The 115,343-nt window shown below is 34.0% G+C and carries 112 protein-coding genes (1 of these 112 running past the window's edge); 62 read left to right on the forward strand and 50 right to left on the reverse strand.

The features are described 5' to 3' along the window. Positions 1-252 precede the first annotated feature (252 nt). Positions 253-906: a metal-dependent transcriptional regulator gene (locus NK356_RS01740; protein WP_253316061.1), complete on the reverse strand. Its 654-nt coding sequence runs from the start codon at positions 904-906 to the stop codon at positions 253-255. 85 nt (positions 907-991) lie between these two features. On the opposite strand from NK356_RS01740, the gene NK356_RS01745 reads away from it, so the two are divergent. After that, complete coding sequence (locus NK356_RS01745) at positions 992-2,020, forward strand: low specificity L-threonine aldolase (RefSeq protein WP_253316062.1); 1,029 nt, start codon at positions 992-994, stop codon at positions 2,018-2,020. A gap of 48 nt (positions 2,021-2,068) precedes the next feature. Here the strand turns inward: NK356_RS01745 and NK356_RS01750 are convergent, their stop codons facing one another. Then, on the reverse strand, positions 2,069-2,572 hold the full coding sequence (locus tag NK356_RS01750; protein WP_253316063.1) for a hypothetical protein: 504 nt from the start codon (positions 2,570-2,572) through the stop codon (positions 2,069-2,071). Between the two features lie 322 nt (positions 2,573-2,894). On the opposite strand from NK356_RS01750, the gene NK356_RS01755 reads away from it, so the two are divergent. Further along, positions 2,895-4,139: a site-specific integrase gene (locus NK356_RS01755; RefSeq protein ID WP_253316064.1), complete on the forward strand. Its 1,245-nt coding sequence runs from the start codon at positions 2,895-2,897 to the stop codon at positions 4,137-4,139. 15 nt (positions 4,140-4,154) lie between these two features. On the opposite strand, the gene NK356_RS01760 is transcribed toward NK356_RS01755, so the two are convergent. From NK356_RS01760 to NK356_RS01770, 3 genes are all read right to left on the reverse strand, one after another. Then, entirely contained in the window at positions 4,155-4,439 is a 285-nt protein-coding gene (locus NK356_RS01760) for a helix-turn-helix domain-containing protein (protein ID WP_253316065.1), read from the reverse strand. Between the two features lie 4 nt (positions 4,440-4,443). Continuing rightward, positions 4,444-4,719 carry a helix-turn-helix domain-containing protein gene (locus NK356_RS01765; protein WP_253316066.1) on the reverse strand — a complete coding sequence of 92 codons (276 nt, stop codon included), beginning with the start codon at positions 4,717-4,719 and terminating at the stop codon, positions 4,444-4,446. A 614-nt stretch (positions 4,720-5,333) separates the two neighbouring features. Then, positions 5,334-6,281, reverse strand: coding sequence for a beta-1,6-N-acetylglucosaminyltransferase (locus NK356_RS01770; protein WP_253316067.1), 948 nt, complete (start codon positions 6,279-6,281; stop codon positions 5,334-5,336). Positions 6,282-6,664: 383 nt separating this feature from the next. Between NK356_RS01770 and NK356_RS01775 the strand changes: the two genes are divergently transcribed. The 16 genes from NK356_RS01775 (at position 6,665) to NK356_RS01850 (ending at position 20,884) form a co-directional block, all read left to right on the forward strand. Continuing rightward, positions 6,665-7,780, forward strand: a complete 1,116-nt coding sequence (locus NK356_RS01775; protein ID WP_253316068.1) for a DEAD/DEAH box helicase — start codon at positions 6,665-6,667, stop codon at positions 7,778-7,780. 54 nt (positions 7,781-7,834) lie between these two features. After that, complete coding sequence (locus tag NK356_RS01780) at positions 7,835-8,029, forward strand: cold-shock protein (protein ID WP_253316069.1); 195 nt, start codon at positions 7,835-7,837, stop codon at positions 8,027-8,029. 238 nt (positions 8,030-8,267) lie between these two features. Beyond that, positions 8,268-8,726: a MaoC family dehydratase gene (locus NK356_RS01785; RefSeq protein ID WP_253316070.1), complete on the forward strand. Its 459-nt coding sequence runs from the start codon at positions 8,268-8,270 to the stop codon at positions 8,724-8,726. Between the two features lie 351 nt (positions 8,727-9,077). Beyond that, positions 9,078-9,833: a Ku protein gene (locus NK356_RS01790; RefSeq protein ID WP_367399292.1), complete on the forward strand. Its 756-nt coding sequence runs from the start codon at positions 9,078-9,080 to the stop codon at positions 9,831-9,833. 48 nt (positions 9,834-9,881) lie between these two features. Continuing rightward, positions 9,882-12,422 (forward strand): DNA ligase D, encoded by a 2,541-nt coding sequence (gene ligD / locus NK356_RS01795; protein WP_253316072.1) that lies wholly within the window; start codon positions 9,882-9,884, stop codon positions 12,420-12,422. A gap of 904 nt (positions 12,423-13,326) precedes the next feature. Next, positions 13,327-13,983, forward strand: a complete 657-nt coding sequence (locus NK356_RS01800; RefSeq protein ID WP_253316073.1) for a MarR family winged helix-turn-helix transcriptional regulator — start codon at positions 13,327-13,329, stop codon at positions 13,981-13,983. Between the two features lie 42 nt (positions 13,984-14,025). Then, positions 14,026-15,516 (forward strand): NAD(P)/FAD-dependent oxidoreductase, encoded by a 1,491-nt coding sequence (locus NK356_RS01805; RefSeq protein ID WP_253316074.1) that lies wholly within the window; start codon positions 14,026-14,028, stop codon positions 15,514-15,516. A 1-nt stretch (position 15,517) separates the two neighbouring features. Further along, positions 15,518-16,354, forward strand: coding sequence for a phytoene/squalene synthase family protein (locus NK356_RS01810; protein WP_253316075.1), 837 nt, complete (start codon positions 15,518-15,520; stop codon positions 16,352-16,354). Between the two features lie 56 nt (positions 16,355-16,410). Further along, entirely contained in the window at positions 16,411-16,878 is a 468-nt protein-coding gene (locus NK356_RS01815) for an SRPBCC family protein (protein WP_253316076.1), read from the forward strand. Between the two features lies 1 nt (position 16,879). After that, the gene (locus NK356_RS01820; protein ID WP_253316077.1) at positions 16,880-17,332 is read left to right on the forward strand and encodes a sterol desaturase family protein; all 453 of its coding nucleotides are present in this window, start codon (positions 16,880-16,882) and stop codon (positions 17,330-17,332) included. Continuing rightward, entirely contained in the window at positions 17,329-18,018 is a 690-nt protein-coding gene (locus NK356_RS01825) for a lycopene cyclase domain-containing protein (protein ID WP_253316078.1), read from the forward strand. Before NK356_RS01820 ends, NK356_RS01825 begins: the two co-directional genes overlap by 4 nt. Continuing rightward, positions 18,008-18,556 carry a lipocalin family protein gene (locus tag NK356_RS01830; RefSeq protein ID WP_253316079.1) on the forward strand — a complete coding sequence of 183 codons (549 nt, stop codon included), beginning with the start codon at positions 18,008-18,010 and terminating at the stop codon, positions 18,554-18,556. Before NK356_RS01825 ends, NK356_RS01830 begins: the two co-directional genes overlap by 11 nt. Before the next feature lie 27 nt (positions 18,557-18,583). Further along, on the forward strand, positions 18,584-19,174 hold the full coding sequence (gene ribA / locus NK356_RS01835) for a GTP cyclohydrolase II (protein ID WP_253316080.1): 591 nt from the start codon (positions 18,584-18,586) through the stop codon (positions 19,172-19,174). A gap of 50 nt (positions 19,175-19,224) precedes the next feature. Continuing rightward, the gene (locus NK356_RS01840) at positions 19,225-19,422 is read left to right on the forward strand and encodes an NAD-dependent epimerase/dehydratase family protein (protein WP_253316081.1); all 198 of its coding nucleotides are present in this window, start codon (positions 19,225-19,227) and stop codon (positions 19,420-19,422) included. Between the two features lie 261 nt (positions 19,423-19,683). Continuing rightward, on the forward strand, positions 19,684-19,983 hold the full coding sequence (locus NK356_RS01845; protein WP_253316082.1) for a hypothetical protein: 300 nt from the start codon (positions 19,684-19,686) through the stop codon (positions 19,981-19,983). A 235-nt stretch (positions 19,984-20,218) separates the two neighbouring features. Then, the gene (locus NK356_RS01850) at positions 20,219-20,884 is read left to right on the forward strand and encodes a MarR family winged helix-turn-helix transcriptional regulator (RefSeq protein WP_253316083.1); all 666 of its coding nucleotides are present in this window, start codon (positions 20,219-20,221) and stop codon (positions 20,882-20,884) included. Positions 20,885-20,977: 93 nt separating this feature from the next. Here NK356_RS01850 and NK356_RS01855 read toward each other — a convergent pair whose 3' ends face one another. Together NK356_RS01855 and NK356_RS01860 are read right to left on the reverse strand one after the other, a co-directional pair. Further along, positions 20,978-21,940 (reverse strand): YihY/virulence factor BrkB family protein, encoded by a 963-nt coding sequence (locus NK356_RS01855; RefSeq protein ID WP_301287914.1) that lies wholly within the window; start codon positions 21,938-21,940, stop codon positions 20,978-20,980. Between the two features lie 231 nt (positions 21,941-22,171). Continuing rightward, positions 22,172-22,324: a hypothetical protein gene (locus NK356_RS01860; RefSeq protein ID WP_253316084.1), complete on the reverse strand. Its 153-nt coding sequence runs from the start codon at positions 22,322-22,324 to the stop codon at positions 22,172-22,174. Positions 22,325-22,547: 223 nt separating this feature from the next. Here NK356_RS01860 and NK356_RS01865 point away from each other — a divergent pair, with 223 nt between their 5' ends. Beyond that, on the forward strand, positions 22,548-23,546 hold the full coding sequence (locus tag NK356_RS01865; RefSeq protein ID WP_253316085.1) for an SDR family NAD(P)-dependent oxidoreductase: 999 nt from the start codon (positions 22,548-22,550) through the stop codon (positions 23,544-23,546). 383 nt (positions 23,547-23,929) lie between these two features. On the opposite strand, the gene NK356_RS01870 is transcribed toward NK356_RS01865, so the two are convergent. The 5 genes from NK356_RS01870 to NK356_RS01890 all read right to left on the reverse strand — a co-directional run bounded on the left by NK356_RS01870 (position 23,930) and on the right by NK356_RS01890 (position 25,976). Then, entirely contained in the window at positions 23,930-24,193 is a 264-nt protein-coding gene (locus tag NK356_RS01870) for a heme oxygenase (protein ID WP_253316086.1), read from the reverse strand. A gap of 38 nt (positions 24,194-24,231) precedes the next feature. After that, positions 24,232-25,038, reverse strand: a complete 807-nt coding sequence (locus tag NK356_RS01875; protein WP_253316087.1) for a hypothetical protein — start codon at positions 25,036-25,038, stop codon at positions 24,232-24,234. 12 nt (positions 25,039-25,050) lie between these two features. Then, on the reverse strand, positions 25,051-25,278 hold the full coding sequence (locus tag NK356_RS01880; RefSeq protein WP_253316088.1) for a hypothetical protein: 228 nt from the start codon (positions 25,276-25,278) through the stop codon (positions 25,051-25,053). Next, on the reverse strand, positions 25,275-25,616 hold the full coding sequence (locus NK356_RS01885) for a cupin domain-containing protein (protein WP_253316089.1): 342 nt from the start codon (positions 25,614-25,616) through the stop codon (positions 25,275-25,277). The genes NK356_RS01880 and NK356_RS01885 overlap by 4 nt, the downstream gene beginning before the upstream one ends. Positions 25,617-25,757: 141 nt before the next feature. Continuing rightward, the gene (locus tag NK356_RS01890; RefSeq protein ID WP_253316090.1) at positions 25,758-25,976 is read right to left on the reverse strand and encodes a hypothetical protein; all 219 of its coding nucleotides are present in this window, start codon (positions 25,974-25,976) and stop codon (positions 25,758-25,760) included. Positions 25,977-26,441: 465 nt separating this feature from the next. On the opposite strand from NK356_RS01890, the gene NK356_RS01895 reads away from it, so the two are divergent. Beyond that, positions 26,442-27,539, forward strand: a complete 1,098-nt coding sequence (locus NK356_RS01895; RefSeq protein ID WP_253316091.1) for a calcium:proton antiporter — start codon at positions 26,442-26,444, stop codon at positions 27,537-27,539. A gap of 1,221 nt (positions 27,540-28,760) precedes the next feature. Here NK356_RS01895 and NK356_RS01900 read toward each other — a convergent pair. From NK356_RS01900 to NK356_RS24110, 3 genes are read right to left on the reverse strand one after another with little or no spacing between them, the layout of a single operon-like run. Continuing rightward, positions 28,761-31,028, reverse strand: coding sequence for a glycosyltransferase (locus tag NK356_RS01900; RefSeq protein ID WP_253316092.1), 2,268 nt, complete (start codon positions 31,026-31,028; stop codon positions 28,761-28,763). Positions 31,029-31,073: 45 nt separating this feature from the next. Beyond that, a complete protein-coding gene (locus NK356_RS01905) occupies positions 31,074-32,102 on the reverse strand; it encodes a pesticidal protein Cry7Aa (protein ID WP_253316093.1) in 1,029 nt (342 codons plus the stop codon). After that, positions 32,103-32,234, reverse strand: a complete 132-nt coding sequence (locus NK356_RS24110) for a hypothetical protein (RefSeq protein ID WP_301287915.1) — start codon at positions 32,232-32,234, stop codon at positions 32,103-32,105. Between the two features lie 165 nt (positions 32,235-32,399). Between NK356_RS24110 and NK356_RS01910 the strand changes: the two genes are divergently transcribed. The 3 genes from NK356_RS01910 (at position 32,400) to NK356_RS01920 (ending at position 34,174) form a co-directional block, all read left to right on the forward strand. Next, on the forward strand, positions 32,400-32,960 hold the full coding sequence (locus NK356_RS01910) for an AraC family transcriptional regulator (protein WP_253316094.1): 561 nt from the start codon (positions 32,400-32,402) through the stop codon (positions 32,958-32,960). Between the two features lie 510 nt (positions 32,961-33,470). Continuing rightward, on the forward strand, positions 33,471-33,740 hold the full coding sequence (locus NK356_RS01915) for a heme oxygenase (RefSeq protein WP_253316095.1): 270 nt from the start codon (positions 33,471-33,473) through the stop codon (positions 33,738-33,740). 56 nt (positions 33,741-33,796) lie between these two features. Next, on the forward strand, positions 33,797-34,174 hold the full coding sequence (locus tag NK356_RS01920; RefSeq protein WP_253316096.1) for a CinA family protein: 378 nt from the start codon (positions 33,797-33,799) through the stop codon (positions 34,172-34,174). A 138-nt stretch (positions 34,175-34,312) separates the two neighbouring features. Here the strand turns inward: NK356_RS01920 and NK356_RS01925 are convergent, their stop codons facing one another. Next, positions 34,313-37,366, reverse strand: a complete 3,054-nt coding sequence (locus tag NK356_RS01925; protein ID WP_253316097.1) for a DNA polymerase III subunit alpha — start codon at positions 37,364-37,366, stop codon at positions 34,313-34,315. A 7-nt stretch (positions 37,367-37,373) separates the two neighbouring features. Beyond that, entirely contained in the window at positions 37,374-38,516 is a 1,143-nt protein-coding gene (gene dinB / locus NK356_RS01930; protein WP_253316098.1) for a DNA polymerase IV, read from the reverse strand. A gap of 61 nt (positions 38,517-38,577) precedes the next feature. Between dinB and NK356_RS01935 the strand changes: the two genes are divergently transcribed. The 7 genes from NK356_RS01935 (at position 38,578) to NK356_RS01965 (ending at position 47,228) form a co-directional block, all read left to right on the forward strand. After that, complete coding sequence (locus NK356_RS01935; protein WP_253316099.1) at positions 38,578-39,354, forward strand: LexA family transcriptional regulator; 777 nt, start codon at positions 38,578-38,580, stop codon at positions 39,352-39,354. Positions 39,355-39,478: 124 nt separating this feature from the next. Next, complete coding sequence (locus NK356_RS01940; RefSeq protein WP_253316100.1) at positions 39,479-40,087, forward strand: alpha-ketoglutarate-dependent dioxygenase AlkB; 609 nt, start codon at positions 39,479-39,481, stop codon at positions 40,085-40,087. A 140-nt stretch (positions 40,088-40,227) separates the two neighbouring features. After that, on the forward strand, positions 40,228-41,658 hold the full coding sequence (locus tag NK356_RS01945) for an exodeoxyribonuclease VII large subunit (protein ID WP_253316101.1): 1,431 nt from the start codon (positions 40,228-40,230) through the stop codon (positions 41,656-41,658). A gap of 477 nt (positions 41,659-42,135) precedes the next feature. Continuing rightward, positions 42,136-42,423 (forward strand): helix-turn-helix domain-containing protein, encoded by a 288-nt coding sequence (locus tag NK356_RS01950; protein ID WP_253316102.1) that lies wholly within the window; start codon positions 42,136-42,138, stop codon positions 42,421-42,423. A gap of 92 nt (positions 42,424-42,515) precedes the next feature. Continuing rightward, positions 42,516-43,952: a DUF3945 domain-containing protein gene (locus NK356_RS01955; protein ID WP_253316103.1), complete on the forward strand. Its 1,437-nt coding sequence runs from the start codon at positions 42,516-42,518 to the stop codon at positions 43,950-43,952. 20 nt (positions 43,953-43,972) lie between these two features. Then, complete coding sequence (locus tag NK356_RS01960) at positions 43,973-46,060, forward strand: type IA DNA topoisomerase (protein WP_253316104.1); 2,088 nt, start codon at positions 43,973-43,975, stop codon at positions 46,058-46,060. 520 nt (positions 46,061-46,580) lie between these two features. Further along, complete coding sequence (locus tag NK356_RS01965) at positions 46,581-47,228, forward strand: hypothetical protein (protein ID WP_253316105.1); 648 nt, start codon at positions 46,581-46,583, stop codon at positions 47,226-47,228. A 246-nt stretch (positions 47,229-47,474) separates the two neighbouring features. Here NK356_RS01965 and NK356_RS01970 read toward each other — a convergent pair whose 3' ends face one another. From NK356_RS01970 to NK356_RS01995, 6 genes are all read right to left on the reverse strand, one after another. Beyond that, positions 47,475-48,650 carry an NUMOD4 domain-containing protein gene (locus NK356_RS01970; RefSeq protein WP_253316106.1) on the reverse strand — a complete coding sequence of 392 codons (1,176 nt, stop codon included), beginning with the start codon at positions 48,648-48,650 and terminating at the stop codon, positions 47,475-47,477. A gap of 265 nt (positions 48,651-48,915) precedes the next feature. After that, on the reverse strand, positions 48,916-49,119 hold the full coding sequence (locus NK356_RS01975) for a hypothetical protein (RefSeq protein WP_253316107.1): 204 nt from the start codon (positions 49,117-49,119) through the stop codon (positions 48,916-48,918). 85 nt (positions 49,120-49,204) lie between these two features. After that, on the reverse strand, positions 49,205-49,633 hold the full coding sequence (locus NK356_RS01980) for a GIY-YIG nuclease family protein (protein WP_253316108.1): 429 nt from the start codon (positions 49,631-49,633) through the stop codon (positions 49,205-49,207). Between the two features lie 8 nt (positions 49,634-49,641). Further along, positions 49,642-49,989, reverse strand: coding sequence for a hypothetical protein (locus NK356_RS01985; protein WP_253316109.1), 348 nt, complete (start codon positions 49,987-49,989; stop codon positions 49,642-49,644). A gap of 36 nt (positions 49,990-50,025) precedes the next feature. Next, positions 50,026-50,721, reverse strand: coding sequence for a leucine-rich repeat domain-containing protein (locus NK356_RS01990; RefSeq protein ID WP_253316110.1), 696 nt, complete (start codon positions 50,719-50,721; stop codon positions 50,026-50,028). An 85-nt stretch (positions 50,722-50,806) separates the two neighbouring features. Beyond that, entirely contained in the window at positions 50,807-51,499 is a 693-nt protein-coding gene (locus NK356_RS01995; RefSeq protein WP_253316111.1) for a hypothetical protein, read from the reverse strand. 488 nt (positions 51,500-51,987) lie between these two features. Here NK356_RS01995 and NK356_RS24215 point away from each other — a divergent pair, with 488 nt between their 5' ends. Genes NK356_RS24215 through NK356_RS02020 form a run of 5 tightly spaced genes read left to right on the forward strand, consistent with a single transcriptional unit; the run spans position 51,988 to position 59,137 of the window. Further along, positions 51,988-53,364, forward strand: a complete 1,377-nt coding sequence (locus tag NK356_RS24215; protein WP_253316112.1) for a DNA (cytosine-5-)-methyltransferase — start codon at positions 51,988-51,990, stop codon at positions 53,362-53,364. Next, positions 53,315-54,847: an ATP-binding protein gene (locus NK356_RS02005; protein ID WP_253316113.1), complete on the forward strand. Its 1,533-nt coding sequence runs from the start codon at positions 53,315-53,317 to the stop codon at positions 54,845-54,847. Before NK356_RS24215 ends, NK356_RS02005 begins: the two co-directional genes overlap by 50 nt. 12 nt (positions 54,848-54,859) lie before the next feature. Then, positions 54,860-57,100 (forward strand): Z1 domain-containing protein, encoded by a 2,241-nt coding sequence (locus NK356_RS02010; RefSeq protein WP_253316114.1) that lies wholly within the window; start codon positions 54,860-54,862, stop codon positions 57,098-57,100. A 1-nt stretch (position 57,101) separates the two neighbouring features. Next, entirely contained in the window at positions 57,102-58,091 is a 990-nt protein-coding gene (locus NK356_RS02015) for a PD-(D/E)XK motif protein (RefSeq protein ID WP_253316115.1), read from the forward strand. Further along, positions 58,088-59,137 (forward strand): hypothetical protein, encoded by a 1,050-nt coding sequence (locus NK356_RS02020; RefSeq protein ID WP_253316116.1) that lies wholly within the window; start codon positions 58,088-58,090, stop codon positions 59,135-59,137. The genes NK356_RS02015 and NK356_RS02020 overlap by 4 nt, the downstream gene beginning before the upstream one ends. A 119-nt stretch (positions 59,138-59,256) precedes the next feature. Here NK356_RS02020 and NK356_RS02025 read toward each other — a convergent pair whose 3' ends face one another. From NK356_RS02025 to NK356_RS02040, 4 genes are all read right to left on the reverse strand, one after another. After that, the gene (locus tag NK356_RS02025) at positions 59,257-59,988 is read right to left on the reverse strand and encodes a hypothetical protein (RefSeq protein WP_253316117.1); all 732 of its coding nucleotides are present in this window, start codon (positions 59,986-59,988) and stop codon (positions 59,257-59,259) included. Between the two features lie 66 nt (positions 59,989-60,054). Next, the gene (locus NK356_RS02030; RefSeq protein ID WP_253316118.1) at positions 60,055-61,614 is read right to left on the reverse strand and encodes a DNA phosphorothioation-associated DGQHR protein 1; all 1,560 of its coding nucleotides are present in this window, start codon (positions 61,612-61,614) and stop codon (positions 60,055-60,057) included. Then, a complete protein-coding gene (locus tag NK356_RS02035) occupies positions 61,604-62,053 on the reverse strand; it encodes a hypothetical protein (protein WP_253316119.1) in 450 nt (149 codons plus the stop codon). The genes NK356_RS02030 and NK356_RS02035 overlap by 11 nt, the downstream gene beginning before the upstream one ends. Before the next feature lie 221 nt (positions 62,054-62,274). Beyond that, positions 62,275-62,583, reverse strand: coding sequence for a helix-turn-helix domain-containing protein (locus NK356_RS02040; RefSeq protein WP_253316120.1), 309 nt, complete (start codon positions 62,581-62,583; stop codon positions 62,275-62,277). Positions 62,584-63,231: 648 nt separating this feature from the next. Between NK356_RS02040 and NK356_RS02045 the strand changes: the two genes are divergently transcribed. The 4 genes from NK356_RS02045 (at position 63,232) to NK356_RS02060 (ending at position 70,989) form a co-directional block, all read left to right on the forward strand. Beyond that, positions 63,232-66,231, forward strand: a complete 3,000-nt coding sequence (locus tag NK356_RS02045; protein ID WP_253316121.1) for a SusC/RagA family TonB-linked outer membrane protein — start codon at positions 63,232-63,234, stop codon at positions 66,229-66,231. A gap of 17 nt (positions 66,232-66,248) precedes the next feature. Next, positions 66,249-67,652 (forward strand): RagB/SusD family nutrient uptake outer membrane protein, encoded by a 1,404-nt coding sequence (locus NK356_RS02050; protein WP_253316122.1) that lies wholly within the window; start codon positions 66,249-66,251, stop codon positions 67,650-67,652. Continuing rightward, positions 67,630-70,185 (forward strand): S9 family peptidase, encoded by a 2,556-nt coding sequence (locus NK356_RS02055; RefSeq protein ID WP_253316123.1) that lies wholly within the window; start codon positions 67,630-67,632, stop codon positions 70,183-70,185. The genes NK356_RS02050 and NK356_RS02055 overlap by 23 nt, the downstream gene beginning before the upstream one ends. A 417-nt stretch (positions 70,186-70,602) precedes the next feature. Continuing rightward, positions 70,603-70,989 (forward strand): hypothetical protein, encoded by a 387-nt coding sequence (locus NK356_RS02060; RefSeq protein WP_253316124.1) that lies wholly within the window; start codon positions 70,603-70,605, stop codon positions 70,987-70,989. A gap of 115 nt (positions 70,990-71,104) precedes the next feature. On the opposite strand, the gene NK356_RS02065 is transcribed toward NK356_RS02060, so the two are convergent. Genes NK356_RS02065 through NK356_RS02080 form a run of 4 tightly spaced genes read right to left on the reverse strand, consistent with a single transcriptional unit; the run spans position 71,105 to position 73,306 of the window. Further along, on the reverse strand, positions 71,105-71,368 hold the full coding sequence (locus tag NK356_RS02065) for a hypothetical protein (protein WP_062669273.1): 264 nt from the start codon (positions 71,366-71,368) through the stop codon (positions 71,105-71,107). A gap of 24 nt (positions 71,369-71,392) precedes the next feature. Next, on the reverse strand, positions 71,393-72,907 hold the full coding sequence (locus NK356_RS02070) for a MauE/DoxX family redox-associated membrane protein (protein WP_253316125.1): 1,515 nt from the start codon (positions 72,905-72,907) through the stop codon (positions 71,393-71,395). Between the two features lie 10 nt (positions 72,908-72,917). Then, positions 72,918-73,091 (reverse strand): hypothetical protein, encoded by a 174-nt coding sequence (locus NK356_RS02075; RefSeq protein WP_241279525.1) that lies wholly within the window; start codon positions 73,089-73,091, stop codon positions 72,918-72,920. Beyond that, on the reverse strand, positions 73,088-73,306 hold the full coding sequence (locus NK356_RS02080; protein ID WP_253316126.1) for a hypothetical protein: 219 nt from the start codon (positions 73,304-73,306) through the stop codon (positions 73,088-73,090). Before NK356_RS02080 ends, NK356_RS02075 begins: the two co-directional genes overlap by 4 nt. 305 nt (positions 73,307-73,611) lie before the next feature. Between NK356_RS02080 and NK356_RS02085 the strand changes: the two genes are divergently transcribed. Then, positions 73,612-75,261: an AraC family transcriptional regulator gene (locus tag NK356_RS02085; RefSeq protein ID WP_253316127.1), complete on the forward strand. Its 1,650-nt coding sequence runs from the start codon at positions 73,612-73,614 to the stop codon at positions 75,259-75,261. Positions 75,262-75,337: 76 nt separating this feature from the next. After that, a complete protein-coding gene (locus NK356_RS02090) occupies positions 75,338-76,192 on the forward strand; it encodes an RteC domain-containing protein (protein ID WP_253316128.1) in 855 nt (284 codons plus the stop codon). Between the two features lie 54 nt (positions 76,193-76,246). Here NK356_RS02090 and mobC read toward each other — a convergent pair whose 3' ends face one another. Then, positions 76,247-78,247 carry a conjugal transfer protein MobC gene (gene mobC, locus NK356_RS02095; RefSeq protein WP_253316129.1) on the reverse strand — a complete coding sequence of 667 codons (2,001 nt, stop codon included), beginning with the start codon at positions 78,245-78,247 and terminating at the stop codon, positions 76,247-76,249. 179 nt (positions 78,248-78,426) lie between these two features. Here mobC and NK356_RS02100 point away from each other — a divergent pair, with 179 nt between their 5' ends. Then, positions 78,427-78,705, forward strand: a complete 279-nt coding sequence (locus NK356_RS02100) for a hypothetical protein (RefSeq protein WP_253316130.1) — start codon at positions 78,427-78,429, stop codon at positions 78,703-78,705. A gap of 56 nt (positions 78,706-78,761) precedes the next feature. Here the strand turns inward: NK356_RS02100 and mobB are convergent, their stop codons facing one another. Further along, positions 78,762-80,042 carry a conjugal transfer protein MobB gene (gene mobB, locus NK356_RS02105; protein WP_253316131.1) on the reverse strand — a complete coding sequence of 427 codons (1,281 nt, stop codon included), beginning with the start codon at positions 80,040-80,042 and terminating at the stop codon, positions 78,762-78,764. Next, on the reverse strand, positions 80,039-80,482 hold the full coding sequence (gene mobA, locus NK356_RS02110; protein WP_253316132.1) for a conjugal transfer protein MobA: 444 nt from the start codon (positions 80,480-80,482) through the stop codon (positions 80,039-80,041). Before mobA ends, mobB begins: the two co-directional genes overlap by 4 nt. Before the next feature lie 635 nt (positions 80,483-81,117). Between mobA and NK356_RS02115 the strand changes: the two genes are divergently transcribed. From NK356_RS02115 to NK356_RS02125, 3 genes are read left to right on the forward strand one after another with little or no spacing between them, the layout of a single operon-like run. Further along, entirely contained in the window at positions 81,118-81,885 is a 768-nt protein-coding gene (locus NK356_RS02115) for a ParA family protein (protein ID WP_253316133.1), read from the forward strand. A gap of 4 nt (positions 81,886-81,889) precedes the next feature. Then, on the forward strand, positions 81,890-82,285 hold the full coding sequence (locus NK356_RS02120) for a DUF3408 domain-containing protein (protein ID WP_253316134.1): 396 nt from the start codon (positions 81,890-81,892) through the stop codon (positions 82,283-82,285). Between the two features lie 11 nt (positions 82,286-82,296). Then, positions 82,297-82,917, forward strand: a complete 621-nt coding sequence (locus tag NK356_RS02125; protein ID WP_253316135.1) for a hypothetical protein — start codon at positions 82,297-82,299, stop codon at positions 82,915-82,917. 35 nt (positions 82,918-82,952) lie between these two features. Here the strand turns inward: NK356_RS02125 and NK356_RS02130 are convergent, their stop codons facing one another. Further along, a complete protein-coding gene (locus NK356_RS02130; RefSeq protein WP_253316136.1) occupies positions 82,953-83,930 on the reverse strand; it encodes a YhcG family protein in 978 nt (325 codons plus the stop codon). Positions 83,931-84,119: 189 nt separating this feature from the next. On the opposite strand from NK356_RS02130, the gene NK356_RS02135 reads away from it, so the two are divergent. The 10 genes from NK356_RS02135 (at position 84,120) to NK356_RS02180 (ending at position 94,097) form a co-directional block, all read left to right on the forward strand. Beyond that, positions 84,120-84,425, forward strand: coding sequence for a DUF4134 domain-containing protein (locus NK356_RS02135; RefSeq protein ID WP_253316137.1), 306 nt, complete (start codon positions 84,120-84,122; stop codon positions 84,423-84,425). A 12-nt stretch (positions 84,426-84,437) separates the two neighbouring features. Beyond that, positions 84,438-84,770, forward strand: coding sequence for a DUF4133 domain-containing protein (locus tag NK356_RS02140; protein ID WP_253316138.1), 333 nt, complete (start codon positions 84,438-84,440; stop codon positions 84,768-84,770). Continuing rightward, positions 84,767-87,274, forward strand: a complete 2,508-nt coding sequence (locus NK356_RS02145; RefSeq protein ID WP_253316139.1) for a TraG family conjugative transposon ATPase — start codon at positions 84,767-84,769, stop codon at positions 87,272-87,274. The genes NK356_RS02140 and NK356_RS02145 overlap by 4 nt, the downstream gene beginning before the upstream one ends. A 19-nt stretch (positions 87,275-87,293) precedes the next feature. Then, on the forward strand, positions 87,294-87,926 hold the full coding sequence (locus tag NK356_RS02150) for a DUF4141 domain-containing protein (RefSeq protein ID WP_253316140.1): 633 nt from the start codon (positions 87,294-87,296) through the stop codon (positions 87,924-87,926). 1 nt (position 87,927) lies between these two features. Continuing rightward, complete coding sequence (gene traJ, locus NK356_RS02155; RefSeq protein ID WP_253316141.1) at positions 87,928-88,920, forward strand: conjugative transposon protein TraJ; 993 nt, start codon at positions 87,928-87,930, stop codon at positions 88,918-88,920. Between the two features lie 12 nt (positions 88,921-88,932). Further along, positions 88,933-89,556 (forward strand): conjugative transposon protein TraK, encoded by a 624-nt coding sequence (traK, locus tag NK356_RS02160; RefSeq protein ID WP_253316142.1) that lies wholly within the window; start codon positions 88,933-88,935, stop codon positions 89,554-89,556. A gap of 9 nt (positions 89,557-89,565) precedes the next feature. Continuing rightward, positions 89,566-89,835, forward strand: coding sequence for a hypothetical protein (locus NK356_RS02165; RefSeq protein WP_253316143.1), 270 nt, complete (start codon positions 89,566-89,568; stop codon positions 89,833-89,835). Positions 89,836-89,839: 4 nt separating this feature from the next. Next, complete coding sequence (gene traM / locus NK356_RS02170; RefSeq protein WP_253316144.1) at positions 89,840-91,141, forward strand: conjugative transposon protein TraM; 1,302 nt, start codon at positions 89,840-89,842, stop codon at positions 91,139-91,141. A gap of 15 nt (positions 91,142-91,156) precedes the next feature. Beyond that, entirely contained in the window at positions 91,157-92,044 is an 888-nt protein-coding gene (gene traN / locus NK356_RS02175; RefSeq protein WP_253316145.1) for a conjugative transposon protein TraN, read from the forward strand. Positions 92,045-92,339: 295 nt separating this feature from the next. Further along, on the forward strand, positions 92,340-94,097 hold the full coding sequence (locus tag NK356_RS02180; protein ID WP_253316146.1) for an amidohydrolase family protein: 1,758 nt from the start codon (positions 92,340-92,342) through the stop codon (positions 94,095-94,097). A 236-nt stretch (positions 94,098-94,333) separates the two neighbouring features. Here NK356_RS02180 and NK356_RS02185 read toward each other — a convergent pair whose 3' ends face one another. After that, positions 94,334-94,777 carry a JAB domain-containing protein gene (locus NK356_RS02185; protein WP_253316147.1) on the reverse strand — a complete coding sequence of 148 codons (444 nt, stop codon included), beginning with the start codon at positions 94,775-94,777 and terminating at the stop codon, positions 94,334-94,336. Between the two features lie 609 nt (positions 94,778-95,386). On the opposite strand from NK356_RS02185, the gene NK356_RS02190 reads away from it, so the two are divergent. The 4 genes from NK356_RS02190 to NK356_RS02205 all read left to right on the forward strand — a co-directional run bounded on the left by NK356_RS02190 (position 95,387) and on the right by NK356_RS02205 (position 99,505). Next, on the forward strand, positions 95,387-95,974 hold the full coding sequence (locus NK356_RS02190; RefSeq protein ID WP_253316148.1) for a Crp/Fnr family transcriptional regulator: 588 nt from the start codon (positions 95,387-95,389) through the stop codon (positions 95,972-95,974). Positions 95,975-96,028: 54 nt separating this feature from the next. Beyond that, entirely contained in the window at positions 96,029-96,712 is a 684-nt protein-coding gene (locus NK356_RS02195; protein WP_253316149.1) for an MBL fold metallo-hydrolase, read from the forward strand. Between the two features lie 286 nt (positions 96,713-96,998). Next, the gene (locus NK356_RS02200) at positions 96,999-98,318 is read left to right on the forward strand and encodes an aspartate kinase (protein ID WP_253316150.1); all 1,320 of its coding nucleotides are present in this window, start codon (positions 96,999-97,001) and stop codon (positions 98,316-98,318) included. Positions 98,319-98,704: 386 nt separating this feature from the next. After that, positions 98,705-99,505 carry an HAD family hydrolase gene (locus NK356_RS02205; protein WP_253316151.1) on the forward strand — a complete coding sequence of 267 codons (801 nt, stop codon included), beginning with the start codon at positions 98,705-98,707 and terminating at the stop codon, positions 99,503-99,505. A gap of 33 nt (positions 99,506-99,538) precedes the next feature. On the opposite strand, the gene NK356_RS24220 is transcribed toward NK356_RS02205, so the two are convergent. Beyond that, positions 99,539-99,718: a TIM barrel protein gene (locus NK356_RS24220; protein WP_367399290.1), complete on the reverse strand. Its 180-nt coding sequence runs from the start codon at positions 99,716-99,718 to the stop codon at positions 99,539-99,541. 679 nt (positions 99,719-100,397) lie between these two features. Between NK356_RS24220 and NK356_RS02210 the strand changes: the two genes are divergently transcribed. Then, positions 100,398-101,360: a hypothetical protein gene (locus NK356_RS02210; protein WP_253316152.1), complete on the forward strand. Its 963-nt coding sequence runs from the start codon at positions 100,398-100,400 to the stop codon at positions 101,358-101,360. Positions 101,361-101,370: 10 nt separating this feature from the next. Here NK356_RS02210 and NK356_RS02215 read toward each other — a convergent pair whose 3' ends face one another. The 8 genes from NK356_RS02215 to NK356_RS02250 all read right to left on the reverse strand — a co-directional run bounded on the left by NK356_RS02215 (position 101,371) and on the right by NK356_RS02250 (position 108,729). Further along, a complete protein-coding gene (locus NK356_RS02215) occupies positions 101,371-101,925 on the reverse strand; it encodes a DUF4256 domain-containing protein (protein WP_034697838.1) in 555 nt (184 codons plus the stop codon). Between the two features lie 134 nt (positions 101,926-102,059). Further along, positions 102,060-102,458, reverse strand: coding sequence for a DoxX family protein (locus NK356_RS02220; RefSeq protein ID WP_253316153.1), 399 nt, complete (start codon positions 102,456-102,458; stop codon positions 102,060-102,062). An 18-nt stretch (positions 102,459-102,476) separates the two neighbouring features. Then, a complete protein-coding gene (locus NK356_RS02225) occupies positions 102,477-103,055 on the reverse strand; it encodes a YdeI family protein (RefSeq protein ID WP_034697843.1) in 579 nt (192 codons plus the stop codon). A 297-nt stretch (positions 103,056-103,352) separates the two neighbouring features. Continuing rightward, complete coding sequence (locus NK356_RS02230) at positions 103,353-103,817, reverse strand: SRPBCC domain-containing protein (RefSeq protein ID WP_034697850.1); 465 nt, start codon at positions 103,815-103,817, stop codon at positions 103,353-103,355. Between the two features lie 184 nt (positions 103,818-104,001). Then, positions 104,002-104,328, reverse strand: a complete 327-nt coding sequence (locus NK356_RS02235) for a helix-turn-helix transcriptional regulator (protein ID WP_034697852.1) — start codon at positions 104,326-104,328, stop codon at positions 104,002-104,004. A gap of 150 nt (positions 104,329-104,478) precedes the next feature. Continuing rightward, a complete protein-coding gene (locus NK356_RS02240) occupies positions 104,479-106,593 on the reverse strand; it encodes a carboxy terminal-processing peptidase (RefSeq protein ID WP_253316154.1) in 2,115 nt (704 codons plus the stop codon). A gap of 224 nt (positions 106,594-106,817) precedes the next feature. Beyond that, positions 106,818-108,227 (reverse strand): P-loop NTPase fold protein, encoded by a 1,410-nt coding sequence (locus tag NK356_RS02245; protein WP_253316155.1) that lies wholly within the window; start codon positions 108,225-108,227, stop codon positions 106,818-106,820. 79 nt (positions 108,228-108,306) lie between these two features. Continuing rightward, complete coding sequence (locus NK356_RS02250) at positions 108,307-108,729, reverse strand: helix-turn-helix transcriptional regulator (protein WP_253316156.1); 423 nt, start codon at positions 108,727-108,729, stop codon at positions 108,307-108,309. Between the two features lie 150 nt (positions 108,730-108,879). Here NK356_RS02250 and NK356_RS02255 point away from each other — a divergent pair, with 150 nt between their 5' ends. Further along, a complete protein-coding gene (locus tag NK356_RS02255) occupies positions 108,880-109,119 on the forward strand; it encodes a SymE family type I addiction module toxin (protein WP_034697863.1) in 240 nt (79 codons plus the stop codon). Between the two features lie 599 nt (positions 109,120-109,718). On the opposite strand, the gene NK356_RS02260 is transcribed toward NK356_RS02255, so the two are convergent. Beyond that, positions 109,719-110,480 carry an O-methyltransferase gene (locus tag NK356_RS02260; RefSeq protein WP_253316157.1) on the reverse strand — a complete coding sequence of 254 codons (762 nt, stop codon included), beginning with the start codon at positions 110,478-110,480 and terminating at the stop codon, positions 109,719-109,721. A gap of 666 nt (positions 110,481-111,146) precedes the next feature. On the opposite strand from NK356_RS02260, the gene NK356_RS02265 reads away from it, so the two are divergent. Continuing rightward, on the forward strand, positions 111,147-111,890 hold the full coding sequence (locus NK356_RS02265; RefSeq protein WP_253316158.1) for a YdcF family protein: 744 nt from the start codon (positions 111,147-111,149) through the stop codon (positions 111,888-111,890). A 116-nt stretch (positions 111,891-112,006) separates the two neighbouring features. On the opposite strand, the gene NK356_RS02270 is transcribed toward NK356_RS02265, so the two are convergent. From NK356_RS02270 to NK356_RS02285, 4 genes are all read right to left on the reverse strand, one after another. Further along, a complete protein-coding gene (locus NK356_RS02270) occupies positions 112,007-112,876 on the reverse strand; it encodes a DMT family transporter (protein ID WP_034697871.1) in 870 nt (289 codons plus the stop codon). A gap of 197 nt (positions 112,877-113,073) precedes the next feature. After that, positions 113,074-113,469, reverse strand: a complete 396-nt coding sequence (locus tag NK356_RS02275; protein ID WP_253316159.1) for a VOC family protein — start codon at positions 113,467-113,469, stop codon at positions 113,074-113,076. 978 nt (positions 113,470-114,447) lie between these two features. Further along, positions 114,448-114,900 carry a hypothetical protein gene (locus NK356_RS02280; RefSeq protein ID WP_253316160.1) on the reverse strand — a complete coding sequence of 151 codons (453 nt, stop codon included), beginning with the start codon at positions 114,898-114,900 and terminating at the stop codon, positions 114,448-114,450. Between the two features lie 141 nt (positions 114,901-115,041). Next, positions 115,042-115,343: the 3' portion of a PLP-dependent aminotransferase family protein gene (locus NK356_RS02285; RefSeq protein ID WP_253316161.1), read on the reverse strand. 463 nt of this gene lie beyond the right edge of the window; only the last 302 of its 765 coding nucleotides appear in the window; the start codon falls outside the window, past its right edge; its stop codon occupies positions 115,042-115,044.

A 115,343-nucleotide genomic window follows, 5' to 3' on the forward strand; every position in this document is an offset into this window, starting at 1 on the left:
ATCAAAAAAATCATCCTAAAAAAATAATATGGGTAGTTTATAAACAAAAACCGCCTCAAGGAAAATGAGACGGCTTCTTTATTTAGGATAGAGTATTAAGTAAAGTTTCGCTGTAAGCTTAAAATCAGAATGATTTATCTTAACTATACTTTATTTCTTAAATCTTCCTTAATGGTTTAAATTTTTTGATGAATTAAAGCAAACCTCACAGGTTTTTAAAACCTGTGAGGTTTATTTTCTCAGTTTAATGACTTATTTCTTTACGAGTATTTTCTCAGTCGCTTTTTTGCTTAAAATTTCTGTTTTGCCCTCAATTTCTATCGTCATGGATTTATCAAAACTTTCAATTTTTACAATTTTCACTTTTGTATTAAGCAGCAATTTTCTGTCGTTCAGATAGGTCAGGAAAGCATCGTCGGAAAGAGTAACAGAAGCAAAAGTTACATTTTCTCCTGGTTCACAACTGCTTAATTTTTGCAGATACTGAGCGATTATATTACCATCTTTATCAGGAATAGGTTCTCCATGAGGATCGAATTTAGGATGATCCAGGATTTCGTCCATTTTATCAAAGAAGATTTGAGAATGCACATGCTCCAGCTGTTCTGCTATCTCATGAACGTTTTCCCAGCCGAAATTCATTTTCTTCACCAGGAACATTTCGGTAAGTCGGTGTTTACGAACGACCAGGGCAGCTTCACGTCTTCCACTTTCTGTAACGATTAAGGGTTTGTAGGTTTCATAAATGACCCACTTTTTTTCCGCAAATTTCTTCATCATGTTATTGACACTCGGCATTTTTACATTTAAAAATTTGCTGAGCTCATTAATCGTAACCTTTCCTTCATTGTCAACTAAATGAAACAAAGCTTTCAGGTAATTCTCTTCTGTTAGGGTTGTTTTCAAAATGTTAGATGATTTTCAGTACAAATCTAACAAAATAAAATGAAAAGTTGACTCTTGTTATTTTAACTTTTTTTACTTTTACTCTATGAAATTTTCATTCAAAAACGATTATTCTGAAGGATGTCATCCTAATATCTTACAGGCACTTTCACAGCATAATCTTGTACAGCAGGCTGGCTATGGAGAAGATGAGTATTCATTAAAAGCGAAAGCATTAATTAAAGAAAAAATCAACAATCCGGATTCGGAAGTTTTTTTAGTTTCTGGAGGAACACAGGCTAACTTAATTGTTATTTCTGCCATTCTAAAACCTTATCAGTGTGTTATCTCTGCTGCTCCCGGGCATATCCTGAATAATGAAACAGGAGCTATCGAAGCAACAGGTCATAAAGTATTAAGCATTGAATCTGCAGATGGTAAATTAAAACCGTCGGATATTATTCCCATTTTAGAAGGACACAGTAATGTACCGCATCAGGTGATGCCTAAACTGGTGTATATTTCCAATTCTACAGAGCTGGGAACAATCTACCAGGAAAAAGAGTTGGAAGAACTTTCAGCATTTTGTAAGCAGAATAAATTATATCTGTTTATGGATGGAGCAAGACTTGGACATGGTCTGACAGCGGAGATCAGTGATCTTACCCTGGAAAAAGTAGCTGCTCTTACCGATATTTTCTATCTTGGAGGAACTAAAAACGGAGCTTTGATAGGAGAGGCAATTGTGATTAATAATCCTGTGCTGCAGGAAGATTTTGCTTTTAATATCAAACAAAAAGGAGCATTACTGGCAAAAGGTAGATTATTGGGAATTCAGTTTTTGGAACTGATGAAGGACAACCTGTATTTTGATCTGGCACAACATGCCAATCAACAGGCCATGAAAATTAAAAGAGCTTTGGAGGAAAAAGGAACAGCTTTTCTTTCAGATACTTATACCAACCAGATTTTCCCTATTCTCAATAACCAACTTATAGAGGTGTTATCAGAGAATTTTGAATTCTATGTCTGGAAAAAAATAGATGAAAATTTTTCAGCCATTCGTCTTATTACTTCATGGAGTACAGGAGATGAAGCTGTAAACCGCTTTATTGAAATGATTGAACAGAATTAGCATAAAAAAACAGCCTTGAAAAAAGGCTGTTTTTGTTTTTATAACAGATTATTTTTTCAACGCTTCATTTACCACCTTACAATCTGCAGGGCTTAGCTTCTGTCCGTCTTTATAGCTTATCTTTTTCTCATCAGCATATTTAGATTGTCCGTCTTCCTCTTTATGATCACCAATACCTTCCGTCAAAACATTATCCTTTTGAAGGAAGTAGATATCTCTCTTGCTTTTTTTACCTTCAGAAGTAAATTCATAAGTTAGTTTCAAGGTATCTCCGGATTTGAAACCCGTTACATCTCCTTTTGAGCTGTCTTTTTCGCTGTTTTTATAAGATAATTTTCCGGTGATTGTTCCTAAATTGTCATCAATAGAAGCAAAAACACTGTCTTTTCCTGTAGCCCCGATATAACAGAACGATTTTGGTCCAAGAGTATCTATTACAGGTTCTTCCACAGCAATGGTATCTGCTTCCACTTTGGGAGCCGGTGCTTCAGTTTTCTTATTACAATTGATTAAAAAAGCTGATACAGCGCCCAATAAGATTAATTTTTTCATATCCTTAATTGTTAAAAATCAAATTTCTATTCTGCTAAAATAATAATAGTATTTGTATATTAAAAGTCCTGAACTCTCAGAAAAATGTAAAAACGGGTGAAATCTCTCATGAATAAAGGATTTTTAGGGGAATTGTAAAATTGAAATGGTGCACAGAAATGCTACTTAAAGAAGTTCTAACTGAAAAAGCAGGTTACCAAATCATTACCTATGTTTTTTTTAGTTTTTAATTTGTAAGTAGTTGTAATTCAGTGTTTTGCTTTATGTTTCATGCTGCCACGTAACTCCATTAAGCTTAATTTTAAATACCAAACATTGAGTTATGGAAAGTTCTAAAAGGTCAACTTTTAAGTTATTATTTTACCTTAAAAAAAACGCACCTAAGAAAAATGGCACAGTAGCTATTATGGCGAGATTAACCATTAATGGTAATATCTCTCAGTTTAGCACTAAGTTGGAAATTAATCCAGTGCAATGGGATTTAAAATATGGGAGGGTAAATGGTAAAAGTAGGGAGGCATTAGAAACCAACCAAAGACTGGATAAAATAAGAGTCCGTATAGAGCAGTGTTATTCGAGGATTTTGGATAAGGATGGTACTGTGTCTACTGAAAAACTGAAAAATACTTTTCTAGGTTTGGATAGTAATGAACTCACACTCTTGCAATTTCTGGATAATTTTATCTTGGACTTTAAAAGGAAAGTAGCTAGTGGTACACGTTCTAAAGGTACTTGTTCTACGTATTCCATACTTCGTAACAATTTAGCTGGTTTTATTATGTTCAATTATACCAAAAAGGATATGTTCTTAAAGGAAATTAATTGTGCTTTTGTGCAGGATTTCGATTATTATATGCGTAATGAAAAAAAGAACTGTCACAATACAATATGGGCGTATATGGTATCATTAAGAACAATTGTAAAGCTGGCCATAAGTCGAAAGTTACTTTATGATAATCCTTTTGTTGAGTATAGCAATATTCGTAAGGATGAGGACAGAGGTTACCTTATGAAAAAAGAACTGGAAGCGCTTATAGAATATCAGCCGATGAAAAAAAATATCGAGTACATAAAAGATATGTTCTTATTTAGTTGCTTTACCGGACTATCTTACAGCGATATTAAAAGGTTGGATAAAAGACATATACGTGAATTTTTTGATGGTAATTTATGGATCATTCTTAGGCGTAAAAAAACAACAATATCATCCAATGTTTTATTGCTCGATATCCCTAAAAAGATTATTGCAAAGTATGAAGGTACTGCAAAGAACAGTCTCCTCTTTAATATGGTAGGCAACTATCAATGTAATCTTAATCTTAAAAAGCTAGCTGAGGAAGTGGAATGCCTTAAAGGGAAAAAAATATCCTTTCATATAGCACGACATACCTTTGCTACTTTGTTTTTAAGCGAAGGTGTACCATTGGAAAGTCTTAGTAAAATGATGGGGCATAAAAACATAGCCACCACCCAGATTTATGCTAAAATCCTGAATGAGAAAGTGGGTCGGGATATGGAAGAAGTATCTCATAAATTTAAGGAGTTAGAAGCGGCTTTTAACTCATAATATTTTTGTAGTATATCATTTTCCTTTGTAATTATTTTCCAACAGGTTCAAAATATCTGATTCCTTATATAATATTTTTCCCTGAATTTGTACAAAAGGCAATATGTGATCGTCTCGGTATTGTTGAAGTGTGCGCCTGCTAATATGAAGTAAGCGAGATACTTCATCACCGGTTAAATATTTTTCTTCCTGATGGGCAGGCCTTAAATATCTGCTGATCTGTTCAATATGTTTTTTACTAGCATTCAAATCTTTAAGCCAGGATAAAATTTCTTCGGTAGCGTCTTTTATAGATTCCATACTTTTAATTTTTTGATTGAACTAGTGCGATTACATCATCATATTTAAAATAATTTTTCCTACTGATGCAGGTACATGGCAATAGACCTTTTTGCTTATAACTTTGTAGGCTTCTTTTACTAATATTCAAAAGCTGGCATACCTCCTGATTATCCAGCCACCTGTTTTTACTATAGGTGGGTTGATATGGTGCAGCTATTTCTGAAAGTAATTTGTTAAGCCCTACGATTTCATTATTCAAGGCTTCGTAAGCTTTCTTTTCTATGAGTATAAATTCCATAATTCAATTTTTAATTATGAAGCTATGGGACTGTTGAAAATAAGTATTCATCCTGTCTTTCAATTGCAGTAGTAGGTTGTGAATGGCTCCTTTGGGTATTCTGTAAGATGTTATAAAAAAGCAGATTAATCAGATCAATATTTAAGTAAATATTTACAATAAAAACCTTATTTCATCTTTTATTGCAGTTTGCATGATCTACTGGTCATTTTTTATAATCAATGCCACATTTTTTGAACATGTTGATTCGGAAATATAATAAAGTTTGAGGTCTTTTAATGCAGTATATATATGATTAGGCTACACAATCGGATTATTAAAGAGTCAAATTGCTTTTTTTGAAGCCCCAACGGAAGATTTCTCGAATTTTTTAAAGAAGGTTTATTGCGGATAGGAAGTATCTATGAATATTTTGATTCGGGGGATAAGCCGTTTTAATACCTATTTTACATTGTATATTTTTATACTCTATGAAATAATTTTAGTTCTAATATACTTAAAAGTAAAAATAATAAACTAGCTAAACCCAGAAATTTCATTCGGACACAGATCTATCCTATAAAATTTTATTATTATTAATAGCGAAGGTAGAGTTTCAAAATATAATTTTAAAACTAATTATTTTCTTTATCATTCCTTTTTAATTCTCTTTCGATCTCATCCACTTTTGTTAAAGGAAGAAGATAAGTGTCATTAATGTACTGTAGAATAATTTGATTTGTCTCCTTATTTATTTTACGGATAAAAAGCTGATTATTGCTTTTAAGGGATTCTATAAAATTTGTATAGTACCGATTTTTATTGAAAAAAAAATTTTTAATCGATGCCCTTTTGTCATCATTTACAATAATGTCTTTAAATGCTGTATTCATAAGAACCGTCTGGAAAAAAGATTCTGCTGGTAAAAGAGTGTGAAGATAGTAATCTTCAAAATCCATTACTCTCTTATTATTAGTTAGGAAAATACAGGTGTCTTTTGTGAAAATAAACCATTTTCCGCCAATATATGGTGTAACACCATCCATAAATTTTCTTTTATAAATTAAAGATGATATTTTATGGTTGAGTTCTGTAAAATGGTTCTGTATTCTTTGCAACGTATCTGGTCTATAAAGCTTTTGATCGTAGTAGAATAGGTAATTTCTTCCAATATTAGCAGTAAGGAACTGACGGATAATATTTTGTGATTTAAGTGGAAAGTCTTCCCCACTTAAATTAATAAAATAGTCCCATTCTTTGCTTACATTCAGAAGATATTCCATGGCGTTAAGTTCTGCTTGGATTACACTAAAGCCGCCTGTCACAATATTTATACTTTCCAGAATATATACGTTTGGAAAATGGATTAGATATTGTTGAATTTCCTCAGTAAAGTCATCTGTCGCACTCCTATCAATATGAATAAGATAAAATTGATCTCTTGTGTAAATTTTATCAAACATCGATTTAAAAATATCAGGCTTGTGATGTATCATGATAAAATAAGCTATTCTAATTTGAAAAGGAGTATTAGTTTGTAAAGACTGAAACTTAGGCTGTGGGGTAACTGTGAACTGTTGCATAAGATGGAATTTTAAAATCATCCGCACTTCGCAAACAATTCTGTTTTTATGCGTAAGGTATGAATATATTTTTGAAAATCAGTTAATTATATTTCATTGCTGTTGGTCTGTTTTAATGTATATTTGAAAAGTATTTATAAAACAGGTTTCTGCCTTCGCTACTCTGCAATATTTTAAATCATATTTTTTATCATTCAGTTTTGCTATTTCAGCTGCCCAATTATCAACTACGTTTTCTAGATAGAGTTAATCTCTACATTATAAGTTTTGTCAATAGAAAATAGTTGGCGTGCATAGCACTAAGAATTAAAATTAGTTCTTAAAGTACATTTAATTCTTAAAAATGCATTTTCTAAAAATTAGAGAAAGAAGAAAAAGGGGACATGATAAGTTTCAGAAATTTAAAATTAATTAATCCGATCATCCGTGCAATTACGGAAGCGGGATATTCAAAACCAACCGAGATACAGAATGCTGTAATACCTGTTGTTTTAAAAGGAAATGACTTGTTGGCATATGCACCAAAAGGAAGCGGCAAAATAGCTGCATTTGCAGTCCCAATACTTCAACTGCTAAATAGAAATCCTGCTGAACATATGAAGATTAGAGTTTTAATACTTGCTTCTACAGATGAACTAGTTGTTGACATTGAACGTAAGCTTATATTATATAGTAAATATGTAACTCTTTTACAGCTTCGCATACATGATGGATCATCAAAGGAAAGTCAAGCTTCTGAATTCAAAAGACGAATAGATGTTTTGTTGGCAACACCAGAAAGGCTCTTTGAAATTATTGATAAAATGCCAATAAACTTTTCTAAATTGGAAATGCTGGTTTTATATGATGTAGATAAAATGGATCAAAAGACATTTAAGATAGGAATGAAGAATATTCAGGAAATAATTCCTACGAATGTACAAACTCTTGTTTTTTGTGAAATAATTTCAAATACTGTGAAAAAATCTGTATCAGTACTTCTGAATAACCCTAAGGAAATATCAACTGGAGATTCACTAATTCCGATAAAAAGTATAAAGCAAAGTGTCTATTTTGTTGAAAACAGAGATAAGCAGGAATTGCTTATTTATTTAGTGAAAAAAAACAGGAGTAAACAATCTTTAGTTTTTATTAAGAATAAATACATTGCTGATAACCTTTTAGCAGAATTAAAAAATGCTGGAATTATTACAGAATCTATTCATGGAAATACATCTACAGCTGTAAACAATAATATTCTGGATGATTTTAAAAATGGAAAAATTCAAATTTTAATTAGTACAGATAGTGCTATAAAGGGTTTGTTTATCAGTGGTTTATCGAATATTGTGAACTATGATTTTCCAGACACTCTGAATGTTTATATTGAAAGAACTGAAAGGATAAGAATATCAATAAATGATGGTTCCCTCATTTCATTCTGTACAGCAAATGAACATTTGAATTTACATGATATTCAAAATAGGATAGGTTTTACAATACCTGTCGGAATACTTTAAAAATAACACTGTAAATTTTACAGTATATAATACATAATCTTAATAATAATTAAAATGCAACAAGGCACAGTAAAGTTTTTTAATGAAGCAAAAGGCTTCGGATTTATTTCTCCTGCAGATGGGAGTAAAGATATATTTGTCCATTCTTCAGGGTTGATTGTAGCTTCAATTCGTGAAAATGATAAAGTCATTTTTGATGTACAAAAAAGTGAAAAAGGGTTAAATGCTGTCAATGTAAAATTGGCCTAAATTAAACATGATTTTAGATATTTAGAAAGATAATTTTTTGCAATTCCAGTTTTATAATTTTATATTTTTTTACAAATTCAGAATCCATACTTATTGGTCTGGATATATTATTTGAACGGGCATTAATATAAATACATTACTTTTTATTTTCATTATGTTCATTTGCCTCTCGCTTTATGCGAGAGGTTTTCTAAGCAAAAGTTAACTTAATAAAAAAACAGAAGAATTTCGTATAGCTATGATTATCATCAATAATTTTATCGAGTATAAAGCTCTTGAAGGTAAAATGATAGGTACTTCTGCTTGGCATAAGATAAATCAGGCCCAAATTGACAGGTTTGCTGAAGCAACTTTAGACTGTCAGTGGATTCATCTTGATAAAGAAAAGGCAGAAAGGGAGGGGCCTTTTAAATCTACCATCGCTCACGGTTACTTAACGTTATCACTGATTCCTTATCTATGGAAGCAAATTGCAGAGGTGAGACATGTAAAAATGGAAATCAATTACGGAATTGAGAATCTTAAGTTTGGCCAGGCTGTTCCTGTAGGGAGTGATGTGAAACTAGAAGCCACTGTAAAATCAGTAATTGATCTTAGAGGAACGGTCAAGGTAGTTATGGAAGCAAAACTGCTTATAAGAAATGCCTCAAGGCCGGCCTATATAGGAGATGTCATTTTTCTTTACCATTTTCTATAGCAGAAAATGTAACTTCGGGATTAATACATTTGGCTTTCCCACATATGCTTAATGCAGTGCTGTTTTACAAAGAAGGGTAAGTTTCTACATATCAATCGTATTGAATCTCATGAAAATGGCTTTAAGACAAAATAATGTGATATAGAATAGATCTAAACTTTGCTGAATTATTTGCAATAAAATGGCGAATTGCTTTGCGGGTTATGCTGCATCTTTAAGAAAATTAGGCTTAAAAAGAAAGGTGTTAAATAACTTATAAATACCTCTAAATAAATTGCATTTACATCAATTTGGAAAAGGTTTTGTACTCTAACAGTTAAAAAAAAATATGAGAGCAATCTGAATGGAGCAATAGGTTTTGGATTGGTAAATATACCGATCAAGTTGTACTCGGCCAGTGCATCGAGTACATTAGATCTGGATATGCTGGATAAAAAAGATCTCAGCAATATCAAATACAAAAGAGTAAATGAAAATACTAACAAAGAAGTAGCGTGGGAAAATATCGTAAAAGGCTATAAAATAGAAGATAAATACATTGTTTTAGAAGATGAGGATTTTCAGGCGGTAAGTCCTGAAAAATCAAAAATTCTCAGTATTTTACAGTTTGTAAAAGAAGAAGAAGTGGATCCTGCACTTTTCGAAACCCCTTATTTTTTAGAACCTCAAAAAAATGGAGAGGCAGCCTATAAATTATTGTTGAAAGCCCTAATGAAAACAAAAATGGCAGGGATAGGTTCTTTTATCTTAAGAGAAAGGGAAATTCTGTGCATGATTCGTCCTTATCAAGATGAAATTCTCATGGTAAACCGAATGAGGTATCCGGAAGAAATGAGAACGTATGAAGATCTGAAAATACCGTCAGGAAAAGCACCGAAAGCTGAGGAACTCAAAATGGCGGAAACATTAATTAAATCTTTAGCGGAGACTTTCGATCCTTCGAAGTACAGTGATACTTATAATGAAGATCTTTTGAAAATTATAAAGCAGAAAGCAAAAGGTAAAAGGGCAAAAGTTAAGGAAACAAAAGAGCCTTCGGGAAAAGCGACTGACCTTATGGCAATGTTGAAGGCCAGCCTTGAGTCAGGAAAAAGAAAAGCAGGATAAGATTTTAATCAAATAATCATTTTTCGTTTAACTTTAAATTTTTGTAAGATGCCATTAGAAGAATATCATAAAAAGAGAGATTTTAAGGTAACTTCCGAACCGGAAGGCAAAGAAAAGGAAAGTACAGCAAAACTGAGATTTGTGATTCAGCGTCACGCAGCAACACGTTTGCATTATGATTTCCGACTTGAAATGGAGGGTGTTCTTAAAAGCTGGGCAGTTCCGAAAGGACCTTCCCTTAATCCTTCTGATAAAAGACTGGCAATGATGGTGGAAGATCATCCTTATGAATACCGCACATTTGAAGGAAGCATTCCCAAAGGAAATTATGGTGCCGGTGAAGTGGAAATCTGGGATGAAGGAACCTATGAACCTTTGGAAAAAATAGAAGGAAAAAGTGATGATCTGATCATGCGTTCGGAACTACATAAGCAATCACTTAAGTTTATTTTGCACGGTAAAAAATTGAAAGGTGAATTTGCTTTGGTCAAAATTAAAAATTCAACAGAGGAAAATGCCTGGCTTCTTATCAAACATAAAGATCGTTATGCCGTTCAAGAAGACTATGATGCAGAAGATTATACCACAAAAAATTCTAAAGTTACAACTTATCTGAAGGAGAAAAGCAGTAAAAAAAAAAATAATGCAGGGGAAAGCTTAAAACATTATAAAAATTATGCTCCGGCACTTTCTGGTGAGAAAAAGCTTCCTGATTTTATAAAGCCTATGCTCTGTAAAACAAATGAACAACCGTTTGATGACAAAGATTGGGCTTTTGAAATAAAATGGGATGGATATAGAGCTATTGCCGATACCCGAAAAGGTGAAAGCAGGCTGTATTCCAGAAACGGTCTTGATTTTTCAAAATCATTCAAAAAAGTTGCAGATGCACTCAAAATTCAGAATCACGAAATGGTCCTGGATGGAGAAATAGTTGCCTATGATGAAAAAGGAAAACCTAATTTTCAATGGCTACAGAGAATAGGGGAACAAAATACCGAATTGGTCCTCCTTTATCAGGTATTCGATTTACTATGGCTGAATGGACATTCCACAGAAAACCTTTCTTATTTACAGCGAAAAGAACTACTGAAAGAAGCTTTAATTGAAAATGACATTATCAAGTATCATGATCATATTCTTCAAAACGGAAAAGATTTCTTTCAGGCTGCCGAAAATATGGGATTGGAAGGAATTATAGCCAAAAAAGCAGACAGTGAATATAAAGAAAACACCAGAAGCTCCGAATGGTTGAAAATAAAGATCCATAAAACTGACGAAGCACTGATCTGTGGTTTCACCGCTCCCAAAGGCTCAAGAAAGGAGTTCGGATCTCTTATTTTAGGAAAATACTTAAATGGAGAACTCGTATTTTGCGGACATACAGGAACAGGATTTACAGATCGAAGTCTTAAAGAGATTCATCAAAAATTACAACCTCTGGTAGTAAAGCAATCAGCATTTAAAATAACTCCTAAAACCAATTCCAAAGCAACATGGCTTAAATCTGAATTGGTAGCTGAAATAAAATATACAGAACTCACGAAAGATCATATCTATCGTCATCCGGTTTTTTTAAGACTAAGAGAAGACATTGATGATACAGAGGTAAAATTTGATACGGATTTAACTCAAAAACAACCCAAGATGAAAGCCAAGTCCCCCACAAAGAAAACAACAACAGATAAAGTCAAAAAAATCGGAAAACAGCAGATTACGCTGACCAATCAGAATAAAATATACTTTCCGGCGGATGGCATTACAAAAGGGGAGATTATAGATTATTATCAGAGCATTGCCAAATTTATTTTGCCCCATCTGAAAAACCGTCCCCAATCACTCAACCGTTTTCCCAATGGAATCGAAGGACTGAGCTTCTATCAGAAAGATGCTGATGAAAATACGCCGGACTGGGTGACTCTTCAAAAAATATTTTCTGAAAGTAACGACAAATACATCAATTATATTCTTTGTAATGATAAAGAAACCTTGGCATATCTGAATAATTTAGGATGTATTGAACTGAATGTCTGGACAAGCCATATACCGAAGGCAGATTTTCCCGATTATTTGGTGCTTGATCTTGATCCTTCTGAAAAAAACACATTTGAAGATGTTATAGAAACAACATTGGCTGTTAAGGAGGTTTTGGATAAAGCAGGTATTATTGGCTATCCAAAAACATCCGGAAGTTCTGGTATGCATATATATATTCCAATGGGAGCCAAGTATCCCTATGATCAGGTGAAAGATTTTGGGCATGTGCTTATGCAGCTGGTTCATCAGGAGCTTCCGGAGCTAACTACGCTCGAAAGAAGTCTTCAAAAAAGAGATAAGAATAAAATTTATCTGGATTATTTACAGAACAGACGAGCACAGACATTGGCAAGTGTATACAGCGTACGCCCAAAACCCGGGGCTCCTGTTTCCGCGCCATTAGAATGGAGTGAAGTAAAAAAAGGCCTCCATCCGACAGATTTTACGATCCTGAATATGGCTGAGCGATTGCAGGAAAAAGGAGATCTTTTCAAATCGATTTTGGGGAAAGGAATTGATCTTTTAAGAGCTATTAAACGATTAGAAATATAAGATAAATAATTGAAATATTCACAAAATCAATACTCATATGCTAATTAAGAATAATTGCTTTCTTTCACCGCTTAGTAATTAGAGTTGGGTCGAACTGACTATTTATTCATACCATTTCCATAATAGGTTTTCGAAATAGCTGCTGCTAACTTTGGATTTACTAAGATTATTAATAACCAATAATCCTTTAATAAAATTATTTCGTCGAACCAATCAAGCGTAAATAGGAATATTTAATTATTTTATGCTAAATTTTTTGGGGAAGGATTTTTATAATTTTTTACTTACATAAATGAAGATTTCCAAACTAGAGTCTTTTTGTAACCGTAAATTTATTAGAAGCTATATAAATATGGGCCTAACTTTTTTTAGTTAAGGCTTTTTTGCTATTTTATAAAAATGAGCATATCTTCAATTGCCTTTATAGATGAGATACCTTCGCTTAGTCTAATCTAGCACGGATTTCTAAATTCCTTTGCCAATTATAAATATTAAGCCACTTAATTTTGCTTAAAATATAGCTTTAAAAATTTAGTGGGAATTCCTGTAGCGTTGGCTATCCTTTTGAGATGAGCGAATAAATTTTGAAGTAAATAGATAGAAGAGTGCAAAATCAAAAAGACGCCTATAAGTGTATTAATACTCGCATATTAAAACCTTTCCACAAAAGTGAATAGCTTCAAAACCTTTATATATATTAAAAATTCATTTAGGATATAAATATACTAATACCTCCCAGGTGCTTTATCCTAATTTCCCTTTGTTATCTATATCATATTAGTTATTTAATGAATTTCAATCCTTTACATGTCGTTTTTATGTCGAAATACTTTCATTTTATTATTTAAAATAAAAGTATATTTATATTCTTATTTTAGTATATTTGTATACTAATTTGTTTGATGTGAATTTTGATCTTATAAAATCAGTTGTAGAACTCGTCCAGAAGTTCACTGAACAAAATGAAGATAAAATATTGTATAATAACGATCTTCAAGGATTTATACAATGGATTAATACTTCTTTTGAAGATGATTCTAATTCAGAAGATCCGCTTTGGATAGGTAAGGAATTAGGAAGAAGTTCTGATAGCGTTATTAATACCTTATTCGTAAGAATTGGCAGGTATGCGAAAATGTACTCAAGATCTATAGGAAAATCTGTTTTTTCAAGTCAGGATGATTTTATTTACATGATTAGTCTGAAGGCGATGGGGCCTATGACAAAAATGGAGCTGATAAGACATAATGTAAGTGAGAAATCTACAGGTGTTCTTATTATCAATCGTCTAATCCATAATCAGTGGATAGAACAAACCGTTTCTCAGAAAGATAAAAGAACAAAACATATTACCATAACGGAGAAAGGAATTGCTGTGCTGGAAGAGCATATGGAAGAAATTCGAAAAGCTTCCAAAGCTGTTGTGGGAAATTTAACACATTCTGAGCAAATGTTGCTCATAGCCATACTCTCTAAACTTGATGAATTCCATGCTTCTTTTTACCAAATGAATTTGGCAAATGATAGTTTACTGGATGTGGTGAATAAAAAATTGAGTTGATACAATATAAGATTATCTGTTAAAACTTTTAAATAAATACCAATGATAACTGGAAACTTAAGAAAGAGAATTGCAGTGATAGGATCTGGGTTTTCAGGACTCTCAGCAGCGGCTTATGCCGCAAAATCCGGCAATGAAGTGCATGTATTTGAAAAGCATCATCAACCTGGTGGTCGAGCAAGGCAATTTAAAACAGATGAAGGGTATGTTTTTGATATGGGCCCTAGCTGGTACTGGATGCCTGATATTATTGAGAGATTTTTCAATGATTTCGGCTATAAAACATCCGATTTTTTTCATCTTGTTTCTTTGGATCCTCAGTTTGAAATGGTTTTCTCAGGAGAAAAAGTTTCTGTTCCTGGAGATAATAATGCTATTAGAGACCTCTTCGAAGCAATAGAAAGTGGGGCAGGTAAGCAGTATGACATATTTATGGAGTCTGCTAAATTTAAGTATGAAATCGGAATGAAGGAATTCGTTACCAAGCCTTGCTATAACTGGCTTGAATTTGCTTCTTTAAAAATTGCAAACAGTGCTTTCAAGCTTGACCTTCTCAGTAATTTCCGAAAGTATGTTTCGGGATACTTTTCTGATGAAAAATTAAAATCTCTGATGGAGTTTCCTGTTATATTCCTCGGAGCTTCTCCCCAGCAGATTCCCGCCCTATACAGTCTTATGAATTACGGAGGCTATGTTCTGGGTACAAAATATCCAATGGGAGGCTTTTATCAACTAGTTCTTGCTATGAAAGAGATAGGAGAAAAACAGGGGGTAACGTTTCATTTTAATCATGAAATACAAAAAATAAATACGGAAAATGGAAAAGTAGTTTCCATACTAGCGGAAGATAAAACATATGAATTTGATGCGATAATTGCTTCATCAGATTATCATCATACAGAAAGATTGCTTCCCAAATCGCTCAGAAACTATAACGAAGAATATTGGAAGACGAGAACTTTCGCACCCTCTTGTCTTATTTATTATTTGGGAATCAGAGGAAGAATACCCCATTTAAAGCACCATACTTTGTTTTTTGAAAATGAACTTGATCATCATATAGATTGTATTTATAAAAATAAAAAATGGCCCAAGAAGCCTCTTTTTTATACATGTTGTCCTTCCAAAACAGATCCGGATGTTGCTCCTGAAGGTTGTGAGAATCTTTTTTTACTGCTACCACTTGCCCCTGGGATACATGATGAGGAATCTGTTAGGGAAAAATATTTGATGGAAATGCTTGAAAGAATTGAAAAACATACCGGTGAGACCGATCTTATTTCCAGAATTGAATATAAGAGAAGCTATTGCGTAAGCGATTTTATTTCGGATTATAATGCTTATCAGGGTAATGCCTATGGGTTATCTAATACTTTGTCGCAGACAGCAGTTTTAAAACCCAAAATAAGGAACAGAAAGATCGGGAATCTCTTCTATACGGGGCAGTTAACGGTTCCTGGGCCCGGAGTTCCTCCCTCGGTAATTTCAGGGAAAATTGTGGCGGCTGAAGTTAGTAAACTAAAAATAAAATAATATGAAAAAGCTGTTTGATGAATTGTCTTACGAAGTAAGTAAGTACACTACCCAAAAATACAGTACCAGTTTTTCGTTAGGAATACTTGCCCTGAAGCCATCTATCAGGCCTGCTATTTATGCAGTCTATGGGTATGTGCGCCTTGCTGATGAAATCGTAGATAGTTTTCATGGCTATGATAAAGAAAAGCTTCTGAAGAGATTAAAAGCTGAAACTTATGAAGCGCTTGAAGATAGAATATCACTCAATCCTATTTTGCATTCATTTCAGGAAACAGTTCGCCAGTATGATATTGATATAAAGCTAATCAATCAGTTTTTACGGAGTATGGAAATGGATCTTCATAAAATTGATTATAATTCTGAACTGTATAAAGAGTATATATACGGATCTGCAGAAGTTGTAGGGCTTATGTGTCTGCAGATATTTACAGAAGGTGACAAACAGCAATATGATAAACTTAAACCCTTTGCAATGAAGTTGGGATCTGCTTTTCAGAAAGTAAATTTTTTGCGGGATCTTAAAGATGATTATCAGCTTTTAGGAAGAACTTATTTTCCTTCCCTGAATATGTCAGTCTTTGATAATATTGTAAAAACCCAGATTGAAAAAGAAATTGAAGAAGAATTCAAAGAAGCATTGCAGGGAATTAAGAAACTGCCTGGATCATCCATTTTCGGAGTATACCTTGCCTACAGATATTATCTCTCCCTGTTTGAGAAAATAAAAAGAACAAGCTCCCAGAATATTTTGCAGCAAAGAATCAGAATTGCCAATTCACAAAAATTGCTGGTTGCTTTTAAAAGTTATATCCGTTACAAATCTGCTTATTTCTGATCGTAGAATACAGGATGAAATGATTGCCCAAGGAGCTAACAATTAATAAAAAATAAATGAGGTACAGATTATACAGAGAACAACAGCTTAGTTGCAGCATTGAAAAGGCATGGAGTTTTTTTTCATCGCCCCATAATTTATCAGAAATAACTCCTAAGAGTATGGGCTTTGTTGTCCTTTCTGATGTGAAAAATAAACCTATTTTCAAAGGAATGGAAATAGATTACACCGTTTCTCCAGTGCTGGGAATTCCGATGAGGTGGAAGACCGTTATCAGCCAGGTAAAAGATTATAAAAGTTTTACAGACTTTCAGAAAAAAGGTCCATACAAGTACTGGAATCATTTTCATGAATTTATTCCTAATGAGAATGGAGTACTGATGAAAGACACAGTAGATTATGAACTCCCAATGGGAATTTTAGGTACAATAGCCCATCGGTTATTTGTAAAAGAGAAGCTCAGAAGTATTTTCGATTTCAGATACAGGGTTCTGAATGATCTTTTTAACGATAAACATAATTAAAATGAATATTCTGATCGTTTTGGGAGTATTTATTTCGATGGAAGGAGCTACATGGCTGATCCATCGATATATTATGCATGGCTTTCTGTGGTTCCTGCACCGCGATCATCATGATCATAGCCATGATGGCAAGCTTGAAAGGAATGATTGGTTCTTTTTCATTTTTGCAAGCCCGGCTATTGCCTTATTATATCTGGGAGTACAGCAGAATTTCAGTTATTGGTTTTTTATCGGTCTGGGAATAAGCCTTTATGGAATGGCCTATTTCTTTGTGCATGATATTTTTATTCACCAGAGAGCAAAAATTTTTACAAAAGCAAAAAGCCCTTACTTCCTTGCTATAAGACGAGCCCATAAGCAACATCACAAACATTTGGGTAAAGAAAAAGGAGAATGTTTTGGCTTTTTGTGGGTTCCTGTTAAATATTTTAAAATGTATTTCAATAAAAAATGATGCCTTATACTTACATACTGATTAATTTTTTTACTGTCATTATCTGCTTTTTGGCATCTTTTGACAGAAGAATACAGTTTAGCAGATTTTTTGGAAAGTTTCTTTTGTCATCTACCATCGTGGCCATTCCTTTTATTATCTGGGATATATGGTTTACTTCAAAAGAGGTTTGGTGGTTTAATCTCAACTATACTTTAGGATTTAAAATAGCAGGACTACCTGTTGAAGAATGGCTGTTTTTTTACTGTATTCCTTTCGCCTGTGTTTTTACTTATTACTGCATTGAGAAATTTTATCATCCTGATTGGGCCAGCGCTTTTAATAATCTCATCGTATTCACGTCATTTATTATCCTTGGTGTGGTTGGTGTTCTTTATTATGAAAGAATATACACGCTTCTTACCGTAATTGTAACACTGCTTACCCTATTTTATCTCCATTTTATTGCTCAAAAAGAGTGGATAGGAAAGGCTAGTCTGGTATATCTGATTTTGATGCCCGGTTTTTTTGCAGTAAATGGAATCCTGACAGGTTCTTTTATTCCTTCGCCGGTTGTTAACTATAATCCAGATGACTTTTTAGGAATTAGAATGGGAACGATCCCTGTAGAAGATGCCGTTTATGGCTACAGTCAGTTTTTACTTAATATTTATTTCTTTAAAAAAATAACAAAAAATGAAAAATAAAATCATTCTTACATTCTTATCAAGTTTCGTGCTTTTAAACATTTTGTCTTCTTGTTCTTCAATGCCCGAAAAAGCGCAGCCTGTTGATAGATTTGATGTCAATAGATATTTAGGGACATGGTATGAGATAGCCAGATTCGATTATCGCTTTGAAAAAGATCTTGATAACGCAATCGCTCAGTACAGTCTTAATGAGGAGGGAAATGTAAACGTAGTCAACAGCGGGTACAACTTTAAAAAAAATAAATGGGTGTCTGTCAATGGAACCGCTAAATTTAGAGGGGCCAAGAATACTGCAGCTCTGAAAGTGAGCTTTTTCGGCCCTTTCTACAGCGGATATAACGTCGTAGCCCTGGAAGATTACAAATACGCATTGATTGCTGGAAAAAACTTAGATTATTTGTGGATTCTATCCCGTGAAAAGACCATTCCCGAAAATATAAAACAAAATTTTATCAGTAAGGCTCAGGAGATCGGTTATGATACTTCAAAATTGATATGGGTAAAACAGGATAGAAAAAGTCCGTTTGAAAAATAGATTATATTAACTTAAAATCAGAACAAAATGCTCAAAATACAAGCACGATCAAAAATACCTACAGAATATGGGATGTTCATAGTATATGCATTTTCAGAGAAGGAAGAAGACTGGAGTCCTCATCTGGTTTGGATAGCAGAGAATACGGATTTTAACACAACTGTAAATGTTCGTTTTCATTCAGAATGTATTACAGGAGAGGTTTTTCATTCCAAAAAATGTGAATGTGGACAGCAACTTGATGCCGCTATGAAGTATATGTCCGAAAATGGGGGAGTGATCATTTACCTTCGTCAGGAAGGAAGAAATATCGGAATAATTAATAAACTCAGGGCTTATGAACTTCAGGAGAAAGGATTGGATACTGTTGAAGCCAATTTGAAACTAGGGCTCCCTGCAGACGGAAGAAACTTTGACATAGCCGTTGAAATGTTGAATATTTTGGAGGTTGGGAATATTAATCTGTTGACCAACAACCCGGATAAGATCAGATCAATAGAGAATAGTGGGATTATTCTCAATAGCAGAGTTCCTTTGGAAATTGATTCCAATGAAGTGAATGAAAGTTATCTTGTGAAGAAAAAAAAATACTTTGGTCATCTTTTAGAGAAGATTTAATGCTTTTTTTGGTGGCATAATGTTTTAGGATACATTTAAATTCAGATGTCATGGAAAAAATTCTAGTAACAGGTGCTACCGGATATATTGGCAAAAGAATGATCAGCATCATAGTATCCCAAGGATATAAAGCGATATGCTGCTGCAGAGATGCCAATCGGTTTGAAAAAGTTATGGAGCTTGATGATAAAAATAAAATAGGGCAGAAGGCTCTGTTACGGCCAAAAGATTTATGGGCTAGGTTATAGTGGATTAAGGTACTTCCGTTTCATGGGTTTATTTTTAAAGGATTGATTAAAAATCTTGGGAGAAGTAACTAGACCGACATTAACAGTAAAAAACATTGTAGGATGCTTTGCGAAGTATGTTATTGGTTATGAGTTTCATAATTGAAGGAAGTATGATTTTTTAAAATGTTGATTTAATATTTTAAGAGATTTTAACATATCAACGGGCATTTTAGGCATAGACATTGTTTATTTATATACCAATTACTAAAATATTATATTATGAATAATTCAGATTACAACAAAGCGGAAAATGCAGTTAATGAAACAGAAAATTCTTTAAAAAATGCGGCTGATAATGCAAAATGGAAGATCAGTGAATTAGCGGATAAAGCGAAAGATTATATCAGTGAAAAAAGAGATAATGATCAGGAAGCGACTCAGGAAGACTGGTTAGATAAGGTGAAGTCAAATGTGTCCGAGGCATGGGAAGATATTAAAGATAAAGCCGATGAAGCTTGGGAAAGTACAAAAGATGCAGCTGAAGATGTTAAGGCTGAATGGAGAAAAAGAACAAATTAATTCAAAGACTTTATACTACAGACTGTCCGAAACTGATAAAGTTTCGGACAGTTTTCTTACTTTTTAATTGGTTTATTTATATTCTTTTTTATTTGTTGAGAAATTTTCATACATGTTTAAAAAAATAGTAATTGTTTCTTCTTTTTTTATAATTCTTTGAATAAACTCAATATGCAGTGAGCAGAGAATAAATATTAAATTAAAAGCAGGTATATTTGTATAGTATTTAATTGAAATGAATTTTACCCTAATCAAAGAATTTATAGCTCTTCTTGAGCAGTTTGAATCAGATAATAAAACATCTTCAAATTCTTATCCGCCTACTATTGAAGGTTTTAAATCATGGATTTCTGGTGGAGAGAAAATTGTGGATGAGCCTTATTGGGAAGGAAAAGAGAATGGCAGGACCGCTGAAAGTGCAATTAGTACATTACTGGTTCATATAAACCGATATGCTAAAACTTATTCAAAGTCAGCTATCATTAATTCTGAATTTTCAACTCAGGAAGACTTTATTTATCTGATCAACTTAAAAGCTTTTGGAGAGATGACTAAAATGGCACTTATCAAAAAAAATATACATGATAAGCCAGTTGGTATGCTTGTTATTGCAAGGCTGCTTCGTCAGAAACTTGTTGAACAGACAGAATCTGATATGGACAAACGAAGCAAGCTCATCCGTATTTCAGAAAAAGGATTGGTTGTTCTCGAAAGACAGATGGAAAAAATTCGTCAGGCAACGAATATTGTGGCCGGAAACCTCACTCATAAAGAAAAGATGGATCTCATTCGTATTCTTAACAAGCTTGATGCTTTTCACTATCCCATTTTTTCGCGAAATATTAATTCTGATGAACTCATTAATATTGTCTATGATGAATACGCTATCGAAAAGAAATAATATGTTTTACACACCAGTGGCAGAAATAGGATATTGAACGTCAACTTAAAAAAAATAAAGATTATTCATTTTTTATATTATAAGTTTTCGAAGCTAAATCGTTGAATCTTTCATCGTTTTTTTTGAATTTTTTTCAGCAGATACTACGTCTTGCGAATCTTCTTTAGATACTATTTGGGGACTCCATTTTGCATGTTTTGAAGGTTTTAGTTGATGACCCATTTTTTTAGCATATACCTTAGTGAATTCGGCACCAAAGAAAATAATCTGACAGGTATAATTAATCCAAAGCAACAGTAAAATAACAGTTCCGGCTGTACCAAACGCAGAACTGGGATTGAACGTTTCAAAATAAAAAGTAAGGATATACTTCCCAAGTGTAAATAGTGCAGCAGTTACTGCGGCCCCTACCCATACAGATCTCCATTGTAACTCAACATCTGGTAGAATTTTAAACATGGCGGCGAAAAGAAATAGCGTAACCAGAAAACCTACAACAATATTAATGATATTCATCAGAACCAGGGTTTCCAACCCGAAACGATGGACAACCCAATCATTAGCAAGACCGATAAAAGAGCTTATGAGCAAGGTAATGAGCATAAGAAATGCAATCACAATAATCATCCCCAAAGAATTCGCTCGGTCGAGAAGATATTTTTCCCATGCCTTTTTAGGAGTTGCCACGATATCCCACAGCTTATTGAGGGATTTTTGAAATTGGAAGAAAAGTGAGGTCGCACCAAAAACTAGAGTCGCAATTCCAATGATTTTCATAATGATATTTTTTTTATCAACCATGCCTGCGACAACCATTTCTTCAAGACTCTTGCCAACATCTCTACCCATCATGCTCCCGATGAGTTTAGTTATTTCTCCACGTACCGCTTCTTCACCAAAGAATATACCAGTGAGCCATATAACTATAATTAAGAGTCCCGGAATCGAAAAAATTGCAGTGTAAGCTAAACTTGCAGCCTCAGTTCCCAAATCCCGCGCGCTCCAGTCTTTATAAGTGCTTTTAAGTATTTCCCAAAAATTATTAATTGTTTTCATGATGTAGAGTATTACCTGTAAAAATCATTTATATAATTTTTACTTAACATTGTAAAAGTACCAGAGTCAAAACCTGATTACTAAAATTTCATTTCTTATTATTGAATTAGTCTTTGAAAATTATAATAGAGTTTGTTGCATAAGAAACAGACTATTCATTTTTCTTTTTATAATTTTCTATGTTTTGAAATAGATTGTAAGAAAAACGAAGCTGTTTCAACTGTTCTGCAATTATCTTTGAGCTTTCACTACAAGATCACATGTTTTTAATGTATTATCGTCTGCTTTAATGAAATGTTTTTCATCAAAAACTATATTCGCCAAGGTTTCGTTATCCCTATTACTTGCAAAACATCCTCCTAGGATGGCAATATTTTTTTTCATAAAAGGATATTTTTGTGAGTGGTGTAATAAAATGCATCCAATAATAAGACCAATTGCACTAAAAAGTGGATTTGTAATACTTTTTATAAAAAATGTAAATACCTAAACATCAATCATTATTATTTTGGTTGTAAAAATTTGGATGAATGTACAATATATCCTAAAAATTACACATCTGGCACAATACATGTTCTATTTATTATCGAATTGAAAAAAAGTAAACATGAGAAAAGAAGAACAATTTCAACAGACTTTATTACGAAAAACAGTCGTAATAACAGGCTCAAGCAGTGGGGTAGGAAGGGCTGCTGCAGAAGCTTTTGCCTTGGAAGGATGTAATATAGTAATTGTGGCAAGAGGACAGGAAGGTATAGATGAGGTTGTTGAGCTGTGCAAAGGAATGGGAGTAGAAGTATTGGGAATTTCCGCAGATACCTCCGTTGCTGCAGATATAGAAAGGGTAGCAGAAGAGACATTGTGCAGATTTGGAAGAATTGATATATGGGTAAATAATGCTGGAGTAATGGCGAGTGGAAAATTTGAAGAGATTCCAATGGAGATTCACGAACAGGTTATTAAAACTAATCTATTTGGTTATATGCATGGAGCTTACAATGCCATTAAAATTTTCAAAAAACAAAATGAAGGGATATTGATTAATAATGTTTCTATAGGAGGTTATATGCCAGCGCCTTACAGCTCTGTATACTCGGCAACTAAGTACGGTATTAAAGGAATGATGGATGGCCTTCAAGGCGAAATTTCAAATTATGCCAACATTCATGTCTGTAATTTATACCCCCAACTTCAGAAATCAACTGGGAATCTTCACTCTGCAAAATACTCAGGATTTAAGATGGGTATACCTCCAATTGCTTCAGATCCAAGAGATACCGCTGCAAAAATGGTTGAATTAGCTAGAAAACCGAAAAAAGATTTATTTCCCGATTTCAGATCTTATGCAATTACTTCAATTTACAGACTTTTTCCTAAAGTAGTAATCAATACGGCATCAGCTGGTGTACGGTTAATGATGAAAATAAAGAATGGTCCTGAAGTATCGGGGAATATACTTGAGCCTTCAAAAGACCCACACAGAATATACGGTATACCTCCTTTAAATACGTCCAAAAGCGTTAAAGTAGCTGCATTAATTGGAGTTGTGGCTGGATTTGCTGTAATCGCATTAAAAAATGGCTCAGTAAATAAGAGTAATTCGTAGTATGCATAATTATATCTTGATATTGGAGAGAGATTAACTTAAGGTAATATAAAACGGATTAGGAAATAAAAAAGCCGACATCGAAGAGTGCAATCTTCAAATGTCGGTTGTGTGACTAAGACGAGCGTATCTTCAGACACTTTTATCGATAATTTAGTTCGTCTGAGCAATATTACGGGGAATTATAAAGGTATTTTGATCAAGAAACTTTTATTAGAATAAAAATGTTATAAACTCAAAACAATTTAATTTCAAAAATTAAACATAAGCGAACTTGGCTTAGTTTATCTTTACTTGGTTTTATTTGTCTTGTTTCTTCTAAAAACTATTTAGTAAAGACATCACTTTGAGTAGGAAGCTCTTGAGTACTAAAAATAACAATTTTAAATAAAATCATAGTGATCTAATCTTAGGACAAAGTAATGTTCAATTGTTTTTTGAGCTTTTTTGCACATTGATAAAAGATCCTTTCCTGATGTGTTGTCGAAACTAAAGTCATCATTGGTTTTCACGATATATTCGGTTACTATTTCAATATCCATTAAATCAATTTCTGTTACATCGGTTTTCAACCTATGCTCTTCTTTGAAGAAAGGAATTTTACGGAAAATAGAATTGTTAAACTGAAAAAGATGTATTGTTTTCATTGTACAGATATTTATTTAGTTGTAGATTGAGGAGAAGACTATTTTGAAAATTCTTCTTTCATTTTTCTGTTCATCCACCTTTTAAGAATGACACGTTCTGACGGCAGCTGATATATACCTCCTGAAAGTATATGCAATAAACCGTCCCAAAGGTTACCTTTTTTACTGGATTCATAGCTGTAATCGGTTAATATTTTCAAATACTGCTGTTCATATTCCTTTGCTTCTTTTAAAGTGTAATTTTTCGGAATATCTTTAATAATATCCGCTGTGATATCATTAAAGATTTTAGAAGTGTATTTTTCAATAAAATCAGATTCAACTTTGCAGATACTTATAAGCGGGGTGAGTAAACATAAAATTTCATCATAAAAACTGCATGTAGTCGTCTTCCAAGATAATCTTTCTTCTTTTGGTAGAATCTGATTCCCTATTTGGATAAGTTTCTCATGATTCCCTTCTAAGCCGTTCATATAGATTTTGTTTTGCTGCCAGAATATATAAGAATTGATTTTATTTTTTTTTATCATATTTTCCTGTATATATTCGAACTGGATTCTAATATTCTTTATGTTCTCGCTCAGGTCTTCTAAAACAGACTGCCATAGGTTATGCTGGCTTAAACTGCAGTATGTGCTAAATACCAATCTAGATTTGTTATTGAGAATCTGTAATTCCTTTAACATTCTAAGAACTTCCTTCGTATCTCTTTCCAAAGTAATATTGGTATTCCTGATATAGAACAATGAGACAAACTGAGAATAATAGACCTTTCGTGAAGTATTCTTTTTATTTCTAAGCCCAAATCTGTTTTTGGGTTTCAGATGTTTATTTGGCCGTTTCATTAGAGTGTTATTTTATTGTGAATCATTTTTTGTATTCCTTTTTTCAAAATACTTTTTTTGCATAATAAGTGAAATAAGGTATTGTTTTAAGTCCTTGATCGTGATATCTTTTTCTGCAAAAGAAAAAAATAGTGGAGTTTCGTCTAAAAGCTCATACAATTCAGGGTAATTTTTCTGAATTTCAAGCGTCTTTTTAAAAATCCTCTTTGTTAAAATGGAGGTGATTTCTACTTTATTCATAATTCATAACCGCTTTTTATTATGGTTAATATCATTTTAAAGCGTTTATTTCCCTTTATGGAATTAGGCTGATGAGCAGGAATGATAATGCATTCACCTTCTTCCATAAAATAAGAAGCTCCGTCTATAATGACTTCTGCTTTACCTTCAATAATTTGTGCAAAAGCATCAAAAGGAGAAGTTTTTTCGGATAACCCTTCTGTGTCATCAAACGATAAAGCACTGATGTTGCCTGTAAGTTTTTCCAGTATTGTTTTGCTGCCAACAGAATTCGGAATGTATTGTACAATCTGGTTGGTAATATATACTTTTGATTTCTCAAGTTCTTTATGATTCATCACAGTTGGTTTAAACATAAAAAGAGTAGGAGGTATTGTAAATAAAAGGGATAGAACTGTCTAATATTCCATCCCTTTTTCTAGTTAGAACTTTTGATAAATATATCTTTTTCATAGGTTTTAACTATTCTTGAAAACAATTTATGAAAGTTTAATTTCTTTTAAAATATTAAGAACCTCTTCACGGTTTTTTCTTAGTCTGTTTCCAATTCTTTCAAGCATTTCCTTTTCTTTACCTTCTTCAAGTTTCAGGTCGTGATCTGTCAATATTGAAAATTTTTCTTTTAATTGTTTTGACTGTTCAATCCAGTCTCCAGGAGTTTTGAAAAATTTGTCGCCTTTGTTGTGGTTTGTGTCCATAAGGTGGATTTTAGTGTAACTTCATTGCTACGTTACAAAGTTGGGCGTTTAATAATCTATTGTATTATAGATTGTTTCTTTTATGTTACACATATCACACTTTTACAAAATTGCAGCTTGTTTTGTGTATCTGCAATCCGGGTTTTTCATAAAAGCACAGCTTTGATTACTCTGATATAGTAATAGAAGTTATAAGTCTAGGAAATGATTACAAACTTAATATACTAATATAAAATTTCAAATAAGTGAGTGATTATTCGTACCTTGCTGAATAATTGCATTGAGCTAACAATCTAGACTCTAAGAACTAGCGTATTCACTTCTTTTCTTTTCATTATTTAATACTTCCGGCATACCTCTCTGTTCCTTCAAATCATTTATAAAATTGTTTTTGAAAAGGAGAATATAAAACTGCTGATTCTCTCCTAAAGAGAATTCAATGGTAAAAAAATTATTAATGTTTTTATGTATATAAAAAAATATTTAGGGATGTGGACGTTTTTGATTCCTATCCTGGCATGGTTCTCTTATGTTGGAAATTCTGTTTTTTCTTCAGGGTATTACTCTGTGATTCTTACTTTATTTTTAATAGGAAGTGTTTTGGCTGCGGTGTATCACTCCGAAGTTATTGCCCATCGTTTGGGTGAACCATTCGGAACTTTACTTCTGGCATTTGCCATTACGGTCATAGAAGTAGGACTTATTATTTCTATCATGATGGGAGCGAAAGGGTTGGAAACAATTACTCTTGCCAGAGATACTGTTTTTGCAGCAGTGATGATAATCCTTACCGGAATCATTGGAAGCTGTATTGTAATAGGCTCTTTAAGATATAGAGAACAAAGTTTTACACTACAAGGGGTAAGTACTGCACTGATCACGCTGACCTCTGTTATTATTTTTGTGCTTATTCTGCCTAATTATACGGTAAGCCATATCGGAGGCGAATACACGTCCTTTCAGCTGCTTTTTATCGCCTTGATTTCTTTAGGACTTTATCTTGGATTTACCATGATCCAAACATTTAGACATCGAAGCTTTTTCATTTCTCCGCAAAACAAATTATCCAAGATCCTGCCTGTAGAAGGTAATAATAAAATAATTTCCAGAAAACAATTGTATATCAATTGTATATTGTTAATTTTATCCCTGGGAATAGTCGTTTTACTGGCAAAACTTCTTTCAAAGGATGTTGAACATATAGTTGTTTCTGTGGGGGCTCCAAAATCTCTTGTAGGTATCATTATTGCTGGTATTGTTCTGCTTCCGGAAGGTCTGGCTGCATTCAGAGCTGCAAAAAGTGATCAGATCCAAACCTCATTAAATCTGGCTTTTGGTTCAGCTTTGGCGAGTATCGGACTAAGTATTCCTGCGATTGCCATTATATCTGTAATAACCGGTATAAGAATGACATTGGGGATAGATATCAAATCAACAATACTTTTAGGACTATCGCTTTTTATTATTACTGTTTCACTGGCAACAGGCAGAACTAATATCATGCAGGGAATTGTACTGATTGCTATATTTTTAATTTATCTTTTTATTACAATTGTACCATAAACCTATTTAAGTTATACTTATAGCTTGATATATATTGAAACGGCTAGCTGTAGTTTATATGATATGATGGTTTATATAGAATATATTTCATCAAATGAAGCCACAAAAAACGTTTGAAGGCTCATGATTATAAAGGTATTGCCCAAATATTGAAATATCAAATAAAAACTAATGAGATAATATAGAAACTGGTTCACAACTTGGGTTAAGCCAATACTTTAAAAGTTTGAAGAAGTACTCTGAACAGAAAAAAGATTTTGCAAATTAAAATTATTTATCGATATGACTAGTAAAAAATATTACTTCCACGATAAAAGTCAGAATATTATATCAGAAGATCAATTAATTGGAGGAAATATAGATGATATAGAATGTTTTCTGACTGATTATCAGTTACAAAAGCTACATACAATAGAGCGTGTCTATATCTTGAAAAAAACATTTTTAGGAATTTTTAAGACAAGATTGTATTTATATCTTAGTGAAGATACAATATATAATTACGCCATTCAGAAAACATAACATTACTATACTTTATTATTCCTCCGATCATAGCATAATGTTAGAATTCAAATTTGTTTGGAATATCGCTGCTTTGTCTTATTTCGTTTTGATGGTTTCTGAAAGCTATAGTATTTGTTACTCTTACTAAAACGATAACATCTTTAAAGTAGTGGTCAGCGGCACTATGATGATGAAAATTAGAATTTTCACTTTCGGCCTCACATAGCAATTAAAATTTCCCATACAAAAGTCATTATATCTTGCAAAATCGAAAACTGTGTAAATAAAAAATCCCCGCTATTATGAGTAGATTTCTGTAGAGGTACAATCACACTCATATCCTGGAAACACTATATAGTAAATTTTACAGTCCGATTTAATATCCTACAGATATTAACCTTTCTAATGCCTAGGAGGAGAGTATATAACAAAACCCTCCTTTTTAGGGGAGAGTTAATTGTACTAATGAGAATGTACAACTATTATGAACAGTAAATGTATATGTAAATAAATTACATTAATATGCTGCAAGTCATGTGATTCTTTTTATTATTGTCGTATATGGAGTAGAATTAATACATTTATTTTTAATTCTCCTTAGGGTAATTTTTTTAAGTATGACTTTTTAATGCGAGGTCTTATTACAGAGTTGCAGATCAATGACTGATATCAGAGTTTTGATCATAGGGTTGGTTGCTGGTTGAAAAAGTAAACTACTTATTTTGGAAAACAGAGCCTTGCCATGAGATAGCTTACTGTTGATTCTGCTCCCTGATTGAGATTAACATTTTTCTCTTCAAGACCGTCATAACATCCACCCGTTGCAGGGTTGTAAATAATCTGATGTAAATGATTTTTTCCTAAAAACCAGCTAAAAGCATTTCTCATCATTTGTAAATATTTTTCATCCTTAAAAACCTTGTAGAATGTAGATAAGGCTAGTATAGTGTACGCAACATCAATAGGCTGCTCACCACCAATTGGTTCAGGACTTTTAATCGTTTCTTTGTGCAACCATCCTTTATTGGATATTACTTTGATGCCTCCCTTAATAAATATTTTAGAAAGCAAAAACTTGAATGATTCATTGGCAACCTGCTTATACATTTGGTCTTGGGTCGTAATCCATGCACACAATAAAGCTTCAGGGATTACACTGTTTCCATAGGTAAGATAGCTTTCAAACCAATGCCAGTCTCTATGCTTTTCGTGCTGATACATTTTAACCAGTCGATTGGCCAGCTTTTTCAATAATGGAATATTGTTTTCAACGTTTTGATAATGCAATCCCTTGATGATAAAAGCCATTGCACGGGTAGAGTGTATTTTATCAATAGACGGAAGACTTTTTTCAATAATTGATTCCGCTTCATCATAAAGCTGCTGCGGTAAAATAGCTTTTATAGATAGAAGATAGCCCAGTGCCCAAATAGCCCTTCCATTAGAATCTTCTAGATTGGTCTCATAATTCTGCTGTGCAAATTCCTTGTCATGATTGATATAATTGAGGAAACTTCCATCCGGTTGTTGACAAAACTTAATAAGCTTCAGATAAGTTGAGATTAAATCAAGGTCAGATTTATCTTTGCTCAGTTCGTAATGTCTGCAGGCTACAATCATAGCACGGGCATTATCGTCTAAAGTATACCCGGAATTGATATCAGGTTTATTGATTTTAGAAAATTGAATCATCCCAAAATCTGTTGTCATATTTTTGATATGGCTGAGATTGATGATGGGGAATGTATAATGTAATGTCATTTTATCTTTGCTGTATTGTTGAAATAATAAGGCATGTGAAATAGAAGAATTCTCCCACGCTGTGGGAGCCATTTTTTCTAAACTATTTGATCGTAATTTTTCCTGTGCGGTTTCATTTTTCAGTAATGTATTCACGGCATCAGCAAGCTGTTTCGGAGCTTCAAAATCAATAATAATTCCCAGGTCTTCATTTAATACTTCCAGAGCATGGGGAATAGGAGTAGAAACAATAGGGCAGCCACAGCTGATGGCATAGGAAAAGGTACCGCTTACTGCCTGATTTCTGTCTTTTGAAGTGAAAAGATAGATGTTGGTGAGCTGAAGATAATCCAACAAATCATCTAAAGGCAGATACTGGTTGATAAAATAAGTATGTTTTTCCAGATGGAGCCTCTTAATAGTATCCTGCAAAAAATCACGATATTTCTCACCTTCATATTTAATGATGCCGGGATGCGTTTTTCCAATAATCAGAAACATTACATCCGGGTTTTGGGAAATGATTTCAGGCAGAGCTTCTAAGGTGGTTTCAATATTTTTTCCCGAACCCAGTAACCCAAATGTTGAAAGAATTTTTTTATCTTTAAATCCATATTTCGCTTTCAGTGAAATCTTATCGATAAATGGTAGTAAATGCGTACCGTGCGGAATTACTTTAATTTTATCAGATGGTATATCATAATCATTGGTGAGGATATCTGCAGAAATACTGGTCATTACAATAATAGATTTTACGAAACTGCTAATTTCTTTTACCTTTTCTTTTAATTCCCAATCCGGTTTCGGCAGAATGGTGTGAAAAGTAATAATGATATCTTTCTCTACATTTTGAAGAAAAAGCAGCAATCCGTTTTTCGCTTCAGTGAAAAATCCAAACTCATGCTGGAGAATAATCAATTGAATATTGTCATTTTTGTTGATTTTATCAGCCAGCTCCAAATAAGAAATAGCATCGGATGTATTGAGTCTATATTGAGGATTTTCTTCGTATTGATAGCTTTCATCCTCAGTTTCCATTGGACAGGTAACTATGCTAAATGATTCTTTGAACTTTAGCTGAAGAGATTTTATCAAATCCTGACAATAGGTTGCAATACCGCACACCTTAGGAGGAAAAGTACTTATAAAGAGAATTTCAGGCTTATAATTAATTGTGTTTTTTTTACTTTGTGCAGACCATCTTTTTGTCTTTTCCTCCACATCTGATTTTGTATTTTTATTCATGTTGATATTTATTTTAAAGTATGACAATCTGTATTGAATAGTCAGTTATGAAGTGTACCATAGTAATTCCTTCAGTAATTCCGGGATACTTAAAGAAGCAACGGCTATTCTTTTATCTGCAGCTCCGTAATAAATATGGAGTGTATCTCCTTCTACGATGGCCCCGGTAGGGAAGCAGACATTGTTGACTTCTCCCTTCTGTTCCCACTGTTCTTCAGGCTTGAAAAGAGGATAAGGAAGTCTTGAAATTTCTTTTTCAGGATTATCAAGATCTAGTAAAGCAGCACATGCGCTGTAAACATAGCCTTCAATGGTATCATGTACACCATGATAGATTAAAAGCCATCCATGTTCAGTTTCTATTGGGGGACATCCACCGCCAATATAGCTTACTTCATGCTCATATCGGGGAGACAATACAATATGTTCTTTAAAGTGAAGGAAATAATCTTTCCAAAAATCAGGATTCAGATCTTCAATAGTTTCTATACCTACAATTTGGATATCGGGTCTTATCCGATGAAGGAAATAAAGCTTACCGTTAATTCTTCTTGGAAAAAATATCACATTTTTATCCCACAGGAAGACATCTTTATCCTTTGTATGAGTAGGCGGGAGTTTGTTGAAACGTCTGTACTTTTCTGCTATTTCACCTTGGTATTCTGATAAAAATCTAAACTTGTTGTATGGAATTTTGGGAACAATAATGCCTTGTTTTTGCCACGATGTAAGGTCCTTCGATACTGCAAGTGTGCCCAATGCATTAATCCCGTCATAACTCGTATAGGTAAGGTAAAACAAATGATCGATTTTTACTATTCTTGGATCTTCAACACCATGTTTTTCGTATTCAAACTCGGGGATTATAACCGGATTGTTTAGCCTGGTTTCTATAGTCGTATAATCTGATAGTATACAGTATCCGATACTGGAGAAATTCTTCTTGGCAAGAGCCCTGTAAAATAAATGTATTTTTCCGTTATGTTTAATAACTGCGGGGTTTAAGACACCTTCACTCTCAAAGTCTAATGTCGTTTTTCTGAGTATAATTCCGTATTTTTTCAGGGATACCATTTAGTTGCTGGTATTTTGGGCTTCGTTTTCCCCGTGTCTTCGTTTATTCATTTTTTCTTCCCGTTTCTCTTTTGCGGATTTTGCGGGTGGAGTTTTATCTGATTTCTTTTTTCCGTCTTTTTCTTTTGACATTGTGAAATATTTTTTGTTAACTGTAAATTTCAATCATTAAAAAAGGAAAGCTTTGCAATTGTCTTTCAATTTGTTGTATAAATCATACATATTTACGATTTAATAGACTAACTTTGGGTAAATAACTGTTAATGAAATAATTGATAAATGTAAACAGTAAGGGCGATGAAGTTGTATATAAAGTACATGGTAAGTTTGCGCTGCAAAATGGTTGTCCATCAGGAACTGGAAAGGCTGGGCATTAAAAATGCTATTGTAGATTTGGGAACTGTAGAATTATTGGATGATATCAGTGTTGAAGTAAGACAAATTCTGAAAGAAAACTTACTTAAAACAGGCCTTGAAATATTAGATGATAAAAAAAGTATCCTGATAGAAAAAATAAAAAATGTAGTCATAGAAATGATTCATTATTCAGATGAACTCCCAAAAGAAAATTTCTCAGATTATGTAAGTGAAAAATTAGGATATGATTATACCTATCTGGCTAATACCTTTTCAGAAGTGAAAGGAATGACACTCCAGCATTTTATCATTATTAATAAAGTAGAAAAGATAAAAGAATTACTCTTGTATGATGAACTTAATCTTACAGAAATATCTTATAAACTCAATTATAGCAGTGTTGCCCATCTCTCTAATCAGTTTAAAAAAATCACAGGACTTTCCCCCTCATTTTATAAGCAGTTAAAACAAAGACGTCTTGGAAATTTGGAAGACTTATAAATGTGTGATATATGTAAGATTATTCCGGAGATATATAGCTTAGTATATACTTAAACGGCCATCTTTGTAGTATAATAATCAGGAATTCACCAAATCCATAAAGTTTATATCACCATACATAGTGCAATTTTAGATAGGAAAATAGAGTGAGCAGTTGAAAGAATGTATCATGCAAAATGCTGTTCTCCAGCATTTGAAAACATCGTTGTAGTAAATTAAGACTGGAAAAGCAATATACACTATGATAAAATTAATAGACTTAAGGATTCTCAACTTTGATAATGAGCATATTAAAATCCCAATAAAATAGTAGATCTGTTTTCAGAAGGTTTTAATTAATTAAGGATAGGAACCTCTGGTTTCTGTCCTTTTCATCCCGATTATAGGAATTGATAGATATATAAAAATTTCATCAACTGAGTCCACAAAAAACTGTTTGAACATTCATGAGTAAACAACATGTTTAAATACAAAACAGGCTTTCTTATTATCACTTTAATATCAAAATTCATGAAAACAATACGTCTTTTTCAATTTAAGAATTCAATTACCCGAAATCTTCCTTTTTTTAAGGAAGAATGTAGATTAGATAATTTAAACGATTTAATGGCTTATGACTTGATGAACACCGAAAAAGTGACTGAGTTCATTATGGAAGTTCATGATGATTTTATTTTTGAAGATATGGCCAGAGAAGATCTTTTGTCAATGTGCAACAATGCCAAGGAAATGATTGAGCATTATTTTGTAACAACCATGAATGACTATGACGTTATCTGAACATTGATTTCTGCTGGGTAAAAAGTTTTTTAGATTAACATTAAATAGTAGATCCCATGAAATTTCAGCAAAGTTTACTTGATAATATCAATACTTCACTCATTACAATGAATGAAACAGTTTCTATAGCAGAAAGTGTAACCTCGGGATTAATACAGCTGGCTTTTTCCCAGATGCCTAATGCAAAGCTTTTTTACAAAGGAGGAATAATAACTTTTACATTACCTGAAAAAGTTAGTCTTTTAGATATCAATAGAATTCAAGCTGAGGAAAATGGTTTTGAAACTCAAAAAATGGCTGGTACAATGGCTGTAAAGGTCGCTGAATCATTTGGAACAGATTGGGGAATTGCTTCTACTGGATATGCTGCATCTGGAAGAAATTCGGGATTTAAAGTGTATTCATTCTGTTCATTCAGTTACAAAGGATGGTAGACTTCCTTTATATATTTCTAAAAACATTAAAGTAGCTACATTAATTGGAATTGTGGCTGGCTTTCCCATAATTGCGTTAAAAAACGGCATAGCAGATAAGAGCAATAAGAGTATTGACTTATAATTATATATATTCTCCTATAGAATTTTCTGTCTTGGTAATCCTATTTCATGTTCTTGCGGATAAGGCTTTCGCCAGGTCATACTGATATCCTCGTGCAAATTACGTTGTGCTTCCAATGATTTTTCTTTATCCATAGAATATCTTGGATCCGGAATAAAAGGCATTTTGGCCATTTTATAAATAGTAACAGTAGGAAAGTGAAAATCTACTTCTACTGTTCCCAATAAGAGATAACAGCCACCACCCTTAAAAGGATATTCCTCAAGGCAGTTGGGAAAATGAGCGGTATCAAAATATTCTCCCTGAGCATCAACCCAGGTTCCGAAATACATTGTTCCTTTCTTTGTAGGTACATGCTTTCGTGAAATAAGATAAGCAAGCATCTTAACCTGACATTTATGAAACTTCAATAAATCTTTTACTAAAACGGAACCTCTGTATCGGGTCTGTAACAAATCAAAAGGACTGAATGAAACGGGGAAGCCTAATATTTCTATTTCATCAAATGCATCTTCAAAGCGGTTTCTTTCTATAGAAGGAAGCTGATAATCTTTCTGTGGCTCCTTCAGTAATGTGGGATATCTAAATACAATTTTATGAGTTCCCAAAAGAAACCTTGATTCAATCAGCAGTTCATGTTTTTGTTTTCCAGTAAAGCGGAATGCGCCAATAAAGATTAAAATTTGCAATGTTTCGATACCTATAGGAATTCTCTTAATAAAATTTTCCAGGGAAGTATAATTTCCATTTTGAGCTCTTTCTTCAGGAATCAGCTGTGCTAACCTCGTTTCCAGTTTTTCAATATGCATTAATCCCAAATAAACCTCTGAACCATACACCGTTGTCTGATATTTACTTAGATTAACACAGGGATTATGGATATAGGCTCCTGACATTCTTGCTTCATGAATATAAACTTCCGTTCTGTAAAACCCACCGCCGTTATTGATGGCAGAAACCATAAATTCGATAGGATAGTAGACCTTAAGATATAAACTCTGATAACTTTCCACTGCATAAGAAGCAGAATGAGCTTTACAGAATGAGTATCCTGCAAAAGATTCAATCTGCCGGTATACTTCCATGGATAATTGTTCAGGATGTCCCAGCTTTTTACAGGATTCAAAGAAGTTGTCTTTTACTTTCTGTAATGCAGATAAAGACCGGCCTTTACCACTCATGGCTCTTCTCAGTACGTCACCATCAGGAGCAGATAATCCTCCGAAATGCAGCGCAATTTTGATAACATCCTCCTGGTAAACCATAATACCATATGTTTCCCCTAATTCCTTTTCAAAAACCTCATGAAAGTATTCAAATTTTGTGGGATTATTATGTCTGAAAATATACTCCCGCATCATTCCGCTTTGAGCCACTCCCGGTCGGATAATAGAGGAGGCGGCGACCAATACTTTATAATTATCACATTTAAGTCTTCGAAGTAATCCCCTCATAGCAGGAGATTCAATATAAAAACAGCCAATGGTTTTTCCGGAACTTAAGAATTCATTGCACCGGGCTTCATCTTTTGAGAGAGAGGTATCCCGGATATTGATATCAATTCCTCTTTTTTCTTTAACCAGCTTTACCGTATCGTTAATGGTACCTAACCCTCTTTGTGAGAGAATATCAAATTTTTCAAGACCAATTTCTTCGGCGGTATACATATCGAACTGTACGATCGGAAAACCTTTGGGAGGCATTTCGAGTGCAGAATAATCGGTTATAGGCTCTTCTGATATAAGGATTCCACATGAGTGCATGCTTCTCTGATTAGGAAACTTTTCCAACAGTTTTCCGTAGTAATGAACCTGTCTGGATACCGAATTAGTATCATGTTCCTGAATCGGTTTTGTTGCCAGTGTATCTAGTTCTTCTTTGGGAAGTCCAAAGACTTTTCCTATTTCGCGGAAAATAGAGCGGTATTTAAATTCCACATTGGTTCCGCAGAAGGCAACATGATCCTTACCATATTTATCAAAAATATATTCCAAGATAATGTCTCTGGTCTGCCAGCTCCAATCTATGTCAAAATCGGGTGGTGTTTTACGGTTGAGGTTTAAAAATCTCTCAAAATACAGGTCCAGTTCAAGAGGACATATATCAGTAATACCAATGCAGTAGCTGACAATGGAATTGGCACCACTGCCTCTTCCTACATGCATAAATCCCATCCGGTTGCTGTACTGGATAATATCCCAGGTGATCAGAAAATAAGCACAGAAATTAAGCTGGTCAATGACTCCTAACTCTTTATCCACTCTTGCTTTTGCCTGCAGATTATCATCGGAATACCTTTTAGAGAACCCCTGATAGGCTAACATTTTTAAAAGCTTAGAATCATTTTCCTTACTGTCTGTGAAATGCTTTTTATTTTTGGGTGTTGAAAAATCAAAATCAAAATAGCAGCTATTGACAATGTACTTTGTATTTTCAATAATCTGTGGCTCATGGTAAAATTGAGACAGAAGCTCTTTTTTATCAGTAAACATTTCGTTGTCCTTACAGTAATCAGCTTCTGTAAGCTTACTGATCAAAGTATTATGATCAATAGCTCTTAATATCTTATGAAGTTCATATTCTTCAGGGGTTGCAAAGGTAACCGGATGAAGAATGACCATTTTATAGATTAACTTTTTCAATTCAGGCTGAATCAAAAAGTTTAATTGGTTCTGTCTGATGCCTATAAATTCATGATCTGCTAATTTTTCAGGAATATTCTCTAATGGATAAATGACAAGAGTATCTGTAAAATCAGGATTGGCTTTAGGAATTTCTATCCCTTCACAGTTATATGCGGTTAAGAGTTTGTTGACTTCTGCAATGCTTTTTTGGTTTTTTGCCAGACAGATATAATACAGTTCATCCTGAACCCGTATTTCCACTCCTACGATCGGTTTGATATGATGATCCTGACAAAGTTTATAGAAATCATAAATCCCCGTAATGGTATTGATATCGGTAAGAGCCAGAGTTTTAATATTAAACCGTACGGCCTGCTCAACCAGTTCTTTAATAGAAATGGTTCCATATCTTAGGCTGTGATAAGAATGACAATTCAGAAACATGTTGTAATTATTTTAATAAACCTGAGGCTCTTCCTACACTTGAAGTTCCAAACCTGTTCTTGATTTTATCCATTGTCTGATACAGTGATATCAACTCTTCCGTATCTTCAAAGAGATCCATTTGATGGCACCCGTGAACCAGTCCGGTAAACTTTACGCCAACCAGCCTTATTCTCATACGTCTGGTATATACTTTTTTAAAGAGTTCTAAAACATACCTGAGCAGGGTATGATCAGCTGAGGTGTAAGGAATCCTGCATTGTTTGGTTTCAGTATCAAAATTGGAATACCGGAGTTTTACCACCACTACCGATACCAGCCATTTCTCTGCCCGGAGCTGATAACAGAGTTTTTCAACCATTCCTGAGAGTATACTTTGAATACCCTGAATATCGATGCTGTCCTGAGCAAAAGTATCTTCCGTAGAAATGGATTTTCGTTCCGAATAGGGAACCACAGGATTTTCGTCAATTCCGTGTGCTTTTTTCCAAAGTTCATTTCCATTTTTACCAATCAGCTGCTGAAGAACGTCAACAGGCATTTCTGAAAGCGTTTGTATCGTTCTGATCCCCAGTCTGGAGAGCAGTTGAAAAGTAACATCGCCGACCATAGGAATCTTCTTTACTGAAAGCGGGTTTAAAAACGGCTGTATGTCAGATTGTTTCACTTCCAATCTTCCGGTTGGCTTGGATTCTCCGGTTCCGATTTTGGATACGGTTTTATTGGTAGATAAAGCAAAACTTATGGGTAATCCTGTGTTTTTCTGTACGCTTTCTGCTATTTCATGAGTCCATTTATAGCATCCAAAAAACTGATCCATCCCGGATAAATCCAGATAAAATTCATCAATACTTGCTTTTTCGAGAACAGGAACTTTTTCCTGAATAATCTCCGTTACCATATGAGACATGTTAGAATACATTTCCATATCTCCCTTAATGACTTTAGCTTCGGGGCATAGCCGCAAAGCCATTTTGATGGGCATGGCACTCCTAACTCCGAAAAAGCGGGTTTCATAAGAGCAGGACGCCACTACACCACGATCTCCACCTCCTATGATCACAGGCTTATTCTCCAGTTCAGAGTTTTTCAGCCTTTCACAGGAAACAAAGAACGTATCCAAATCCATATGTACAATTGCTCTTTCCATGTTACAAAATTAGTTACGTTTTGAAACAAATTTTGTATTTTTGTTGTCTAAAATTGTAACAATGTCAAAATTCTCTGATAACATCGTGTTTTTGAGAGGAAAGAAAAATATGACTCAGCAAGAGCTGGCAGATCTATTAATTCTTACCCGATCCAGATATGTTGCCTATGAATATGGTAGAACAGAACCGCCTATTGAAATATTGCTTAGAATTTCAAAATTCTATAACATCAGCATCGACCTGCTATTGACTGTAGATGTCAGAAAATTTTCTATCGATGAAATCATGGAGCTTCCTGAGAACAGGATCGTTCTGCCTATAAGGGTTGATCAGGATGGAAACAATCAGATTGAGATTATTCCCCAAAAAGCGTCTATGGGCTATTTGAATGGCTATGGAGATCCGGAATATATAGAAAATCTGGAGACCATATCATTACCTTTTTTAAAAGGGGGTAAGTTCAGGGCATTTCCGGCTGACGGAGATTCAATGCCCCCCTATAAGAACGGAACCTATATTGTGGGAAAATATGTAGAAAATCTTTCGGATTTGAAAACGGACAGAACGTATGTTTTCATTACCACCAATGATGGTATCAGTTATAAAAGGTTTCAGTTTCACGAAGCCGATGGTATATGGGTAAAGGCTGACAATCAATTTTATGAGCCTTATAAAATTCCATTGCCTGAGATTAAAGAAATCTGGGAATTTGCCTGTAGTATCAATACCAAAGAATATGAGCCTGATGAATTTTCAGAACATCATATTCAAAACTTTATCACAGAAATTAAAACCGATATCAAACAGATCAAAGAAAAAATGGGAGATAAGAATTGAATTCATTTTGAGTACATGGCATAATCAAAAAACTTCCCCGAAGGGAAGCAAAAAACACAAATGATGAAAAAAAATCCCGAAGTAACGGGATATTACTAAGATAAATATTTTAATTTAAAGTTAAATGACCCAGCTGAGTTTATTTGATGCTGAAGAATTCTATGAATTTCCAAAAGATCTTTTGGAATACAGAGAGAATTTCCTGAGCCGGGAAGAAGCAGACCTTCTTAGAAACAAATTATTAAATACTGCACCCTGGGAACAGCGTACTCAGAAAATGTACGATAAGATGGTACTTACTCCACGGTTGACCGCTTGGTATGGAGATTCAAAATACAACGATTCCGAAGAAAATAAAAAGCCAACAAATCCATGGACTCCTGAATTGTTCTCCTTAAAACAAAGAATTGAAAAGGAATTTGGCTGTCAGTTCAATGGTGTTCTGCTAAACCTGTATCGTGATCATAATGATTCCGTCGCCTGGCATCGGGATAAGGAAAGCCGTTATGGTAAACGTCCTGTCATTGCATCCATCAGTCTTGGACAAACCAGAAACTTTGATTTCAGAAAAAAAGACCACCACCAAAGCAAATACAGTCTTCCTCTTCCTCACGGCTGCTTATTGATCATGAAAGGTAATCTTCAGGAAGAGTGGGAGCACAGGATTGCCAAATCAAACGTACCTATGAAAGAACGGATTAATCTAACGTTCAGGTTAATTCAAAATCTTTAATTTTTATTAAGCTAAATACAATGACTGCAACGAGAGTCAACCATCACTTTGTTAATAAAAGTAATAATAACCATAATATGAGGCATGCTATATTCTATAAAATAGCAATAACTTTAGCATCATTTAATTTTTGAGGAAGTATGCAGGGAAATGAACCCACTTATCAGATTTATTCTCCGGGATCAGTATTGGGACTGTTTAGCAATGCATTAAAGCTTAATGCTACCGTTAATCTAATTTATCTTAAGGGAAGATATTCCTTCGGCGGAGGAAAATCCTATGGGAACTATTACTATGATCATCTGTTTTCAGAATCTGATACTATTTCTATTGGTGTTAGAATATCAGCATTACTGAGAAGTAAAATTGAAAACAATGATATCTATACGCTTAGAGGGTATATTGAGAAAAGCATTAAAAACTCCTCTGTAGAATTGCGTTTCGTTGTAGATGAAATTATCCAGCAAGAGGAACGGGCAATTTCAGAAGAAGAACTACAGAGATATGAACTCATCCAGAAAAAGCTTGAAAAAGGATCCAAAGATCTTGAGTCAATAATCAGAAATAAACTTCTCAAAGATGAGCCAGTCAGAATTGCTAATATTTATGGAAATAATGCAATCGTACAAAAAGACTTTGCAGAGGGATTGGATATTTCACAGAAGTATTTCCAGGTCTCGGAATATAGCTGCAGTATCACTTCATCAACATCTATTGCTGAAAAATTGGAGGAGGTTTCTGAATCAGGGTATGACATTATTGCGCTGGTAAGGGGAGGAGGCGACCGGCAAAGCATGGAAGTTTTCAATGATATAGTTCTTTCAGAATTATTTATTGCTCTGGAAGCTGTCACTGTAACAGCAATAGGTCATACAGTAGATGAAACGCTGCTGGATAAGCTGGCTGATAAAAGATTTCATCTACCGCATGATTATGGAGCTGGTCTTCATTCCATTGTGGAAAAACTCTCCCATGAAAAATCAAATTCACGGGCATTACTGATTGATGAAGTTAAAAAGGATGTGGGTAAACAGTTTGCAGAGCAGGTGCTGACACTGGAGAAGCAACTTAAAAAGAAAAATGATGAATTCACCGAAGCTCAGAAGACCTTTAAAGAACAATCTGAAAATCAGGTAAAAGCTTTTACGGAGCAGCTTAAGGTTCGTAATGAAGAGGTAGAGAAATTAAAGAAAGATCTTTCAGAGAAACACGGTGATCAGGTAAAAACCTTAACAGATCAACTCTCAAAAAGAACTGAAGAATTTCAAAAGTTTCAGGAGTCTTCGGCAAAACAGGTTCAGGAAATGCAGAAGAACTTTGTCGACCAGCAGAAAGAGAGACAGCAGGAGATTGAAAACTATAATAAGGAACTTGCTGCATTGCATGAAAAAAATTTACAGGCAGCTATTAATGAAAAAACGGCTTCTTTAAAGGCGGGAATGGAATCTTTACAGCAGGAAAATACAAGACTGAATATTGAAATAAAGAACAGCAAAACGGATTATATGAAGATTGCAATGGCAGCTATAGCAGCTTTGATCATAGGTTTTATATTGGCAAAGATTCTGTAAAGCTGTTCTATTCATCTTTCATTTTAAGGACGACCAATCCTAATTATAATAAAAAACCTCCCGCATGACCAGGAGGCAAAAAATGTTCTTTGTTAAACATTCTAAAAACAATTAAATATACAATTATTCTCAAAAATCAGTACCTTTAATAAGAAATGTTTTGAATATCCTTCTGTTGATATTTTTATTACATTTAATCAAAAGTCAGCGAAAATTGCCCCCTACTTAATCATGCTACCTCTCAGTTATGAGAGGTTTTATTTTTTCCTTTTCCCTAAAAAGCATCTAAAAAAGTTCTGCTGATTGCCAATATTCTTTCTGCCTGGTTGTAATTTATCATACCACTGATAATCAAAAACTCTTAATTTTTTTATTATCACATGAAAATTTCTTTTTCGGTACTACGAAAAAGTAGTGATTTTATATCATTCCTGTTGTTCAATTTTACATCACCAACAAATCATAAAAATCACAGTTATGAATATTGAGAGAACAGAATTTATAGCCTGGATGGATAGAATCATGGAAAGATTTGATCTACTAAAAGAACAGATGATTAAGAACCAGTCCAGATGTATAGAAATTGATGGGGAGCAGCTTTTGGACAACCAGGATGTTTTACAGCTTTTAAAAATAAGCTCCAGATCATTACAACGATACCGAACGGATAAAAAGCTGCCTTACTATACCATCAGCGGAAAGCTGTATTATAAGTTGTCAGATGTTCATCAACTGATCAGAGAGAGTTTAAGCTCTTCATTATGATCAAGACTTTAGCAGCCAAATCCGTTATTATAATTCCAAATTTTATGAATTCGTGATCGAGTAAATACCTTCATTCCATTAAATAGAATACAATGGAAGATGAAATAATAAACTCTCAGGAAACCGGTGAAATCAAACCAACAAGAGATACATTACTTGTTTTGAACACTGATACCAATCAGGTAGAAATGGTAAAAGGAATTGATCAGGAAGGCAATCTTCAAAAGGTTTCTCCACTAGAAAAAAATGAAAATGACCAATTGATCAAAGTTGATAAGCATGGAGATATTTTCTCTAATTTCTTTTCTAATTTCTACCGGCAGCTTAAAAATCCCACGTATTTCAATTTTTTCAAAGTATCAGAATATGATGCTGTCAATACCGCCAAGGATCTTCAAAAATATGTTGATCAGGCATCCCCTGAAGAAAAAGAAAGGCTGAAAGACTACGAAGTTTTACCTCAACACCACAATAATCCCAAAAATCAAAATACAATGAACAACAACACAGACAATCAGGAATATCGTTTTCAGCCTGAACAGATCGACTGGAAAACGATGGAAAAATTCGGACTTAATCAGGAGAAGCTTGAAAAAATGGATGCTATGGATTCATTACTCAGAGGTTTTAAAACAAATACATTGATTCCCATTACCATTAATTTAGGAACAGCAGTCAGCAAAATGGATGTCCGGTTATCCCTTCAAACAGGAGATACAGGACAGGTTGCCGTCCATTTGCATGGTATCCGCAAAGAGCCTAATCTCAATATGAAATTCCTCGGGCATGAGTTCAGTGATCAGGACAAAAAGAACCTGAAGGAAACCGGAAATATGGGCAGGGTAGTAAATCTTGTCAATCCTAAAACCGATGAAATCATTCCATCAGTCATCAGCCGAGACAGGCTTACCAATGAGCTTGTTGCGTATCGAGCGGAGTATATGAAAGTTCCTGATGAAATCAAAGGAATAAAACTTGATGAACATCAGAAACAAACTTTACTGGAAGGAGGACCCTTGTATCTTGAAGGCATGACTTCCAAAAAAGGAGAGTCTTTCGACGCCACCGTACAATTCAATGCAGATAAGCGGTATGTAGAATTTTTGTTTGGCAATAACCAAGCGCCACAACAAAGCCAACAGCCATCACAACTTCCGGCTCAAGAAGCTCCCAAAGTATTCAGAGGAAAAGAACTGGATGATTCACAGTATGAAAAATTTAAAGCCGGGCAAACCATTTATATTGACGGTCTTACCGATGCTAAAGGTAAAGCCTATCAAGGCTATATTACCTTCAACAAACAAACTTCCAAAACCGACTTTTCATTCACTCATCCTAATAAGCTCAAAGAAGGGGCGAAACCTACAGAAGATCATAAAACTCAAACTGCGGTTAACACCGATGGTAAAACCAATGAAGCTACTAAAAATGTGAAGGAGCCTTTAGAATCAAAACAGCAGCAGCCTGCCCATAAGCAACAAGAAGATCAGCAAAAAAAGGTTAGAAAACCAAGAAGACAAAAACTATAATCAACATCTAAATCCGTCATATGAAAGCAATCATCGCAGAAAAGCCGAGCGTTGCCAGGGAAATTGCACAGTTGTTAGGTGCTCATGAAAAAAAAGAGGGGTACTTATCCGGTAACGGATATTGTGTCACCTGGGCATTGGGACATCTGATCGCATTAGGAATGCCGGAAGATTACGGTATAAGGGGCTTTAACAAAGCCTCTTTGCCTATCTTTCCTAAACCATTTATTCTGACTCCCAAAAAACTAAAGAAAGAAAAAGGCTATGAGCCTGATCCTTCGGCTTTAAAACAACTCCATATTATAAAGCAAGTCATCAATCAATGCAGCAGTATCATTGTCGCCACAGATGCAGGAAGAGAAGGAGAGCTCATCTTCCGTTATATTTATCACTACCTACAATGCAATAAGCCTTTTGAAAGGCTCTGGATCAGTTCACTTACCGAAAAAGCAATACAGGACGGTTTTAAAAACCTTCAACCAGGTGATGCTTTTGATGGTTTGTATCAAGCTGCTAAAGCCAGAAGCGAAGCAGACTGGCTGGTGGGAATCAATGCTACCCAGGCATTAACCATCGCAGAAAATCAAGATCTCTACTCATTGGGCAGAGTACAGACACCAACCCTAGCTTTAATCTGTCACCGGTTTTTTCAGCATCAAAACTTCATTAAGCAAAAATACTTTCAAATCCAGCTGAGTCACAGAAAAGAATATACAGATTTCACCAGTCTTTCACTATTGCAGTGGGAAGAAAAAAAGCAGGCAGAACACATCCAAAAATTCATAGAACGGGAGGGAAGAGCAGTTGTCGACGATGTATCCATTACAACAGTTCAGGAACAATCCCCGTTACTTTTCGATCTCACAGAATTACAGAAAGAAGCCAACAGAAATCTTGGCCTTTCTGCCAATGAGGTTTTACAAACTGCCCAAAGCTTGTATGAAAAAAAATTCATTACCTATCCCAGAACCGGCAGCAAATATATTCCTGAAGATTTATGGGCAGAGATCCCAGAACTGGTCAGAATCCTCAATATATCAAACCTATTCAAAACAGCTATATCTACTTTAAAATTCGGAAACTTCAACAAGAGAATCGTTAATGATGTAAAAGTAACAGATCATCACGGTTTACTCATCACTACGAAGGTTCCATCCGCACTTACAGCTACTGAAAAAGCTATCTATGATATGATTGCTTACCGTTTATTGGAGTCATTATCCCATACCTGTACAAAACAAGTCACCCAGATCCAGATAAAAGTATATCATTATGAATTCCAGGTCACAGGATCAAAAATACTCAACAAAGGCTGGCGAGCCATCAAAGGAATTCTATCTGACAAAGGAGATCCCACCACTACTAACCAAACCCTTACTGAACTCCCGGAACTCAAAATCGGAGATGAACTGAAGATCTCAAAAACAGAATTACTGGAAAAAGTAACGCAACCTCCCAAGCTTTATACAGAAGCGGATCTTTTATCAGCCATGGAAAACGGAGGAAGTTCGATTGAAAACAAAGAAGAAAAGCAGGTACTATCCAATATCGGCATCGGAACCCCAGCCACCAGAGCTTCTATTATTGAAACCCTAATCAGCAGAAACTATATCATAAGGAAAAGCAAAACCCTATATCCTACAGATAAAGGCTTACAAGTTTACAACCTTGTCAAAGACAAAAAAATAGCTAATGTCCAAATGACCGCGGAATGGGAAATAGCACTGGATAGAATTGAAAAAGGTCAACTGAACAGAACCCAATTTATCAATGATATCCAAGACTATACGGCAGAAATCACCAGCGAACTTTTATTACTCAATATTCCACAAGAGAATCCCCCACAACTCAACTGCCCCAAATGCCAACAACATACTCTTATTATCAAAGACAAAATCATAAAATGCCCTGATGAAAAATGTAATTGGATTCTCTTCAGAATGATATGCGGAGTACAACTCAGTATTACAGATATAGCTTTACTATTAACTCAGAACAAAACATCATTAATCAAAAACATGAAAAGCAAAAACGGAAAAAAGTTTAATGCTTATATAGTTTTAAAAGAAGATTCTAGTACAGTATTTGACTTTGGAAAGGATAACTAATTCTCAAAAAAATAGTTGTTTTTTATTTGAAATCTGAGACCGGATCATTTTTAACTATATAGATTTCAATATTTTAAATATGTACTAAGTTTTGTGCCTAAACTGGGGGCGATTTATATTTTGCTTTAGCAAAATATAATACGACATATTTTGTCGCTTTGCGGATATATCTTTGCCTTATTAAAGAATGTTAATTAATTGAACAGGTTTTTGAAAAATATTTCTCAGGAAACAATCACGATTATTTATCTTTAACTGTCACTATCCAGGACGATGGTTTTTAATTTTTTAAAGAAGCCAGGAAATGAAAAATATCAAAGTTTTAGATATTATGATCATTATTGGGAAAAGCAAAATCACAGTGCAAGAACTCAGTATATATCGCCAATTTTACAACAATATTATAAATCTGTAAAACAAAATGTTATAAAAGACTCCATTGGTAAAAGTATTGACGGCTTTAAGTATTAATTTAACTTTAGTTTGTACTGTCATACAGTGCAAGGAGAAAAAAGCGAACATGGAAGTACTATTTTTGGAGAATGACGGTCAGTATTCATTTCTCATAGAAGGTCCTTCAACGATAGCATATAGTACACCCTCAGCTATGGGGATTATATCCAAAAATGAGAGAAACAAAAGTAATATAATATTTGCAGAGCAATTAAAAGAATTCAGACCATACGAATTTGTTCCACAGCAAGAGAATTATAGCAATATATACGTTTCTAATGTATTGGGAGAAACTAATTTTAGCAACAATAATCTGTTTGAATATGATGTTCAGATCAGTCGATCAGTAGTTTTAAAGTCAAATATTTATTATCCCTATGATTTAAAAGGAAGTTATGAATTTAAAATAGATAGCCATACAAGTAAAATTCTGGGACAGTTGCTTTATAAAATTTCTTTAGAAGATAGGAAAAGTAACAGAGTGTCTCCAGATGCTAAGTTGAATAATGTAATTGTTTTGGAGAATAATAAAAGGAAAAATGAAGTTTTTACCGGTGAAAATCGCGCTCAAAATAATTTAGAATATTCTTTGTTTATGGCTTGGATAAATAAACTATTATTGGAAAATATTAATAAAGCTAATAAAATAGATCATTTAGATGTTCCTTCAATCCAGTACGTTGAAAGATTAGATATTCCACCTGATATAAAATAGTGAAATAAAATGACCTTTTCACTTTTAGGAACTGTCTTTAGAATAATGTAAATCATGAACTGAATACAGTTAAAGGATTAGAGTTGCATTTTCAAACAGACTGTTGGTATGATTCCGGTAGAATATAGATTAAGTCACGGGAATATCAACAGGGTAGAAATGCTCGGTATTGAAAATAATGAGCTAAAGATATTCTATATTTTATTATCCGAAGAAAAAACCTTCAGTGTTTTCATTTTTTTAAATTTAATGATGTTTTACTTTTTTTCTGAGCAACATATAAATGGTATGTAATGAAAGTTTGGTTACATCCATATTCCATAAAGGTTGACTTTTATTAACAACAACCCATATTTTGCTGTGAATATCAAATTGATGAATAAAGCAATAGTAAACCCATTTGGAAATGGAAATACGGGTATTTTTTCCTTTGTTTCGAACTAAACAATAAAGGGAGTAGGTAGATTCGGTATTTGCTGACATTATTTGAGAAAGAATCTGTTCTTTGAGGAAAAGTGTTCTTCCATTAGAAGTCCATCCTGCCAATCGTTTGACACGTCCTTTACTAGAGATAGCAAAACGGTTATCAAAGCCGGGAATGATTTTCCAGTGTTCTCCGGGAAGATCTTTTATGGACAAGTTCAGACATGCGGGAGGATTATTTTGATCAATAGAGGGGCTTCCTAATTTTTCCCACAGAGCAGTATTAAGCAACCGGTATGAAAGGCTTTTATTTTCAGTTATTATAAAGTCCTTCTTTGTTGGGGTATAAGATTTCAAAAACCATAGGTATCCACCTGCTGTTAAAAATTGTTTATTGATAACATCCATAATACTTTCCGGAGCAATACCCAGCTTTTTTTCTGCCATATACATGCTTTCAAAATCAGATAGTAGTTCCCCTTCAATACTATACTGGCTGACAGCCTGGCTGTAAATGACTTTTCGGTTTCTTATTCTGTTTTTTTCAAACATATTGAGCCGCATTTCATGGGACGAAATTTTCTGTAAATTATGGTAATGTATATTAAGTTTGTTCTCATCCTTAGTGCTGATAAGAATGGTGCGGTCATAGTAATCAAATTTTTCTATAAAATGATAATAGACAAGACGTATTATTGATTTCCTGTACTTCTTACCCTCTGAGGATAAAGAGCAATGTACACTATAGTTATAATTTTGTAGATAATTGTTGGTATGTTTTACAAAAATCAGTTTCATAATCAGTTCCGGCCTTTTCCATTCTTTACCACTTGGGAGAGATACAAAACGTCCTATGCTTTTTACACGCCCGTAATTAGAAATCATATAATTTTCATAATTCTCAATAGATTTCCATTCTTCACCTGGAAGATTTTTTAAAGAAGTATTATATAAAACTTCTTTTACATATTGGTCTTCAAATTCAGGAGGCAGTTTCATAAGCTACTTGATGAAAAAAAATAATAGTAATGAATAACAAAAATAAAAAACTCAGTTTAAAAAATAATTAGTTGTGGTATCTAGCCCTTTTATTCTGTAGTATTGATAATATCGAACAATGGTGTTGTCATAATACTTAATATGTTTTAAAGTTATTCAATTTGTTGATAACTGTCAGATTAAATGTTAACTAATTCAGATTATTCCAAGATTATTATTGCGGTGATTATTTCATTAATTATTGGTTTAGTATTGGCTACTCTTTTTAAATAATTTTTTCCTTGGTGAGTAAAACGCCTAAGTGAAAAAGAGTTTTTGCCTGGTACTGTTTCCGCAGTGCACTTAATCTTTTTTCAATTAAACTTTCACTGATTACGACGGAGTGTTGGCTGCTTAGTTGTTTACTAACCTCAGAAACTTTGTAGCCTTCTGATAGATATTTTATGATGAGTAGATCTCTTTTTTCCATTGTTTAAAGATAATGATTTCCAATCTGAAATTTGGAATCCATTGATGTATTGAAAATGAAATAAGATCTATGTATTCAAGGTTGATTAATTATTGTTTAAACCAAATGAATTGGTTCCCAGTTTATTTTTGAAAAGGCGTTCTTTTTTGATGGCTTCGTCCGCAGTTATCGTCTTCGGAAGAAGCATTAAAATTGAAAATTGAAAGTGGTTACCATGTAAAGGGTCAGAATCAAGAAGTTCTTTTAACATCTTATTATCTCCATGACCATTCGTTAGCACATATGCTGACCAACGGGCCCAAATTCCATTTTCACCGTATGCTGATCCTACATAAAGCTTGCCGGTTTGGGTATCATTGATAAGGTACACGCCCTTTGTTATGGAAAGTACCTTTTTCCAGTCGCTGTATTGATTGGTTACTATTTCTTTCAGTTCGCTAAAACTTAGAATAAAATCAAAATAATCCGTAAACTGCTTATAATGAAGTCCTGGTTTGATTTCTATGACTTCCATTTCATTTTTTATCCATTGCTCCACCTGATAATAACCCTCTCCTTAAGATCGTCGTACTGCTCAGGTACTTCTATCATCTCATAATGGTAGCGGTCTTCAGCAAACTTTTGTCTGTCTTTAATTTGATAAACACCGATAAATCGAGCGAAAATACCCTCTTCACCAATAAAAGAAACAATATACTCGACATCTTTAAACACATCTTTAGATTGTGAGCTCTGATACGATAGGAATTCTGAACGGTGATTTTTATAAAGATCATATAAATCCTGCCTTACGTCTTTGTGTCTTACTAATTTTATTTTTACGTTCCTTTTTAACCCTCTGTTATAAAGCAGTTCTTGTATGGTAATCATTTTCTTTTCTTATATGTTGGTTGCTTGCGAAGGGGTTTATTTAACAGTAATAATAGGTGCTCGTTTTGTTGCTTGCTGATCGGCAGATTTAATCAGTTTTACTGAATCTTCTATGTAGAATGTTTTTAGAATTTTGTTATTCGTAATATCCAGTTCTTTTATTGATGTACCGAGTAGATACAATTGTACCAATTCTTTATTTTTTGATAGATCAAGATTGATCAATTGTTTACATCCGTCAAGATTAAGTGTGTGAAGAGCTGGAAATTTCGTGCTATCGAATTCTGTAAATAAATTATCCTGTAAATGGATGTACATTATATTTTGTGAGTTTAACTGAATTTTGGTTAATCCCAATCTGAAAGCATAAATTCCTTTCAAATTAATCAAACCTTTTAAATTCAGAACTCCAATTTTATTGTTGTCCCCTATATAAAGATTTTCAAGCTTTGTAAGTTTGTTTAAAAGGGAAAAATCGGAAATATTATTCTTGTGTAGATTAAGCTCTTTCAAACCCTGAAAGTATTCAAGGCCGCTTAAATCGGAAATATTCTTTTCGTCCAGTTTCAGTTCAGTAGTCGTATTAATTTCTGAAACTTCTAAATTTCCGTTATAATTTTGATCGAACTGCTGTAACAGAGCCGTTTTGAGATTGTTGTCTTTAATGGAAATTTCTTGTGCAACAATGTTGATGGATAGAATGACTGCAAATGTTGATATAATTTTAAGCATTTTTGAAACGTATGTTATAAAAGTAAGATCGATAATTTATAAGAATCTTAATTGAATTCTACAATGATCTACACCTATAATAATTCTATTTATTATTGTTAAAGTTGTCAAATAATTCCTGTAATGTAAATACTTCAGGCTTAGCTGAAAAATTTTCTTTAATTATAATGTATAATTTCGAGTAAGATTTAGGGAGATATAACTTCTCTTTAATATACTGATCTATATATTTCAGAATAGTATCTTTTCGAGTATGGATACAGAGAAACACAGCATTTTGAAAATTATACTTGTTTAAATAAATGGTTAATTTAAAGAAATCCCATAAGAATCTTTCATAAGGCAATTCTCTTTCTGTTTTCACTTCGGCAATGAGACGTTGATTATCAGGACTCATATCATCCTGATCTTTATGAATAAAGAAGTCAGGAATTAAGGTAAGTTCTCTAAGGTATTCACTATCATTAGCTGAAATATTTCTGATCTTTCCTGCTACTTCAAAAATTTCTTCATCACGTTCATTAGAATAGATGTATCTTTTTGGTATCTGCAATTGCCTTGTTAGTTCACGAGGTTCTGCAATTTCCTTTGCATAATTCAGTATAGCATATTGCACATTTAATTGAGTGACAAAATTATTTTCGTATGTCGTCGATCGTTTTTTATTAATCGCAATCCTATCATTTTGGAACGAAACTCTGGAGGTTTGATAGTTAATTTCCTCAATGCTTTCTAGGGTGGCTAAAAAATTATTAATGGTTGGGTTATTAGTTTTCATTTTTTTATCTATCTCAAATCTACAAAAGTTTACAGAAAGCTATATCATAATATGTAGAAATAAAACTAATAAGAATAAAGATTTAAATGGAATTACGCCTTTAGATTCCAAACTACACATCTTTCAACTGCTTAATCAATTGTTTTAAAAGAACTTCCTAGTTTGAATGTCCTATAATATGGATAAGAAAGGAAAAAATATCAGAGGTATTTGATATTTAATAAAAGGGTGAAGAAGTTTGAGTTTTCTTTTAAGAATGTGTGGAGGGAAAGTTTAAAAAGCAAAAAATCTGAATTAAAAAAAACGATAAACTTTGATAGTGTTTTAAAAATTAAAATGAAAATTTATTACGGTTTCCCGTTTTTTTTCTTTCAATTTCGATTCGTATATTTAAAGATTTAAATCATACATCATTGATTAACTATAGTACATGGTTTTACTTCTGCAGTTAATTGAGTGATAATAAGAAGCTAATAATATTTATTTAAGTGTCAAAATATAAATTTATAGACCTATTTGCAGGATTAGGAGGGTTTCATTTAGCCTTAGAGGGATTAGGTCATGAATGCGTTTTCGCAAGTGAATTACAACCTGATCTTCAAAAACTTTATTCAGAAAACTATCCTGGAACACCAATCTTCGGTGATATTACTAAAATTTCGGTAGATAATATCCCGAAGCACGATATTCTCTGCGGAGGATTTCCTTGTCAGCCCTTTTCTCAAGCGGGCAAAAGATTAGGTTTTACAGAAGATCGGGGAAATTTATTTAATAATATTATGGAAATTTTAGAATTTCATAAACCTAAATATGTTTTTTTAGAGAACGTTCAAAATTTAAAAAATCATGATGAGGGAAATACTTGGAAAGTAATAGAAGAAAGATTATCTGCGTTGTATGATGTTAAAGAAGCAATTCTATCACCCCATCAGTTTGGAATACCGCAACATAGATTTAGAATCTATATTGTAGGAAAATTAAAAGAGTTCTATGAAGATAAACCTTTAGCTAACTTTGAATTTCCACTACCAGAGAAACACGAATGTAATATTAAAACCATAATTGATGAATCTGCATTAGATTTCATGCACTTACGAAATGATACAAGAAATCATCTTTCTATTTGGCAAGAATTTTTGAATGAATTGTACGATAATGGAGGTGAATTACCAACTTTTCCTATTTGGGCAATGGAATTTGGGGCAGATTATGATTTTGAGGACATTGCACCTGCACATCAAAAATTAAAGGAATTAAAAAATAAAAAAGGTAAATTAGGTAAAAAAATAGTCGGTTCTACGATAAAAGAATGTCTCTCACATTTACCAATTTATGCCATTACGGATAAAACTAAAACATTTCCATCTTGGAAAATTCAATTTATTAAAAGAAACCGTGAGTTTTACAATACACACAAATTGTGGTTAGATAAGTGGATTCCAAAAATTGTGGATTTTGAAAATAGTCATCAGAAATTTGAATGGAATTGTGGGGCCGAAGAAAATCCAACAATTTATAATAAAATTATTCAATTTAGACCTTCTGGTATAAGAGTAAAAAAACCAACATATTCTCCAGCATTAGTGCTAACAACAACACAGATTCCTATTTTTCCATGGATAAAACTACCTGAGGAATCTTTGGATGGAAATGAGGGGTTATATGGAAGATATATGACTAAAGATGAAGCCGCAAAGTTGCAAGGAATGGATAAATTAAAAAAATATCCAGAAACTGTTCCTTCCGCATTTAAAGCATTTGGGAATGCTGTTAATGTGGATCTTGTTAAATTAATTGCCGAAAAACTACTAAACCATGAATCAAATAGAGAAAGTATCCATCGCGCTGCAGCCCAGTGTTTATAATACTTTTAGGGCTCTCAACAACACTGTTGCACTAACTTTAAGTGAATATGTTGATAATTCTGTTCAATCCTTTTTGGATAATAAAGATGTTATTTTAAGCATTTATCCAGATTTTATATTTGAAGTTAATATCGAGGTTGATCAGAAATCAAATCAGATAATTATTCGAGATAATGCTGCAGGCATTGATTTTGTAAATTATCAAAGAGCATTTGAACCAGCAAATATTCCTTTAGACAATACCAAATTAAATGAATTTGGAATGGGAATGAAAACAGCTTCAATTTGGTTAGCAGATAAATGGAGTGTACGAACCAAAGCTTTAGGCGAAAAAGTAGAAAGATTTACTGAATTTGATTTGCATAAAGTTATTAAAGAAAATAAAGAAGAATTAATTGTAGTTGAGACAGTTAAAGAGCCTGAATTACATTATACTGAGATTGTTTTATCAAACCTCTCCCATAATGCGCCCTCTCCGTATCAAATGGATAAAGTAAGGCGACACTTATCAAGTATTTACAGAGTATTCTTGCGAACAAATGAAATTACTATTGTGGTTAATGGTGAAAAATTAGTTGCTCCTAACTATGAAATATTAGATGTTCCATTTCACAGCTCTTCAAGTAATAATAATACTTTGTGGAAAAAAGAGATTACCTTTAGTCTTGGTAAGTATCAAGCAAAAGGGTTTATAGCAATCTTGAAGACCATACAAAATAATGCAAATGGATTAGTTCTTCTTCGAAGAGGACGTGTCATTGTGGGAGGGGATGAAGATCGTTTTTTTCCAAATTCAATTTTTGGATCACCAGGTAATTTTCGATATAAAAGATTGTTTGGAGAAATTGAATTAAGCGGATTTGATGTTACATTTAATAAAAATGGATTTACAGATGAAGAAAATTTAAATGCTTTTATTGATGCTTTACGCGAAGAACTACGCGACCCTGATTTCAATCTTCTAAGCCAAGCTGATAATTATCGTGTAAAGACTAAAGAGGAAAATTCGAAAATTGCTGAAAAAATCATTAAAACTCAGCAAAAAGAAGTTGATAAAGAACCGTTAACAGATAAAATAAAAAAAGTAGAAAATGCCTCAAGTAATAGAGAAAATATTGCTATAGAAGAAGAAAAAATTTCTAATGCAGATACTTTAGGCTCGGTAGAGGATTATTTTGATTATGATGATATTTCCTATAAGTTTCAAGTAGATCTTATAAACGAAGATGAGTCAGATGCCCTTTACGCAGTAAAACAAGAAGACTTAGAAGTAGAAGGAAAAATGATTTCTTGTTTAATCTGCAAAATAAATCTTGCACATCCTTTTTTTAATAGATTCGAGCAGTTTAGAAAGGCAGGTGATTATCAACCGATAATAGAAATTTTTAAATCTTTTGCAATTGCTGAGTTTCATGCTACAAAAAAGAAGATGCAATATCCTTCTGAATTAAGGACTTTTTTTAATAGTTATATTGTTCAATAATTAAATCAATGTATGGAAATAAGAATACTTCCCTCAAATAATTCTCAGCAAGAATTCAGACCTGAAATTGGAGTTAAAACAAATGATTTATTCTCACGATTTAGTTCTTTTTTAGATGAAGATGAGTTAGATTCATTACTTAGTGAAACCAATCATATCTTATCACATTGTACTAATCCTAAATTGCTAATTGAACAAGATGTAACACATTTGACTGTTGGTTATGTACAAAGTGGAAAAACAATGTCTTTCACCTCATTAACAGCTTTAGCTGCGGATAATGGGTATCGAATTATTATTTATTTGGCGGGGACCAAAAATAATTTGTTAAACCAGACTACAAAACGACTAACAAAAGATTTAATTTCTGATAGTTCGTTAAATAATGCGTATAAAGTATTTGAAAATCCAACTGAGTCAAAGATTCAAGAAATGAGAAATAAGTTACGGTTATCATCAAAGCCAACCTTACTTATTACAATTTTAAAACATTACGACCACATCAACAGATTAGCTAATATATTTAGATCACTGATTATTAAAAATGAATTAGGGAAGCAAGGAGTTTTAATTATTGATGATGAAGCTGACCAAGCCTCTTTAAATGGCTTTGCTTATATCAATGGTAAAAATGCGAATACATCAAGTGAATGGGATGAAGAAACTGACAATAAAGAATCAAGTACTTATGCAAGTATTATCAATTTGAAAGCAGCAATTCCAAATCACTCTTATGTTCAATACACAGCAACTCCTCAAGGACCATTATTAATAAGTATAATTGATTTGCTTTCTCCAAAAAGTCATACTGTCCTTACTCCTGGCAAAAAATATACTGGTGGTAAAACATATTTTAAAGATTTTCCTGATTTGGTAATTAATATTCCAGAAGAAGAGGTTTATCACTACAGAGCAAATCCTTTAAGTGATGTACCCAATTCCTTGAAAGAGTCTTTACAAGTTTATATTTTAAGTGTCGCTTTAGTAACAAATTACTGGAATAAAGTTAAATTTTTGTCAATGATGATACATGCGGATAGACAAAAAGATGTGAGCAGACTATTTCATGGTTGGGTAAGCGAATTGATTGAGAAATGGACAACAATTTTGAATTTGGAGATTGGAGATCTAGGCAGAATTGATTTAGATAGAGAATTTAAAGAAGTATATGAAAGAGAAGCTATAAAATTTTATAGTTCTCAAGATGATGTGCCTTCCTTCGATGAAATTAAACCACTAATTGCAGATGCTATTAATGATACACAAATCAATCTAATTATTAGCGATGTGGATGCAACAAATACAATTGATTGGGAAAGTTCTTCATCTCATATATTAGTAGGAGCTGATATGTTAAATCGTGGTTTTACAGTAGAAAATCTTGCAATAACATATATGCCTAGATATACAAAGAGCAAATCTAATGCTGATACTATACAGCAGAGATGTAGATTTTTTGGCTACAAACAAAAATATTTGAAATCGTGTAGAGTGTACCTTCCATCTAGTTCAATAGTAGAATATGTTGACTATCTTGAACATGAAGAAGAAATGAGAACTTGGTTAAAAAATAATAATAGCCTTGAAAACATTGAAAGACAATTAATGCTTGCAGAGAAACTTAATGTAACAAGAAAAAATATTCTGCCATATAACATTGTTCAAACAAAAATGAAAGGGTGGCATTCTATGAATGCATTGAATTCGATCGAGTCTAATATGAATGTTGTTAGCTCGTTTTTAGATAATAATCCTTTTGAATTATTTGAACCTCAATACAATACTATTGATAGAAATCATAAAATCGCAACTGTTCCTGTTGAAAATGCAATAGATTTTCTAACAAAATTCAAGTTTGGTAACTTTGCGGATACAGCAAGAAAGCAAGCTACCATTAGGTATTTACAATATTTATCATCAGAATCGGCTTTGAAAATTTCAAATGTACATTTTATCCAGATGGCATATGAAAGTAATTCTCGACTTCGTAATTTTGATCCTAATACACTAAAAATAGATCAATTATTTACTGGGCGATCAACTGCAGGTAGTGAGGTATATCCTGGAGATCGAGAGATTAAGTGTGAGGACAGTATCTGTATTCAGTTACATAAGGTTGAATTAAGGTCAAATCAAATCAATAGGCTTAATAGGAAAGTTATTTATACTATAGCAGTTTACTACCCTGAAGATTTTGCAACCAGGTATACCAGCATCGAACCTGAAGATTTTAATTTCGAAGACGAAGATTAGCATGGAAAACTCAGGGTATAAAAAATTCTTAGAACTGCAACAAAAAGATGTTGACAGCGCCAATGGATACATTTCTGTGGAATCAGTTCCTTTTTCTGATTATCATAAAATAGGAGTTTCACCAGATGGCTTTCCTTTGTTTTTTGTAAAATGTGATAATACAGTTTCTTCAATTGATATTAACTTAGAACTTATTTCAGTTTTATTTTCGCAAGATTGTAGTATTAGAGAAAAGGAATTAGATTCAGAAGATATCTATACAATTGTTTTATTAAAAACTTTAAATAGGGATCTCCAGCAGTATTTTACTGATGTATTTTCAATAATACTCCAACAACTTGTAGTAATTCCAACAGAACGAGAACTCCATAAGGAAATTAGAAAGGTTATTGACTTATTTAGTAGTATAAGTAAACCTCCAGTTAAATCAATTCAAGGATTATGGTCAGAACTTTTAATAATAGACTTTGCTAAAAATCCGGAGTATTTGATTTCATCTTGGCATGTTTTACCTTCCGATAAATACGATTTTAATGATGGAAAAGACAAATTAGAAATTAAATCAACTTCAAAACAAAATAGAGTACATCGATTTTCTATTGAACAATTAAATGGAAATGTTGGTTCGGAATTAATTGTTGCTTCTTTATTTGTATTAGAAACAGGTTTAGGAAAAAGTATTCTTAATTTAAGAGATAGTATTATTTCAAAAATTAAGAATATAGATACTCATCTTAAGCTTAATGAGATTATCTATAAGACAATTGGTAATCAGTACGAAAAACTTGGTGACATCTTTTTCGATTACCAGATGGCTATTGATTCATTAATGTTTTATAACGCTAAAAATATTCCTAATATATTATCAAGCAATATTCCATCTGAACTATCAAATATTTCTTTTGACTGTGACTTGACTGGTGTTTCTGAAATTAAAACGGGGGAAAACCAATTTGAACAAAATGTATTATTTTTAGAGTTAGGGCTATGAGTGACCATAAACATATAGAAAAAATTAAACCTGAGATATTACTTTTACTTGCTAGGGAAGTTTTAGACCAAAGTGTTGAATTTAAATATATTTCAGGGATACAACCATTCTTTATGTCATTTAATAATGAGGAATTCTTCGTTTACATAAAAAATATTTCTAGTGCCTATTTTACAGACAGAGATCAAACAACTCGTGCGCAGTTACCTATCAAAAAGGAATTTGAAGTTGCAAAAAATTCTGACAAACCTTTTATATTTTTAGGTTATGATGGAGCCAATGATGTTTATGTATGTTGGAATTACCATATAGTAAAACAAAGATTAAATATTAGTAAAAGCGTTTCATTTTATTCAAGAACATTCTTTCAATCCGAAGTTAAAGAAGGTGAATTCAATAGAAGACAGCTTAAAAATGGTGATATACCAGTATTGTTCAAGCGTTCTAATTTAATTGAGTTTTTTAAAAATGTGCATTCTTTCTTTCCAGATGATAATCTTGATGATCTAGAAGTCAAAATTGATTTACAAATTGAGGATCTTGAAGAGAAATTTTCAGAATTTTTAAGAGACGTTAAAAATTTGTCAAATGAATTAAACGTATACTATTGTAACGTATTAAATGGTCCTGTAACTAATATCATTGCAAAATACTTTTATAAAGATATTACTAGTTTTTATCAAATTATACGTAGGTCTGAACTAAATAGATTGCAAATTGATTTGACAAGTACTCCGGAATACAAAAATCTAAATGAAATAGAGAGGAGCATATATATTTCTGTCCTTACTAGCTACATTGAATTTTTTTCTAATATGATGGAAAATAAAAGTGATTGTCAAAAACAAGTGGCTGATGTTGATTTTAAATCAGATAAAAAATTAGAATGTATAACAGATTTTGATTTATTAACTAAACTAAAACCATACGTTGAATCAAACAGATTACTGTCTGCAGCTCAAATACTAGGTGAACATTATAAAAATCAGTATCCTAGTATGCAATTTAAGGATTGGATGGAATTGATAAATGAAATTAAAATATAATAAGAATATGTGTCATTGAAATCTTTTATAATGAAATATTGAGTGAAGTATAAAATTTAAAAAATTGAATCTTCTTAATAAATAATTTTACATAATTTAAATTCTATAATCTGTGATTGTTAGTTTTCCCATGCTATTTCGCATGCAAAAAACTCATCAATAACAATTCTAATTATAATAATTCCTTTATCATCAATAGCAATATATCTATATCTCTTATCCTGAACATCAACCCAATCATTGATAAGAACACTGATGTCTTTATTTTTACCATTAGTATCTGTTATAGATAACTTTGTAACAAATGAACGTTGCATTGATCTTGAGCCAACTTCTCCAACATTTTCTTGTACGTGAGCAGCATTGAAATCTATTCTATATTCTTCGGGTAATGATGTTAGTAATCCACACCAAAAGTAATTAGGCTTATCACGTTTTATTAAATCTAACTCATATGCTACATGTCCTTTGGCTAGCTTTAACATAACATTGTTTATTCTGTCTTGCTCAGGTGTAAAAACTGATTTACCATCGATTTTCACTATTGATGCTTCAATACGATTTCTTAAATTGGGCGAATTTTGGAGAGTTTTTGATATTGATATACGATTAAGTTCCACAGGATCTGTTGAACCGCAACTAACACATTCAATGAAACAAGCAAAATATTCTTCATCGCTTGAAAAACTTTGATTACATTCATAACAACAACCAACTATTATAAGATTTTCCGGATAAGGGCGATCTAATAGGCATTTTGATGGTATATGGTCTCTTGTTTCAGCCTGACCACCGCAAAAAATGCATCCACGAATTAATCTATTGTCTGCAAAACTGTTTAATTTTATCATAGATTAAATATGATTTTAGCTGTTATAATTCGCATAAAATTTTATTCTTGCAAATCTTTTTTGGGATTATAACCAACCTAATTTAGTTAAGTTATCTGTGTACGGAATTAAACTTAATTGAATTATACTTTCTAAATCAAATTTTTCTTTAATTAGACTTCTTACATCATCGTCTGAAGGCGCAGTAGCAAAAAATTCTATTTCACCAATTTCTTCTAATTTATTAAGCAATGAATTGTAATCTCGTATAGTAATTAGGTCATCATAATTATTATTTTGAATTAATGTTATAGTTCTATTTTCATAGTTCCATACAATATTTTCAAGAGTATTTATAATAGCATTTTCAGAATCTTCCTCGCAGAGCCATCGCTCTGGGCTGTAATCTGAATTAATATTCTGTAATATTTTTTGATAAAAGTCTTGATCTTTACCTTTTATTTTTTCAATAGAAATTAACCCAAGTTTAATATTTATAGTATTTCTTATCCTACCTCTTCCTATTCCAGACGATTGGAAAAATTTATCTCCAAAATCTAAATTTTTTAATTTTTCTATATAGAAATTAAAATCAATTTTACTGATATTATTTGATTCGGATTTTAAAATTGATTTTAAAACATCAAAAAGAGCTTGAATTCCTACCGTTTTTTTAATGTATGAGTTAGTGTTACTATTTACCCATAAAATCTCATTTATACTTTTAAAATAACTTACAATAATATCGTATATTATTTGATCTTCGATATTCAAGAATTGTTTTCTTAACGGTGAATTATCTTTTATGTTAACTAACATTGATCTGTTTCTTCCATTTAAAAAACTTTTTTGCTGCATTAAAATACGATCTCTTTTAGGATTTGCACTTATTAATGAAGTAATTCCATCAACAATTGTTGCAGTGGAAACCACCCAGTCTTTATTTTTTTCTCCATTAAACAAACTGTCCACATTCATTGGAGCTACTTTTATGTGTCTGTAGAATGCAGAATTTGTTTTGTCTGTATTTAATTTTCGAGATAAAAAAACAGCAAATTTTTCTGGTGTCCAAGATTTTTCATTCTCATCATCGACGTTGTATCCAAATTGTTCCAACGCTAGGCTTCGATCAACTTTTTTCTGATTTGAATTAATCGTTGCAAACAAAAATGCTTGATAAGAATTAGGGAGGTCAAAATACACAGAACATAAAAGGTCTATTTTTTCCAATTTGCTATTATTGGTTACATATCTGAAAGAGTTTAAACGATGTTGTCCATCTATGATTGCAGCTAATTTCTGTTTTGTTGGAATAATAAGTTTAAATCCATCCTTATCACTCTCTATACGCCACCTATCATCTTTGTCATAAACAATTTGACCATTTTCATTATAGTTTGCAGATAATATAATCGAATTTGGAAAAGCCATTTCTACAGATTCTATATAACTAGCAATTTCTTTTAATCTTTTTTGATCTTGGGGGCGCTGACTTCCTTGAACATTTCCACTTCCATCTATATATTTTAAAGGCTCAGAAAAGCAAATGTCTAATAATTTTGCAGCGTTTATTGAAATTACAAAAAAATTTCCTAGGGGTTGGCTAACTTTTAAAGCTCTTAGTTCTAAAAAATTATTATTTTCCATTTGAGAGAGGTTTTGATGTATCACCACCTAAGGAAGAGGTTGGATCAAAATTTGAATTATTATAGTTTACTAACCACCAAGCAGTAAATGAGAAAATTATTCCAACAAAAATTTGCCAAGGAATATTTTGTAAATATTTTCCTTTTACATTATAATACATTACCTGGCAAGCCATAAATAGTACAATCGTATTTAAAATGCATGTTATTAAAATCACAGGCTTACGATATGTTACTTGATTATCAATGATTTTCATAATATAATCTAAACTTGATGTTACTGCAATAGCAATAAAGTAGGTGATTAAATTTTGATTGAGATTTTTTACTAGATTTTGATCATTGTACATAATATCTAAGGTCAAAGGGATCAAAACTCCAATTGCCGCTAGAAACATTATTGCGAAAATGAAATATAATAGTATAGTTATAAATTTCATCTATTAAAGGATTTAAAAGAATTAACAGTAAACTTACAAAAATACGCAATTATAGACGTTGCTTAATAACAATTTTTGAAAACTATCTTGAGGTTGCGGTGTGAAATTATAGTTAGAATATTAATTAGTAATAATTTATTTTCATTAGAATTAAAATGTAGAATAATTTCTTAATAATTTGGAAATGTAAAGAAATAACATGCTAGAAATCCCGACTCTCGTCAGGATTTTCTCTTATTTTTATTTTTAAACTCTTTTTGTAAGCAATCAATTTCTAATTCTATTTTTTGTAATTCTTTTACGTCCAATTTTGTGAAAAGGAATAATATATTAATGTCTAAAAAATTGCTAAGTTTTACAATATTTTCAATTGTTGGATTTGTCAATCCTCGCTCAATTCTACCTACATGATCTTTAGAAATATTTAATTCCAATCCTAACTGGAATTGGGATAATTCTCTCCTTAATCTATAGACTTGAATTATCTTACCAATTTGAAACTTTAAATCTTCTACCTGCCATTTATACATGTAGTAAATTTTGATCTTTTAAATACTTTTCATGAAGATATATATGTCGTCTAATGTTTTTTTTTATTATATTTGTAAAATAGGTTACAGATAATGTAACTTTGCGATACTTCAACGAAATATTAGAAGCTATTGCTTAGAATCTCGAAGCAGAAAACTGGTAATTTTCAAATAACAACGAGATGATAGGCTTGAAGCTCACGACCTAGGCGTGGGCTCTCTTATCTGTTGTTATGGGTATACCAGTGCCTCTGCTCGGATAATGTAGAGTTCCATGCCATTTTATTTCATGCTGTTCGCTTTATCTCTACAGTAAAATCTAAGCCCGCTTTCAAAATAGTATCAGACTACACGATACAATAGGAGGGTACAACCTATTGCGGCTTTAAAAAGCTTACACGGGAACACAGATTTCATTCATATTAAATTCTTTCCGGTGCCCTAAAGGTCACTGATTGCAGAACCTCACCAGTCCTTTTTCATACTAAAGGGCATCAGGAAAGTCTTTATCTAAAAAATGAATCAAAAAACTACTCAACTTAAAATCAGAAGAAAGAAAAAAGCCCCTTCCCATAGAGTTTGCAGACCAACGGGAAAGAGCGTAGTTCAGTAATTAATCTTTAAAAAATTAAAAACCTTTACAAATCTATGAAAAATTCCTATTACAATATAGGAGGCATTTTCTTTGGGCTCATGTTTACCACTGTAAGCATCTATACAAATGCCCAAATACGCACCATTTCCGGTACCGTAACCTCATCCGGCAAACCTTTGCAGGGAGTTATAATCTCCCAAGAGGGTAGTGATCAGGTAACCATAACCGGTAACAACGGAACCTATACCTTACAGGTTTCAGCAGAAAATACCATCCTATTGTTCAGACACCCTGATTATGCAGAAGAAAAATTTACCGTCACTAATCAAACCGTCGTTAATATCAGCTTAGAACAAAAAGTAAAGGGAATCGAAGAAGTCATTCTCAACGCTGGCTACTACAAAGTTAAAGACAAAGAAAGAACCGGTAGTATCGCCAAAGTTTCAGCAAAAGATATAGGAAATCAACCCGTCACCAATGTCCTCTCTGCGGCCCAGGGAAGGGTAGCGGGAGTAAATATTGTACAGAACTCGGGAATACCTGGAGGAGGCTATGATATTCAGATAAGAGGAAAGAACAGCCTGCGTGCTCTTGGAAATAATCCATTATATGTCGTGGACGGGGTTCCGGTAGGAGGAGAAATGGCTTCTCAGTTTTCAGGAGCGGTACTGCCAGCCAGCAGTATCAACCCACTAAACAGCATCAATCCTGCGGATATTGAGAGTATTGAGATTCTGAAAGATGCAGATGCAACCTCGATCTATGGATCAAGGGGAGCGAATGGAGTAGTACTGGTAACCACAAAGAAAGGAAAATCAGGAAAATCCTCAAATTTAGACTTAAATGTTGGAACATCTTATTCAGTAAGTTCTGTGATCAGCAACCTTACCATGATGAAGACGGAAGATTATCTCAGGATGCGAAGACAGGCTTATCAGAATGATGGAATCAATGTTTATCCTGCGAATGCCTATGATAGTAACGGAGTATGGGATCAGACAAGACATACAGATTGGAAGAAAACACTTATCGGTAATACCGCAGATGCTTTTACTGCAAATGTCTCTCTAAGCGGAGGAAATGAAAGAACCTCCTTTCTGGTAGGCTATGGTCATCACTTGCAGTCTACTGTGTTTTCAAAAGACTTTAAGTACAAAACGGATAATCTCTCTGCCAATATCAGCCATAGTTCTGAAGATAAACGTTTTCAGCTGAATGTTTCCAGCAGGTTTTCTCTTCAGAAGAACAATGTATTGAGTGAGGATATCACTAAACAGGCTTTCCTGATGGTGCCTAATGCTCCTTCTTTATACCTCTCAGATGGAAGTCTCAACTGGGAGAACAACACCTTTAACAATCCCGCAGGTCTCTATAACAGTTCCTATTCCTATGAGAACAAGCAGTTTTTAACCAATATGAATGTTCAGTATGAACTGCTGGAACATTGGTTTCTGAAGCTTAACGGAGGATTGAATTATCAGTCTTTTGATGAAAGGTCACTAAAGCCTAATACCATGTATAATCCCTCATCTTATCAGGGACAGTCCAGTGCCAGTTCACAATCTTACACCAGTGGTCAGAACCGTTTTTCATTTATTCTGGAACCTCAGCTCAATTGGCAGATGAAGAAAGAACGTCATGCGCTGGATGTACTGGTAGGAACAACCTTTCAAAAGGAAACTGCTTCGCTGGGGTCTATGATAGGGATTGGATTTGAGAGCAATGCTTTTATAGAGAATATAGGAGCCGCTAGGACCAAGATCATTACGGATCAGATTAAAACAGAATACCGGTACGCTGCTTTCTTTGGAAGAGTCAATTATCAGTATGCAGGAAGGTATATCCTGAATGTAACCGGAAGACGGGATGGAAGCAGCCGCTTTGGTCCCAGTAATAAGTTTGCGAATTTCGGGGCGGTTGGAGCCGCATGGATATTCTCTCAGGAACCTTTCCTGAAAAATAAGAAATGGCTGAGTTTTGGAAAACTCCGTACCAGCTATGGAACTACCGGAAGTGATAACATAGGGGATTACGGGTATCTGGATACTTATGATCTCTCAGAATACCTGTATAATGGTACCGCAGGACTGAATCCTTCAAGGCTGTATAATCCCAATTACAGTTGGGAGAAGACCACCAAGCTGGAAGCTGCTTTAGAGCTTGGGTTTATAAAAAACAGAATCAATCTGACCGCAGCATGGTACAGGAACCGCTCTTCAAGCCAACTGGTAGGCTATCAACTACCTTCTATAACAGGGTTTCCAAGTGTACTGGCCAATCTGGATGCAGTAGTGGAGAACTCAGGATGGGAACTGGAATTCTCGGCAAAACCTTTTTCTAGAGGATCTTTTCAGTGGGAATCAAGTATTAATATCAGTTTTCCTAAAAACAAGCTGGTTTCTTTTCCAGGACTGGCAGGCTCTACCTATGCCAATACGTATGTCATAGGACAGCCTATTACTTCAGTAAAGGTATACCAGTATGAAGGGATTGATCCTGCTACAGGATTGTACCGCTTCAAAGATTTTAACAGTGATGGGAAGATCACGGCTCCTGATGACAGGCAGGCGGTTGAGAATATCGGAGTACGGTACTTTGGAGGCTGGAATAATACTCTTCGGCTAAAGAACTGGAACCTGTCCTTTCTTTTTCAGTTTGTCAAACAGAGAAACTGGAACTATAACAATATCATGCCCATTCCGGGAACGATGAATAACCAGCCTCAAGAAGTACTGGACATTTGGTCTCAGGATAATCCTGGTGGAACCTACATGCCGTATTCTTCAGGGAGTAACGGAATCAAGAATCAGCTCCATGTCTTTTTTATGAACAGTACGGCAGCGGTGTCTGATGCCTCCTTTATAAGGCTTAAGAATCTGGAATTGGGCTATCAGGTTCCGGTAAAAGGAACTTTTAAAAGTGTGAAAGTCTATTTTCAGGGACAGAACCTGTTAACCTTTACAAAATACTTCGGGCCTGATCCCGAGTTCAGGAATATTGGCTACCTGCCTCCTTTAAAAACCTATTCACTGGGTGTACTTATTTCACTGTAATTGCTAAAAAAATAATAATGAAAAATTCTAATATCAATATAAATCAATATCGTAGGGTAGTGAGGTTCTCTAGGAATATGGGAATGATACTGCTGTTTTGTGTGCTTCTTTTCTCCTGCGAAAAGCTGCTGGAAGTGGAAACCCCTTCCAATCAGATCGGAAAAGACAAAGTCTTTGCAGATGTTCAAACCGCTAATGCAGCGCTGGCTGGACTGTATGCTGGGCTAAGGGATAACTCACCGCTGTCAGGAGAATCATTGGGACCATTTCTTGGAGTCTATACTGATGATCTGGATTCGTATGCCTTAACGGATACCAATGGCGTTTTGGCCCTTTATCATAACCAGCAGACCGATACTAATTCTACGGTATATTCAGTATGGTCAACTGCTTATCAGCATATCTATTCAGCCAATGCCATTATAGAAGGAGTTAAAGCGTCTGCTTTACCGGTTAATGAAAAGAATAGAATAGAAGGGGAAGCTCTTTTAGTAAGAAGCATTCTTCTATTTTATTTGCAGCAGGTCTTTGGAGCGGTTCCTTATCCGGTAACAACGGATTATACAATAAACCAGTCTTTACCAAGGGTGGAAACAGGGGAAGTACTTTCAAGACTGGAAACGGATCTTTCCCGCTGTGCTGAGCTGCTCTCAGATCAGTACAGGGATGAGGAAAGGGTATACCCTAACCGGAAAGCAGCAGAACTGATGCTGGCTAAGGTATATATACTGGCACAGAAATGGGTTCAGGCAGAAACGATACTTAAAACAATTTTGGGAAATCCGCTGTACAGTTTTCAGAATGATCTGTCAAAGATATTTCAGAAAGATTCAAAACATATCCTATGGCAGTTAAAGCCAGCAAATCCCGGTGATCCGGTTAAAGAAGCGATGCTGTATTATTTCTCAGGGGCAGCTCCTACCACTTATGCGCTTTCTGAAAGTCTTTTGAATTCCTTTGAAGCGGGAGACCTTAGAAAACAGCAATGGATGACTCCTGTAATGGTGGGAGGAAGTACATGGTATCGTGTGAATAAGTATAAAAATACAACCATCAATAACACGGAGGACTCTATAGTGTTTCGTCTGGAAGAAGTGTACTTACTGCTGACCGAAGCGCTGACTCAACAGAATAAAACAGCAGAAGCACTACTGTATATTAATCCGATAAGGCAGAGAGCGGAACTGAGTCCTTTAGTATCGGTTTCAAAAGAAGTTCTGCTCAGTGAAATCCTTTTGGAAAACAGGAGGGAGTTTTTTACAGAAACGGGACACCGATTTCTGGACTTAAAGCGTAATAACAGACTGAATGATTTACAGGGGGTAAAACCTAACTGGCAGCCTTTCCACAACGTTTGGCCTATTCCTCAGAAAGATCTCTTACTTAATCCCAATCTTAATGCTCAGAATAATGGCTATTAATATCAATAAACTTCTAATTCTTTTTTTTATTCTTTTGGGAATGGTGTGTTATGCGCAGGTTCAGGATTCAGTTAAAGACGAAAGTTCAACCTATTATAATATTGCTGTTAACAAGGTGTCTAATGATGGAAAATGGGTGGTGGCCACAAAGGTCTACAGGCAGAATTATGATACAGCTGTGGTGCTGACTACAGGGAAGTCAGGAGCCCAATCCCTGATAGGGACGCTTATTAGAAAATACCAGTACTCCTTTGTAAAAGACAATCAGCTGTTGGCATTGGGACAAGGAAAAGCGGTTTTGTGGAATTTATTGACTGGAATGAAGAAAGACCTGAAGACAAGTCAGGACGGAACTGAATCAGAAAATATAACCCAGAGCGGGACGATGGAAAAAGGGCAGAAATATTTTTTGCAAACCAGTGATAGTATTATTCATATCTATAATGCGAAATCTAAACTGCTGGAAGAGATAAACCGGGTGCAGTATTTCAGAGTCAGCAGTTCCGGATCTGTATTGTATATCGTAAAAAAGGAAGGAAAAGAAACCCAGCTGGTTAAATATTTCGGCAATAAGGCAGATGTAATGTATTCCACACCGGGAATGATCCGAAGTATGGAGGAAACACCTTCAGGGAGTATCATAATCCTTAAGGAAGAAACAAAGGGATTTGGAAATACAAATAGCTCATCTCAGAAGCTTGTATTGTTCGATACCAGGAGAGCAGAGCTGATATTTCCTGATATGAATGACATTAGGCGGGATGAATATCTGCGTTGTACAGAAATACAAAACGGAAAGGCTATCATGGTTACGGGAATGACCCATATTCCGGCAGAAAAATCAACAGTCGATATCTGGTATGGCAATGATGGTAATCTGGAAGCCAAGCAGGAAGGGGCATTTGTAAAGCGGTACTGGATATGGAAAAAGGAAGGGAATAAAGTGATAAAAATTCCTTCTGATCGTTTTTCAACTGTGATAAGCCTGAATAACCCTGATTACTTTCTGATGTTTAACAGGGATGAACTGCAAAATTATTCAACCCTGTTTCCACCGGTTCATGGCTTTCTCTATGATCTTAACAAAGGGATGTATGAAGACCTTGGCATCATGCAGGCAGAAGTTTCGGTGTCACACTGTGGAAGTCATTTTATATACAAAAATAAGGAGGACTTGTGGGTATTGGTGGATACAGAAACATCAAGAAGGGTAGTATTGCCCAAAAAGGATTTGAAAAAAGGATATTTCAGTCCGGATAGCAAAGCAATCTTTTTTGAGAGCAGCAATGATCTTTGGAAGTATGATGTAGAGGCAGGGAAGCTCATAGCACTTAATATCGATCAGGAAAACGAAGTAAATGTCATCACTAAAAATGAAACTGATTTATATCCTGAGTCAGGTTATAATTTTAGAAAGAGTATTGTCAATGTAAGTGCACCTGTACTCTTGTCAGTGACTCAGAAAGGAAGTATTGAGAAAACCTATTTGAAATGGGATAGAGGCAAGCTTCAAACACTTATAGCTTCATCAGCTTCCAATATAACATGGCATAAGACTGATGAGTCTTTTAGTAAAGCTGTATATGTTGAAGAAAGCTTGAATGAACCACCGAAGATTGTGTATAAAGAGATAGGAAAGGAGCAAGGTAAAGTTGTCTTTAAGAGTAATCCCCAGGATAAAATATCAGAGATAATAAGGATGGAAACAATCAGTTTCAAAAATAAGGAAGGAGTTTCTCTAAAAGGACTTTTGTATTATCCTATCGGATATGCCCGTGGAAGGAAATATCCTATGGTTGTTCACATTTATGAAGTACAGAGCAGAAATCCCAATCAATATTTATCCCCACTTAATAACTTTCCGGTAGGATTTTCTATAAGGAAACTTCTGAAAGAAGGGTATTTTGTGTATCTCCCCGATATTGTAAATGGATCTTCAGGAGTTGGCTTGTCAGCGTTGGACTGCGTAGAAAGTTCTCTGGATGCTTTGCAGAATCATGTGGGTATCGATGCTAAGAATGTTGGGTTGATAGGCCATTCTTTTGGAGGATTCCGAACTGATTTCATAGCGGGACATTCAAATCGTTTTAAGACTTATATTTCAGGAGCGGGAGCCAGTGATCTGACAAGAATGTATTTTTCCTATAATGAGACCTCATTCACTCCTTTTTACTGGCAGTTTGAAGAAGGACAGTATAATATGCATGCTTCATATGCAGAGAACAGGAAAAGCTATAAGGAAAATAATCCCATTGAAAATGTTCATAAAGTAAATGCTCCCATCCTTTTATGGACTGGAACAGAAGATAAAAGGATTGTATGGGACCAGACTATGGAATTTTATATTGGGCTGAAAAGGAATAAAAAAGATGTCGTCGCATTGTTCTACCCAGGAGAAGCCCATGTTTTTACCATAGGTTCAAAGGCAGAGAAAGATCTGGCACTCAGGATACAGGATTGGTTGGATTATTTTCTGAAAGGAAAAAGAAATATTTCATGGATAGAGAGACAAATAAAAAAGGATGCACTTTAGCATCCTTTTCTATGTTGCTATTTACGTAATTAAGGAGATGATAATACTATTGATTAGAAAAAAAAATTAAGCCCATAGTTGTGACTAACACGGCCGCGTGCAAGAGTTGCCCTTTTCAGTAAGCTTTCGGATAATAATAATTAATACTTTTTACTAATGTCGAAATTGTATTATAATTTGAAAGTTTTGAATAAGTGAGGGAATATATTTTTTTTCTACTTTGGTTTCCTAAATAATAACCGGTAAATATTTTTTTTAAAAACAGTGAATTTCTTTACTCACATGTCTATATTCTATATAAAGTATCAACGGAAATTTTTTTTCAATCAAGAATTTCAGCCTGTTTACTATGACATATGTCGTCAATACTTATTTTATATCCGATTTTGAAATAATTCGTTGTAAATTTTAAAATAGATGAGAAATACCGTAGTTTTATTTATTGCTCTGTTGATAAGCTGCTCTTATAGTAAGCTTTCTAGAGATACTCGTTTTAATAATACTTATAAAATATTAAAAATAGATAGTACAAAGAGTATGTATTTGATTCAGTTTCAAAATGGAGCCCTTAAGGAGCTGGTTTTATCTGAGAAAAACTGTAAAAAGAAATTACATAATAAAAATAAAATACTTGTTGGAAAAAAATACGACTTAAAATTTACTGCTTTAGACTCATACTTTAATGATGACGATTTTGAAAAAATGGGATTTAAAGTCGATAGTGTAGATGTTAAATCTTATACAGAGGGGAGTATATATTTTAGCAACAATCTTTGCGGACTTTATATTTATGAGAAAGAATAATTATAATTGACATTACTTTGACCGAAGTATTTATCAGAATGGTAGTGCATCAAAAGAGACTATATTAAGAGAAGGATACCACGCGGTATCCTTCTCTTTGTTAATAGATTTCAAATTACGGTAAGATTTCAAACAAATCTCCAAAACACTGTGATCCACTCATTCTTTTCAAGTTATGAGGACCTGTAGCATCTGTGTAAGTGCAGAGTATCCCTGTGTTTACTGTTTCACAGTTTTTAACTGCTACGCAGGTGGGCTCTCCGAAATTTCCGACTCTGTATCCAATAGTAACAACTTTGGATGAACTTTCGATGTTTGATGCTAATGCACCTCCTGTGCCCATAATCACCAGGGCAGCAGGGATAAGAAACTTTTTCATAATAATTGAAGTTTTTGGTAATGCTTACTCTTTTTTCAGGTTTTCAGCTTCCCCTGTCGTAAAATATTTTACATTAGATGTTCTGTATTGGTAGCGGACAAGCTTTTTGCCAGCTATAGTATAGAGATAATTATCGGTAACCATAATCTGAGAAACAGGTTTATTATTAATATGATCTAAATAGAAGCTCCCAACATATTCCTGTTTATCAGTCCTGTAAATGTCAACAATGACTGCATTTCTCCATTGCTCGGCGCTTTCATGTTTCCCCATAAGATGAGATCGATTGAAAAGAAGCGGACCATTGGCTGCTAATACAGAGTTAACCTTTAGAGGACGGGATTTTAATTTTGTACTTCCATTCGCAAGCTTAACGGGCTCAATCTGGGCTCTTGAGATCGTGTCAATGGTTTTGAATCTGCTTTTTAGCTTAAGCTCGTCATTCATGACCAGAAACTGATTTCTGTAAGCATACATGTAGGTGATACTGTTTTTTTTTACATCGGCAACCAGCTGTCCGTCAGCATCAAATATCCCGTCAATCTGCTTTTCCAGCAGTCTGTCGTAATGGGTGAAGTGCGGATATCCCGTAAGGGTAAGTAATCCTAATTCATATTCCCCTGTTTTACTGCTGCGTATTCTTACTGCGAAATTTGAAGAATCAATTACTGCTAGCTGGTTAAAATATACCTCATTATGACTAATCGTATGGGCTGCTGTTTTTCCTGTTTTTCCTTTGTAAATAATAGGAACACTACCATCATAGAGATAATAGTCCGAATCTTTTACTCTTAATTGCAGATTGGTATAAGTAAAGTCTGTTTGATCGGGATATATCTGCATTTTTTGTAATGAATTAAAACTATTGTCAACTGATGCCAGAACCAAAGGAGTGGATGTGTTTCCAAAAAAAACATCGAGTTTATTGTTTCCGGCAAAGTAATAATGTTCATTATCAAGCTGTAGGGTCTTATCCTTAATCAGTGGATGGATGAGAAAACGACGGGTAAATTTATTTTCTCTCTTAACTGTATGTTCAGAACTGATAGAAAGAAGAATGACAATGAAAGAGCCTGTTAAAATAGTAGCGGATAATTTTGTATAAACTTTATAGCTGTTTTTTTTCTGATTATAATAGAAACAAATCAAGGCAATGACTGCCAGGAGTACGCATATAAGATTGAAAAAAAGATGCTCATCCCAGCTCATTTTTTCCAGGATACCTCCACAGGAACATGGAACTGATTCACTGTAGTGGAGGATCATATAGATATAAACAGTAAAACTGGTCATTATTCCTAATGAAGAAAATAAACCTATACCTCTAAAGCGCGGAATAAGCAGCAGGATAACAATCAATAATTCAATAATAATTACCAGATAAGATACCACTCCTGCATAAGCTGTCAAAAGAGGGGATTGTGCAATCTGTACCTGGAAATTTTCAAAATCAAGAATCTTACTTACCGATGCGTACATCAACAATAGCACAAAAAAATAAGCAGTGAAAGTGGGGAATTGTTCAATGAGCTTTCTCATGGTATATTTTTTAGCATTGATACAAAAGGATCCATATAACTTTTTGTCCGCAATAATCCGGCATTGCTGATTTCTCAGCAATAACAATCGTTGTAGTGAAAGTTCCTGTGTTTTTCCATAATCCGCTAACCGGACATTTTTGTCCTGATCTTATCGTAAGCGATGGAATTGATTCACTGTTCATTTGTTGTGGTTATTAGTTTCATCGGGTCTCCAGTGGTCACGATCTTTTGGAGGGTCCGTTTCCATAAATTCTATACTATCTGATTTTGCAGATAAAATACTACTTTGTAGGATGTTCTCCTTTGGATCTTCCATTGATAAAGGCTGATCCGGATGACAGGAATAAAGCATTATGGCAATTAAAATTCCTGTTGAAATGTAAATTAAGGTTTTCATGATCTGGGATTTAAAGGTTAACAATCCCGGCCGGTTTATATTAGAATTCTGAGAACGAATTTAGAGCAGAAAAAGCCCGGAAAAAAAGATATATGGGCTTGATTTATAAATTATAGTGGTACGTTTTGTAAATTAAATCAAAATATAATTACGTTTTAATATATTGATTATCAGTGTGTTTAAATTAATGTTTTGATTTATTAAATTCCCTTTGTGTTGAAATAATATTATTCTTGTTTCAATTTGTGTACTTTTGAATAATATTCATCTTATTTTAAAAATTTGTTATAAAAACTTTTTTTATTTTGAAAAAAGCCATATTTATTTTCGTATTTATTAGCCTTTTAATGAATGGTCAGAAGTTTTCAGACTATAGGGCGCGTTATGATAATTTTGATGAAAATGATGGGCTCGCACTCGAATTTGTTAATCCTTATATAAAAAAGGCTAGAAAAGAAGAAAACTATAAAGAGTTATCACAGGCCTATAGGGATGCTGTGTATTTTACTAAAGATAAAAAACTTGTTTATGCTGATAGCACAATATGGGCGGCGTCATTGTCAAAAGATTCTGATATTATAGGAAATGCTTACCTCACGAAGGGAAGTATCTATTATTTCACTTTCCGGAAATATCAGAAAGCATTAGATGAATATTTAAAGGCCTGGACTTATCTTAAAGATTCTGACAACTCTTATCTCTATCACAAAAATATGTATCATATAGGGGTCGTTAAAAGTTATCTGGGATATTATGAGGAGGCTCTCAGTATCTTTTCAAAATGTAGAATATATTACAATAAACCTGATACTTCGAAACCGCTTTCCAATCTTCGACATAACAGAAAGAAAGGATATTTGAACAGTCTTAACCAGATGGGCATCTGTCTGATCTTTCTTGCAAGATATAAAGAAGCATCAGAACTGGTTGAGCAGGGATTAAAGCAATCTGCAAATGATAAAGATTTTGATCTTGAAAGAAGCTATTTTTACAAGCTTAGAGCCGTATTAAATTATATAGAGAAGAAAGATAAAGAAGCTGTAGAAGATTTTAATACAGCTCTGGCAGGAATTCTAAAAGTTGATGATTTTACCAATGCTTCGGTCATTTATTTTCTGAAAGGAAAAATCTTACTAAGAAGCAAAAAGGATAATGAAGCGGTTTATTACTTCAAAAAAGTGGACTCAATCTTTGTAAAGCGTAATTTTGTACTGCCTGCGGTGAGAGAATCCTACGAAATGCTAATTCATTATTATAAAGATCATAACGATAATACAAGTGAGCTTTATTATACCAAGCAGCTGCTGGCTTTTGACAAAATACTATCAACTGACTTTAAATACCTTTCTACAAAGATTCATAAGGAATACGATACTAAAGATTTAAACGAATCAAAGGAAAGATTGGAATATTCATCTTTATATGGTTATGTGATTGCTTTAATTTCATTTATTATTCTCTCCATCATCTCTGGCTTTCGATACCATAAAGTAAGGAGAAGCAGAGTAGAGGAAGTGGTTAGTGATTTACCATTAGGTTCAGATGATGTGGTAGAACCAAAAGAAATTAATCAATCGGTAACTTCTAAATTACCTGAGCAATTGGTCAATGAAATTTTAGGCAAGCTGGATAAAATGGAAGAAAAAAGATTTTATCTTGAAAAAGGTTTAACACAAAATCAGTTGGCTAAAAAATTAAAAACCAATACTGCTTATCTCTCTGCGATTATAAACATGCATAAAGGCTGTAATTTTAACAGCTATGTCAACCGGCTCAGAGTTGAATATGCTAAAGAGATGATTGCTAATGATAGTGAATGGCGCAAATATTCTATTGATACTATTTCAAAAGAATGCGGTTTTTCCAACCGTTCTAACTTTTCTAAATTTTTCTTTGAAATAACTGCTGTAAATGTTGTTGATTTTATCCAACAGATGAAACAGGATCAAAAATAAAGTGTTGATAATTAATTTCAACCCTACAGCCTTCCGATAGGGACTCATTTAAATTTTGTATTTTTTACTTAAAAATATGGAAACAATACTGTTTTTTAAAAAATGTAAAAAATTACAAGATGGATTGGAACAAAAGTTAGAATTGATTGAATTTGAATGTTTCGACAATAAGGTAGAGTATTATGAGAAGTGCTTAATGGCTATTGATATTGATATTAGAGAGATAAAATCAATGGTAAGTGATTTTGATTTTTCGACAGCAGCGGATGAAATCTATTTTTTTAAAAACCTAAAACCTCTGTTTATTTCTCAATTTATCTATTATTCAAAGTTATTGTCGATGGAAGCAGCCAAGCCCAATGCAGGACAGAAGAGTCTGAAAGAATATTATAGTGGTGAGCTGGAAATGATCAAATCATTTTACCGGGAACATATAGATTTTTACCAATATTATAGACTCAATGCTACTTTTCTGGATCAGAAGTATTTTATAAGAAATCAATTTGATATAAAAATGAAACTTAAAACCGGTATGTATGATTATGATGAAAAGTTTGCCACCTCTCATGATCCTATTGTTGCTCAGATTTTAGCCAACGACCGTTTGGAGAAGTATCTTTTGAATTCTATAAAAGAGAGTGAGGAACCTGTTTATCAGAAGCTCACCGATCAGTCTTCTTTAACTTGGTCTGCATCTAAAGTAAGTCTGATAGAACTGGTTTATGCCCTTTATCATATGCACTGTTTTAATGGCGGAAATATTGAGTTAAGTGAGGTCATTAAATCTTTAGAGAAATTTTTAAATACTGATCTGGGAAACTTTCATAAGACTATATTCGAAATCAGAAATCGAAAACAAGGACCTACGAAGTTTTTACATTTAATTACTGACAATCTTAATCAGCACTTTATGAATATGGAAGGTGAATGATATCTGTCTTAAAGCCTCAATAAACCGCTTCAATTACTGGGGCTTTACATTAAACTATTGCTGCTGTATCAGATATTGTAGATTGGGATCATTTTTAATTCTTTCTAATTCATCTGTGATGATACTAAGAATATCGGTTTTAACCTTATTGTAGTTATGGTTTATTTCTGTCTTCAAATGATCCTTACCATCTTCATCATCAAAAGAACGAATTTGCGGTATAGGATGATAATCTTTCAACTCAGCAGAAAGTTTTGCATTATCTACAACAATTTCAGAATGAAATATTTTCTGTTCTATCCTCTGATCAAAGTTATCTGAAACAGCACCTACAAAAAATCCTTGTGTTAAGGTTGAAATTTTAGAAGCGGGAATTAAATAATCTAACTGTGTTGAAATTGATGTCGAAGTATCGTTTCTGTTAATGGACAAACTCTGTCTTTTTTGAAGTACTTTTCCGAAACGCTCCGAAAGGCTTTTTGCGGTTTCACCCACAACCTGGCCGCTAAAGATATTTCCAACGGTGTTTTGAATAACTTTACTTTCTTTATCTCCATAATCTCTAGTCAGTTGAGAAAAGTCTTGGAATCCCAGGCAAACTGAGACTTTATTGCTTCTTGCTGCTGCAATCAGATTATCAAGCCCCCTAAAATAAATAGTTGGTAACTCATCTATAATAACAGAACTTTTAAGTCTGCCTTTTTTATTAATAAGCTTTACAATCCTCGAATTATACAACCCCAAAGCTGCAGAGTATATATTCTGGCGATCAGGGTTATTTCCGACACATAATATTTTGGGCTCTTCAGGATTATTAATATCCAATGAAAAATCATCTCCTGTCATCACCCAATACAACTGTGGAGAAATCATCCTCGATAATGGAATTTTCGCGGATGCAATCTGACCCTGAAGCTGGTCCTGCGCCCCTCCTTGCCAGGCATCCATGAAGGGAGATAAATAGTTTTCCAGCTCTGAATATGAAGTTAATATGGTAAATACATCTTCATACTTTTTGTTAAGCAGTTCGATTGCGTGTGGAAAAGTACAATACTTACCTCCCTCATAAATTTTTAAAAACCAGATGATCGCTGCTAACAATATAATAGGACTTTCAACAAAGAAATCTCCTTGCTTTTGTATCCAGCTTCGATTGAGATTCAACATGATGGTGTAAGCAGCCTCATAAGCATCGGAGATATCTGTCATGAAATTTGGATTTAATGGATTACATCGGTGGCTTTTTCGTGGATCATCAAAATTAATGATGTAAAATTTCGGTTTCACTTTATATTTATCGCTATGCTTCAGCAGGTGATTGTAGGCAATGGATGAAAGATCGTCGAATTTAAAATCGTAGATATACATACTGAAGCCTTTCTCTATATGCTGCTTAATATAATTGTTGATAACAGCGTACGATTTTCCCGAGCCTGGAGTACCAAGCACAATTGAAGCTCTAAAAGGATTCACAATATTTATCCATCCTTTATTCCATTTTCCTTTGTAATAAAATTGAGTAGGAAGATTGATGGAATATTCATTTTCGACCAGTTTGGTTTCCTGCCAGAAACTCTCATTTTCGTTGTTGAATACATCGTCCATTAAATGGGTACTGAGCAATCGGGTCATCCATACGCCTGCCATTAATAAGGCAATATACCCTAATGAGATCGTAATGAAATATAGGAACAGGGCTGTTTCTTGAGAGGGATTTAGCAATGGTGTATTGAGGAAGAAAAGCACAAAGCCAATACTTATTGCTAAGAAAATTTTTGTCCAAGTTATCTTTTCATTTTTTACTCCTTTAGTTCCCAAACAACTCAACGCCAGCAAAACCACTGCAAATACTTTGGTATAAAGGGGATGCGAAAACAGACCTCCCGTTCGGTCAAAGTTTGCTAATATTTTATTGATTATTTCCAATGTCCAGCCCCGTTCCAAAAAGAAACGATAGCAAAACCAATAAAGATGCATCAGTACCAAAAGAATACTGACTGCACGCATAAAGGCCATTATCTTAGCGAGCCCTCTTAAGTCATCTTCTCCCTGCATTCTCAATAATTTAGATTAACAAAGTGAAAAATATTTAATTTAGTATTTCATCATAGAAATTGGCTTTCAATGACTTTCTATTTCATTAAATTTCTATGGTATAAAATGTTTTTACGGAAAACCGTAAAGAGACTTCCAGTAAACCCTTTAGATTTACAAGAACTAAATATTTAATTAATATGGCAGAATTTAAAGAAGATGATTTACTTTATGACGATTATGAAACTACAACTACACCAAGTGATGATCCTAAATACATCGGAAAAAAAGATAAGGATAGGGTAAATAAGAAAGAACGTTATGAAGTTAAAGATTTTTGTAACTCATTTTTAAAAAAGCATAATTTAGAAAAGAAGGTTAGTTTTCAACAAGTTGAAAAATTAATTCGACTTCCTGAGGCAAGCAATATTGTTATGAGAGATGAATTGATTAAGTTCGTTGAAATACATTGGAAATAGTTAAAAAATCATTATAAAATATAGTAAAGTTCACATAAGGTAACTTTGCTATATTTTTAACGATTAGGTCTTTTCTTCTTTTTTTTCTTTAGCTGATTTAAAAAATCAAGTTCCTCATAATCTTCCCCTTGTGCTTCGGGTATTAAATTGCCCAACGCTTCAATCAAGGCATCTTCGTGTTTATCCGTTGATAAAAAGTCAAACAAATGATAAGTTTCTTCCACAGGAAGATGTGTATCATTTGATAATGATTTGGGGCTTAATACTCTCGGATCTTTTATCTCTGGTTTGATATTGCTGTTCCAATAGTCATTAAAGTGATTGGCCGCAAGCTCTTTTCCTAAATTTGATCCATTCCAAACTGTTTTAGAATGATGGTCTATGAATGTTACCCCATAGATTCTTCCTTTTTCATTTTTACGAATGACAGTATCAATATGATGTTGAGCTAATTGTCTTTTAAAATCAGACTCATTATCTGTGGACTGAAAAGTTGTAAGAATAAGAGATTTAAGATCTTTTTGTAAAGGCTTATTTTTCAGACTGAGTTTACACTTCTCAAAATGTAATTGTAAGCTTTCAAGTCCAGCTGTTTTCCCAAATAAAGAAGCTTTAAGTGCATGTCCTGTCTTTTTTCCATCATCAGATAAAGGAAAATATAGCAAACCCTTTTTCAATTTCCCATGCAATTCACCTTCTATCTGTTCGGTAGTTATATTATAGAGAGAAAGTAATGCGTTGTATTCTCCGAATGTTTGGAATTGGTAATATTCGCTAAGATGGCGAATAACTGAAGAAATCTGGCTTTTTACATTACCTTTTTTGTAATCTACAGCACGAAAAGTTTTCATATTCTGATGACTTTGTTTTTCAGTTGCCGGTTGAAGTCCGAATTCTTTTTCCAATTCTCTACAGATTTTCATTGACCTTACTTTTTCAAATTGATCAGAAATCTTTTTACCATTTTCATCTACGCATACAGAAACAATATGGATATGGGAACGGTCAATATCAGTGTGTTTGAACACTACAAAAGGCTGCTCTCCATAACCCATCTCACGCATATACTGCTCTGCTATTTCTTTGTATTTTTGATCAGAAACATGGTCTCTGGGATCGGGATTAAGAGAAATATGGAGCGTATGTTTTTCTGTTTTTTGATTAGCGATCAGATAAGGCTCAAATGATTTCATCAACTGTGGCACAGAATATTGTCCATTCAGGGTTTCTACCATTTTGCTGGTCAAAATAATTTCTCCTTTCTCCTGTTGTATCTTGGTATTATTGTATGACAAAACTCCAAAAAGATTGTTGCTTCTACCAATTTTTGCGATCATTCTGCCTTATTATTTTGTAGATTCTTTTGATGGAATTCTTCGGTAATCTTAATGACATTTTTAAAAATTTCAATCATTTCTACCGTTTGTTTTTCCAACTTGTACAGAAAAGAAGCTGCTTTTTTTTCAGAAAAATGAGTGTAAAGAATCTTCACGATCTGATTGTAATTAACGCCTACATTACGAAACTGGCTATGAAAGGAGGTCAACCGCATATAAAAATCTAAACTTCCCTTATCAATTTTTACCGTTTTTATGGGTTTGTTAAAGATACAGGACGTTATAAAATGAGCTTTAACTTTCATTCCTGACTGATCAAAAAGTTCAAGAAACCGGGAATGCTCTGCTTCATTTAAAGAGATGGTATATCTAATCTTGGCAGGATCAACTTTAGGATGTCGTCCTCCCTTTTTCTTTTGTTCATTGTTTTTATCATTCATAATCTTCTACTTTACTCTATAAACACCGACTTCGGAGGTTGTTTTTCTGCCCCCTGCAAGGGCAAGTTGTTTTTAGCATCGGAAATCATTTAGAGATGCTCAAAACACAACTTGCCCCTTTCGGGTGAAAGGAAATTCTATTAAAAAAGCAGATGGAGTACTGCATAGTATAAATAGAATTCAACCTCTTAAGATTCCTCTGTCTTCCTGGAACAAAATAAGCCACAATGATTTGTAGAGACGGCATTAGAGAGAAAGCCAAAGACAGTCACTTAAAGCCAAAAACGACCATTACACAGCTTCCAAGAAAGAAATATTATTCATTTGGATCAGAGTGAAAGCAGGATTTCCTGGCTGCGGATGTTACAGAAATCTTGAATAGTGGAAATCCAGCATGCTGGCCTTCCTGACTTCCCGCCAGCACAATATCATTTTTGAGAGACAGAAATCGGAAAATCAATCGATCAGGATTGTAAGATGGATGACATTCATTACATAATGCCGGAAGTCAATATAGCTTTCAGGAATCACGGCCAACATTCGTAATAGCTATGATTCCCTCGTGAGATTATTAAGGTTTGAATGCTTTCCATCCCTCATTCTCTACAATTTGATTTAACTAAAATTCAATTATAATGACAACAAAAAAACAACCCACCATTATTGCATTTTCTACTCAAAAAGGAGGAGTTGGAAAAAGCACATTTACAACACTTATCGCAAGTATTCTTCATTATCGGATGGGGTATCAGGTCACCGTCTTTGACTGTGATTTTCCACAGTACAGTTTACTCCAGATGAGAGAACGTGATTTGAAAACGGTAATGCAGAATGAAATCCTAAAAAAGATGGCTCACAAACAATTTACGAGTATCAATAAAAAAGCTTATCCTATTTTCCAGAGTAAAGCCGATCAGGTTTTAGATGAAATAAAGATGTATGTTGAAGGATCCGAAATAACACCAGATGTTATCTTCCTTGATTTACCGGGGACCGTGAATACTGCAGGTATTTTACAAACCCTAACCAATGTCCATTACATTTTTTCTCCCATTACTGCCGATCGCGTCGTACTGGAGAGTACACTGAGTTTTACTGATGTTTTAACCAATGTATTGATGAAAGAAAATCAGACAGGGATCCGAAGCATTCATTTGTTCTGGAATCAGGTGGATGGAAGAGAAAAGACAATGTTGTACAAAAATTACAGTAAGGTAATCTCAGATTTAGGTCTACAGCTTATGGAAACAACCATTACAGACAGTAAGAGATTTCGGAAAGAAGGGGAGTTGGTAGCAAAGACGGTTTTTCGATCGACTTTACTGCCTGCAGATCCTAAGCTGTTAGTTCAATGCAGACTGGATCAATTTATAGAAGAATTTTTGAAAATTATCAAATTATAGCAGTATGGAAAATGATAAAAATAACAACGAGGTCCAAGGTATTGATGAACAGTATTTAATGTCTATTATGGCTGGAAGTGCCCAGAAAGAAATACCGATTCAAAATGCAGATCCTCCAAAGAACAAAGAAGTACAAAAGCATACATTGAAGAATAAGAAGAATAATGAAATAACTTATGTTGAGCAGTTTCTAACCCATCATACAATGACTAAGCGTGGTGATAAAAGTATCTATATCCGTTCTGAATATCACGAGCGTTTATCTCGTATTATTCAGATTATTGCAGAAGATCAGATTCCATTGTATGCCTATCTGGATAATATTCTGGCTTACCATTTCGAAATGTTTGAAAAGGAAATTACAGAGGATTACAATAATAAATACCGTCCAATTTTTTAATGTATCATTTTATGGAACAAATAATCATTATAGGTCTGCTCATTATTATCATTCTTATCCTTTCCGAAAGAAAGTTTTCCACCAGTATCCCCCATAAAGAGGACTCTTCTATGAAAATGAATATTCCAGCTATTATGGGTGAGACCAGGGAAAAAGAAAGACTGGTATTACCAATTGATGCCAATGAAAGACAAGGTCAGCCTGCTTTACTTACGGTTGATAATTTTGATTCAGAAACCAAAGAGGAATTATTAGGAGATGTTGCTTTAAAGAAAGGTCTTGATGATATTCTCATTAAAAACGATGAGCTGGAGCAAGAGGATGAAGATGGGCTATATGAAAACTCTATTATTGAAAGCGGGTTTGCTACAGGGGTTACCTTTCAGGAATTGAGTACTGTGGGGCAGTTGCTTCAGCAGGATTTGTTGGAGCTTGACTTAGAACAACAAGCAGCAGAAATAATTCAGAAAATTCAGGGAACCGAGCTTTTTGATCTGTTAGAGAATTCATTAGGAGAGGCTTCAAAAAGAATTGGCAGCTTGCTAAGGGAAAGTATTCCAGATGATGACAAGATTATTTCTTCTAAGCGGAGTAATTCTTCTGATAGTTTCGATATTGGGGAGTTTGTTTAGGCAAATTCCCCTTTAAAGATGTGATGTAACGGAACTTACTCGGGTCTTTTATCAAACAATTCATGGAGTTTCTGCTGCAGAACTTTTTTGTCAGGAAGCTGGGTCTTATATTCGGAAACCATGGTGGGGGACAGGCTTCTGCTCAGGGCATATTCTACTACTTCGCTATCTTTATCTTTACAGAGCAATACTCCAATGCTTGGATTTTCATTTTGACGTTTAACATCCCTATCCAAAGCTTCTAAATAAAAATTAAGCTGCCCCAGCTGTTCAGGTTTAAATTTGTCTGCTTTCAGTTCAAATGCGACCAGGCATTGTAAACCTCTGTGAAAGAATAGAAGATCAATATAAAAATCCGAATTCCCAACTTGTATTTTGTATTCTTCGCTGATAAAAAGAAAATCTCTGCCTAACTCCAGAATGAAGTTTTTCATCTGCAGTATCAGCCCTTTTTGAAGTTCGCTTTCACTAAACGTTTCGGGTAAGTTTAAAAAATCAAATACATAACTGTCCTTAAAGGTATTAGCAATTTCAGGGTTTGTTTCTCTCAACAGTGTTGAGAGATTTGAATTTCCGAGCATTGTTCTTTCAAAAAGACTGCTGGAGATTTGTCTTTCAAGTTCCCTAAAACTATAGTTTTCCTGTTGGGTCAGTTTGATGTAAAATTCTTGTTCTTCAATTGATTTGCAACGTGAAAAAATAGCCAGATTATGAGACCAACTGATTTCTCTCAACAGTGTTGAGATTTTTGGAAACTCGTTGTAGGTTTCATAAAACTGCTTCATTCTCCAAAGGTTTTTATCTGAAAATCCTTTGATTTCAGGTTCATTAGCTTGGATGTATTGAGCCAGTTCTTTGACCACAGATTGTCCCCATTCACTCAGCTCTACCTTCCTGCTGATATATTCCCCAATATTCCAATATAAATCGATCAGTTCTTCATTGACTTTTCTTATCGCATTGTTACGAGATCGGGTGATGAGTTCAATAATGTCAGTGAACCTTTTATCCATGATTGTCTTTTTGAAATTCGACTACAAATTTACAATTAATTATAAACGAATACTGGCAATTGTCGTGTTAGTTTAAAGCCAAAAGCTTCCTAATGATGCCATTAGCCCAAAATAATTCAAAGGCTCAAACATCTTTGTTCCATAGTTCCGCAAAGTGCGGTACATCATAACAAATTGAAGTGTTTAATTATGAAAGAACAAAGAGAAAAACTACTGGTATTAGGTTTAACCTATATAGCAGTAACAGGTGTTTTTGGTCAGGGTAATGGCAGTGCCGGAATCAATGAGGCCACACAGATGGTCACCTCTTATTTTGAACCGGCTACCCAGTTAATTTATGCTATTGGTGCGGTAGTCGGATTGATTGGAGGCGTCAAGGTTTACAACAAGTTCAGCAGCGGAGATCCTGACACCAGTAAAACGGCTGCCAGCTGGTTTGGAGCGTGTATATTCCTGATTGTAGCTGCTACTATCCTGCGTTCATTCTTCCTTTAAAAATCTCCGATTATGAATACGTATCATATCAATAAAGGAATAGGACGGACGGTAGAATTCAAAGGGTTGAAGGCACAGTACCTGTTTATTTTCGCAGGAGGATTGTTAGGGATACTGATCTGCATGATGATCATGTATATGGGAGGCGTCAATACTTATTTGTGCCTGGTTATAGGGGCTGCCTGTAGTGGTCTTTTGATCTGGAAGACTTTCGCCTTGAATAGAAAATACGGAGAGCATGGTCTGATGAAAAGGGGAGCCCAGAAAAAACATCCCAGGTATATCATTAGCCGCAAGAGTATTTACCACTATCTGTACACTAACCGTAAAAAAACTTCAACATGAGAAATTCCTCCAAAACGGCAACGTTGGAGAGTAAATTTCCCCTGCTTGCTATAGAAAATAATTGCATTATTTCAAAAGATGCAGACATCACAGTTTGTTTTAAGGTAAGACTTCCGGAATTATTTACGATTGCCTCGGCTGAGTACGAAGCCATTCATTCAGCGTGGTTCAAGGCGGTTAAAACGCTTCCTGACTATACGGTCGTTCATAAACAGGATTGGTTCATTAAAGAAAATTATACTCCGGACCTTTTGAGAGAAGATCAAAGCTTTCTTTCCAAATCTTTTGAAAGGCATTTTAATGAAAGACCTTTTTTAAATCATTATTGTTATCTGTTCATTACAAAGACCTCCAAGGAAAGAATAAGGATGCAGAGTAATTTTTCATCTTTGTGTAAAGGCAAACTGATTCCGAAAGAGATTAAGGACAAAGAGGTAATTAATCGTTTTATGGAGGCTGTCGATCAGTTTGAGCGGATTATGAAGGACAGTGGTTATATCCATTTGGAAAGAATGACCGAGGATGAAATTTCAGGTAGTGCTGAAAAATCAGGACTCCTGGAACAGTATCTCACCTTATCTCGTGAAACTCATCCTTCATTGAAGGATATCAAGCTGGGTTCAGAAGAAATGCGGATCGGCAACAACCGGCTCAGTATGCATACCTTATCGGATACCGATGATTTACCAGGTACTGTTTCATCTCACAGCAGATATGAAAAGCTAAGTACGGACCGCAGTGACTGTTTGCTGTCTTTTGCATCTCCTGTCGGGCTGTTATTAAGCTGCAATCACCTATATAATCAATATTTGTTTATTGACAACAGTGATGAAAATCTGTCTAAGTTTGAAAAATCTGCAAGAAATATGCATTCACTGGCAAGGTACAGCAGAGCCAATCAGATCAATAAGGAATGGATTGAAAAGTATCTGAATGAAGCCCATTCTTTTGGTTTACAATCGATACGTGCCCACTTTAATGTGATGTCATGGTCAGATAATCCGGCTGAGTTGAAGCAAATAAAAAACGATACGGGAAGTGCCTTAGCACTGATGGAATGTAAACCCCGTCATAACACTACAGATACAGCCACTCTGTACTGGGCAGGCATTCCCGGGAATGCTGGTGATTTTCCGAGTGAGGAAAGTTTCTATACATTTATTGAGCCAGCGCTTTGCTTCTTTACTGAAGAAACGAACTATCAGGATTCTCCTTCTCCTTTCGGAATCAAGATGGCAGATCGTCTCACAGGGAAGCCGATTCACCTGGATATTTCTGATCTTCCCATGAAACAGGGGATTATTACGAACAGGAACAAGTTTATCCTTGGACCTTCGGGAAGTGGCAAATCCTTTTTCACGAACCATATGGTCAGACAGTATTATGAGCAGGGAGCTCATGTGTTGCTTGTCGATACAGGAAATTCTTATCAAGGATTGTGTGAACTGATCCAAGGGAAAACAAAAGGAGAGGATGGAGTGTATTTCACTTATACAGAGGACAATCCAATTGCATTTAATCCATTTTATACTGATGATGGGGTTTTTGATATCGAAAAACGGGAAAGTATTAAAACACTGATTCTCACCTTATGGAAAAGAGATGATGAACCCCCGACACGATCAGAAGAAGTTGCATTGTCCAATGCAGTAAGTGGCTATATTGAAATGATTAAGACTAGCGAGCAGGATCCCTCATTTAATGGATTCTATGATTATGTCAGGGAGGATTATCAACAAGTGCTGGAGCAGAAGAAGGTCAGGGAAAAAGACTTTGATATAGCCAACTTTCTCAATGTATTGGAGCCTTATTATAGGGGTGGGGAATATGATTACCTGCTCAATTCCGAAAAGCAGCTGGACCTGCTGTCCAAGCGTTTCATTGTTTTTGAAATCGATGCCATTAAAGATCATAAGATTCTGTTTCCCATTGTGACCATCATCATTATGGAAGTTTTTATCAATAAGATGAGAAGACTGAAAGGAATTAGAAAACTGATCCTCATTGAAGAAGCGTGGAAGGCCATTGCCAAAGAGGGAATGGCAGAGTATATCAAATACCTGTTCAAGACTGTCAGAAAATTCTTTGGAGAAGCCATTGTAGTGACTCAGGAGGTCGATGATATTATTCAGTCTCCAATTGTTAAGGAAAGCATCATTAATAATTCAGACTGTAAGATTCTACTTGATCAGCGTAAATACATGAATAAGTTTAATGACATTCAGGCAATGCTCGGACTAACGGATAAAGAAAAATCTCAGGTATTGTCTATCAATATGAATAATGATCCAAAGCGACTTTACAAAGAGGTTTGGATCGGATTGGGTGGAACGCACTCTGCGGTCTATGCCACTGAAGTATCAACTGAGGAATATCTAGCTTACACCACCGAAGAGACAGAGAAGATGGAAGTAATGAATCTTGCATCAGAACTTGATGGTAATGTAGAGCATGCTATCAAGAAGATTTCTCTAAAGAGAATCAAATCAATCAAAGACAATTAATCAACACCTATTTACACCCATGAAAAATTTAATCATTAAAACAGTATTGGTGGCATTCTTCGCTACCTTCACCCTTGCAAAAGCACAATTTGTCGTTACCGATCCTGCTAATCTTGCATCAGGTATTTTAAACTCTGCCAATGAAATTGTGCAGACTTCATCAACGGTATCGAACGTTGTAAAAAACTTTAATGAAGTCAAGAAAGTTTATGAACAAGGCAAAGAGTATTATGACAAGCTGAAAGCCATCAACAATTTGGTAAAAGATGCCAGAAAAGTGCAACAGACTGTTTTGCTTGTAGGGGATGTTTCCGAGATGTATGTCAATAATTTCGGTAAAATGCTCAATGATCCGAATTTCAATGCACAGGAATTATCTTCCATTGCCAATGGTTATTCAGCATTACTTACTGAGAGCACTGAGCTGCTTAAAGAACTCAAGGAAATTATTACTTCTAATGGTCTTTCTTTAAACGATAAAGAAAGAATGGATGTCATTGATCGGGTTTACAAAGAGGTCAAGGAATACCATAATCTGGTAAGATACTATACCAACAAAAATATTTCAGTGAGCTATCTGAGAGCTAAAAAGCAGAACAACACCCAAAGGGTGTTAAATCTTTACGGAACCTCTAACCAAAAATACTGGTAATATGGAGCCGACGAATTTACATGAAGTTCTACGATCAGTATATGAGGAAATGATGCCTTTGTGTGCTGATATGGCCGCTGTAGCAAAAGGAGTTGCGGGTTTAGGAGCTTTGTTTTATGTTGCCATCAAAGTTTGGCAGTCCTTAAGCCGTGCTGAGCCCATTGATCTGTTTCCGATGCTCAGACCATTTGCCATAGGGATCTGTATTATGTTTTTTTCAACCATGGTGCTCGGAAGTATCAATGGTGTTTTGAGCCCTATTGTTCAGGGAAGTCATTCGATGTTGGAAAATCAGGTTTTAGATTTGAATGAATTACAAGAGAAAAAAGATCTTCTGGAGAGAGAAGCCATGCTTAGAAATCCGGAGATGGCTTATCTGATCTCCAATGAAGAGTTTGATAAAAAGCTGGAAGAGCTTGGTTGGTCACCTTCTGATCTGGTCACCATGTCCGGTATGTATATCGAAAGAGAAATGTTTGCTATCAAGAAAGACATACGGGATGGTTTCAGAGAGTTTCTGGAGATTCTTTTTCAGGCAGCAGCGTTGGTCATTGATACGATAAGGACATTTTTTCTGATTGTACTTTCCATATTAGGACCTATTGCTTTTGCAATTTCAGTGTGGGATGGTTTTCAGACCACTTTAACCCAATGGCTGACAAGGTACATCAGTGTGTATCTCTGGCTTCCAGTTGCTGATATTTTCAGTTCTATACTGGCCAAAATTCAGTCACTCATTTTGGAGCGGGATATTGAAATGCTGGCCGATCCCACCTTTATTCCGGATACTTCCAATACGGTTTACATCATCTATATGGTGATCGGAATTATAGGATACTTTACTGTACCTACGGCTACAGGTTGGGTAATTCAGGCTGGCGGAGCAGGAAATTTTATGCGTAATGTCAATCAGACTGCCACGAAGTCAGGAAATATTGCTGGAGCAGCGACAGGCTCAGCAACAGGTAACATTTCAGGAAAGTTATTAAAATAAAAATACAGTAGTATGGAATTTAAATCATTAAAGAATATTGAGAGTAGCTTTAAGCAGATCCGGTTGTTTACGCTGGTATTTACAGTGTTCTGTTTTGGAGTTGTAGGAGTGGTTGTATTTAAATCTTATCAGTTTGCTGAAGAGCAGCGCCAGAAGATTTATGTGTTGGATAACGGTAAGTCTCTGATGGTGGCACTTTCTCAGGATATGTCGATCAACAGGCCTGTTGAAGCCAGAGAGCATGTCCGAAGATTTCACGAACTGTTTTTTACGGTAGCACCGGATAAAAATGCTATTGAAAGCAATGTCAAAAGAGCCTTCAATCTTGCTGATCAATCTGCATTTAATTACTATAAAGACCTTCAGGAAAAGGGATATTATAACAGAATTATTTCGGGGAATATTCAGCAGAGAGTGGAGGTAGACAGCTTAAAGGCCGACTTTGAAAGTTATCCATATACCGTAAAAACCTACGCCAGACAATTTATCATCAGATCAAGCAACCTTACCATAAGAAGTCTGATCACAAACTGTTTATTGGTTAATTCAGTACGGTCTGACAGCAATCCTCAGGGATTTACCATTGAAAAATTCAACGTCCTTGAAAACAAAGATATTGAAACCGTAGAACGTTAAAAGTACCTTATGAAAAGAATAAGAGATAAAATAGAATATTACGCCTTGCAAGCGGATAATCGTTGGAAAATTCTTCCTGTTAAGCGACAGAGATTATTGACCAAGCTTTTTTTCGGAGGATATGCTTTACTCACTTTACTGGTAATTGTTAGCATCTGCATATCGACAGTTCAGAGGAATAATGAAATATCGATCAATCATATTGATGGAGTTTCTAAAAACCCTCATACGAAAGATACCATACAAGCTGATAAGATTAACTCATTAATAAAGAAATAAAAGGATGAAAGATTCTGAAAAAATAAAAATTACAGAAAATGACCTGCCTCAGAATGATAAGGGGATAGGAGATCATCCCAAAGCGAAGTGGGAGCAGCTTAAAAAGCCAATGATCTATTGTTTAATGGCTTTATTATGTGCGATTTGTTTGTATCTGATTTTTAAACCAAAAAAGAGCAATACGATTGTTGCAGAGGAAGGCTTTAATGCTGTGATTCCCCAGGCAAAAGACGGTCAGTTGCAGTCGGATAAACAGAAAGCTTATGAGCAGCAACTTTTGGAACAGAAAACCGACGAAAAGAGAAATGCTCTTACTGCATTATCTGATTATTGGACTGATGAAAATGATGTTAATCAAAATGCTGTATCTTCTTTGGGTGTCAATAAATCAGGTGATTTATCACGTTCAGACCAGAATGCGGTAAACAGTTATCGGAATGCGCAACAAGCCTTAGGCTCTTTCTATCGGCAGGATAATCAGGAAGTCAATGATTTGAGAAAGGAAATTTCAAGATTAAAGAAGGATGCGATACAGAATAATTCTGTTCCTGCAGGTTTGGGAATGAATGATCAATTGGTGCTCATGGAAAAATCCTACCAGATGGCGGCTAAATACCTTCCTTCCGCTTCGAAAGAAGAGACTACACCAAAGCAAAACGAAGAAATAAAGCCATCGAATGACAAGAAGGTTAAGCTAACCCCAGTTACAGCTGCTCATTCCAGAATAGTTTCATCCTTGTATAGAGAACCATCTGACAGTTCTTTTATTCTAGGGTTGAATCATAATAGATTTTTTGATGTACAAATCGATAAAAAAAGATCAAATCAATCTAAGAATGCGATAAAGGGAATTGTTTCTGAAACCAAAACATTAGTGGATGAAAGTACTTTATCAATTATGCTTTCAGAAGGTATGCAGTTGGAGCGGATAGAAATTCCATCAGGCACATTGCTCATCGCCACAAGCAAATTTCAAGGAGGCAGGCTTCAGCTGAAAATAAGTTCAATTGGATATGATGACAGTATTTATCCGGTAGAAATTAATGTATATGACAATGATGGCCAGCCAGGACTGAATGTTCCTTATTCACCTGAACAAAATGCAGTCAATGACATTGTAGCGAATATGAGTCAGACTTCAGGAACGAACATAATGATGACCCAATCAGCCGGGCAGCAGATTGCATCGGATCTAAGCAGGGGAGTGGTACAGGGAGTGTCCGGTTATTTTCAGAAAAAAGTCAGACAACAGAAGGTAACGGTAAAAGCAGGCCATCAGATTTTACTTGTGCCAAAGAATAACTAATTAAATTAATAAAAAATGAAAACATTAAAGAATCATTATATCTTGGGAATTCTGCTGCTGCTCATCATAAGCAGCAGGTCATTTGCTCAGGATTCCACCATTTCTTATCTTCCTTTAGAAGAGGCGCGATTGATACCTTTCAGAATGGAGGTGACCTATAATAAAACATCACATCTTTTTTTTCCATCACCCATTCGATATGTTGATCTTGGAAGCGATCTCTTGGTTGCCAATAAGGCAGAACCTATTGGAAATGTCCTCCGGGTTAAGTCGGCAGTAAGAGATTTTGAAGAAGAAACCAATTTTTCAGTCATTACTGAGGACGGGAAATTTTACAGTTTTGATGCATTCTACAGTCCTTATCCGGCAGTACTCAGTTATGATTTATTAAAACTGCAGAGAGATAGGGAACGGCAATATTCAACAGATGTTTTATTTGAAGATCTTAAAGGAAGCTCATCTAAGCTGACAGAGCTTATTATGGAAAATCTTTACAGGAAGAACAATAGAACGATTAAGCATATTGTTTCCAAAAGTTATGGAATTCGATTCTCAGTCAGATCATTGCATGTCAATGATAACAAGTTTTATTTCACCTTGGAGATTAAAAACTCCAGTAATGTGGCATATACGATTGAATGGATCAAATTCAAGATTGTTGACAAGAAGAACTTAAAACGTACGGTTGTTCAAGACAAGCTATTAGAACCCATTCGTGTATATTTTCCCACAATGACGGCTTCCGATCATTCGAACATCTTAGGAATTTATCTACTGGATCAGTTTACGCTTCTAAAGGATCAGATTTTGGAAATCGAAATTTTGGAAAAGAACGGGGGAAGACATCATAAATTACGGTTTAAAAATAAAGACCTGATTCATGCAAGGCTAATAAGAGATTAAAAAAGAGCAAATAAAATGAATACAATGTTTTTACCCGCAATTTTTATGCTTACCGTTAGTATTTTACTTTTTGGATTTACGATTGTGTAGGAAATGAAAAGAGACAGAATTTCTGTTTGATAATAAAATTAATGAGTGTAGAGGTCAGAATTTTGGCCTCTTTTTCTTTTTTTAGCACCTTAAAGTCACGAAAAATAGTTATTGCGAATGTTGTTTATATTCAATAGATTTGAATACGATCTGATTCAAAATAGAGTGAAGAGATCATCAATAAAAACTAAAACCAAATTATAGTATGGAAAAGAAAGCTTCCTTAATCAATTGTCATGCTCATATTTTTACGGGTGATCATGTTCCTCCCTACTTAGCCAAAACATTTCTTCCATGGCCTTTGTATTATATTTTGTCTCTATCAATAATTGTTAAGGGATTTAGATTTTACTTTGACACTCTCGAGAAATACAGGTTTAAACCAAGATACAAGCGCATTGAAGCCTTATTATATTATATCAGGATTCAGGCTAGCAGAACGGTAGTAGGACAAATAGTAGCTATTTTATTGGGGGTACTTTTAGCAATAAATGTATTTTATATTATTTATGATTGGATTGGTTTAATAGGCTTTGCGCCTTCAATTTTAGGTAAAGAACTACTTAAGATAAGGTCTTTCTTGGAATCTTATCATGTAGTACAAAATTTCCAATCATTTTATATCCAGATAATATTGATTCTTATTTTTTTGATACTTTTTAAAAGTGGTAGAAATTTTATTTTTTTCATCCTAAAAAAAATATATGCTTTTTTAGGAATTCTTCCTGGAAGGCAGACTAAAGAACTTTTGGAGAGGTATTTAAATATAGGAAGGTATGCCTTTCATAGACAACAAAGTTCTACCTATATGGATCTCCGAGATCAATACCCTAAAAATACAGGATTTGTTATCCTTCCAATGGATATGGAGTATATGGAAGCTGGAAAGTTAAAAAAAGGAAGCGGTTATCTTGATCAGATGGCAGAACTTGTTAAACTGAAACAGAATAAAGAGTTATCGGATTTTATTTTTCCTTTTGTTTTTGCAGACCCAAGACGTTTAGAAGAACAGGATGATTATTTTAGCTATGAGATTATAAATAACCATGTTGAACTATTGGATTGTCTTGTAAAAGATTATATTATGGATTATCATTTTAGTGGATTTAAGATTTACCCCGCCTTAGGATATTATCCATTTGATGAAAGATTACTGCCCTTATGGAAATATGCTGCGGATAATAATTTACCTATCATCACCCACTGTATAAAGGGGACAATTTTTTATAGAGGAACTAAAAAGAAGCAGTGGGATAGACATCCTATTTTTCAACAAAATATCGGAAGTGAATTATATGAGCCACTTTTGTTGAAACAAACTAAGAATATTGATTTTATAAACAATTTCACACATCCGTTAAACTATTTATGTTTACTAGATGAAACACTGCTGAGAAAAGTGGTGAAGGATGCAAAAGATCCCAAAATTCGCGAGTTATTTGGATATACTAATGAAGAAACTGAGCTCTCCTGTAATTTAAGCAAACTAAAGATTTGTTTTGCACATTATGGTGGAGATGATGAATGGAAGCGGTTTCTCGAGATGGAACGCTATGATTTCAGTAAACAGATCATTACACATCCTGATAGAGGGATTAAGTTTTTTCCAGAGAAAAATGAAAAACCAACTCCTGGAAAAATGGAACAATTATGGAAATATGTTGATTGGTATTCCCTTATTTCAAGTATGATGTTACAGTATGAAAATGTTTATGCAGATATCAGCTATATTGTACATAGCGATGAAATCCATCCTTTACTGAAACACTCATTAAAGAATGTAAAGCTTAAGGATAAAATACTTTTTGGTACCGATTTTTATGTTGTGAGAAATCATAAAACTGAAAAATATATGGTAGCGGAATGTTATCATAACCTTGGTGATGTGGAGCTAGACACCATTGCCTATATTAATCCTAAACGTTTTTTGTTTAACAATATTCATGGTGATATTAAAATTTAGAAGATGAGAGTTCAATTTCCAATTTTAATAGAAGGAATGTAATGACATCGATTGGAATTTATGAACTATAAGAAATAGTCCACTAGAGGCTGCAATGTTTTTGATATACATTAAAAATTTTATCAAATGTATTATTTAAAATCTATGCAAAAAGATGGACACGAGAATAATCGTGTCCATCTTTTTGCAAAAAAATCGGTAATTTTAAAATTACCGATTTTTCAGTGAGTATAGGGTTATAATTTTCCTTCATCAGCAAATGATAAGTAGTCCTCTGAGGTCAAAATACAATGATCCAGCAAGTTTATATTTAACAGTTGGGCAGCCTCCTTTATTTTGTGTGTAATGCTTATGTCTTCACGTGAAGGTGTCAGATTTCCGGAAGGGTGGTTGTGAGCTATTATAAATGACACGGCATTGCATAATAAGGCTCCCTGCATAATGATTCTGATATCAACGAGAGAAGACGTAATTCCAGATTCTGAAATTTTTTGTATTCCTAATACCTTATTAGCCTGATTCATATACATTGAATAAAATGACTCTCTGTAATCGATCTGATCTTCATCAAAATGTTCCCGAAAAATATCTGCAGCATCTTGAGAGTTCAATACTTCTTTTTCAGTGTTTCCTTTTCTTGTGTAAATCAATTTGATCTCATTTACGATATTGTATTTCATTGTGATTGCCCTGAGTACGGCAGAGTCTTATATTTCCCGTACTTAATTTAAACGGTATTTTATTTAAAACATAATTGAACTATTCCATAACTTTTTTAGGTCAAAAGCTTTTTAATATTTTCTCTTCCCCTTACTCTCCAAGCCATCTTAGGCTTTAATCAATATTTTTCAAAAGAAAACCGGAAAAAAGAAAGCAGATATGAACTGTTGTCAATAGTATCAAACAAAAGGAAACGGAATAATTGGAGGGTACCTTTAGAGAGGAGACCGTTTATGCCGTAGTCTTTTGGTGGCATAAGCGATGGCTGACAGCAATACCTTAGCTGCCTTTTTACCGGTTGACTATGAAAAATTTTTATAGATTGTTTATCTTGAATTTTCCATTTAGGAATTACTTATTTGATATATTATCATTTGTATATACATTATAAATACACTATGTTTACAATGTTCATTTAAAATCTCACTCTGATATGAAGGCTGGTTCTTTCAACGATTAAGGAAGGTATCAAAACCGATTTTAATAATACCGGACTTAAGACTTACCCAATGTATTAGGCCTTTACTCCATAGAATTTTAATAACAATATTTAAATACAAATAATAGAAATGAGTAATGAGTTTGAAAATTACTTATCCTCAACAGGACAACTATCAGCTGAGGAAATCACCTTTTCTTTACAGTTTTTTAAACCGATTCGTTTAAAAAAAGGAGACTTTTTTATTCGTGAGAACGAATCATGCCGTTATATTGGATTTATCGCTAGTGGAGCTGTAAAGGCATATACTCTAGACAAGGAGGGGAAAGAAAATGTAACATGTTTCAAGTTTGATAATGAGTTTATTACCTCTTTTCAAGAGTTTGTACAACAGAAGAAATCAATAAGGAGCATCAGGGCTATAGAAGATAGTATAATTTATGGAATTAATTTTCCAGATTATCAACAGCTGCTTACCCACATGACTGCTTGGAACGAAGTGATAAAATCAGTGATGCAGCGTGAATATAGCCAAAAAGAACACTATATGATTAATTATAATAATAGGCCTGCTTTAGATAAATATAGTCATGTTCTCACTAACGAACCTATACTCATAAAGCGAGTTACAACTCAGGATCTGGCATCCTACCTTGGCATTACTCAGCGATCGCTTACACGGGCAAAGGCACAAATACACAGATCCAAAATATTATAGGACAAATGTCCTTATGTTATCTTAGTTAGCACTGTAGATTTGTACAAAAAAAATATGCTACGTCAAATTGCTCACGAAGTATTTCAGATTTCATTAATGCCCCGAAATAGTATCAATTGCTATATAATTGAAGGTGTATTGATTGATTCCGGAATACGGAGTTCATATACCGCTGTTAAGAAAGCTGTCCAAAAAATTTCTGTTTATCAACATATACTGACTCACGCTCATGCAGATCATCAGGGTTGTAGTGATCAGATTTGCGCTGAGTTTGAAATACCATTACTCTGTCACCCTAACGAAGTTTTTAGAACTGAAACAGGTATAGTAACCAACGACTATCCGAGTCCACAGCATTGGATAGCAAAGCTTCAGCAAAAGTACTGGGCAGGTCAGGGACATAAAGTACAGCAAACAATTGTTGAAAATGATATCATTGGAAATTTTAGAGTAATAGAGACCCCTGGCCATTCAGGAGGTCATATTTCTTTATTCCGTGAGCGGGATGGAGTATTGATTATTGGAGATGTGGCAACAAATATGAATTTGCTTACCACAGCAGTTGGTTTGAAGCTTCCGCCCAATATTTTTACATCAGATCAAAAGCGAAATATCCAATCGCTCGAGAAGTTAGCAAAACTTAACCCTGCTATTATCTGCTTTGGTCATGGCCCCGTTATGCGAAATACTGATCGGAAGTTTGAAAAATTTGTAAAGAACTGTAGCGTTTCTGGTTAAAAATAGAACATAATGAAATTGTTTGCGTTGTATTGTTCCTATCTGAAAATTCATGATGTGAATCTTAAATTTAGCTCGTACTTTTTTATAAAGATTAGCAAAAAAATGTATATTTGCCCAGCAAAAAAAGAAAATGATAGTATCTAACTTAAAAAAAGGAAAGAAACAGTACTTACGTCCAACGTCGTGAGTCATTTTCCTATTGGTTAGAAATTAAATAAAAAAGGAGCTTGTCATCACGACAGGCTCTTTTTTTTATTGATAAAAATTAACAATTAATCTTATTATGAAAGTATTGAAATTTGGAGGGACCTCAGTAGGAAGTCCGGAACGTATCCAGCAATTATTGCCAATAATCAGATCTCAGCAATCAGATAAACATCTTGTGGTTTTGTCAGCTGTTTCAGGTACGACAAATGATTTGGTGAAATTATCTGAGCTATATGAAAACAAAGATATTGAAGCAGCCTACAAGCATATTGATGGATTACAGCAGAAATATATAAAATTTGTAAATGAGTTGTTTAAAACTGAAAAAGGAATTTTGGAAGCTTTAGCTTTTATAGACAAGATTTTTGATCTTTTTTATCAGTTCAAACATAAAAATTTTTCTTCTACAGCAGAACGTATTATTCTTGCACAAGGTGAGATTATTTCAACCACCCTTTTTCATTTATACTTAAAGGAAAAAGAAGTTTCTTCTATATTATTATCAGCATTAGATTTCATGGTAATTGATGAAGATAAGGAACCCGATATTGATAAAATAAGAAAACAGGCAGCTCTTGAAATTGCAAAATATCCGGAAGATACTTTATTTATTACCCAAGGGTATATATGCAGAAATGCTCAGGGTGAAATTGATAATCTGCAAAGGGGAGGTTCTGATTATACCGCTTCCTTGCTGGGAGCAGCATTGCAGACAGAAGAAATTCAAATCTGGACAGATATTGATGGTTTTCATAATAATGATCCGAGATATGTACAGAATACAAAATCTATAGCCAGACTTAGTTTTGATGAAGCTGCTGAACTATCATATTTTGGCGCTAAAATCCTTCATCCCCAAAGTGTGTTTCCTGCCAGAAAATATAATGTTCCTGTAAGGTTACTAGATACAATGAATCCCTCTGCCCTTGGAACGTTGATTTCTGGAGAGGCTACCAATCAAAATCAAATTGTGGCAATAGCTGCTAAAGATGGAATCACGGCTATCCGTATTCAATCCTCACGTATGCTGATGGCCTATGGTTTTTTAAGAAAGGTTTTTGAAATTTTTGAACGATACAAAACACCTATAGATATGATTACAACTTCTGAAGTAGCTGTTTCTCTTACCATTGATCACACGGAAAATCTTTCTGAAATTATAAGAGAACTAAACACCTTTTCTGCTGTTGAAATTGACAGTGAGCAATCTATTATATGTATTGTGGGTGATTTCAGGAAAAATAATCATGGATATGCAACCATTGTGTCTGAAGCAGTAAAGCATATTCCAATACGAATGATTTCCTACGGAGGAAGTGAAAATAATATTTCATTATTAGTTCCTTCAGTTTTTAAGGTAGAAGCTTTGAGATCACTGCATAACAGACTGTTTTAGAAAAATATTTAGGTAGTGAAGAAGGTAAAAATAATATAAAATTTGATTCAAGTTAGCGATATCAAAATGTACCACAAAAATCGAAATTTCTTTAAACGGTGATGTATATGGCACAGGCATTGTTAATGTTAAAAGAAGTTTTGAAGAGAAAACTTGTTTAACACCACATCACTTTACTTATAATTCATTTTGAACTTTTACCTCCCTATTGACACGGGAGGTTTTTTTATATAAGAATATCTCGGAGAAGAATATACATTTGATGTAATGATAGTAAGAAACCTTGCTACCATTCATTACAAGAAAAAATAATAAATCAATATCTTTGAAAAGAATAAGCAAATGATGATTCTGATGCAAACAGAAAATCGTTTTTAAATAAAATTATGGAACAAATCAAATTAATTGTGACGGATATGGATGGAACCTTTCTCAATTCCAGCCATGAAATGAGTCCCGAGTTTGCAGAAGTTTACAAAGAACTGAAAAAAAGGAATATCCTGTTTGTACCGGCAAGTGGCAGACAGATGCCGGGGATTACCCATTATTTTGAAGAAATAGAAAGTGAGATTGGTTTTATAGCTGAAAACGGCGGCTATGTTATCTATAAAGACCAGGAACTTTTTGCTGATATACTGGAATACAAATATATTGTTGAGATCATCAAAGCTGTTCGTGAAATACCAAGCGCAAAAGCTGTATTATCCGCTAAAAAAATGGCTTATTATGAGACCGAAGATCAGCAATTTGTAGATTTTTTCTCAAAGTATTATACCGAAAATATGAAAATGGATGATCTTACGAAAAAAATTGATGATACAGTTTTTAAAATAGCAGTCTATCATCCTGATGGTTCAGAAAAACACCTTTATCCCGCTCTTAAAAAATTTGAAGAATTCGGTCTCGAGGTAGTTATTTCAGGAGCGCATTGGCTGGATGTTATGAATAAAAATATCAATAAAGGGAATGCTCTTAAAATCTTACAGAAATCTTTGGATATTTCTCCTGAAAATACAATGGCTTTCGGGGATTATATGAACGATATAGAAATGCTGAAGAATGCCAAATACTCTTATGCCATGAAAAATGCGCATCCGAATGTAAAGCAGATCGCTAATTTTGAAGCATGTACCAATGATAGCTTCGGGGTTCTGAAAACAATTAAAGATTATCTGCATTTGAATTGAAATTTCCTGAAAACTATAATACCAGAAACACCATTAAATATAAGGATATGAACAAGTCAACAGTATTTCCGGAATTGAAGAACTAAAGTTTTCGAAAACTAGATTCCCTTCAAAATTGATCCTTTTCAACACTGAAAAGAATTCTTGCCAATTGACGTTGCCTTCTCCCAATATATCCCGGTGAGATTCTTTAACATGAATATGTTTCAACATTTTCCGGATCTGATAATCGGGGCATAAAAATTATTTTCTCCTGTTTTTCAATTAAATACTAATTTTATTGTAATGCTAAAGTAAATTTATCTTAAAAGTACTTTTACAAGATGATTGTAATAAATTTCGTATTTTTACAACATAGAGTTACGAAGGCAATACTTTGAAAGCAAGTGAAATGCGCAACATTACCAAATCGTTACCTTTATTTTGCAAAACCTCGCAAACCATTATTCAATAACGTTTCTGTAGAGAATGTCCTACTTATATATTAAAAATAGGATATGAAGAGATAATGATTTTATGATGAAAATTAATATTTCAGAAAATGAATTTTAAGGAAAAATATTAATTAAAAAAATACATTGAAATTACCAATACTTACGGCATGAATTAACAGGTCGCTCCTCTGGAGCTATAATTTTAAAACAAATACGTCCTATTAACAGTTAGCTCCTATTGGAGCTGAATTTGATCCCATCGGGATCTACTGTTAATAGAAAAAATGAAGTCTCCGTAATAAATAAAGCTCCAGAGGAGCGATCTGTTAATTATCCTTTAATCTAATTGGACACAATGCTTAAAAATATAGTCCATAATGAAATACTATTTTAATGCTCTTAAAAATGTCTAATGTTTTTAGGCACGGAAAATGATTTACTTTTTAAAATTGATTTTAATGAAAAAGATAGCTAAAGTGTTGACCTTAGGATTATTTATTTTATGTTTATATTTTGTGGAGGGGCAGACTCCTCAGAATTATATTTATACTTCCTCGGGAGATCTGCATGGAATTGAAAAGATGATTACCCGTAAAGATATTGGCGGAGTACAGATTGTCTACAACTGGAAGGCTTTGGAAACATCAAAAGATGTATATGATTTTTCTGTTATTGAGAAAGATCTGAATTATCTGACGAGCCTCAACAAAAAACTATTTATCCAGCTTCAGGACAGATTTTTTGAGCCACAGGCAAAATATATCCCTGAGTATGTGTTGAAAGATAAAGAGTATACAGGAGGATTGGTTCCTCAGTATGATAATCCGGGTGAAAATAAACCTGTTGGAAATGGTTGGGCTACCCAGCAATGGAATCCAGCGGTCCGAATGAGATTTCAGAAACTGATAGGAGAGCTGGCAAAGAAATTTGATGGAAAAATTCAAGGGATTAATCTTCCGGAAACAGCGATAGATATTGATATGAAAAAAGACAAAACAGGCTTTAGCTGCGACCGTTATTTTCAGGCCGAATTGGAAAATTTAAAATTTGCAAGAACTGCTTTCCACCAGTCTTACGTATTGCAATATGTCAATTTCTTTCCGTGTGAATGGGAAAATGATCACCAGTATATGTCCAGACTGTTCGAGTTTGCTTATAAAAATAATATCGGATTGGGTGGACCCGATATTGTTCCGGATAAAGAAGCACAAATGAAAAATTCTTATCCTTTTTTTAATCAATACAAAGGAAAGCTTTCTCTGGTTGCCATGGCCGTTCAGGAGCCGACGCTGACGTATAAAAACCCGAAAACGAAGAAACCTTTTACAAAAGAAGAATTTACAGAATATGCTGAAAAATATCTTGGCGTTAACATTATTTTCTGGAGTGTGGAATCTCCCTGGTTGGGAGATCCCAGTTAATAATTCCCCTTTATACTTTTAATGCTCCTCTGAAGCCTCTTGCTGCATAATAAGAATCTGCACCGTTGTGGTAAGTAAATACAGTATTGTATCGTCTGTCACAGAAAATAGCGCCTCCAAGTTCACGGATATGCGATGGTGTTTTGATCCAGCTTGAAGTCTTCAGATCAAATTTCCCCAATTCCTGAAGATGACGATATTCTTCCTCTGTCAAAAGTTCAATGCCCATTTCAGAAGCGGTATCAATGACATTGCTTTCCGGTTTGTTGGCTTTTCTGGCATCCCAGGCAGGATAATCATAACATAAGCTTCGGCGTTTGGGACTTTCGGGAGAGCAATCAACAAAGGAGTATTCATCCGTTTTTTTATTATAATCTACCACGTCGGGTTCACCTTCTGTGGTTTCCATTTCGTATAAAGACCGGATCTTTTCGGGATTGGCTTCCAGTTTTTGCTGGATTTTTTCCCATTTCAGGTCTTTATGACGGTTCATATTTTTTTCGAAACGGGCTTTTAGTGTTTTCAAAAGTTCGTTGATTTGTTCCTGGGTCAGTTTATTTTTCATGTCAAATTTTATTTTGTTATGTTGATTGTTGTTGTTGGAAATCGCGAAGACGCAAATTTTATTAATAATGGCTTGTTTAAAGACGCAAGGATTTTATCTGCGATAAAATTTCTGACCGTTAATCTATAAAATTATTAATCAGTAATAGTAATTTTTCTTTCTACAGGTCTGAAATACCAGGAAATAAGAACCAATACCAATAATAATACCGCTGGAAAAGTTCGTCCTGCCGTGTCACCAACGATAAGATGGGAAATTACAGCGCCTGACATGACAAAGAAAAATCCTGCATACGCCCATTCTTTTAAAAGCAGACGCTTAGGAATTAAGATGGCAATAACGCCCAGAATTTTCCAGACTCCGATGATAGTCATCAGATAAGAAGGGTAGCCGAGATTGGTAAAATTAGCCAGTTCATCTTTGTTTTTCATCAGTTGGACAATGGCTGTTGAAACCATTCCCAAAGCCATCCAAAGGGTGAATATCCAATAGATGATTTTTGTTCTTTTTTGTGATGGTTGTGGTGTGTTCATGATTGTTTTTTTATATAATTAGTCGTTTAAACCTATTCCGTCCATGATTTGTGGAATGCATTTTTCAATGCGTGCTTCACGGGTTTTGGACTGTTTGGCAGAAGAAAAGTGGAGTAGATAGGCTCTTTGCCTTCCGGGAGTTAATGCTTTAAAAGCTTCCTGTAATGCAGGATTCTGATCCAGTTTCTCTTGAAATTCTTCAGCCATTTCAAACTCTTTTGTTTTCTTCATTTCCACTTTAGCACCTGATTCTTCTATTTCAACGGCTTGAAACATATAAGAGCGAAGAACTTCCTCCAAATCATTAATTTGCGCTACCTCAGTAAAACGAATCTGTCTTGCGGCCTGTACATTTTTAGACTGCTGAATCAGGATATTGTCAGGATCTTTCATCAAAGCTCCTTTAAAGAAGAGCAGCGCACAATATTCTTTAAAACCATGAATCAGGAAAATATTTTTCCCTTCATAGGTATAACAGGGACAGCCCCATTTTAGATCTTCTACAAGCTCAGTACTAAGGGCAATAGCTCTTAATTTTTCAAATTCTTCCTGCCATTGTCCGGCATTTTCGAAGAAAAAATTAACTTTTGGATTCATTGTGTGGTATGTTTGAGGGTTATTTAGGTTAGAGGGTTTGAGAGTATTAGAGTGGGAGGGTTTTGGGATGCGGGATGCGAGATTCGGGTTATTTAGGTTAGAGGGTTTGAGGGTATTAGAGTGGGAGAGTTTTGGGATGCGGGATGCGAGATTCGGGTTATTTAGGTTAGAGGGTTTGAGAGTATTAGAGTGGGAGAGTTTCGGGATGCGAGATTCGGGTTATTCAGGGTAGTATATAAACCTCGAACCTCGTATCTCGTATTTTTGATTTAAATATTTCCTATAACCTATTATCTGCTACCTGCTACCTAATATCTCCTGCAAACGATTATGCGCCATATTAATCCCCTGTGCAAAAGGCATTTTCAGGTGCTGATCTCTGAAGTCTACAGATTTATAAATGGTTTGGATTGTGATTTTGCTGGTGGTATCCGTTAATTTTTCAAATTCTAAAAACTCGATCTGAGCCGGAAAAGGGGTGTTTTCCATCTGGAAAGTTCTTATAATTTTCTCATTCTGAACAATATCATGAATCGTTCCATTGGCACTGAAAACCACATCGCCCTGAGGATTTGATGTTTCGAAGCGGTAACTTCCATGTTGCTTATTTTCAAATTGGGTTACTTTCGTTCCCATCCATTGCTCGAACAATTCAGCTTCTGTATACGCTTTGAAAAGAAGTTCTACGGGAAGATCAAATTCTCTGATGATGAAGATTTCCTGTTTTCCGTCTTCTGCGTGGATTTTTGTTTTAAGTTCCATATTTTGGTTTTTTTTTAGTTTGAGGGTATTAGAGTATTAGAGTTTGAGGGTTCGGGATGCGAGATCCGGGTTTTTGTGTTTACGAGGGTCGAGTTATTTTAAATTGCAATTCATTTATCCAATCTATCTCGGAACCTGCCCTGCGAAACCCCAATACCCCGAAATACGTATCTCGCACTTTGCATCACGCTTCTCTATTCTGATACGCTTTCATCACACTTTCCAGCTTGTTGAATTTCTCGTCCCACATTTTGCGGAAAGGTTCTATAAAATCGGCTATTTCTTTCATTTTATTGGGATTTAGGTGATAGATAATTTCTCTGCCGTTTTGTTCAGATCGCAGCAGTTCACATTCTGTAAGGATCTGGAGATGCTTTGAAACAGTGGGTCTTGCCGTATCAAAATTGGAGGCAATGGCTCCCGCTGTCATCGACTGTGTCGCTACCAATATCAATATAGATCGTCTTGTAGGATCTGCTATCGCCTGAAATACATCTCTTCTTAAATTCATCGTGTAGTTATTTGACTACAAATATAAATGTAGTTATTCAGCTACGCAAATATTTTGTAATAAATTTTTGATTGTAATGAAAAAAGCTCAACAATATAATGAAATACATTGTTGAGCTTTGAATTTTTATATGAAAATAGGGAAGTATGCTTAAGATCTTACTTCCAGATCTTCAACTATATTTATGGCTTCCTGTAGATAGAGGTCTTTTTGCAGATTTTTAATCCATACCTCCGATTTGTTTTTGAATGCTGCGTCATTTTTTTCTCTTTCGATATCCTTTGGATACATGGTAAATGTAAGACCGCTTTCTAATGTTTTTAATCCTTTGAATTTATCATCCTGAGTTTTTCTCTGCTTCATCAGATCGCTATATTTCTGAATGCTCAAAGGCACTGTTTTTTCCTTACCCAGATTTTCTTTCCATTGGGCATATTCAAGTAATAGCTTATAATTATCATTTTTAGCAATCCTATCTGCACTTACTTTCTGCAAAGCCTGGATATTGAAAAAGTTTTGTCTGTTAAAGCTTGTTCCCTGTATTTTATCCCAGGCTAAGGCATAGTCGTCATATTTTTCACCAATGTCTGCATAAGAAAAGATATCTTTCATCTGGATATCTGAGCTTACTCCTTTTCTCTGTGTAGACTCTCCGGTGATTCTATAATATTTCTGAATGGTTAGTTTTATGGAACCAAAATCTTCCTCAGTATTTAAAAACCTGTTCAAATCTACAAATACCTGTACCGTTCCTTTTCCATACGAAACAGGAGAGCCCATGATAACTGCTCTTCCGTAATCCTGCATCACACCGGCTAAAATTTCTGCTGCGGAAGCAGACAATTCATTCTGCAGAATCACAAGTGGACCATTCCAGATGGGAGCTTCGTTTTTATTTTTTAAAGTGGTAATCTTTCCATTTCCGTCCTTCACCTGCACATAAGGGCCTGCATCCATGAAAAGCCCCATAATATCACCAACTTCAGATAAAGAACCGCCAGAGTTCCCTCTAAGATCCAAAACAATTCCCTGGATATTTTGTTCTTTAAGCTTGATGATTTCTTTTTTAATGTCATCAGAAGCATTTCTGCCATCTTTATCTTCAAAATCGGCATTGAACTTAGGTAAATTAATAAGTCCGTATTTTTTATCGGATGCATTGATGATAATACTCTTAGCAAAAGTATCTTCAATCGATATTTCTTCACGGATTATGGTTACATCCTGAATCGTTCCGTCTTTTTTCTGTACGGTTAAAGTGATTGGCGTTCCTTTTTCACCTCTGATTAATTTGATAGCCTCGCTGGAAAGCATATCTACAACATTTACAGGATCAGTATCCGGAGTAGATTTTATTTTTAAGATCTTATCACCTTCAGTCAGCTGCTTGGTCTTCCATGCCGGAGCTCCAATGGATAATGTACCGATATAGAGGTTTCCTTTCTTCTCCTGAATCACGGCACCTATCCCGATGATCTTTCCTTTGAAATCCATATCAAAATCTTTCTTTCCCTGCGGCGAATAATAATTGGTATGTGGATCGAAAATATGAGTATACGCATTGATGTATACGGTAAACCAATCCATTTTTTGCCTTTTTCTGAATCTGATAAATTTTTCTTCCAGAAGATCTTTAACATTTTCTGTCGCTTTTTTTATCTTTTCATCCTGGCTCAGGACTTCAGGCTTACTGTTGTTTTCTTTATTATCAGAATCTTTCTTCTTCTTTTCTTCGCTTTTCCTGTTCATGGATTCTATCTCCTGCAGAATATTGTATTTCACATATTTCCTCCATTCATTGTACTGTTGTTGCTTATTGGCAGGTGCATTTTTCAGTTTGGGCTCTAAAGTCAGTATTTCATCTTCTTCCAGATTGATGGGTTTACTGAAAATGTCTTTGGTCATTTTATCAATTTCATCAATCCTTTGATACAATTTATCGACTGTCAGTTTATAAAAAGTCAAATCTCCGGTGTTCAGATAATCGTCCAGTTTGGTTTCATATTTACGAAACTCATCCATATCAGATTGCAGGAAATAGGTTTTTGTAGGATCTATTGATTCAAAATACTGCTTATACACTTCTTTTGAATACGCATCATTAATAGGTTTGGGGCTGTAATGCAGATAAGACAAAATATTCTTTGTATTGACCATGATGATCTGCATCTTTTCTTCTTCATTGAGGGGAGGGCGGAAACCGAACACGAAAAATGTAAGCGGAAGAAGAAGTAATAAACGAACGGTTCTAAAATTTTTCAACATATTTCTGATTGTGCTTTTAATTGAAAACTATGCTTGTTTTGTTGTTATTAATTGATCTATTTTTAATTTAATGATTGAAAATAGCAGTAAACAAGAGTTTTCAATATGCTTTTATAAAATCATGTGAATGTATGAAAAATATTGATAATAAGTAGTTGTGGAGTGAGATTTTAAGATAAGTTTAAGGTTTCTTTTATAATTAATGTTAGTTAATTTTATTTCAATTAAATTTTAAGAGTTTCAGTGAGGTTTATTTTTTTAAGAAGATAACTAAGTGAAGTATGTCCATAATCACTACTACGAATAACATCCACAATACAATACAGAAGTTTTGAATGTCTTTTATGATTTTCCAGTTTAGATGAAATTAGTGTAAAATTTCTACCTTCAGTATCAGTTGATATCAACTCTTCCCGTGTGTTATAATCAAAAGAATTATTATAAAATACTAATAATAATGCCTGAATATAAATAAGATTTAAAGAATGATCAGAATCATCAATAGAATCCATTATATTAGCAAATGAATCACTTAATTCTTGTAATGTTAATGATTTGTTTTCAATTTTTTTATAAAAAATAATATCTAAATTTTTTATAAATAAAAGAAAGAAGAAGAGGTGTGGAAAGGTATAACTATTGGGTTTGAATGATTTCAAAACTAAACGACTGTGTGCAAATATTTTTTCTTGTTGCCTTAATGTTGAATTACTTTTGTTAAAAAGTATTTCAGAAATTTTTAAGAAAGAATTTTTATCATCCCTGAAAAGGGAGTACCTTTTTCTTTCATCAGAAGAAAAGAACTCATCAAAGCCATAATATTGATATAAATATTTGCAAAAAATCTTACTAGATGGAGCAGGTATTGAATATTCTAAGTCTATAAATCTCCTAAGATATTCGTCTGTATTAATATTTTCACTACCATAATAACCACGTATGGAGGAAGCTAAATGAGTTTTATCTATTGACAAAACAAATACAATACCTGAAACAGAGAAGAAATGCTTCATTTGTTCTAGTACATCTACTGCATAGTTTGGTCTACAACGATCTAATTCATCTATTATAAATATTAGAGGCTTAGGGCTTTCTGTTTTACTAATAAATTTTTCAAGTTCTTGACGAAAATCTATTATAGAATCTTTTTTATTCGCGTACTCTTTTATTTCTTCCTCAAAAATTTCTGTAGCGCCTTTTGTCGTATTTTCTATTGCATCTATTAACTCATCTGTATCAATATATTTTTTTGCAACAGCTTTAAGTAAAGCAGGTAATATATTTTTTGTTATTAAAGCTCCTTTTTTAATAACTGAATTAAAGGCATCCTTATTTTTAGTATTAATTAGGAGTTTTAATTCTGACATTATAGCAATAAGAGGATTGCTGTCAAAATCATTTTCCCAAGCATTAAAATAAACTGTTTCAAAATTATTATTTTTTAAATGCTGTTGCCACATTTTTACAAAAGTAGTTTTACCACTTCCCCATTCATTATTTATTGCCAATACAAAACCATCAGAATATATTTCAACAATATTAGTAAGTGCTTCAGCATATTGTTCTCTTTCTAGTTGACAATTTGCAAATGGAGCATCTTGTTTAATTTCCAATTCACGGTGTTTGATTTTCATAATAAATATGTCTTCTTATTTTTTATAAAATAGTTTTAGCTTTTATAATTATTGGAAATGAGTATAAATATAAATCAAATTACTTCCTCTCAATCAACCTCTCCAACTTCTCAATCATCTCCTTCTGCTGCTCAAGCATGCGCTCATAAAGCTCAACCATCTTATCAAGAGGGTTGAAAGTACAATGGAAATTTGCTTGTCCACCGTCACTAAAAGTATTTGCAACGGCGCTGTCGTGGAAAGTATTTGCTATGATATTAATTGCGGATTCCTCATCAAAATTCTCAATTGCTTCCGCAGGAACTTTCAAGATTTGAGCTACCTGCGCCAGAATATCAGATTCTACGGTTTCTTTTTGCTCTAAAAGGGAGATTTTCTTCTGGTTCCAGTCGTCGCCCAGTTCAAAAGCCAATGCTTCCTGTTTGATGCCCAGCATTTCGCGGAAACGCTTTATATTTCTACCTTGGTGTATTTTTTTATTTTGCATATCTGTGTAACTCATAATAACAAATATAAAGCTTTAGATCAAAAAAATAAAGCGCTGTTTTAAAATAAATACTATTCTAAAATATTCCTCTTTCAGAATAAAATATCCTTTCCTCAGATGGTTTATCCTTCTTATTATACCTTCATTTGTAGAAAAATAACACATATGAAAAGAAAAAGAAGAATGAACAGCAGCAAATATAATGAACTGAACAATCGTTACCTTACGGTTTTCCTCAAATCGTTTTCAAGAGCGTATGGCAAAATAGTATACTTCCCCGAAATAAGAATAGCAGGGAAGTGGGTACAGCAATGTGGTTTTAAGGCAGGAGATAAAATATTGGTGACGGTGAGCAGAAACCAGATTATCCTGGAAAGGGAAGTGGATTATGAAGGATCAGTATGATTTTTTTGATGGTCTCTCGCAGATTTTTAAGATTACGCGGATTTTTTTTAGATTTATGATCTGCGATATCTGCTTGATCTGCGGGAGATTATTTTTTTGAACCATTAAGTATGACTTAAGGCTTTAAGTAAAGTTAAGATTCAAATAAATTTGAATGAAGGGTTGTGTTTTAAGAATGTCTTTAGATATTCCCTTAATATTCTTAATTACTTATCTATTCTTAATGTTTCAAATTCTTTATTTTAGTTTTGATTTTTTAACGTAAAGTTTTCAAATAAAGTATTTTATACTTTAAGGTGGTTAAGGATGGGCAAGTGAACTTGCCTGATGAAGCGGATGATAGTTTCTCGCAGATTTTGGAGATTACGCAGATCTTTTTTAGAGTATGATAATCTGCGATATCTGTTTGATCTGTGGGAGGATATTTTTTAAACCATTAAGTATGACTTAAGGCTTTAAGTAAAGTTAAGATTCAAATCAATTTGAATGAAGGGTTGCGCTTTAGAATGTCTTTAGATATTCTCTTAATATTCTTAATTACTTATCTATTCTTAATGGTTTAAGAATTTATCAATGGCTAGTTTCTTATGATATTTTATTTATTTTATAAAAATGCCGATGTATTTTCCATTATATTCTACAACAGAAGAGTTAATGTTTTTTTTGATACAAAAATCCTGATAAGCAGAATTGTCACCAATATCATCACTAATAAAGACGGAACCAGGCTTCAATCTTTTATAAATTTGGTGATAAGCCCACATTCTTCCGTGGTAACTTTTGTCAGAATCATAGTGGAATACATCAAAAGAGGAAACTTTTTTAAAAATTTTAGGTAATGATTCTCTGTCTGCAAAACGGAATAGCTGCCAATATTTTTTAAGGTTTTCCGGAACAACATATCCCACATACTGGTCACCATCCTGAGCAAGATAAGGCATATCTGAGCTATAGAGTGTACCATTTCTTTTTTGAAGCGAAAGCAATATGGCCAGAGAAGACCATCCATAAGCCACACCTGTTTCAAGAACATTTTGTGCTTTGGTGTATTCACATGCATAGTAAATAAGCTCCAAAGCTCCAGGACCTCCCATTGTAATAGGACATTCTTTTTCTTTTATGCTGGCTTTTTCCAGGATATCAGCATAGGTAGATCTGAAATGATCTGTATTCATAGAAAAAAGTCTGGAAACTGCTTCTTTTTGGGAAACTGCAATGGAGGCAGCCCATGAATTTGTTTTTGCTTTTCCTTTGAACGGACTTCTTCTGCTTACCGTATTTTTAATGATTTTTCTGCCCAGTTCAGGATAAAGAGCAGGTCTTTTAAGATAAGCTACAAATGTTTTGAGAACTGTTGACATTTCATTGATTGTATTAAAGTTACAAGACAAATGTATCCTATTAAAAACCATATTGCATTGAGGCAATATTAATTTTAAGAGTAAATCTGTTTAAGATTTTTTAATAAATGGAGTCTGGTAATTAATCAGTGAAAGATCTTATTTTAATGTAAAAATAAAATTTTAAAGCATTGATTTGCTTTAATTTAGAATATTAGGTAAGTCTATGAGTGGGCGAGGTGAAGTGCCGGGAGAGTTGCTCTCAGATTTTGGTGATTAGGCAGATGTTTATGCGATAACTTGCAGGATCTGTTTGATTCGCAAAAGATAATGTTTTTGATTTTCAACTGTTTAAAGGAGAAATCATTTCTTTATATTGGAGGAAGAGTTTTTGCTTTTTTCTTTACAAAAATGTCTGTCCAAAAATATATGGAGTACGGTCATAAAAACGGCTATACTATTCTGCTTTTTCACTAGGGTAGGTATTTTGCTTTTTCGTTAACACACTAAAAAGTGTGTTGTTTGATGGTTGCAAATGTATAAAATAATTGTATAAACAGAAAGAAAAATAAGACGAAATTATCAGGATAATTTTCAATGGTCTATGGCTGTGGAAAGCTATACTCAGGAAATTGCCCTATCTTTGGTGCTTCTATGCCTTCCGGCATTAATCAATAGTATTCGAAAATGAAATTTTTATTAGACCTTTTATTCCGTGTTGTTCAGCTTTTTACAGAACCTTATTTTTTAGTATTTCTTGCAGTAGTTATCATTGCTTTGCTCAAAAGAAAAAACAAGCGTAAGAATCTGAGAATAGGAGTTGGCTTTTTTGCTGTTTTAATGATCATTTTTATAGGAAATGGCTTTCTGGGAAAACTGACTTCCGGATATCTGCAGAAAAATTATGTAAACACTGTGGTGACTAAAAATAGAGCTCCTCAAAATCCCGTTATTGTTGTATTAGGTGGTGGAGTTGTAGATTTTGAACACACAGAAAAGCTGCATACCATGTCTTATTCCAGAATGGTAACGGCTTATCAGCTGTATCATGAATACAAGACCAATAATCTGCCTTGTAAAATACTGATTTCCGGAAAAGGTAGAGGCCACAAAAGTGAAGCAGAATTATTCAGTGAAAATTTTAAAAGAATGGGCGTATCAGATGCTGATATCATTAAAGAAGATAAAAGCATGAATACGTATCAAAATGCAAAATATTCCAGCAAGATCTTGCAGCAGATGGCTCCTTCTGATGTATACCTTGTTACTTCCGGATTTCATATGAAAAGGTCTATGGCTTTGTTTCAGACATTTGGATTAAACCCTGTTCCACAAGCCTCAGATTTTATAGATACTGAAATTACTGTATTTCCTAACAGCTATAATGCGGCATTTACTTTTGTGATGCTAAAAGAAGTATTGGGAATATAGCAGGTGCAGCTGTATAATAGCCTGGGATTGAATGGATAGTTATTTAAAACTATTATATAAAAACCGGACACTTAGTTAATTTAAGTGTCCGGTTCTGGTTTAAAAAGCTTTGATTTTTATTTTGTTTTCTTAATAGAAATTACCGTCTGCAAAACCACAGAAGCAATAATAAACACCAATCCTATATAAAACGAAAGATTGACTTCTTTGCTTTCTCCGAAAAATAAGAACGCCATAATAATAGCATACACGGGCTCCAGATTGTATGTTAAATTGACTGTAAACGCCGGAATTTTCTTCAAAACCTCTGCAAACATTACGTATAAGCCAACGGTACAAAAAAGCGATAAAACGCCCAAATAAGCCGTGTTTTTTAAGTCAGGAACTATGCTATCTGACTGAAAATAGAGGAGATATACGGGCAAAAACGCTCCCCAGCATAAAGTACCGGCAATCATCTGATAATAGTTGATGACCTTGGTATCAAAATGACTCACCAGACGTTTGTTATAAATCGTATACAAAGCCCCGAATGCCGATGAAAAGACGCCTAATATAATCCCAAGCTGATAGGAAGTATCAAAATGAAATATTAAACTGATTCCTACGATGGTCAGCGTACTGAGAAGTAATTCTGAAAGCTTGAATTTCTCCTTATCAAGAATAGGTTTGAATACGGCAGTGAAAAAACTTGTCAGGCAGTAGCATACCACACCAATGGAGATATTGGCATATTTTATACTGGCATAAAAAAGAAGCCAGTGTAACGTAAGCAGTAAGCCGGCTTTTGAAATCTGAATTTTTCCCCGCAAAGGAATATCCGTTGGGATTTTCAAGAGCTTTATAATAAAGAACAAAATAATAGAGGAGAAGAGGAGTCTGTACCAGACCAGCAAACCTTCGTTAAGAGTGATCAATTTCCCGAATACACCTGTAAATCCGGCCAGAATTACGGCCAGATGTAATAATAAATATGATTTTTTCATTAGAGAATGAACTGTAAAATTGGAATTAATATTTTTGTTAGAATGTGAAGCACAATAAACTGGGTCGTTAATAAGTTAACGACAAGAGTACGCTTCAAATTAAATTGAAAATATTAAGGTGCCGGAGGAGGCAGACAGTTCGAGCGGTTCATATTGATCTGTTGAATGTCAAATATAGGGAAAAATATTTTGAAAGTTTACATAAAAAATACATTGAACTTGTGTCCATCCGGATCTGCAAATACAAAACCGTAGTAATTTTCTCCAAAGCTCTCAGGCTCTGAAACAATGGTTCCTCCGGCATTTTTTACTTCTTCAGCCCATTCATCCACCTGATTTTTGCTTTCTGCAGAAAGGGTAAATATAATTTCGTTAGAACTTTGTGGATCACCAAATTTCATGCTTTTCAGGTTGTTTTTTATGACATTTTTTAAGAAAAAGTGAATAATCAATTCATTTCCAGCCACAAAAAAACTTACCAGCTCATTGGAACTGTGGGGGTTATTGGGTTTGAATCCCAGCTCAGTATAGAATTTCTGTGTGCGCTCAAGGTCGGTTACGGCCAGATTGGCCCAGATCATTTTAGGTTTCATACGATTTTATTTTTTGGTTAGGATAAAGGTAGGCTGTTTCAGGATCATAAAAACTGTCATGTGGCAAGATTTTGTATTTTCAGGAGAATATGAATATTCTGGATAAGATGGTTTTTCTATGAGATTTTCCGTCGGATAATTTAACATAATATGTGAAAATTGGATTGTAATTTAAGATTGAAAGAGAGAAAGTCCGAAGGACGAAAAAACCGATAGACCGAAAGACCCTTGTCAAGGTTCAAAACCTTGACAAGGGTTAATTTTCACTACAAATTTCTTTCAAACCAGGCTGTCAATACAAAGCGCAATAAAACCCAATTATTTTGACTTTGGAGAAATATTATTTTTCTGATCATTAAATGCCGTACAGCCAATATTTTTTCAGAGATTGTATTTTCACGCCTTTTAAGGAAAACTCAGAGGATGATGAAGAACTTGTAGAGGAATATGAAATAAAAAAAATCGTAGAAGGCACAGAGATGGATTTTATCTGTAAATTTTATTCTTACAGATATCCGGATTATTTTTTTGCCTGCACAACTGTTCCTGATCAGAACAACCTGACCATGGTCATAAAATTGAAAATGAAGGCAAGCTCAAAAAATTTACTGACAGATTTATGGGTAAGAAGAGTCCTTAGAATCCGTTATAGAATATTGGTCCGGGAATTATTGAAAATAAGGGATTCTGAGGTGGTTATTCTTCTGTTTCAGCTGAACAATAAAAATCCTATAATTTATATTATGTTAAATTGTATATTGTTTTGGTTTCAAAGATTCACAGAACATGTTAAATTTCATTATTTTACACTTTCGATTATTGCACCAGATTTTCAAGCATAATAAACTCTCTATCCCACGTTTTAATCTCTTGCATTTTACAGTCTACAAAATAAAATGTCGGATTAAGGAATCTTTATAAGGAATCTTTATATTAAGCCTTAATCCGACATTTTTGAAAGCTGTTGTAAGCAGCTTTTTATTTATTTAATTTTTCTAATTCAGGTAATTCTCTTTTATACTTTTCAACGTCCCAAACTAAATCCCAATTTTTAATATAGTTAGAAATTGGATCTAAGCCAACTTCTGTTCTTCTTTTATCTACATTGTCAGGATCTTTTGAATGCAAATTTTCTAAATCAGTATCAGAATTTAAGTGCTTTAGATTGGTCCAGCCTTTTTCTATTGATAAGTTCAACCATTGAAATGCTTGTTTTGTATTTCCTGCTAAAGAAGATGAACACGCACCATTATATAAGTGACTTGGATTTTCGCTTTCGATTTTAAAAGCCTTATCATATAAATCTGCAGACATTTTATAATCTTTTGATTCATATAATTTATTAGCTTCATTTATTAATTTTGAATATTCCTGAGCATTCACGTTTACGAATAAAAATAATAATAACAAAGTATAAATAGTGTTTCTCATATTTTCTGTATTTAATTTAGATGGTTATTATTCTACTAATATAAAATTTATTTTGATAATTAGATTGTTAAGAGATCACAAAAAAGAAATTATACTAGGTTTTCATTGGATTGACGAATTTTTTGTTTTTAAATTAAATAATCATATTGAATAACTATTTGTAAGAATTTTCTTTATAAGTAAAACGGCATCTTCAAGTTCTTTCTCATTCTTTGAAGCAAAACCTAATCGAAAAGCATTCTCTTCTTCATCTATTTGCTTGATTTTCAATTGTGAATGGGTTTTCAATGTATTAACACTGTAGGAATCTTTTAGCTGTATCCACACCGACAGACCTCCGTCTGGTAAAGTAAAAGAGATATACGGCCTCAGATGCTGTTGCAAAAGTATATTCAGGTAATCTCTGCGTTGATGGTAAGATTTTTTGGCTTTCTTCAGGTATC

It is taken from the genome of Chryseobacterium sp. S0630 (genome assembly GCF_024158915.1).
GTDB lineage: Bacteria > Bacteroidota > Bacteroidia > Flavobacteriales > Weeksellaceae > Chryseobacterium.

Bases quoted from the DNA above. Each gene is read 5' to 3' on its own strand.
- NK356_RS01810 (WP_253316075.1), top strand. From the start codon at position 15,518: ATGAAAAAGCTGTTTGATGAATTGTCTTACGAAGTAAGTAAGTACACT.
- NK356_RS01880 (WP_253316088.1), bottom strand. From the start codon at position 25,278: ATGAATAAAGTAGAAATCACCTCCATTTTAACAAAGAGGATTTTTAAA.
- NK356_RS01855 (WP_301287914.1), bottom strand. From the start codon at position 21,940: ATGAAAACAATTAATAATTTTTGGGAAATACTTAAAAGCACTTATAAA.
- NK356_RS02050 (WP_253316122.1), top strand. From the start codon at position 66,249: ATGAAAAATTCTAATATCAATATAAATCAATATCGTAGGGTAGTGAGG.
- NK356_RS01905 (WP_253316093.1), bottom strand. From the start codon at position 32,102: ATGGTATCCCTGAAAAAATACGGAATTATACTCAGAAAAACGACATTA.
- NK356_RS02115 (WP_253316133.1), top strand. From the start codon at position 81,118: ATGACAACAAAAAAACAACCCACCATTATTGCATTTTCTACTCAAAAA.
- NK356_RS01945 (WP_253316101.1), top strand. From the start codon at position 40,228: ATGCAGGGAAATGAACCCACTTATCAGATTTATTCTCCGGGATCAGTA.
- NK356_RS02235 (WP_034697852.1), bottom strand. From the start codon at position 104,328: ATGAATTTAAGAAGAGATGTATTTCAGGCGATAGCAGATCCTACAAGA.
- NK356_RS02135 (WP_253316137.1), top strand. From the start codon at position 84,120: ATGAAAGAACAAAGAGAAAAACTACTGGTATTAGGTTTAACCTATATA.
- NK356_RS01760 (WP_253316065.1), bottom strand. From the start codon at position 4,439: ATGGAATCTATAAAAGACGCTACCGAAGAAATTTTATCCTGGCTTAAA.
- traM (WP_253316144.1), top strand. From the start codon at position 89,840: ATGAAAGATTCTGAAAAAATAAAAATTACAGAAAATGACCTGCCTCAG.
- NK356_RS02030 (WP_253316118.1), bottom strand. From the start codon at position 61,614: ATGGAAAATAATAATTTTTTAGAACTAAGAGCTTTAAAAGTTAGCCAA.
- NK356_RS01910 (WP_253316094.1), top strand. From the start codon at position 32,400: ATGAAGTTGTATATAAAGTACATGGTAAGTTTGCGCTGCAAAATGGTT.
- NK356_RS02270 (WP_034697871.1), bottom strand. From the start codon at position 112,876: ATGAAAAAATCATATTTATTATTACATCTGGCCGTAATTCTGGCCGGA.
- ligD (WP_253316072.1), top strand. From the start codon at position 9,882: ATGCCATTAGAAGAATATCATAAAAAGAGAGATTTTAAGGTAACTTCC.
- NK356_RS02065 (WP_062669273.1), bottom strand. From the start codon at position 71,368: ATGAAAAAGTTTCTTATCCCTGCTGCCCTGGTGATTATGGGCACAGGA.
- NK356_RS01985 (WP_253316109.1), bottom strand. From the start codon at position 49,989: ATGATTACCATACAAGAACTGCTTTATAACAGAGGGTTAAAAAGGAAC.
- NK356_RS01775 (WP_253316068.1), top strand. From the start codon at position 6,665: ATGATAAGTTTCAGAAATTTAAAATTAATTAATCCGATCATCCGTGCA.
- NK356_RS02025 (WP_253316117.1), bottom strand. From the start codon at position 59,988: ATGATAAAATTAAACAGTTTTGCAGACAATAGATTAATTCGTGGATGC.
- NK356_RS01950 (WP_253316102.1), top strand. From the start codon at position 42,136: ATGAATATTGAGAGAACAGAATTTATAGCCTGGATGGATAGAATCATG.
- NK356_RS02165 (WP_253316143.1), top strand. From the start codon at position 89,566: ATGAAAAGAATAAGAGATAAAATAGAATATTACGCCTTGCAAGCGGAT.
- NK356_RS02130 (WP_253316136.1), bottom strand. From the start codon at position 83,930: ATGGATAAAAGGTTCACTGACATTATTGAACTCATCACCCGATCTCGT.
- NK356_RS01965 (WP_253316105.1), top strand. From the start codon at position 46,581: ATGGAAGTACTATTTTTGGAGAATGACGGTCAGTATTCATTTCTCATA.
- NK356_RS01745 (WP_253316062.1), top strand. From the start codon at position 992: ATGAAATTTTCATTCAAAAACGATTATTCTGAAGGATGTCATCCTAAT.
- NK356_RS02150 (WP_253316140.1), top strand. From the start codon at position 87,294: ATGAAAAATTTAATCATTAAAACAGTATTGGTGGCATTCTTCGCTACC.
- NK356_RS01940 (WP_253316100.1), top strand. From the start codon at position 39,479: ATGACCCAGCTGAGTTTATTTGATGCTGAAGAATTCTATGAATTTCCA.
- NK356_RS01890 (WP_253316090.1), bottom strand. From the start codon at position 25,976: ATGGACACAAACCACAACAAAGGCGACAAATTTTTCAAAACTCCTGGA.
- NK356_RS24110 (WP_301287915.1), bottom strand. From the start codon at position 32,234: ATGTCAAAAGAAAAAGACGGAAAAAAGAAATCAGATAAAACTCCACCC.
- NK356_RS02120 (WP_253316134.1), top strand. From the start codon at position 81,890: ATGGAAAATGATAAAAATAACAACGAGGTCCAAGGTATTGATGAACAG.
- NK356_RS01975 (WP_253316107.1), bottom strand. From the start codon at position 49,119: ATGGAAAAAAGAGATCTACTCATCATAAAATATCTATCAGAAGGCTAC.
- NK356_RS02195 (WP_253316149.1), top strand. From the start codon at position 96,029: ATGCTACGTCAAATTGCTCACGAAGTATTTCAGATTTCATTAATGCCC.
- NK356_RS02255 (WP_034697863.1), top strand. From the start codon at position 108,880: ATGAAAAGAAAAAGAAGAATGAACAGCAGCAAATATAATGAACTGAAC.
- NK356_RS02080 (WP_253316126.1), bottom strand. From the start codon at position 73,306: ATGAAAACCTTAATTTACATTTCAACAGGAATTTTAATTGCCATAATG.
- NK356_RS02245 (WP_253316155.1), bottom strand. From the start codon at position 108,227: ATGAAAATCAAACACCGTGAATTGGAAATTAAACAAGATGCTCCATTT.
- NK356_RS01825 (WP_253316078.1), top strand. From the start codon at position 17,329: ATGATGCCTTATACTTACATACTGATTAATTTTTTTACTGTCATTATC.
- NK356_RS02250 (WP_253316156.1), bottom strand. From the start codon at position 108,729: ATGAGTTACACAGATATGCAAAATAAAAAAATACACCAAGGTAGAAAT.
- NK356_RS02070 (WP_253316125.1), bottom strand. From the start codon at position 72,907: ATGAGAAAGCTCATTGAACAATTCCCCACTTTCACTGCTTATTTTTTT.
- NK356_RS01955 (WP_253316103.1), top strand. From the start codon at position 42,516: ATGGAAGATGAAATAATAAACTCTCAGGAAACCGGTGAAATCAAACCA.
- NK356_RS02225 (WP_034697843.1), bottom strand. From the start codon at position 103,055: ATGAATCCAAAAGTTAATTTTTTCTTCGAAAATGCCGGACAATGGCAG.
- NK356_RS02185 (WP_253316147.1), bottom strand. From the start codon at position 94,777: ATGAAATACAATATCGTAAATGAGATCAAATTGATTTACACAAGAAAA.
- NK356_RS01865 (WP_253316085.1), top strand. From the start codon at position 22,548: ATGAGAAAAGAAGAACAATTTCAACAGACTTTATTACGAAAAACAGTC.
- NK356_RS01820 (WP_253316077.1), top strand. From the start codon at position 16,880: ATGAATATTCTGATCGTTTTGGGAGTATTTATTTCGATGGAAGGAGCT.
- NK356_RS01830 (WP_253316079.1), top strand. From the start codon at position 18,008: ATGAAAAATAAAATCATTCTTACATTCTTATCAAGTTTCGTGCTTTTA.
- NK356_RS02275 (WP_253316159.1), bottom strand. From the start codon at position 113,469: ATGAAACCTAAAATGATCTGGGCCAATCTGGCCGTAACCGACCTTGAG.
- NK356_RS02200 (WP_253316150.1), top strand. From the start codon at position 96,999: ATGAAAGTATTGAAATTTGGAGGGACCTCAGTAGGAAGTCCGGAACGT.
- NK356_RS02100 (WP_253316130.1), top strand. From the start codon at position 78,427: ATGGCAGAATTTAAAGAAGATGATTTACTTTATGACGATTATGAAACT.
- NK356_RS01860 (WP_253316084.1), bottom strand. From the start codon at position 22,324: ATGAAAAAAAATATTGCCATCCTAGGAGGATGTTTTGCAAGTAATAGG.
- NK356_RS02205 (WP_253316151.1), top strand. From the start codon at position 98,705: ATGGAACAAATCAAATTAATTGTGACGGATATGGATGGAACCTTTCTC.
- NK356_RS02035 (WP_253316119.1), bottom strand. From the start codon at position 62,053: ATGAAATTTATAACTATACTATTATATTTCATTTTCGCAATAATGTTT.
- NK356_RS02125 (WP_253316135.1), top strand. From the start codon at position 82,297: ATGGAACAAATAATCATTATAGGTCTGCTCATTATTATCATTCTTATC.
- NK356_RS01925 (WP_253316097.1), bottom strand. From the start codon at position 37,366: ATGTTTCTGAATTGTCATTCTTATCACAGCCTAAGATATGGAACCATT.
- NK356_RS01875 (WP_253316087.1), bottom strand. From the start codon at position 25,038: ATGAAACGGCCAAATAAACATCTGAAACCCAAAAACAGATTTGGGCTT.
- NK356_RS02020 (WP_253316116.1), top strand. From the start codon at position 58,088: ATGAGTGACCATAAACATATAGAAAAAATTAAACCTGAGATATTACTT.
- NK356_RS01785 (WP_253316070.1), top strand. From the start codon at position 8,268: ATGATTATCATCAATAATTTTATCGAGTATAAAGCTCTTGAAGGTAAA.
- NK356_RS01885 (WP_253316089.1), bottom strand. From the start codon at position 25,616: ATGAATCATAAAGAACTTGAGAAATCAAAAGTATATATTACCAACCAG.
- mobA (WP_253316132.1), bottom strand. From the start codon at position 80,482: ATGAATGATAAAAACAATGAACAAAAGAAAAAGGGAGGACGACATCCT.
- NK356_RS01840 (WP_253316081.1), top strand. From the start codon at position 19,225: ATGGAAAAAATTCTAGTAACAGGTGCTACCGGATATATTGGCAAAAGA.
- dinB (WP_253316098.1), bottom strand. From the start codon at position 38,516: ATGGAAAGAGCAATTGTACATATGGATTTGGATACGTTCTTTGTTTCC.
- NK356_RS02060 (WP_253316124.1), top strand. From the start codon at position 70,603: ATGAGAAATACCGTAGTTTTATTTATTGCTCTGTTGATAAGCTGCTCT.
- NK356_RS01920 (WP_253316096.1), top strand. From the start codon at position 33,797: ATGAAATTTCAGCAAAGTTTACTTGATAATATCAATACTTCACTCATT.
- NK356_RS01960 (WP_253316104.1), top strand. From the start codon at position 43,973: ATGAAAGCAATCATCGCAGAAAAGCCGAGCGTTGCCAGGGAAATTGCA.
- NK356_RS01780 (WP_253316069.1), top strand. From the start codon at position 7,835: ATGCAACAAGGCACAGTAAAGTTTTTTAATGAAGCAAAAGGCTTCGGA.
- NK356_RS01765 (WP_253316066.1), bottom strand. From the start codon at position 4,719: ATGGAATTTATACTCATAGAAAAGAAAGCTTACGAAGCCTTGAATAAT.
- NK356_RS01900 (WP_253316092.1), bottom strand. From the start codon at position 31,028: ATGAATAAAAATACAAAATCAGATGTGGAGGAAAAGACAAAAAGATGG.
- NK356_RS02215 (WP_034697838.1), bottom strand. From the start codon at position 101,925: ATGAAAAATAAACTGACCCAGGAACAAATCAACGAACTTTTGAAAACA.
- NK356_RS02015 (WP_253316115.1), top strand. From the start codon at position 57,102: ATGGAAAACTCAGGGTATAAAAAATTCTTAGAACTGCAACAAAAAGAT.
- NK356_RS01915 (WP_253316095.1), top strand. From the start codon at position 33,471: ATGAAAACAATACGTCTTTTTCAATTTAAGAATTCAATTACCCGAAAT.
- NK356_RS02240 (WP_253316154.1), bottom strand. From the start codon at position 106,593: ATGTTGAAAAATTTTAGAACCGTTCGTTTATTACTTCTTCTTCCGCTT.
- NK356_RS02180 (WP_253316146.1), top strand. From the start codon at position 92,340: ATGGAAAAGAAAGCTTCCTTAATCAATTGTCATGCTCATATTTTTACG.
- NK356_RS02190 (WP_253316148.1), top strand. From the start codon at position 95,387: ATGAGTAATGAGTTTGAAAATTACTTATCCTCAACAGGACAACTATCA.
- NK356_RS02005 (WP_253316113.1), top strand. From the start codon at position 53,315: ATGAATCAAATAGAGAAAGTATCCATCGCGCTGCAGCCCAGTGTTTAT.
- NK356_RS02140 (WP_253316138.1), top strand. From the start codon at position 84,438: ATGAATACGTATCATATCAATAAAGGAATAGGACGGACGGTAGAATTC.
- NK356_RS01755 (WP_253316064.1), top strand. From the start codon at position 2,895: ATGGAAAGTTCTAAAAGGTCAACTTTTAAGTTATTATTTTACCTTAAA.
- NK356_RS02260 (WP_253316157.1), bottom strand. From the start codon at position 110,480: ATGTCAACAGTTCTCAAAACATTTGTAGCTTATCTTAAAAGACCTGCT.
- NK356_RS01750 (WP_253316063.1), bottom strand. From the start codon at position 2,572: ATGAAAAAATTAATCTTATTGGGCGCTGTATCAGCTTTTTTAATCAAT.
- traJ (WP_253316141.1), top strand. From the start codon at position 87,928: ATGGAGCCGACGAATTTACATGAAGTTCTACGATCAGTATATGAGGAA.
- NK356_RS01995 (WP_253316111.1), bottom strand. From the start codon at position 51,499: ATGAAAACTAATAACCCAACCATTAATAATTTTTTAGCCACCCTAGAA.
- NK356_RS01935 (WP_253316099.1), top strand. From the start codon at position 38,578: ATGTCAAAATTCTCTGATAACATCGTGTTTTTGAGAGGAAAGAAAAAT.
- NK356_RS02230 (WP_034697850.1), bottom strand. From the start codon at position 103,817: ATGGAACTTAAAACAAAAATCCACGCAGAAGACGGAAAACAGGAAATC.
- mobB (WP_253316131.1), bottom strand. From the start codon at position 80,042: ATGATCGCAAAAATTGGTAGAAGCAACAATCTTTTTGGAGTTTTGTCA.
- NK356_RS02010 (WP_253316114.1), top strand. From the start codon at position 54,860: ATGGAAATAAGAATACTTCCCTCAAATAATTCTCAGCAAGAATTCAGA.
- NK356_RS02045 (WP_253316121.1), top strand. From the start codon at position 63,232: ATGAAAAATTCCTATTACAATATAGGAGGCATTTTCTTTGGGCTCATG.
- NK356_RS01850 (WP_253316083.1), top strand. From the start codon at position 20,219: ATGAATTTTACCCTAATCAAAGAATTTATAGCTCTTCTTGAGCAGTTT.
- NK356_RS01805 (WP_253316074.1), top strand. From the start codon at position 14,026: ATGATAACTGGAAACTTAAGAAAGAGAATTGCAGTGATAGGATCTGGG.
- traK (WP_253316142.1), top strand. From the start codon at position 88,933: ATGGAATTTAAATCATTAAAGAATATTGAGAGTAGCTTTAAGCAGATC.
- NK356_RS02280 (WP_253316160.1), bottom strand. From the start codon at position 114,900: ATGAGAAACACTATTTATACTTTGTTATTATTATTTTTATTCGTAAAC.
- NK356_RS01970 (WP_253316106.1), bottom strand. From the start codon at position 48,650: ATGAAACTGCCTCCTGAATTTGAAGACCAATATGTAAAAGAAGTTTTA.
- ribA (WP_253316080.1), top strand. From the start codon at position 18,584: ATGCTCAAAATACAAGCACGATCAAAAATACCTACAGAATATGGGATG.
- NK356_RS01980 (WP_253316108.1), bottom strand. From the start codon at position 49,633: ATGGAAGTCATAGAAATCAAACCAGGACTTCATTATAAGCAGTTTACG.
- NK356_RS02075 (WP_241279525.1), bottom strand. From the start codon at position 73,091: ATGAACAGTGAATCAATTCCATCGCTTACGATAAGATCAGGACAAAAA.
- NK356_RS02220 (WP_253316153.1), bottom strand. From the start codon at position 102,458: ATGAACACACCACAACCATCACAAAAAAGAACAAAAATCATCTATTGG.
- mobC (WP_253316129.1), bottom strand. From the start codon at position 78,247: ATGCAGGGAGAAGATGACTTAAGAGGGCTCGCTAAGATAATGGCCTTT.
- NK356_RS01845 (WP_253316082.1), top strand. From the start codon at position 19,684: ATGAATAATTCAGATTACAACAAAGCGGAAAATGCAGTTAATGAAACA.
- NK356_RS02040 (WP_253316120.1), bottom strand. From the start codon at position 62,583: ATGTATAAATGGCAGGTAGAAGATTTAAAGTTTCAAATTGGTAAGATA.
- traN (WP_253316145.1), top strand. From the start codon at position 91,157: ATGAAAACATTAAAGAATCATTATATCTTGGGAATTCTGCTGCTGCTC.
- NK356_RS01770 (WP_253316067.1), bottom strand. From the start codon at position 6,281: ATGCAACAGTTCACAGTTACCCCACAGCCTAAGTTTCAGTCTTTACAA.
- NK356_RS02210 (WP_253316152.1), top strand. From the start codon at position 100,398: ATGAAAAAGATAGCTAAAGTGTTGACCTTAGGATTATTTATTTTATGT.
- NK356_RS01870 (WP_253316086.1), bottom strand. From the start codon at position 24,193: ATGAAAACAATACATCTTTTTCAGTTTAACAATTCTATTTTCCGTAAA.
- NK356_RS24220 (WP_367399290.1), bottom strand. From the start codon at position 99,718: ATGTTGAAACATATTCATGTTAAAGAATCTCACCGGGATATATTGGGA.
- NK356_RS02055 (WP_253316123.1), top strand. From the start codon at position 67,630: ATGCTCAGAATAATGGCTATTAATATCAATAAACTTCTAATTCTTTTT.
- NK356_RS01815 (WP_253316076.1), top strand. From the start codon at position 16,411: ATGAGGTACAGATTATACAGAGAACAACAGCTTAGTTGCAGCATTGAA.
- NK356_RS02090 (WP_253316128.1), top strand. From the start codon at position 75,338: ATGGAAACAATACTGTTTTTTAAAAAATGTAAAAAATTACAAGATGGA.
- NK356_RS01990 (WP_253316110.1), bottom strand. From the start codon at position 50,721: ATGCTTAAAATTATATCAACATTTGCAGTCATTCTATCCATCAACATT.
- NK356_RS02265 (WP_253316158.1), top strand. From the start codon at position 111,147: ATGAAATTTTTATTAGACCTTTTATTCCGTGTTGTTCAGCTTTTTACA.
- NK356_RS02145 (WP_253316139.1), top strand. From the start codon at position 84,767: ATGAGAAATTCCTCCAAAACGGCAACGTTGGAGAGTAAATTTCCCCTG.
- NK356_RS01895 (WP_253316091.1), top strand. From the start codon at position 26,442: ATGTATATAAAAAAATATTTAGGGATGTGGACGTTTTTGATTCCTATC.